This window comes from Actinomadura rudentiformis, assembly GCF_008923185.1.
Lineage (GTDB): Bacteria > Actinomycetota > Actinomycetes > Streptosporangiales > Streptosporangiaceae > Spirillospora > Spirillospora rudentiformis.
In genome coordinates this window covers 115,344-230,686 of record NZ_WBMT01000016.1, presented here as the reverse complement: position 1 = coordinate 230,686, position 115,343 = coordinate 115,344, and the positions used below count along the sequence as shown (strand labels likewise).

Here is a 115,343-nt window from a genome sequence, read left to right as displayed (position 1 = left end):
GCACGCCGCCCGTATCGAATGCCGCGACGGCGAACGTTCAGTCACCAGCGGCGAGCGCCTAGATCGCGGGAGACGGCGCGGGCCGCGTCCCGTACCGCGGCCACCAGTTCGACGTGGGGACGGCCGTCCGCGTCACAGAGTCGTTCGATCGCCCCGGAGATGCCGATCGCACCGACCACGACCGTCCGGTCATCGCGGATCGGCGCGGCGATGGAGACCTCGCCCTGGACGAGCTCCTCGATGTCGGCGGCCCAGCCCCGGGCCCTGACCTCCTCCAGGTCGGCGACCAGATCGTCCTTGGAGGCGATGGTGTTGCGGGTGTAGCTCTTGGTGTCGACATCGGCCAGCAACGCGTCGGACTGCAGGTCGAACGCCAGGAGCACCTTGCCGAGCGCGGTGGCGTGGATGGGCAGGAGCTCTCCCACGTCCAGCGTCTGCAGGCTGTCGTCGGGACGGAAGACATGGTGGACGATCAGGACCTGGCCCTCGTGCAGCGATCCGATCCGGACGCTCTCGTGCGCACGTGAGGCGAGGGAGTCGGCCCAGTTGATCGCGCGGGTCCGCAGCTCGTTGATGTCCAGGTAGCTGTTGCCCAGATGGAGCAGGGTGGCGCCGAGGCGGTACTTGCCGCCGGAACGGTCCTGCTCGACGAAGCCCACGTGCTGCAGCGTTTGCAGGATGCCATGGACGGTGGCCTTGGGCAGCTGCATGGCCTCGGCCAGCTCGACCACTCCCAGCTGCCGGGGACCGGACGCGAGAAGCCGCAAGATCATCGCAGCCCGTTCCACCGATTGGATTCTCCCTGGCATCCCCATAGCGTAGCGTGTACCTTGTTCGACATTGTCATACTCAATTCAGTACGGGTCTTGCCCCGTGCCATATCTCGAAGAGCACGGCGTTCCGTCCCCGAGCACGAGGAGCTGAACGGTGAAGCCGGTGGAACTGTCGCCCGCCCTGCGGGCCCGAGCGCTACGTGAGATGGGGTCGGGCGAGGAGCTCGACGTCCTGGTCGTCGGAGGCGGGGTGGTCGGCGCCGGGTCGGCGGTGGACGCCGCGACCCGCGGGCTGAGCGTCGGACTGGTCGAGGCCCGTGACTGGGCCTCGGGCACGTCGAGCCGCGCCAGCAAGCTCATCCACGGCGGCCTGCGATATCTGGAAATGCTGGACTTCGCCCTGGTGCACGAGGCGCTCCGGGAGCGCGGCCTGATGGTCCAGCGCCTCGCTCCGCATCTGGTCCGGCCCGTTCCCTTCCTTTACCCGCTGACCCACCGTGTCTGGGAGCGCCCCTACGTCGGGGCAGGCGTCCTGCTTTACGACACGATGAGCGCCTCCGGGCGCATCTCACGGGGGATGCCGCACCACCGCCACCTGACCAAGAAGGGCGCGCTCAAGGTCGCCCCCGGTCTCGACCCCGACTCCCTCGTGGGCGCCGTCCAGTACTGGGACGCGCAGGTCGACGACGCCCGGCACACCATGTCGCTGATCCGCACCGCGGCGTCCTACGGCGCGCTCGTCGCCAACCGGGCCCGGGTCGTGCGCTACCTGCGCGACGGCGAACGCGTCGTCGGCGCGGTCGTGGCCGACCAGGAGTCGGGCGAGGAGATCGAGGTACGGGCGCGGCAGGTCATCAGCGCCACCGGGGTGTGGACCGACGAGACCCAGGCACTGGCCGAGGCCGCCAGCGTCCACGTCCGCGCGTCCAAGGGCGTCCACCTGCTCGTGCCGCGCGACCGCATCGACTCGTCCAGCGGGCTGATCCTGCGCACGGAGAAGAGCGTCCTGTTCGTCATCCCGTGGGCGCGGCACTGGATCGTCGGCACCACCGACACCGACTGGGACCTCGACAAGGAGCACCCCACCGCCACCGCGGCCGACATCGACTACCTGCTGGAGCACGCCAACCGCGTCCTGGCCGACCCGCTCACCAAGGACGACATCGAGGGCGTGTATGCGGGTCTGCGCCCGCTGCTGTCGGGGGCCTCCGACCAGACCGCCAAGCTGTCCCGCGAGCACCTGGTCGGCACGCCCGTGCCCGGTCTCGTCGTCGTCGCGGGAGGCAAGTACACGACCTACCGCGTGATGGCCAAGGACGCGGTCGACGAGGCCGTGCGCGGGCTCGCCGACGAACGCGTGCCGGAGTCGGTGACCGAGGACGTGCCCCTGGTCGGCGCGGACGGGTTCAAGGCGATGTGGAACCGCCGGGAGACCCTCGCCCGGCAGACCGGCCTCCCGGTCCGCCGGATCGCGCAGCTCCTGCGGCGGTACGGCACGCTGGTCGACGAGGTGCTGGCGTTCATCGCCGCCGACCCCTCCCTCGCCGAGCCGCTCCCCAGCGGCGACGCCTACCTCCGGGCGGAGGTCGTCTACGCCGCCACGCACGAGGGCGCGCGCACCGTCGAGGACGTGCTCGCCCGCCGGACCCGTGTCTCCATCGAGTCCCGGGACCGCGGCACCGCGTCGGCGGAGGTGACCGCGACCCTGATCGGCGGCGTGCTGGGATGGGACGCGGAACGGATCGCCGACGAGGCCGCCGCCTACGTCCAGCAGGTGGAGGCCGAGCGCCGCGCCGAGGAGCAGCCCGACGACCAGGCCGCGGTGAGCATGCGGGCCGGCGGCGAAAAGGTCGCCTGACCCCCGGTTCCATCCGTACACGGGCCGGTGCCCACTCTGTGAAGGGCACCGGCCGCAGCTGCCGGGCGTGCTAGTAGCTGCCGGGCGTGCGTGCTAGTGCTTGGCGGGTCTGATCCAGTCGAAGGTGCGTTCGACCGCGCGCCGCCAGTTGTCGTACTCGGTCTCCCGGTACTCGGGGTCCATGCCGGGCAGCCACTGGCTGGCCCGATGCCAGTTGCGGCGCAGCCCCTCCAGGTCGGGCCAGTAGCCGACGGCCAGGCCCGCCGCGTACGCGGCGCCGAGCGAGACCGTCTCGGCGGCCATCGGGCGTACGACCGGGACGTCGAGCACGTCGGCGATGAACTGCATGAGCAGGTTGTCGGCGGTCATCCCGCCGTCGACCTTGAGCGACTTGAGGGCGATGCCGGAGTCGGCGTTCATGGCGTCGACGACCTCGCGCGTCTGCCAGCCGGTCGCCTCCAGCACGGCGCGCGCCAGGTGGCCCTTGGTGATGTACGAGGTCAGCCCGACGATGATGCCGCGCGCCTCGCTCCTCCAGTGCGGCGCGAACAGCCCGGAGAACGCCGGGACGATGTAACAGCCGCCGTTGTCGTCGACCGTCCGCGCCAGGGTCTCGATCTCCGGGGCGGTGGCGATGAGGCCGAGCCCGTCGCGGAACCACTGGACCAGGGCGCCGGTGATCGCGATGGAGCCCTCCAGCGCGTACACGGCCGGCTCGTTGCCGATCTTGTAGCCGACCGTGGTGAGCAGGCCGTGCGTCGAACGGACCGGTTCGGTGCCGGTGTTGAGCAGCAGGAAGCTGCCCGTTCCGTACGTGCACTTGGCCTCGCCGGGGGCGAAGCTCGTCTGCCCGAACAGCGCGGCCTGCTGGTCGCCGAGCGCCGCCCCGATCCGGACGCCGGGCACGACCCGGGTGGCCGTGCCGTAGACCTCCGTGGAGGGCCCGATCTCCGGCAGCATGGCCCGCGGGACGCCGAAGTAGGCCAGCAGCTCGTCGTCCCAGGCGAGCGTGGCGAGATCCATCAGCAGGGTGCGGCTGGCGTTGGTGACGTCGGTGAGGTGGCGTCCGCCGTCAGGGCCGCCGGTGAGGTTCCAGATCAGCCAGCTCTCCATCGTGCCGAACAGCACATCCCCGCGCTCCGCGCGTTCACGCAGGTCCGGAGTGTTGTCCAGCAGCCAGCGGATGCGCGGCGCGGAGAAGTAGGTCGCCACGGGGATGCCGCACCGCCGGTGGACCTCCTCGGCGAACGGTTCGGCGGCCATCTCCTCGACCAGGGCGTCGGTGCGGGTGTCCTGCCAGACGATCGCCCGGCCGATCGGCTCGCCGGTGTGGCGGTCCCACAGCAGGGTCGTCTCGCGCTGGTTGGCGATGCCGATCGCGGCGACCTGGTCGGGCGTGGCGCCCGCCTGCGCGATGGCCTCGGGCGCAATGCGCTCGACGTTGCGCCAGATCTCCATGGCGTCGTGCTCGACCCAGCCGGGTCTCGGGAAATGTTGCTTGTGCTCGCGCTGGGTCACCGACACGAGCCGGCCGCTGTGATCGAAGAGGATGCACCGGGTCGAGGTCGTGCCCTGGTCGACGGCCATCACGTAACGCTCTGTCATGGATTCCTACTCCCACATAGGGTAGGCGGGCCTCACCACCGGGAGGCTCCGAGGTCTCGGGAGACCGCCCGCGCGGCATCGCGCACGAAGGTCACCAGTTTCGGTTGGGGACGGCCGCGGACGTCGCAGATCCGCTCCACCGCCCCCGAGATGCCGATGGCGCCGACCACCAGGCCGCCGTGGCCGCGGATCGGCGCGGCCACCCCCGCCTCCCCGACGGTGAACTCCTCGGCCTCGGCCGCCCAGCCGCCGTCCCGGATCTCTTTCAGGGTACGGGTCAGGACCTGGGACGATGTGATCGTGTGCCGGCTGTAGGCGGTCAGCTCCGGCATCGCCAGAAGCTCCGCCGTGACGGTCGTGTCGTACGCGAGCAGGACCTTGCCGAGCGCCGTCGCGTGCAGTGGCACGAGCGTGCCGACGTCGAGCGCCTGCAGGGTGTCGTCCGGGCGGAACACGTGGTGCACCACCAGGACCTGGCCGTCCAGCAGCGTGCCGATCCGGACGGCCTCGCCGCTGCGCGCCGCCAGCGCGTCCGCCCAGTTGATCGCGCGGGACCGCAGCTCGTTGACGTCCAGATAGCTCGTGCCCAGGTGCAGAAGGGCCGCACCCAGCTGGTACTTGCCGGTGGCCTCGTCCTGCTCGACGAAGCCGACCCCTTGCAGGGTGCGCAGGATGCCGTGGGCCGTGCCGCGGGCGAGTCCCAGCGAACCGGCGATCTCACCCAGGCTGTGGCGACCCGAACCACGGGCGAGCAGCCGCAGGATGGCTGCCGCCCGCTCGATCGACTGCACAGGTCCCGGCATGCGGCCCACCTAACCACGTCAACGTTCATTCGACAATGTCGGCATTTATGCGAGATGGGCGAGACAGAAGCCCGAAATGTCGGCTGACCTGTGACGCGTGTCACCAGGACGGCGCCCACGGACGGCACTTCCGCGATCCCTGTTCGACAATGTCGACACCTGTTCCTTGACCGGCTCTTTTACGGGACCTAGCGTCCGGTTGCGACCGTGAGGCAGGTCACCCCACCTCATGGATCGAGCATTCCCGGCCTGCGGGCCGGGGCCGTCACGTCGAGGAGGAAGCATGGCGGAGCGACCGAAAATCCCTGGGACCGCGGCGGAACTCGCCGCCGAGTTCGCCGGGACGATGATCCTGATCCTGTTCGGAGTCGGTGTCGTGGCGCAGGTCGCGGCGGGCGGGATCGGCGATCACGACAGCATCGCGTGGGCGTGGGGCCTGGGCGTCACGCTCGGCGTGTACGTGGCGGGCCGGCTCAGCGGCGCGCATCTCAATCCGGCGGTCACGTTCGCGCTGGCGGTCTTCAAGGGCTTCTCGTGGCGCAAGGTGCTGCCGTACACGCTGGCCCAGACCCTGGGCGCGTTCGTCGCGGCGCTCATCGTGCGCTGGAACTACTCCGAGGTGCTGGCGAAGGTCGACCCCGACCACACCATCAAGACCCAGGGCGTCTTCTCCACGCTTCCCGGCAACGGCACGCTGCCCGTGCACACCTGGGGCGCCCTGCGCGACCAGATCATCGGCACCGCCATCCTGCTCTTCCTCATCCTCGTCCTCACCGACATCCGCAACTCGCCGCCGCTCGCCAACCTCACGCCGTTCGTCATCGGCCTGGTCGTGGTCGCGATCGGGATGGCCTGGGGCACCGACGCCGGCTACGCGATCAACCCGGCGCGCGACTTCGGGCCGCGGCTGGCCTCGTTCATCACCGGATACGAAGGCGCCTGGAAGGATCAGTACGGCGATCTGTACTTCTGGGTGCCCATCATCGGCCCGCTGATCGGAGCACTGGTCGGCGCGGGCCTCTACCAGATGCTCATCGGCCGCTTCCTCCCCGACGAGCCCGAGCCTGAGCCGCAGCCGGCGGCGCCCATCCCCGCCGAGCCCGCGGCCAAGACCGCCTGATCCAAGCCCGCCTGATCAAGACCGCCTTTCCCAAGGCGGTCGACAGACCTCGAGAGGAACAGTGACCCGCATGGCGGACTACGTCGGCGCGATCGACCAGGGAACGACCAGCACGCGCTTCATGATCTTCGACCACGGCGGCAACGAGATCGCCCGCCACCAGCTCGAACACGAGCAGATCCTGCCGCAGGCGGGCTGGGTCGAGCACAACCCCACCGAGATCTGGGAACGCACCCGCGCCGTTATCCAGACCGCCCTCAACAAGGCCAACCTCACCTCGGCCGACTTGGCCGCGCTGGGCATCACCAACCAGCGCGAGACCAGCCTCGTCTGGAACAAGCGGACGGGCCGCCCCTACTACAACGCGATCGTGTGGCAGGACACCCGTACCGACCGGATCGCCGCCGCACTCGACAGGGACGGCCGCGGCGACGTCATCCGCCGCAAGGCGGGCCTGCCCCCGGCAACCTACTTCTCCGGCGGGAAGATCCAGTGGATCCTGGAGAACGTCGAGGGTGTCGCCGAGGCCGCCGAGGCGGGTGACGCGATCTTCGGAACGACCGACACCTGGATCGTGTGGAACCTGACCGGCGGCACCGACGGCGGCGTGCACGTCACCGATCCGACCAACGCCAGCCGCACCATGCTGATGGACCTTGAGACGCTGGACTGGGACGACGAGCTGCTGTCCTTCTTCGGCATCCCCCGCGCCATGCTGCCGGAGATCAAGCCGTCCTCCACGCCCGAGCCGTACGGGATGACGCGCGCGGACGGACCGCTCGGCGGCGAGGTGCCGATCTCCGGGATCCTCGGCGACCAGCAGGCCGCCACCGTCGGCCAGGTGTGCTTCTCCCCCGGCGAGGCCAAGAACACCTACGGCACCGGCAACTTCCTCCTGCTCAACACCGGCACCGAGCCGGTGCGTTCCAAGAACGGCCTGCTCACCACGGTCTGCTACCAGTTCGGCTCGGACAAGCCCGTCTACGCGCTCGAAGGATCGATCGCGGTCACCGGGTCGGCCGTCCAGTGGCTGCGCGACCAGCTCGGGATCATCTCCGGCGCGTCGCAGAGCGAGTCCCTCGCCCGCCAGGTCGAGGACAACGGCGGCGTCTACTTCGTCCCGGCGTTCTCCGGCCTCTTCGCCCCGTACTGGCGATCGGACGCGCGCGGCGCGATCGTCGGTCTCTCCCGCTTCAACACCAACGCCCACCTCGCCCGCGCCACCCTCGAGTCCATCTGCTACCAGACGCGCGACGTCGTCGAGGCCATGCGCCAGGACTCCGGGGTCACCCTGGACGTGCTCCGCGTGGACGGCGGCGTCACCGCCAACGAGCTGTGCATGCAGCTCCAGGCCGACATCCTCGGCGTCCCGGTCTCCAAGCCGGTCGTCGCCGAGACCACCGCCCTGGGCGCGGCCTACGCCGCGGGCCTCGCCGTCGGATTCTGGAAGAACACCGACGAGCTCAAGCAGAACTGGAACGAGGACAAGCGCTGGCAGCCCGAGTGGACTGACGAACAGCGCGAGACCGGCTACGCCGGTTGGAAGAAGGCCGTCAGCCGCACCCTGGACTGGGTGGACGTGCCGTAGAGCCACGGGCGGCCGGGCATGGACACCCACACCATGCCCGGCCGCCCGTCACCATGCCCGGCCGCCATCACCAAGCCCGGCGCATCGCACCAGCCCGTACCCCTTGGTGTTCTCTCGAACGAGAGATAACGTCGATCCGGGAAGGGTATATATGAGCGCCTCGTTTCCGCCGGAGCCACCGCCTCGCGACCCACGGCCGTTCCGGCCGGGATTCACCCCGTTCGAAGAGGAGCCGCTCGTCAGATCCCACGCGGACGATGCGCTGACACCGATCCGGGTCACCACCTATGAGGTCCATCCGCTCCGCCGGCCCCGCATGGTGATGGTCTACGGCGAGCTGGACGGGGAACGCGCCACCGAGGTGTGCTCGGAGCTCATGACCCTGGACGCGCTCGGCGACGGGCCCATCACGATGCATCTGCGGGCCCGGGACATGACGCTGGACGCCGCGTTCAGCCTGGTCGACACCATCGACGTGCTCAGGTGCCCCGTCCACGCGCTGGTGGTGGGGGAGGTCGGCGGCGCGGCGCTGGCGGTGCTGGCGTCCGCGCAGCGGCGCGAGATGACCCGGCACGCCGTGCTGCGGCTGGACGAGCCCACGCAGGGGTTCGACGGGACGGCCGCGGAGCTCGCGATGCGGGAGAAGGAGCACCGGCGGCTCATCGCGGCGCTGTACCAGCGGTTGTCGGAGGTCACCGGGCGGGCGGTCGAGGAGATCCGGGACGACGCCGAACGGAGGCGCATCTTCACCGCCACCCAGGCCCTCGCGTACGGCTTCGTGCACGACGTGGCCGGCATGGCACCCCCGGGACTGACATGATGTCCCGCGATATGACCCGCGATAGAACTCCCGGCGAGCCCGCCGGCACGACCCAGGGACGGTACGTGCTGCCGTCCTTCACCGAACGGACCTCCTACGGCGTCAAGGAGATGGATCCGTTCAACAAGCTCTTCCAGGAGCGGATCATCTTCCTCGGCGTGCCGGTGGACGACACGTCGGCCAACGACGTCATCGCCCAGCTGCTCACGCTGGAGACCCTCGACCCCGACCGCGACATCAGCATCTACATCAACTCCCCCGGCGGCTCGTTCACCTCGATGGCCGGGATCTACGACACCATGATGTTCATTCGGCCCGAGATCCAGACCGTGTGCCTCGGGCAGGCCGCGTCGGCGGCGGCGCTGATCCTCGCGGCCGGCACCCCCGGCAAGCGGCTGGCCCTCCCCAACTGCCGGATCATGCTGCACCAGCCGGGCATCGAGGGCACCCGCGGGCAGTCCAGCGACCTGGAGATCGTCGCGAACGAGCTCCTGCGGATGCGGGAGCTGCTGGAGGAGGCGCTCGCCAAGCACACCGGCAGACCGGTCGGCCAGATTCGCGACGACCTCGAACGGGACAAGTTCTACAGCGCCGACGAGGCCAAGGAGTACGGGCTCATCGACGACGTCGTGTCCAACCGCATGATGAGGCCGCCCAGCCCTCACCGCAGATGAACGGTTTGTCTCGGTTGGGGCACGGGTGGGTCGCGTGCGGATCCGGACCCCGGCTCGCCCCGTCTACGCGGCATGAGAAACCGAGGCACAGCCCTGGCAGCGGCCGCACTTGGTGTTGTTCTCCTGGCCGGCGCATGCAGTGGCGACGAATCAGAATCCGGCAGCGGTCAGAATCGGGCACCGGCCGGCGGTGCCCGACCCGGAGTCGTCCCTGAGGATCGTGTTCCGCCGCAGCAGCAGTCCTCCTATCTGTCGACCTTCGCGCTGGACGTGGACACCGCGTCCTACGGCTACGCCCGCCGGGCGCTGCTCGACGGGCGGCGCCCTGACCCGGCGACGGTGCGGCCCGAAGAGTTCGTCAACCACTTCAAGCAGGGGTACGCCGAACCGGAGGGCAACGGCTTCGCGGTGTCCGCCGACGGCGGCCGGGCCGGTGACGTCCGGCTCCTGCGCGTGGGCCTGCAGACCCGGAGCGCCGTCGGCGGCGCGCGGCGCGACGCCAACCTGACCTTCGTCGTCGACACCTCCGGCTCGATGGGCGAGCCCGGTCGCCTCGACCTGGTGAAGACGTCGTTGCACGCGCTCATCGACCAGCTCCGCCCGAGCGACTCGGTGGCGATCGTGGCCTACGACAGCGACGCGACCCTCGTCCGCGAGATGACACCCGCCACCAGGCGCGCCGAGTTGCACCGCGCCATCGACTCGCTCGACACCGGTGACAGCACCAACCTCGAAGCCGGGATGGCGCTCGGCTACAAGGAGGCCAGGCGCGGCTTCCGTGAGGGCGTGACCAACCGCGTCATCCTGACGTCCGACGGGCTGGCCAACGCCGGGGCCACCACGTCGCAGCCGATCCTGAGCAGGGTCCGCGAGGAGGCCGGCACCGGCATCTCGCTCCTGTGCGTGGGAGTGGGCAGCGACTATGGCGACAAGCTGATGGAGGAACTCGCCGACCACGGCAACGGCCGGGCGGTCTATGTCTCCGACGCCGAGAAGGCCAAGCGCCTCTTCGTCGAGCAGTTGCCGGGCACCGTCGAGCTGCGGGCACGGGACGCCAAGGCGCAGGTCGCCTTCGACTCGCAGCAGGTCGACACGTACCGGCTGATCGGCTACGACAACCGCGGCCTGCGCCCGCAGGACCTGCGCGACGACTCCGTCGACGGCGGCGAGATCGGCCCCGGCCACTCGGTCACCGCCCTGTACGCCGTGCGCCTGCGCCCCGGCGCCTCCGGCCGCCTCGCCGACGTCACCGTGCGCTGGCAGGACCCGGCCTCCGGCCGGCCGGACGAGGCGGGCCGCACCATCACGGTGAACGACCTCTCCCCGGACCTGTGGGAGAGCGGATCCCCACGGCTCCGCGTCGCGGTGGCGGCCGCCTACTTCGCCGAACACCTCCGCGACGGCGATCCCGGCCACGGCGCGCAGAGCCCCTACACCTCCCCCTCGCAGGGACCGCTCGTCATCCGAGGCCGCGTGCCCGGTGAGCAGGTCGCCGACCTGCCCCAGCTGGCCCGCCAGGTGACCGCCCTCAGCTCCGCCACAGAGGACCGCGACGTCCGCGAACTCGCCGACCTGATTTCCCGCGTCACACTGCGGGAGTAGTGTCCGCGGCATGGGAGAAGCGCAGGATGAGCTGGGCGGTCATCCTGACCGGCTCCGCTGGAACGCCAAGTACGCCGATGACGGCGGCAGAGCGGAAAGATCGTTCGTGCCGCATCCGCTGGCGGACGCGGCGCTGGCCATGGCGTTGCCTGCGGGGCCAATGCTCGATCTGGCGTGCGGTCCGTCGGGCAGCGCGCTGCTGGCCGCCGCGGGCGGGCGGCGGGTGACGGCGGTGGACGTCTCGGATGTGGCGCTGGACCTGCTCGATCGGGAGGCGCGGCGGCGGGGCGTCCGGGATCTCCTCACCCCGGTGCATGCCGACCTGGGCACGTGGCGTGCGGAGAGTGCCTTCGCGGTGGTGTTGTGCACGGGGTTCTGGGACCGGGCGGTGTTCGAGGGCGTGACGGGCGCCGTCATGCCCGGGGGTGCGCTGGGCTGGGAGGCGTTCACGATGGACGCCCGGACCGAGCGGCCGCGGCTGCCGGTGGAGTGGTGCCTGGAGCCCGGCGAGCCCGCCTCGTTGCTGCCCGGGGACTTCACCGTGGTACGGCTGGAGGAGGTGCCGGGCGGCAAACGGCGGATGCTCGCCCGGCGGGCGTGATGTGGAACACATCGTCGTGAACGAGCCGTTGCGCGGCCGGTCCAAGGGGTGACCGAAAGCGCAGGTCACGGCACCAAATCTGAAGACGGCTGATAAGTCAAGACCGTGAACACACCGATGAATTGGCACTAATCAATGTGCTAAGACTTTCCCAAGTCCGGGCGAGAGGGTCTTCATGAGCACATCGGTCGAACGAGTGGTCGACACGGCTCGCTATCCGCTGGCGGAGCCGGGCGAATGGGGACCGCTCATCGACCGGATCCGGTCCGAGCTGCGGGATTGCGGATGCAGCGTGCTCCCCGACTTTATCCGGCCTTCGGTGCGCGACGCGCTGGGCCGCGAGGGCGCCGCCGTCGCCCCGCTGGCGCACTATGACGTCGAGACCGTCAATGTTTATAACATCGCGGTCGATTCCGTGCTCCCGGAAGGGCATCCGGGGCGGATGACGTTCGAGCGGGGGAACGCCTTTGTCGCCCGGGACCGGATTCCACCCGAATCCGTTATTCAGCAGCTCTATTCGAGTGAGCTGTTTCAGCGGTTCGTCGCCGCGTGCTTTGGCCTGCCACGCGTCTTCGAGCTCGCGGACCCGCTGTCGGGGCTCTGCCTCAACGTTCTCGAGCCGGGCAAGGAGCACCCCTGGCATTTCGACACCAACGAGTTCACCGTCAGCATGCTCACCCAGGAGCCGGAGGCGGGCGGGGTCTTCGAATACTGCCCCAACATCAGATCGGCGGACGCGGAGAACTTCGACGACGTCCGGGCCGTCCTGGAAGGGCGCGGCGGGCCGCTGGTGCGGCGGCTGTCCCTGCGGCCCGGTGATCTGCAGTTGTTCAAGGGGCGCTACTCGCTGCATCGGGTGAGCGCCGTCGAGGGCACGCGGGCCCGCCATTCCGCGATCTTCGCCTACAGCGAGCGGCCCGGCGTCATCGGCAGTGTGGCGCGGACGAGGCAACTGTTCGGGCGCGTGCTGCCGGCGCATCTGGAGGCCGGGACCGTGCGGGTCGACCAACTCTTGGACTAGTCGCCCAACTCTTGGACTAGGGGACCTGCTGTGCGCGTCGACACCACCGGGAAGATCTCACTCGACCACATCTACACCGCACCCGATCCGCGCGCCTATTTCAGTACGCTGCGCGGGCTCGGCTACGCCATCCCCGAACTGGCCAAGCCCTTCTTCGCCGGCCTCATCCAGGAATACCGGGACGCGCACGAGATCTCCGTCCCGACCGTGCTCGACATCGGCTGCTCGTACGGCATCAACGCGGCGCTGCTGCGATGCGACGCGACGATGGAGGAGCTGTACGACCGGTACGCGGGCGCCGAGGACGCCGGCTTCGAGGAGCTCCTGGCCCGTGACCGCGAGCTGGTCGGCTCGCGTGACGGCCTGAAGCGCACCCGCTTCCTGGGGCTCGACGCGTCATCACACGCCCTCGCGTACGCGCTGCAGGCCGGCTTCATCGACGGCGCGATGCACGCGGACCTCGAGGCGCGCGACCCCACCGAGCACGAGCGGGAACGGCTCGCCGGAGTGGACCTCGTCATCTCGACCGGCTGCATCGGCTATGTCACCGAGCGGACCATATCCCGCATCGTCGCGGCCCATGGCGGCCGCAAACCGTGGATGGCACACTTCGTTCTCCGGATGTTCCCTTTCGATCCCGTGACCGAATGCCTTGCCGCCGCGGGATACGAGACCGTCCGTCACGAGGGAGTCTTCCGGCAGCGGCGCTTCGCGACGGCCGAAGAGCAGTCACTCGTCCTGGACAGGCTCGCCACCATCGACGTGGATCCGCGCGGTCTGGAGACGGACGGCTGGTTCTACGCCGAGCTCTTCATCTCCCGTCCCACCAAGCCCAGATCGAGGATCGAGTGAACAGCAGTCAGAGCCCCTCCCCCCGCACCTTCGACAACGAGGATCACCTGCCGCGGGTGCCGCTGCCCTCGCTGGACGACAGCGGCAGGCGCCTCCTCGAATGGTGCGCGCCGCTGGTCACCCCTGACGAGCTGGCGGAAACAGAGAAGGCGCTGGCCTCCTTCGTGCGCCCGGACGGCCCCGGCCCCAAGCTGCAGGCGGCGCTGGCGGAGTACGACGCGAGCGAGGGCGTGCACAGCTGGCTCGACACGTTCTGGCCGTACCGCTATCTCGGCCGCCGTGACCGCATCGCGCTCAACGCCAACTTCTTCTTCCTCTTCCAAGACTCCGTTCAGCTCTTCCAGGGCTCCCGTCAGAGCCAGGCCGAACGGGCCGCCGGGCTCATCGCGGCCGCGCTCAACTACAAGGCGCAGCTGGACGACGAGCGCATCCCGCCCATCGTCCAGCGCGGCCAGGCGCTCACGATGGAGCAGAACAAGTTCCTCTTCTCCACGACGCGGATCCCCGGCGCCGAGCAGGACACCGTGCGCGCGCCGTACTCGGACGAGTCGCCGGGCCCGTCGCAGGCACGCCACATCGTCGTGTTCTTCCGTGGCCACATGATCCGCATGGACGTCATCGGCCCGGCCGGACGGCCCCACACCCTCGACGAGCTCGCCGCGGGGCTCGACGAGATCATGAAGAACGACGTGCGGGCGGAGACCCCGGTCGGTCATCTGACCACCAAGGCCCGGGCGGAATGGGCGGCGAGCCGGGAGGCGCTGCTCGCCGCCGACGCCGGGAACGCGGCCAGGCTGGACGACGTCGAGACGGCGCTGTTCTGCGTCTGCCTGGAGGACTTCGCTCCCCGGGACGACCTCGACGCGTGCGACCACCTGCTGCACGGCGACAGCGGCAACCGGTGGTTCGACAAGGCGGTGTCGTTCATCGTCTTCGCCGACGGCACGGCGGGCATCAACGTCGAGCACTGCGGTTTGGACGGCACGACGATCCTGAGCTTCGTCGACACGCTGCTGGGCGAGTCCGCCGAGGAGCACTCGCGCCGTTCGGAGGCGCGTTCGCAGGGCGCGCCCGCGACCGGCCCCATCGAGTTCGTGCTCACCACGGACCTGCGCGCCGACGTGCGCGCCGCGGCCGCGTCGTTCGCGCAGTACGCCGCCGACACCGCCACCACCACGGTGGCGTTCGACGACTTCGGCGCGAATGACGCCAAGCGGCTGCGCACCTCGCCCGACGCCTTCGTGCAGATGGCCTACCAGCTCGCCCACAAACGCTCCAAGGGGTTCGTGGGCGCCACGTACGAGTCGATCGCCACGCGCCAGTACCGGCGTGGGCGCACCGAGGCGATGCGCGTCGTCACGCCCGAGGTCGTCCGGTTCGCCGAGGCGATGGACGACCCGGCCGCCGACGCCGAGACCCGCTGCGCCGCGTTCCGTGCCGCCGCCGAAAAGCATGTCGAACGCGCGAAGGCATCCCAGGCGGGCCAGGTGCCCGAGCAACACCTCTGGGAGCTGCAGCTGATCCAGAAGCGGCGTGGCGAGGAGCTCGGGGTGACCGAGCCGCTGACGCTCTTCAGCTCTCCCGGCTGGATCAAGATGCGGGACGACTATCTGAGCACCAGCTCCGCGCCGTCCACCAACATCCGGTACTTCGGGTTCGGATCGACCAGCCCCCAGTGCATCGGGGTCGCCTACGTCCTCCTCCCGGACCGCTTCAACGTCTATTTGAGCACCCCGGCTGCGGTGGCCGACGCGATGCACGCCTTCGCCGGCCACCTCCGGGAGGCGGTGCCCGAGCTCCAGGACCTCCTCGCCTGACACCTGTGTGGACGGCAACGGTGTGGGTTGAAGACTGCACGCATTGACGGCTTTGGTCACGCCTCGTACCGTCGTCGTGTCAGGTTGCGTCTGAGGTCGCGTCCACGAGGACGTCCGCCTGCCTCTCAGCCCGCTGGGACAACGGTGATGCGGCGACTGTCGTGCCCGACGCTGGTCGGGCGGTGCGAGGAGCTGACCTCGCTGTGCGACGCGTTCACCGCGGCCGGTGACGGGTCCGGCGGGTTCGTGGTCCTTGAAGGCGAGGCGGGGATCGGCAAGACCCGGCTCGTCGAGGCGTTCACCGCCATCGTCGTCGGGCCCGGCGGACCGGCACCGTTTCTTCCGGCATGTGGCCGACGTGCTGACGGCCCAGGCAGGCCCGGCGCCGGCCGTCGCGGTGCTGGAGGACCTGCACTGGGCCGACACCTCGACGTGCGATCTCCTCGTGTTCCTGGCCCGGGCGCTCCGCGAGACCGCCGTGCTCATCCTCACCACGTTCCGCAGCGACGAACCCGAGCCCGGCGTGGCGCCCACGGCGATGCTCACCGAGCTCACCCGCTGCTGGCGGCGGTGTGCGGCCTGCCGGTCGCCCGGCTGGAGTCCGGGCTCCACGATGCGGTGGTGCGCCCTTCGGCGCGGTGTCGTTTCCATGGATGAACTCCCCGTTCTGTCATCGCCGTATGCGACTGCAGAACAGAGTGCGTTCCGGGATGGTGCCCGCACATCGGGCGATTCCTTATTCCCGGGCGTCCGGCTACCTCAGATCGGGAAATCCCCTCTGGAAAGGGGGCGCGGGGTGTAGGAGGCTCGATGCATGCGGGTGATGATCGCGCTTGTCCTGATCCTTCCCCTGTTCGCTCCCTCGTCCGCGTGGGCCGCCGCTCCGGAGGCGCCGGGGGCGCCCGGCGGCGGCTCGTCGTGGACCACCGGTGACAAGTCGGCCCTGGGCACGGCGACCACGACCGGTTCGAAGGTCTGGTTCACCGTCGCCAAGGGGGTCACGTCGGAGGTGTTCTATCCGCGTGCCGACGTCGCCAACGTGCAGGACATGCAGTACGTGGTGACGGACGGCTCGTCCTTCGTCGATCTCGAACGCGACGCCACCACGCACGCGGTGTCGATGCCGGATGAGAAGGCGCTGGAGTACACGGTGACCAACACGGCTCGAAGCGGCCGCTACCGGATCACCAACACCTACGTGACCGATCCCGCACGTTCCACCCTGCTCGTCAGGACCCGTTTCCAGTCGCTCGACGGCGGCCCGTACCAGCTCTACGTGCTCTACAACCCGTCGCTGGCCGGTGGCGGCGGCAGCGACACCGGAGCCTGGGACGCCGCGAACGGCGCGCTGGTGGCGAGCGACCCGCAACCGGTCTTCGGCGGCACGGTCGCCTCGGCGCTGAAGTCCTCGGCGGGATTCACCCGGCGGTCGACGGGTTACAGCGCCACGGCCAGTGACGGCTATCGCGACCTGCAGGCCAACAAGCGGCTGACCGCGGAGTACGACGCGACGAGCGGCGGCAACATCGTCCAGACCGCGCAGATCCCGATCAGCGGCGACAGCACGTTCACCCTGGCGCTGGGCTTCGGCCCGGACCGGGCCGCGGCCACAGCCAGCGCCGGTGCTTCGCTCAACTCCGGATTCGCCGCGGCGGAGACCTCGTACCGGACGGGCTGGCACGGCTACCTCGACGGCCTGGCCAAGCCGGTGCCCGCGAGCGTCTCGGGCGACACCAAGCGCCGCCGCACCTACAACGTGAGCGTCATGGGCCTGCACGCCGCCGAGGACAAGACGTTCCGTGGCGCGAACGTCGCGTCGCTCTCCACACCGTGGGGCGACTACGTCAACGGCGACGCCCTGAACGACGGCTACCACCGGGTCTGGGGCCGTGACCTCTACCAGCAGGCGACGGCGCTGCTGGCCGCCGGGGACACCGCCCAGGCCGGGCGCATGGCCCGCTGGTTGTGGGACCGGCAGCAGATCACGGCGTGGACCCAGGGCGACGGCGTCTGGTACGGGCCCGGCTCGTTCCCGCGCTATTCACCGGTCAGCGGCGTCGGCGGCGCGACTCCGCAGCAGCTCGGCTGCTGCGAGCAACTCGACCAGGACGCCTTCGCGATCGTGCTCGCCTGGCAGACCGGGCTCACCGGCGCCGCCGACTGGAACAAGATCAAGCTGACCGCCGACCACATCGCCCGGGTCGGGCCGCGCACCCCCGGTGAACGCTGGGAGGAGCAGGACGGCATCTCGCCCTCGACCGTCGCCGCCGAGATCGCCGGGCTGGTCTGCGCCGCCGACATCGCGCGCCGCAACGGCGACACCGCGAGCGCCGCACGGTACGAGTCGACGGCGGACTCCTGGCGCGACGGCCTCGACGGCTGGACGTTCACCACCACCGGGTACTTCGGCGACCGCCAGTACTACGAACGCATCGAGCACGGCACCGACCCGAACGACACCCACGCCCGCACGTTCCACGACGGCACGTGGTGGGAGCGCGACATCGTCGACGGCGGATTCCTCGAACTGGTCCGGCTCGGCATCCGCCCGGCGTCCCATCCCAAGGTCACCGCCTCGCTGCCGGAACTCGACGGTGTGGACTCGGTGACGACACCCGGCGGTGCCGTCTACTGGCACCGCTACAACCACGACTCGTACGGCGAGAGCCAGGACGACGGCACGGGCTGGCCCGCGAACCACGGCCGCCTGACCGGCCGTGTGTGGCCCCTCCTCTCGGGCGAACGAGGCGAGTACGAGCTCGCCGCCGGACGCCCGGCGAACTCGCATCTCCAAGCCATGGCCGACTCGGCAGACCAGGGCTACCTCATCCCCGAACAGGCATGGGACCGGGCCGACCAGTTCGGATTCGTCTTCGGCAAGCCGACCGGCTCCGCCGCTCCCCTCGCCTGGGCGCAGGGGCAGTACGTGCGCCTCGCGCAATCCATCACCGCCGGACGTCCCGTCGAGACGCCCTTGGTGGTGGCCGACCGTTACCTCGGCTGACCGGGGGCTCCTGTGCGGCTGTCCCACGGGCGAGGGCCCTCCGGCGGGCGATAGGCGACGCCCAAGGCGTCCAGCCGCGCGTAGTGCGCCGCGTCCATCCGCCGTTTGAACGACTCGAAGTCGCGTTCCTCCGACCACACGGCCTCGGCGAACGCGACCAGCCGGGGAAAGGTCTGGTAGTCCACGCGCTGCGGGGTCTCGGCGGCTTCGGTCCACATGTTCGCCTGCGCCCCGAGCACCCTCGCCTCGTGCGGGGTGCCCGCCAGCCCCGGCGGCACGACGTCGAAACGGTAGACGTCCTCCAAGGTGGTGATCTTCCCGACCGGCACCGGCTCGCCGGCGTCCCCGGACTGCCGGTAGTCCAGGTAGACGGTCTGCCTGGGGCACATCACCACGTCGTGCCCGGCCAGCGCCGCGGCGATGCCCGCCTCGTAGCTCCGCCACGAGGTGACCGTCGCCCCCTCGGCGAGCCCGCCCTCCAGGATCTCGTCCCAGCCCGCGAGCCGGCGCCCTCGCTCGGCGAGCCAGCGGTCGAAGTGCCGGATGATCCAACTCTGCAGCCCGTACTCGTCGGCGACCCCGAGCTCCCGGATGCGCGCCTGCGCCGCCGGCGACCGCCGCCACTGGTCCTTGAGGCACTCGTCTCCGCCCAGGTGGACGAACGTGCCCGGGAAGATCTCCAGGATCTCCGTCAGCACGCCCTCGTAGAAGCGCAGCGTCGACTCGGCGGCGTTGAGCACGTTCGGGCTGACGCCCCAGTCCGTCTTCACCTCCACGGCCGCCACATCGACGACATCGGCGTTGCCCAGCTCCGGGTACGCGGCGATGGCCGCCTGCGAGTGCCCCGGGATGTCGATCTCGGGCACGACGGTGATGTGCCGCTCCGCCGCGTACGCGACGATCTCCCGCAGATCGTCCTGGGTGTAGAAGCCTCCGTGCGGCCGTTCGTCCCAATCCGGGAGCCGCCCCCACCCGCGCCGGCTGCGCCGCCGCCATGCCCCGACCTCGGTCAGCCGCGGGTGGCGCTTGATCTCGACGCGCCATCCCTGGTCGTCGGTCAGGTGCAGGTGCAGGACGTTCAGCTTGTGGGCCGCCAGCAGGTCGACGTAGCGCAGCACGCCGTCCTTGGGCATGAAGTGCCGCGCCACGTCGAGCATGAACCCGCGCCATCCGAAGCGCGGCCGGTCCTCGATGATCACGTACGGCACGTCCGCCGGGTCGCCGATCGGGGCGCGCCGGAACGAATCGGGGCCGAGCAGCTGCCGCAGGGTCTGCCGCCCCCAGAAGATCCCCGCCTCGTCCCCGCCCACGATCTCGGCCCCGTCCGGCCCCACGGTCAGCCGGTAGGCCTCGCCTCCCAGATCGGAATCGACACGTGCGCGCACGCCCCCGCCGAATGGACCGGACCCGCCCTGGTATTTGATCCTGCGAGGCATCGGGATCACATTGACCTCGGCCACACCTTTGCTCAGCCCATCCAGTTGAATGTGGCGGGGTCAGGGCCGAACCGCTTCCCCTTGTCCAGGGCGTCGATCCGCCCCATCTCGGCGGCGTCCAGCTCGAAGCCGAACACGTCGAGGTTCTCCTTGATGCGAGCGGGGGTAACCGACTTCGGGATCACGATGTTGCCGCTCTGCAGGTGCCAGCGCAGCACCACCTGGGCCGGGGACCTGCCGTGCTTCTCGGCGATCGCCGTCAGCGCCGGGTCGTCGAGCAGGCCCTTGCCCTGGCCGAGCGGGCTCCAGGCCTCGGTGGCGATGCCGTGCTCGGCGTGGAACGCGCGCATCTCCTTCTGGGCGAGGTACGGGTGGAGCTCGATCTGGTTGACGGCCGGGACGGTGCCGGTCTCCTCAAGGAGCCGGGTCAGGGTCTCCACGGTGAAGTTGGACGCGCCGATCGCCTTGGCGCGGCCGTCGGCGTGGATCTCCTCCATGGCCTGCCAGGCTTCGACGTACTTGTCCACACCCGGCATCGGCCAGTGCATCAGGTAGAGGTCGACGTAGTCCAGGCCGAGGCGGGACAGGCTCGCGTCGAACGCACGGAGCGCGTCGTCGCGGGCGTGGTCGGTGTTCCACAGCTTGGTGGTGATGAACAGCTCTTCGCGCGGCAGCCCCGAGTCGGCGATGGCACGGCCGACGCCTTCCTCATTCTCGTAGATCCGGGCGGTGTCGATGCTGCGGTAGCCGGCGTTGAACGCCTCGGTGACGGCGGCGTGGGCCTCGTCGTCGGGCACCTGCCAGACGCCGAAGCCGACCTGCGGCATCACGACGCCGTTGTTCAGTGTGATGTTCTGCATTTCGCCTCTCAGAGTCGAACGGGTCAGAGTCGAACGAGCATCTTGCCGGTGTTGGCACCGCGGAGCAGGCCCAGGAAGGCCTCCACGGCGTTCTCGATTCCGGCGACGACGGTCTCCTCGCTGCGCAGCCTGCCATCGCGGAGCAGCACCGCCGCCAGCCGGGCGTACTCGGGAGCCAGGTCCACGTGGTCGCCCGCGATGAAGCCGCGCAGCGTGAGCCGTTTGCCGACGGCCAGGAAGAGGTTGTCGGGCCCGGGTACGGGCTCGGCGGCGTTGTACTGGGAGATCGCGCCGCACAGCGCGACCCTGCCGTGGGGCCGGAGCGTGGCCAGCGCCGCGCGCAGGTGGTCGCCGCCGACGTTGTCGAAGTAGACATCGATGCCGTCGGGTGCGGCCGCCCTCAGCTGCCCCTCGACATCACCCGCCTTGTAGTCCACGGCGGCGTCGTAGCCGAAGTCCTCGACGATCCGCTTGGACTTCTCGGGCCCGCCCGCGGAGCCGATCACCTTCGCTGCGCCGAGGCACTTGGCGAGCTGGGCGGCGGTGCTGCCGACCGCCCCGGCCGCGCCGGAGACGAAGACCACCTCACCCTTGGCGACCGGCGCGATCCGCTTCAGGCCGGCGTAGGCGGTCAGGCCGGTCAGGCCGAGCACGCCGAGATACGCCTGGGCCGGAGCGATCGTGGTGTCCACGATCTCGAAGGAGCCCGGGTCCAGCAGCGCGTGCTCGCGCCAGCCGAGGAAGTGCCGCACGGTCGTGCCGGCCGCCACGCCGTCCAGGTTGGAGTCGACCACCGTGCCGACCGCCCCGCCGGTCATGACCTCGTCCAGCCGGAACGGCGGGATGTAGGACTCCACATCTTTCATCCGGCCGCGCATGTACGGGTCGACCGAGATCCAGTGGTTGCGCACGAGGATCTGGTCCGGACCCGGGTCCGGCACGGTCGCCTCGACGAGGGCGAAGTCCGACGGCTCGGGCTCCCCCTCGGGCCGGGCCACCAGATGGACCTCCCTGCTCGTGACGGGCATGGCTGAACCTCCAAGAAGGATCGGTGCGGACCGCCCCCGACGGCTCACCGGCCGGCCAGCAGGCCGCTGATCAGCGCGTCCGACGCGGGCTGGAGGAGGCGGGTGCCGTCCGGCAGCGCCTCCAGGCCCATGACAAGGGCTATGCAGATGTCGGCGGCCTGCGCCGGGGTGACCGAGCTGATCACGCCCGCCTCGGCGAACACCCCGGCCAGCAGGGACTTGAGCTCGGCGACGAACCGCGCGCAGATGTCCGCGAACAACCGGATCTTGTGGTCCAGCAGCTCCGCCGCGTGCGGTGACTCCCCCCTCAGCCGGCGCACGAGGTCGAGCTTGGCGCCGAGCACCCCGCGCACCCGGTCGGCGGGCGGCGCGTCGGCGGACGCCGCCTCCCGGGCCCGTTCGAGCGCCTCGTCGTGCAGGCGCCCGGCGAGCTTGCGGAAGGCGTCGTCCTTGTTACGGACGTACTGATAGACCGCTGACCGGGAGATACCCGCTTCACGGGCGATGTCATCCATGGTCGTGCGCCGCACACCGTGCAGGCTCAGGCAGGTGTAGGCGGCGTCCAGGACCTCGGACAGCCGGTCGGTGGCCATGGCTCAGCCCAGTGCCTTGAGCATCTCGGCGGCGAGCGGCGCGGACGAGGCGGGGTTCTGCCCGGTGTAGAGGGTGCGGTCGACGACCACGTGGGGTCCCCACGGCTCCCCTGCCTGGAAGTCCGCGCCGAGTGCGGTGAGCCGGTCCTGGAGCAGCCACTTGGCCTTGTCCGCGAAGCCCGCCTGGGTCTCTTCGGCATTGGTGAAACCGGTCAGCCGGTAGCCCGCGAAGGCAGGGGTGCCGTCGGGGCGCTCGGCGGCGAGCAGCGCGGCAGGCCCGTGGCACACGACGCCGAGCGGCTTGCCGGAGTCGAGGGCTGCGGTGAGCAGGCGGCCGGAGTCGGCGTTGACCGCGAGGTCCTCCATGGGGCCGTGGCCGCCGGGGTAGAAGACCGCTGCGTAGTCGGCGACATCGGCCTCCTCGATCTCGATCGGCTCCTTGAGGGCGGTGATCGCCTCCAGCTCGGCGGCGAGGGCGTCGGCCCCGGCCTGGCCGCCGTTCACGTCGGCCGACAGGCTGCCCTGGTCGACCGTGGGGATCACGCCGCCGGGCGTCGCCACCACGATCTCGTGGCCTGCCTGGCTGAACGCGCGGTAGGGCGCGACGAACTCCTCGGCCCAGAAACCGGTCGGGTGCCGCGTGCCGTCCGCCAGCGTCCAGCGGTCCGCGCCCGTCAACACAAAAAGGATCTTGGACATCGTCAGTTCTCCGTTGAGTTCTCGGGGTCATGCGCCCCGGAAGGGACGATCTGACGTTCTGTGCTCAGATCGTCAGATCGGCGATGTCTCCGACACTAGGCACGCCTCCATACGCCCACAAATAAACTCTTCAACATGTCCCATAGGAATCCTGATGGGGCGGTCGGCCTTCATCCGGGTGGCCCGCTCGATCTGAACCAGCTCAGGACGTTCCTCGCCGTCCACCGGGCCGGCTCGTTCACCGCCGCGGCCCATGTGCTCGGGGTGTCCCAGCCGACCGTCACCGCCCAGATGCGCGCACTCGAACGGCAGCTCGGGCGGCAGCTCTTCGAGCGCCTCCCGCGCGGCGTCGCCACGACCGCGATGGCCGACCAGCTCGCCGCGCAGATCGCCGGACCGCTCGACGCCCTCACCGTGGTGGCGGGCGGCGGCGACGGCGCGAGCGCGGACACGCCCGCCGAGCCGGTCCATCTGGCGGGGCCGGCGGAGCTGCTCTGCACGCGGGCGCTGCCGTCGCTGGCCCTGCTGGTGAGCGACGGACTGCGGCTCCGGATCACCACCGGGCTGGCCGACGACCTGCTCGGCGGCCTGCGCGCGGGGCAGTTCGATCTCGCCGTGTCGACCGTCCGGCCACGCGGCCGCGCTCTCACCGCCGCACCGCTGGCGGACGAGGAGTTCGTCCTCGTCGCCGCGCCCGTCTGGGCCGAACGGATCGGACCGGGTCGCGTGGAGAGTTCGGGGCCCGCGGCGCTGTGCGACGTGCCGCACATCACGTACGCCGAGGATCTTCCGATCGCGCGGCGCTACTGGCGGCACGTGTTCGGCACCCGCCTGAACGGGCCCGCGGCCGTGGTGATCCCCGACCTGCGCGGCGTCCTCGCAGCCGTCGTCGCCGGGGCGGGGTTCGCCGTCCTCCCCCGCTACCTGTGCCTGGACGAGCTCGCCACCGGGGCGGTGGTGCCACTGCTGGAGCCCGCCGATCCGCCGATCAACACGGGCTTCCTGGCCTGGCGCGCGGGGGCCGCCGACAACCCGCACGTGACGATGGTCCGGGATCACCTGCTCCAAGCGGGGCGATCGTGGTGAGAGCCGGCCGTCGTGGCAAGACCTGGACAAGTTCCCGGCGCCGGGACTAGCATCCTTACCTATTCAATAATATGACTAGGAGGCCCGATGCACCCGTTCCGTGCAGCCGTGGAAAAGCGCGATGTCGAAAGCTTCCCGCTCCTCCTGGCCGAGGACGTCGAGTTCCTGAGCCCTGTCGCGTTCAAGCCGTACGTCGGGCGGGACCTGGTCACCGCGATCCTGCGGGGCGTCATGCGGGTCTTCGACGGCCTCCACTACGTCAACGAGATCCACGCTCCCGGCGGCCGCGACGTGCATCTGGTCTTCAAGGCGAAGGTGAACGGCCGCGAGGTGCACGGGTGCGACTTCCTGCACTTGGACGAGAACGGGCTCATTGACCGTTTCTGCGTGATGGTCCGCCCGCTGAGCGCCGCCAACGCCCTCGCCGACGCGATGACGGCGCAGTTCGACGACATCAAGCGCGAGGCCGGTGTGGCCTGATCAAGCTCGGCCGGTGTGGCCTGACACCCCCTACCGCCGGCTGGGGTTCGCCTTGCAGGGCGCTCCTTCGCAGACGTCGATGACCTGACCGGTGCGCAGGAAGACCGCCTTCTGCTGTCGCGCGTTCGGCATGTTGCGCGGGTCGGAGTGCGGGTCCTCACCCTCTGTCGGCGGAGTGTTGGTGGTGGGCGGCGAAGGCGTGCCGCTGTCCCACACGACCATTGCGGAGCCCGCGTAGGGCAGCCTCCCGGCCGACGCGATGCCCCAGTAGGGCACGCGGTCGGGGCTGCGTCCCGGCGCCAGGGCGGGCTCGACCAGGCGAGCCCCGATAGTCCTTGCCTGCACGTCGGAGGCGACGTTGGCCACCTGGTGGTCGCCATAGGCGATGTGCATGAGCACCTGATGCCCGTCGGTGAGGTGGTTGGCGTAGCCGTTGGTCTCCCCCCGGTCCCAGAGCATCTGGAAGAGCCCGAGCAGAATCTGCTGCCGGAGTTTGTCAGGCTGCGACACGTCCAGGATCCGCCCGTACATGGGGAAGTCTGAGCTGCGGTTGAGCAGCAGGCTGTAGTTCATGGCGGTCACGCCGAGGACGCCGCGCTCGATGTCGTCGGACACCGCGACGAGCGCGCCCCCGAGGATGCCGCCCTGGCTGTTGCCGTCGAACACCAGCCCGTGACCGGGGTCGATGAGCGGCCGGCCGTCCGGTCCGCGGAACGCCTTGTGGGTGACCAGGCCTTTGGCATGAACGAGGCTGCGGCCCAGGAAGAGCGCGTTGAGCATGCCCTGCTGCGTCCGTTCAGGGATGGTGGCGAAGCGGTCGGGGTCCAGGAGCGCGGAGATGACGTTCGGGACGTCCTCCTGTGACATGCCGATCCAGTCGGTGGCGCAGAAGGTGAAGTTGTGCTCGGCGGCCATCGCCTTGACGTTGCCTCCGCCGACCTCGTTGCGGCTGCCGAGAAGGCCGTGCCCGTAGAGGGCCGGGCTGGAGGGTTCGGTGAACGCGCGGCGCGGGATCTCGCACCTGAAGGCCGCTCCCTGGATGTTGGCGAGCAGGCGGCTGGGCTTTCCGGTCGCGTCCCGGTGGAACCTGGAGCCCGGGAGACCACCTGGAGTGTCGAGATAGCTGGGGACGGCGATGACCCCCTCGACCTCACGGGCGATCCGCGGGTCGGTCTCGGGCGTGAGGTCCGTGACCTTGGTGACGAGCACGCCGGGGGCGCGTTCCCCGAGCCGCCGGAACGCGTCGTCGCGGATGGCGTGCATGTCACCCGTCAGGCTGCGTGTGCTGGCGACGGTGAAGTCCCACGCGAGGGTGAGTGAGCCCCGGTCGATTCCGGCCTCGGCGAGGCGGGAGAGCGCGGGCTTGAGCTGCCGCTGCCGCTCGTACAGCGGATCGTTCGCAAGCAGATCCGGCCCGGCGACCTTCGCGAACGAGCCGGACGGCGGGATCGGCCGGCCCGCGGAGTCCTTGAGACCTCGCAGGGCCACGATGTAGCGGTGCCCGTCGAGGAAGTTGCGGGCCGGGCGTATCAGCAGCGCCTTGCGGTCCGCCTGCGTCGCGTTGGCGTCGAGCTCCGCCCAGTGGGGCCATCGTTCGCCGGTCTTCGCGTCAAGGATCACGATGGGCGCGTCGGCGCGCAGCGACCGCCCGATGTCGGTGACCGGCGCGGCGCCTGTCTCTGCCAGGTCGATGCCGGGGACCTGGGCGATGAGGGCCGAGCCGGGCGAGAACCCGTCGGCGCGGTTCCAGGGTGCGGGATCGGCCGGACCACCCAGGATGGGGCGCGGGAGGACGTCACGGCCGAACGCCACGCGCCGGCCAGTGCCGCTCGTGCTGTCGGCCCGGGTGTACCAGTCGTTGGGGAACGGCAGCAGGCACTCGGCCGGCGCGATGGGATCGCACCCGCCGGGAGAGGCGGCCGTCGCGGCGGCGTGCGCGGCCAGCGGAGGAACACCGAGCAGTGTCACCAGCAGGAGCGGGGCGGCCATGGCCGCGAGCAGCCGTGTCATGCCGCGATCATGCAGACTCGGCAGAAGCCGTTCAATTGACCCGAAAGGCAGACTTTGGCGAGTCCCGTTGCGCCGCAGGTCACTCCATATGTAGTGCGGCAGTGAGCTCGTTCAGGTAGTCCGATACCGGGCCCAACGTGAGCATGCCCGAGCCCGCTCCGGCCAGTTCACCGGCGGCGGGCTGCAGCTCGGCATGAAGCTTGCCGAGGGCCGCCCGGTCACCGCCGAGTTCCACCAGGGCCCGGGCGTGCAGGCAGGTCCGCGCCTCGAACAGCAAGTCGTGAGGGGATTTCGGGATTGCACGCGCCGCTTCCTTCGCTTCCTGGTGTTTGCCTTCGGTGTTCAGGATGAGCGGGCGTGCCCAGGGCTCGTACGGGCCGAAGTCCATGTCCGCGAGGTCGGCGAAGGGCCGCCGGGCCTGGAGCCGCAGGGAGAGCAGCGCGAGCGGGAGGATGCCGTCCTCCACACCTCGCATCCCGGTGCCGGAGAGCCGGGTGGCGGCCCGGCGATACGCCGGCTCCGCTTCGTCCGTACGGCCCGTCACGGCGAGCCGGAGCGCCGCGTACCACTCGGTGAAGACGCCGACGAGCGGAAGCTCGTAGCGTTCGGCGAGCCTGTCTGCCGCTGCCGCGTGCTCGTCCGCGGCGGCCAGGTCGGCGAGTGCGGCATGGCACTGGACGAGGATCAGGTGCCCGAGGACCTCGGACGTCACCAGTCCGTGCCGGGCCGAGAGGCCGACCAGCTCGGCGCCGATGCGGGCCCGTTCCGGGGCGAGCCCGGCGCGACCGAAGGACTGCAGGTAGAGGGCGTTGAGGGCGAAGGCGAGGACGGCCGGGTCGCCGAGGCGGCGGGCGATCTCCACGGCTTCGCGAGCCGCCTCGCCACCTCGTGCGCCGGAGTCGGCGCGGAGTTCGAGCGCGATCGTGCCAAGGAGACGGGCGCGTTCCACCTCGTGGTGCGCGGGCAGAGCGGCCAGGGCCCGTTCCGCCGCGGCGACGACGTGCGCGGCGCGGTCGGGATCGTCGATGGTCGTCCAGTTCGCGGGCACGTCGAACGCACCGATCAGCCGGGCGGTGAGCAGCGGGTCGCCGAGCCTCTCGGCCTCGGTGATCGCCTCGGCCCGGTGCCGGCGGGCACCGTCGAGATCGCCGGTCACCGCGAGAGCCCTCACCAGGCCCATGACCGCTTCCAGGCGCGCCCTGGAGTCCGCCCCTGAGACTCCTTCGAGAGCTCCGATCGTCTCGCGCCACCAGCGAGCGGCCTCGTGCGGAGCAACGCGCCGATCGGCTCGTTCGGCCGCCGCACGGGCGTAGCGAGCGGTGCGGGCGGCGCCGGCTCGGCTGCTCGCGCGGACGAGGTGGTGGGCGATCGCCTCCACCTGATCAGGGCTGGACCGTTCGAGGATCTCGGCGATCCGGGCGTGCCAGCGAGCCCGCCGCGCGCGCGGAACATCCTCGTACAGCACCTCGCGGACCAGTGCATGGGTGAAGCAGAGGTTGTCGGGACCGGGCTCGGTCACGAAACCGGTCACGATGGCGGCTTCCACCGCGTCGAGCACAGCGGTCTCGGCCACACGGCGCACACCGTCCTCGTCTTCGGCCAGCGAGATCAGCACGTTCAGGTCCACGTCGTGCCCGATCACCGCCGCCTGCCGGAGAACCGTCCGCGTGCCCTCCGGGAGCCGCGCCAGCCGCTGGCGGATGACGTCGCGGACACCGGCCGGCACGGCGTGGAGGCCGCCCTCGGTTTCCAGGAGCCGGACGAGCTCGCGCACGAAGAACGGGTTGCCCGCGCTGCGCCGGTGGATCAGGCGTGCGGTGCCCGCGTCCACATCCCGATCGGTGCTGGAGCGCGCCAGCTCCGCCACCTCCCGCTCCGCCAGGCCGCCGAGATAGACACGGGCGGGCCCGGTGCGGGCCGCGCGGCCGAGGGCCTCGGTCAGGGCCGGTGAGATCTCGGTGGAACGGTACGTACCGACGATGAGCACGGAGCCGGCGCCCGCGTCGGTGGCCAGCGCGGTCAGCAGGGCCAGGGTCTCCTCGGCCGCCCAGTGCAGGTCGTCGAGAACGAGGAGGATGGGCGTGCGCGCCGCGACCCCCGCCAGGTAGGCGCCGATGGCCCGGTGCCTGCGGAATCTCGCCTCTACGGGATCGCCCGGCTGAGCTTCCAAACTGGGGAGTGGTGGGTGGCCGGCCGAGACGAGGCCTGCGGCGATCTGGGTCCACGGCCAGGCGGCGGGCGCTCCATCGAGTTCCGGGCTGGCGCCCCAAGCCACAGTCCAGCCTCTCGCCGCAAGCCGGACACTCAGCGCCTCGGCCAGCGCGGTCTTGCCTGCACCCGCGTCGCCGGACACGAGTGCCAGAACGGGCCGTCCGGACGCGATCACCGTGTCGGCGGCCTTCTCCAGGTCCGCGAGCTCCGACGTGCGCCCGACGAACGCCTGCCCGGTCGGCGGGGGCGGCGTGCCAGGCCTGATCCGCACAGCGGAGTGGGATTCGCCCTCCGCCGAGAGATGGGGTGCTTGAGCCAGGATGTCGGTCTCCAGCCGCCGGAGTCCCTCACCCGGATCAAGCCCGAGCTCCGTGCTGAGAAGCTCCCTGGCCCGGCGGAGGGCAGCCAGCGCGTCTGCCTGCCGCCCTGCCTGGTAGAGAGCCAGCGCGAGCAGGCGCCAGCCGTCCTCCCGCCACGGATGACCCTCGACATGGTGTTCCAGATCGGGGATGGACGCGCCCGCCCGCCCGAGCGCGAGCGCGGCTTCGGCACGTCTCTCCACGGCGAGGAGACGCAGCTCGTCCAGCCGGATCGCCTCCCCGCGCGCCCAGCCCTCCTCGGCGAACTCCGCGTACGCTGGGCCACGCCACATCTTCAGCGCGGCATTCAGCCGCTCGTACGCGTCGGCGGACGGCAGCTCCGCGGCCTCTTCCACAGCGGCCTCGAAGCGCCACGCGTCCACCGCGCCCGGCCCTGGCCGGAGCGCGTAGCCCGGCGCCTGGGTCACCAGCACCCGGGCGGGCGTCCTGGGCGGCCGCTCTGGCTCCAACGCCCTCCGCAGCGCGGCGACGAAGGTCTGCACAGCGCCGAGAGCCCCTTCTGGCGGGTCCACCCAGAGATCATCGATCAACCTGGACACCGGAACGACCCGGCCTCCCGCCACCAGCAGCCTGGCCAGCACGGCCCGGTGCCGCAACCCCTTCAGATCGACCGGGCCACCCTCTCGCACCGCCTCCAGCGGACCCAGCACCCCGAAGGTCACTCCAGACACGCCTTCCACGGTATCCCGCCTGCCGCAGCCGCTGCCCGCCCACTCAGTCAGTGCTGATCCAGCGCTGATCGGCCGCAGGAACCCTTCATCCCGTACCACTCGATTGGAGATTCGACATGGCAACCGAAATCAGCGGATTCGACTACCGGCGCGTGCCCGTGGCCGACGGCGTGGCGCTCAACGCCGCCGTCGGCGGCTCGGGCAGCCCGGTCGTGCTGCTGCACGGCTTCCCACAGACGCATCTGATGTGGCGGCACGTCGCCGCCGATCTGGCCACCGACCACACCGTCATCTGTCCTGACCTGCGCGGCTACGGCGACAGCGACAAGCCCGCCGAGGCCGACGGCCAGACCTACTCCAAGCGCACCATGGCGGCCGACATCGTCGCGCTCGCCCGCGCGCTCGGGCACGACCGGTTCGCGCTGGCCGGGCACGACCGGGGCGCGCTGGTCGCCATCCGCGCCGGGCTCGATCATCCCGAGGCGATCAGCCACCTCGCGTCGCTCGACGTGCTGCCCACCCTCGACATGTGGGACGTGCTGCGGGGAACATCGGCCGCGGTCGGCTTCCACCTGTATCTGATGGCCCAGCCGCCCGGCCTGCCGGAGCAACTGATCGGGGCGAGCCCGGACGCGTTCTTCGGCCACTTCCTGGACCTGTGGACCAGAGATCCGGAGGCGATCCCGGCCGACGTGCGCGCCGCCTACCTGAAGGCCTCCCGGGAGGCGGTCCCGTCCATCGTCGCCGATTACCGGGCCTCCGCGTTCGCCGACGTCGAGCACGACGAGGCCGACCGCCAGGCCGGCAACCGGCTGCGCATGCCGGTCACGGTCCTCCAGCAGGACTGGGGCGCCGCGCTCGGCTTCGACGCCGCCGCACGCTGGCGGGCCTGGGCCCCGGACTTGGAGCACGTCACGGTGAGCTGCGGCCACTTCATGGCCGAGGAGGCCCCCGCCCAAGTGGTCAAGGCGCTGCGGTCCTTGCTCGCCCGCTGAGCGATCGGGTAGACCACGGGCATGGACGTCGACCGGTCTCAGGTGCTCGCCTACCGCGTTCTGCGGCATGACCTCGATGCCCGGAAATCGGCGCCGGAGTCGGTCGGCGCGCTGGAGATCGGGCTGCAGGACACCCCGCCCGGATCCGCGCTCCTTGGCTTGCGGGTCCGGACCGGCGTAGACGATCCGGGCCGGTTGCGGGCGGCGCTGTGGCCGGACGGACCGGTGGTCTGCCTCTGGTCGGTGCGGGGCGCGGCGCATCTGCACCGGAAGGAGGACCTGGGGCTCCTCGCGGCCGGGCTCCGTCCCGCCGACCACGCCGACGCGATGGGCAGGCTGCTCGCGTACGGGCAGGAGCTCGAAGCCGCGAGCATGGAGCCCGACGACGCCATCGACCTCATCGCCGGGCACATGCGGGAGATCGTGACCGGGCCGACGTCGAAGGGGGACCTTTCGGGAGCGGTGACCAAGCACCTGCCGCGGGTGCTGGCGCCGTGGTGCGGAGGGTGCGGCGTCCACCACGTTCACGACCTCCTCTTCCGGCTGGCTGCGGTCCGCGCGGGCCTCGTCATCGAGCCCGGCACCAAGGGGGTCGTCTTCCGGCCGCTCGGCGAAGCGGTGCCCGACGCCGACCCGGACGAGGCGCGGCGCGAGCTCGTGCGGCGCTTCGTCCGGCGCCTGGGCCCGACCGCCCCGGCCGGCCTGGCCGACTGGATCGGGTCGCGCCCCGGCCCGGTCCGCACGCTGTGGGACCAGATCGCCCACGAGCTCGTGCCGCTCAAGGTCGACGGCCGCAAGGCGTGGATCCTGGAAGCGGACGCCGAGGCCCTCCGGACGGCGCCGGCACCCGAGCACGTCCGCCTGCTGCCGCCGAGCGACGTCCTCCTGCGCGCGTGGGACAAGCAGCTGCTCGTGCCTGAACGGGCACACCGCTCGCTGTTATGGAAGCCCGCCGGATCGCCGGGCGCGGTGCTCGCCCGGGGTGAGGTCGCCGGGATCTGGCGGCCGCGCGCCGACGGCACCAGGCTCACCCTCACGATCGCCACGTTCCGCGACCTCACGAGGGCCGAGCGCGCCGAGGCCGAACGCGAAGCGGAGGCCATCGCACAGGTCCGCGCGATGAAGGCCGTCCGGGTCGTGCACGAGCGGGTGTGAAGCCTCCGGCGCTGGTCTAGGTTGGCGAGCACAGGACATCTCGGGCAGTTAGAGGACTTCTCGCCATGAGCAGCACCGCGCACGACATCTCCACCCCGGCACCGCCTCGCCTCGAGGAGGTCAGCGACGGCGTCTTCGGCTACATCCAGCCGGACGGCACCTGGTGGATCAACAACACCGGGTTCCTGGCCGGCTCGCGGGGCGTGGTCAGCGTGGACGCGTGCTCCACCGAACGCCGGACGCGGGCGTACCTCGACGCGATCGGCTCGGTGACGTCGCAGCCCGTGCGGACGCTGGTCAACACGCACCACCACGGCGACCACACGTTCGGCAACTATCTCTTCGAGGGCGCGACCATCGTCGCCCACGAGGGCACGCGCGAGGGCGCGATCGCGTGGGGTCGCCCGTTCGACGAGCCGTACTGGACCAAGGTCGAATGGGGCGACGTGGAGATCGAGCCCGCGTTCCTCACCTACACCGAGGGCGTCACGGTGTGGGTCGACGACCTGCGGTGCGAGGTCCGGCACGTGGGCGGGCCGGCGCACACGACCAACGACTCGATCGTGTGGGTCCCCGACCGGCGCGTGCTCTTCTCCGGCGACCTGCTCTTCAACGGGGGCACGCCGTTCCTGATGCAGGGATCGGTGCAGGGCGCGATCAAGGTGCTCGACGAGGTGATCGCCCCGCTCGGCGCGGAGACGATCGTGCCCGGCCACGGCCCGGTCGGAGGGCCTGAGCTGATCGAACGTTGCGCCGGCTACGCGCGGTTCGTGCTCGCCACAGCCGAGAAGGGCAAGGCCGCGGGGCTGTCACCGCTGGAGCTCGCACGCGAGACCGACCTCGGGCCGTACGCCGAGCTCAGCGACTCCGAACGGATCGTCGGCAACCTCCACCGCGCCTACGCCGAGCTCGACGGCGCCGGGCCGGGCGCACAGATCGACCTGGTCGCCGCCCTGGACGACATGATCACGTTCAACGGCGGGCGACCCCTGACCTGCCGCGCCTGACCTCAGCGGAACATCGCCACCGGGTGGATGTCGAGGACGCGGGTCTCGGGGTCCCAGCCGTTCACCTTGCCGAGGCAGCGGGCGTGGAAGCGTTCGACACGTTCGTCCTGGTCCTGCATCCCGCTCGCCGAGCAGGTGATCTTGACGTGCGGGGAGGGTGTGCCGTCCGGCGAGGTGACTCCGTACGGGGCCAGGAACGTCACCTTGTCGCCGGTCGGCTCGGACAGATGGAAGAGACCCGTCACGCTGACGTAGTGCCCGCGCAGATCGCTGAGACGGAGGGATCGGGCGGTGTCGGAACGATAGCCGCCGAGCACCTTGGTCACGGCGGGGCCGGGCAGGATCGTGCCGTCGGTGAGATCGGCGTAGATGACGCCGTCCCGCTCTTCCAGGAGGCTGATGACCTCGGAGATGACACTGATCGGCTCCGTCTCCTCGATGTAGCTGAGGAGCCGCTCGTCGCTCACCTCCTTGCCGCCACCCCCGCCCAGGCCGTAGATCGTTCCCCAGGCCTCGCGCGACCTGCTGTTCGTCGTCCGCTCGACGACCTGGCGGACCAGGGCCGGGCGGGCCTGGCTGGTCCGGTAGACGCCCATCACCGAGCGGGCGTTGAGGTAGATACAGATGTCGATCAGGCCCTGGCTCTGCGCGGACCGTGACCGGCGTTGCCGGCGGTAGGCCACGGCCGCGTAGGCCACCAGGCCCGCGAGCGACGTGAACGTGGCGAGCCATACGAGCATCCAGGGCAGATGGATGCTCCGCCACAGGCTGTCAGTGACACCCACGGATCTCCTTGAGTGCTTCGAGCAGGGACGGGCGTGTGTCGCCGTCGACGAACCGGCCGCCGGTGGCGGTGGCCGCCCGGCGGAGACCGGCGCGGTCCGCCGCGCCGAAACCGACGGCGAACGTGGGGACGGTGCGCGGCCGCCGATGGCGCAGGAAGTCGTCGAGGGTGATGCCGGCGTTGTTCTGGCCGTCGGTCATGAGCACGATCGAGGTCCGCCGGGAGGTGTCCCCGGCCAGGTCGTACGCACTGTCGAGGGCCGACCAGATCGCGGTGCTGCCGTCGAAGTCGTCGCCGGCGACGAAGTCGCGCAGACCGTCCATCGCACCGGGAGCTCCGGCTGTGAACGTCTTCTTGCCCAGCACCCGGCCGCCGAAGCGGATGACCGTGACCTCCTCGGACTTGTGGAAGCGCACGAAGCGGCCCACCGACGAGCCGTCCGCGCCGCCGAGACCGGCGAAGGCCGACTTCACCGCGTCGATGCGGGCACCCGCCATGGAACGGGAGAAGTCGAGGAGGAACACCACCCGGTCCGGCTTGCGCTCAGCCGGGTCGTCGTAGCCGGCCAGCAGGGTGTCGATCACCTTCCTCTGGTCGGGGAAGAACAGGGCGTTGCCGACCGAGGCACGCAACCGCGGGTCGCGCGCCACGTCCGGGCCGAGCGGCCGCCGCAGCGTCCGCTGCATGATCTTCCGCTGGGCGGTGTCGCTCTTGAGCCAGCCGGCCACCTTGTCGTACGCGGCGCGCTTGGCGGGATCCAGGAGCAGCATCGGGTAGTCCGACATCACCATGCCGTCCCGCGGATAGACGATCTGCAACGGCTGCCTGAGCCGTCCCGTGGCGTTGAGTGACAGCAAGGTCGACTCGTGGGCGATGAGGCCCTCGGTCTGGTCCTGGTTCGCCACGTACTCCTCGATGAGCTTCGGCGAGCTCCGGGCGGCGCGGGTGTGGCCGGTGAAGAAGCCGCGGAGCCGATCGCAGGTGACGTCCTCCGGCCGCAGCGCACCGCCCCGCGCCGCGGTCGCCACGCCGACCAGGGCGCCGAGGCCGCTCCCGTTGGTCCGCGGGTCCGCCATCGCGAAGCGGAGCCGTCCCTGCCCTGCGGCATCGGCGATGTCGGCCCATGAGGGATCCCTCCGCAGCTTCGCCGCGGCCTCCGGCTTCACCCCGATGACCACGGGCGAGAGCATCGTCGTGGTGCTGAGCGGCGGTTCCCGTCGCGCCCCCGCCTTCATCTTGAGCCGGAAGTAGCGGTCGGACGGCAACCAGGCGAGGTCATGGTGATAGCGGCCGGGCTCCAGCGTGTCGTCGCTGTAGTCCATGCGCAGCTTGACGCCCGTGTCACGTTCGAGCTCGCTAAGCAGCGGCGCCATGTCAGCGAGCTCGGACCCGGCCAGAACGTCCAACTCGGTCGGGGCCGAGCCGTCCCCCAAACTGCAGCCCGCGAGCAGCAGACACGTGGCCAGAGCCGCCCGCGCCTTCACGAGGGCTTGCTCTCGGAGCAGCCGACCTCGACGAGCATCCTCTCGAGGTCCGCCACGCTGGGAAGCACGGTCCTGGTGAGGTCGGGCGCCGTCATGGCGGGCGACGGGACCCGCCGTTCATGCAGGAACGCGCCGAGCTGCTTGCCGGGCGGCGCGCCCGGGTTGTCGAGGAGCCGGTAGCCCAGCTCCACGGCCCGCCGGCGCAGCTGCGGGTCGCTGACGATGAGCTCGCCGAGCCGGTCGCCCTTGTCGTTGAACGAGATGAGCTCCGGAAGCGGGAAGAAGCCCGGCTGGGGATACAGGAGCACCCGCTGGCTGTCCGAACGGTGGAGCTGGTACGCCAGGAACTGGTGCTCGTACACCACGATGATCGGTGCGATCTGCCGCCCCTCGGGTGCCGCGTACGTTTTGAAGATCTCCGAGGTCGGAAGCCCCTGCTCGGTCAGGAAAGGCTTGATCCTCCTGGCCAGGGCGACGGCCTCGCCTGCACTCCCAACCGCCTTGTTGCCGTTCTCGACGAATGCGATGAGTCCCATATAAGTGGCGGCTGAGTTCGCCGCGCACAGGTCCGGGGTCTGCGCCAGCACGAGGTTGCCGTTCGACATCCCGTGCTGCCTGATGCCCAGATCGTTCCAGCGCTTCCCACTCTTGATCAGCCCCAGGAACCCCTTCATGTCCAGGTCGTAATAGAGCGGCCCCGCCTTCTCCTGGTACCGGGCGACACCCTCGCCCCGCAGCGTCTCCGCGTACTCCCGGAACGTCGCCAGCACGATCGGGCTGACGAACGGCCGGTACTGCTTGGCGCGCAGGCCCCGCGCGTTCCGCTGGTCCAGGATGAGCCGCGCCGCCGGCTGCCCCGAAGGAAAGGCGAAGTCGTACCCGCCGAGCGAGTTGACCGCGACCTCCCTCGACGAGGACCTGGTGATCTGCACCCGGATCCCGCGCCGCATCAGGAGCCGCTGGACCTCGGCGTCATCGAAGTAGTCGGCCTTGGACGCCAGCTTGCCCTTGACCACCAGCACACGTTCCAGCGGCAGAAGCAGTTTCTCCTGCGAGCCGAGCACGCCCAGCCCCACCAGCGGCACCATCGCGAAGGCGGCGAACCTCACCAGGAACCGCCGCTTCAGAAAATATGGAACCGGCCGGCGCAAGACGTTCAGCGTCGGTTCCACGGTGCCTCCCAGTGGTCGCCCACTCAAGCTACCGACCGCATATGACACGAATCCATGCATATCCGGTCACCGATCATTAGAGGCCCCATCCCGCCATCCGGTTCCTGAACGACGTAAGGTCGCAAAGGGAAAGGGGCGATACAGTGCAACACGCGTTCGTCTACGACGAGGTGGCGATCCTCGTCCGGCATTGGTTCGAGATCGATCTGACCGACAGCCACCTTGAACACGGCGCGCGCCTGGAGCTCCGCCGCCTCGTCCCGCAGGAACCGCGCGGCACCGAGTCGGCGGCCCAGAAGGTCCTCGTCGACCAGCCGCTCTGGCGCGCCGACCTCTTCGACCGTCTCGACGGACCACCCGGCAACTTCGCGGCCGCGCACTTCCACCCGTACTTCACCGGCCCGGAGCCCAGCGAACGCCACTACATCGAAGAGTCCCCCTGGGAGTGGCTCCGCAAAAGACTCGCCAACCCTCCCGGCCTCACCGACCTACAGCTCACCACGTGGGACATCGAGGACATGGCCAGAGACGCCCCGGAGATCGTCGAAGCCGCCCGCCGCCGCGCGGCCACCGAGTGCACCTCCGCCCAGCACTGCTTCACATGGACCCGCGACGCGCGCCAGGCCGTCCACGTGATGCTCGACCGTCTCGAACGCCCCGACCTCCTGGACAGGGACCATGTCCTCCCCTGGTCAAGACCCAGCTGACATGCGAGCGGACCCGGTGGCCGCGCTCTGCGACGAAGGCGAGGCCCTCCTCGAAGCCCGCTCGCCCGCCGACGCGCTCTTCGCCTGGCTGCGCTCGTACATCACCACTCAACGCACCCTGGCCGCCGACGCCCCGCTCTTCGAAGACCGGCACGAGTCCGTGCACGCGACCGCCTCCGCCCTCCTGACCCGCGCCCAAAGATCCGGTGTCGTCCGCGCGGACCTCACGGCCACGGACCTCCTCACCATGGCGAACGGAATAGCCCTGGCCAGCACCGACCCCGACCAGACCCGCCGCCTCCTGCGCTTCCTCCGCCGAGGAGCGTCCTGACCCTGCACAACCTCAGGTGTCGTAGACGGTGACGGCTATGTCGTGGGCGGTCAGGTTGGATTCGATCAGGGGCTCTACGCGTTCCCATTTGCCGCCGGCCAGGCCGCAGCCTATGCGGGGCATGTGGACGGAGGCCTTGAGGGACGTGACCTCGGGCGCCAGGGCGGCCAGGCACTTGTCCAGCGCCTCGTAGCGGACCGGCGGGCCCTTGCGGCTGGGCTTGACGCCTCGCTGGGCCACCATGTTGGCGACCCAGACGTACGGGGTCACCTGGACGAGCTGGATGCTGCCAAGGCCGAAGTCGTTGCGTGCCCGGTCACGATGCCACGCGCGGTAGGCCGCCTCTGGTTCGGGCCAGCGGCGTGAGATCGCCAGAACGAAGCCCTTGCCCCAGCCGCCCAGGTCGTTGCACACGTGCGCGATGACCTTGACGCCCTTGGCCTGCGGTGACGTCGCGTCACCTTGCAGATATCGGATCTCCGTCACAGAACGGACCATAGCGTTCGGGTCCGACGAGGAGCTCGGCTTTGACGGCGGCGTACTCCTCTTGGGTCAGCAGGCCTTGGTGCAGCAACTGGCACAGGTGGAGGAGCTGGTCGGTGACCGAGGCCGTGCGGACCGACGTCTGGAGGGGCGCGTTGACCGTGCGGTTGATGAGGGCGCCTCGCAGGAGTGGCGTTCCGCGGCGTCTCATGTCTTCTCCGGAATGTGGTCGGCGGGGATGCGGATGGAGGCGGCGAGGCGGCCGCCTGCGCGTTTGATGGTGGCGGCGGCCTCCTTCGCCCAGGAGTGCTCGACCAGCACGGCGAGCGCGCAGGTGCCGGGGTCGAGGCCCGCGGCGACCTCCTCGGCGTCCTCGACCGCGATCAGGTCGTGTTCGGAGGTGAGGTCGTGGAACTCGGGGAGGTCGGCCAGCTCGGTCGTCTGCACCGTGCCGTCCGGAGCCTTGGTCACCAGGAGGGTGTCGACGACCTCGACGCCGCCTGCGCGCAGGGGCGTCAGGGCGCTCACGGCGCCCTTCCCGGGCGCGGGGCCCGGGAAGGACAGCACGAGGAATTCCAAGGGTCCCCAGGTCATGCGCTCCACCTCACACGGATCATGTACCCGCGAAAGGCAAGGCGTGGGGAATCAGCGGGTCAAGCGGTACTGCAGGTAGACCTCCCGGTCGGTCAGGGCGCGGTCATAGAACTTCAGGCCGTCCATGCGGCAGTTGCAGGGATTGCCCTCGCGGTCGTTCTGCGGGAAGCTGCCGCCGATCTTGATGCCTCGGGGGTCGGTGGCGGAGGCTAGGTCGGGTTCGGGCGGGCCTTCGACGGCCCACGGATCCCCGGGCAGGACGTAGAAGCCGTCGAGGGGGCGTCCGTTCTTGTAGAGCTTCATCGTGCCGGTGTCGAAGTCGAACGTGGCGGCCAGCGCGACCCAGGTGTTCGGGGGCAGGACCTGCTGCCACGGCTGGTTCGCGGCGAACGTCTGGGAGGACGCGCCGTCCACGCGGCGGCCGAGGGCGACCACGCGGAGCTCGCCCGCGACGTTGATGACCTCCAGGAGCGCCCGTACGTCGTGGCCCGAGGAGGTGCCACTGAGCACGCCGGCGAGGCCCACGGCGTTGTAGAAGTCGTTCGGGTCGGCGCTGTTGGAATTGGGGCTCGGGTTCTGGCCGGTCATCTTGAACCAGCCCGTGATCGAGATCTGTTTCACCCCGTTGAACGCGCGGAGGCTGGGCACTCCGGGCGAGCCGAAGATGCCTGCCTTCCAGTCGTCGTTGCCCGAGGTGGTGGGGTTGACCTGGCCGAGCTGGAGGGCGTTCCGGCTGCCGCGGTACGCGCGGTCGCGCACGCGCATGGCGGCGCCGCCGTTCACCAGGTCGATGGGCGTCCTCGACCGGCCCCGGTCCCGCTCGCGGGACGGGTTCCCCGGGACGGGGTGGTCGAAGTCGTACGAGGCGATCAAGTGCCGCCGGAGTGTGTCAGGGTGGGCCGCCGCAGGGGTTGCAGCGGCCACCACGAGCGACCCACCCAGTGCGACGGCCACCAGGGCCGCCGCCGTCCTGTCGGTCCTCATCGGCCCACCCGCGTTCCGGTGACCTTGAGGTCGCGGATACGGCCGATGTTGTCGAACGAGCCGAAGCCGACGCGGCCCGCCGGGAACGTGGCGTCCACTGCGGTCATCAGCGGCTTCTTCGCGCCGTCAAGGTAGACGGCGGTCTCGCCCGTGCCGGCGCAGTGCCGGAGCCGGACCCTGTGCCAGCGCTCGTCGCTGACCGCGGGTGCCGCGCCGACCGAGCGCACCGGGTCCCACTGGTCGTCCAGCCGCAGCCGGTCGGCGTTGTTCACCGTGAAGATCCCGTTATGCGGATAGATCTTGTTGTCCGACGAGAGGTGGGCGTACGAGAACTCCAGGTCGGAGCGGTACCCGTAGACGAGGATCACGTCCCGGTTGGAGACCGAGACCGGGGTGTCCAGCCGTACCTCCGCCTCCAGCTGGAACGATCCCCAGACCGGACCGGCCGTCAGCACCGCGTACTCGAACGGGCGGCGAGGTCCTGGGCGTGCGGCGCCCGCTTCGGCGAGGACCGCTTCCTTGCCGGGGAACTGCCACTTCGCAGGGGTGACCGGTGCCCAGTTCCTGGCGGCCATGACATGCCGGACGGGAGTGCGGCCGACCTGGCAACCCGCGAAGGTCCGCGTCCCGGTGACCTTCCAGATCTTCCCGTTGGACTTGGCGATCAGGTAGAGCTCGCCGGAGCCGTCGCGGCCGATCCGCAGGTCGGGGCGCTTGGGGTCGCCGATCGAGCCGGGGCCGGACAGGTCGGGCATGGTGACGCGGCGGCCGGTCGCGCCGTCGTAGATCATGAGCTGGTGCAGCGGGGCGGGCTTGGCGCCGAGCCGCATGTCGCGTTCCTCGGTGTAGAAGATCCGGCCGTCGACGAGGTCGTCGAAGACGTACTTGCCGCGCAGCGCCGGGATCTTGTTGCCGCGGTAGACGAAGCCGCCCGCAACCGCACGGCCGACGTCGGAGGTGCAGTTCCAGGTGGGCGGCGGGTTGTGGTCGTACATGGCGACCGGGTAGGTGTAGCCGTTCTTGGCGTCGTCGGCCGGCAGCGGGTAGAGCCGGTGGCAGGGGTTGGTGGCGGCGCGGTCGAAGACCCAGCTCCCCTCGCGCTCGCTCCAGCCGAGGTTGGCGCCGGGGCGCACGTCGTAGATCGCCTCGATGGCGTGCTCGCCGATGTGCCCGAGGAACATGCGGTGCCGTCCGCCCGGGTCCCAGCTGAAGCGGTGCGGGTCGCGCATGCCGTACGAGTAGATCTCGCCGAGCACGCCGGCCCTGCCGGCGAAGGGGTTGTCCTTCGGGATGCCGTACTGCCCGTTGGCACTGTCGTTGCCGCGCGGGTCGATGCGGAGGATCTTGCCGTGCGGGACCGAGAGATCCTGCGGGACGGTCGTGCGCGCGCCTATGCCGCCGTCGCCGACGGCCACGTACAGCACGCGGGCCTCCGTGCTGCCCGCCCGCGCCGTCGGGTTGAAGTCGATCTGCTGGATGCCGTGGATCTGCCCGGCGAACCCGATCCTGAGGACCTCGCGCCGCGTTCCCCTGAACGTGTCGGCGGCCGGGTTCTCGGCCGTCCATTCGGTGACGATGCCGTGATAGGTCGTGTTCGGCTGGGGGGTGAAGTCCGGCTGCCTGGTCGCGGCCGAGGCCAGCTCGGTGTGCACGGTGTAGAAGCGGCCGTTCGTCCTGAAGCCCGGGTCGAACGTGACGAAGCCGAATCCCTGGCCCATGCCCTTGCCCGAGAAGAACGCCGGGGCGAACGCGGCGCCGACGTCGAGATAGACCGTGGGCGCCTTGCCGTCCTCGACGAGATACATCTTGCCGTTCAGATCCGGCACGTACTTCCGCCGCGAACCATCGGGGATCTCACCGAGATGGTTGATCCGCGCCACCCGCATGAGCCGCTGGTCGGTGGGCGGAGGGGTCGGGTCCGATTTGGGGAACTGGGCGAACTCTTCGACGGTCAGCCCGAGCCCGGAGGTGATCGGCTCCTCCGGTATCGGGTCGAGGATCGGCTCGCCCGGAGGTGCCGAACGTGCCTGCGTGGAGTTCGCGTACGCCGGCGCCACCTGCAGTGAGGCGGCGACGGCCACGGCGATCGCTAGATGGAACCATCTTGTCCTGCGCATCCCATCCGTCCTCTGGTCGGAGTGATTGAAAGCGCTTTCTCACTAGACCCCGATGGAAACCCCGATGAATCTTCGATGGAACCCCGATGACTCAGGCGCCGTGCGCCGCGATGCGCACGGTCACGTCAGCTCCGGGACCTCTAGGCGGCGGCCCTCGCGCCAGGCGCGCAGCCCCAGCTCGGCTAGTTGGACGCCGCGTGCTCCGGCGTGGAAGTCCCATTTGAACGGGGCGTCCTCGGCCACGTGCCGCAGGAACGCCTCCCACTGGACCTTGAACCCGTTGCCGTACTCGGCGTTGTCGGGCACCTCCTGCCACTGCCCGCGGAAGTCCTCGGTGGCGGGCAAGTCGGGGTTCCAGACCGGCTTGGGCGTCATCGAACGGTGCTGGACACGGCAGCGGCGCAGGCCGGCGACGGCGCTGCCCTCGGTGCCGTCCACCTGGAACTCCACCAGCTCGTCGCGGAAGACGCGGGTCGCCCACGACGAGTTGATCTGCGCGACGATGCCGCCGTCCAGCTCGAAGATGCCGTACGCCGCGTCGTCGGCCGTGGCCTCGTAGGGTTTGCCGTCCTCGTCCACCCGTCCGGGGATATGGGTGGCGCCAAGGCACTGCACCGACCGCACCGGCGCCACGATCTCGTCGAGCACGTACCGCCAGTGGCAGAACATGTCGGCGATGATGCCGCCGCCGTCCTCGGCCCGGTAGTTCCAGCTCGGCCGCTGTGCCTCCTGCCAGTCGCCCTCGAAGACCCAGTAGCCGAACTCGCCCCGCACCGACAGGATCTGCCCGAAGAAGCCGCCTTCCACCAGCCGCCGCAGCTTGCGCAGACCGGGCAGGAACAGCTTGTCCTGGACGACGCCGTGCTTGATCCCCGCTTCGTCGGCCAGCCGGGCCAGCTCCAGCGCGCCGGACAGGTCATCGGCCAGCGGCTTCTCGGTGTAGATGTGCTTGCCGGCGGCGATCGCCGCCCGGATCGCCCCGGTCCGGGCGCCGGTGATCTGCGTGTCGAAGTAGATCTCCACTCCGGGGCGGTCCAGCGCCTCGGCCAGGTCGGTGGTCCACTCGGTGAGCCCGTGCCGTTCGGCGAGGGCCTGGAGTTTGCCGGCGGTGCGGCCGACCAGAATCGGCTCGGGCCACAGCACGGTCCCGTCCGCGAGCGGCAGCCCGCCCTCCTCGCGGATGGCCAGAATCGACCGGAGCAGATGCTGGCGGTATCCCATCCGTCCGGTCACGCCGTTCATGACCACGCCGACGGACCTGCGTTCCGTCCCCATGAATCCCCTTCACTCCAGAGAAACCCGTCCCGAGAAGAGCCGTTGGTCGTGCATGGCGCCGTTGGTCGTGCACGGCGCCGTCAGTCGTGCGCGGAGCCGGCACCGAGCAGGTCCCGGATGCGCCGCGTGGCGCGCGCGAACTCGGGCCGCGCCATGGTCGCGGCGTAGTCCCGTTCGGGCGGCAGGCCAACGTCGATGATCTCCTCGACGGTGCCCGGCCGCGGCGTCATGACCACCACCCGGTCGGCGAGATAGACCGCCTCCGCGATCGAGTGGGTGACCAGCAGGACCGTCGTCCCGGTCTCCCGCCAGATGCGGTTGAGCTCGACGTTCATCTGCTCGCGGGTGAGGGCGTCCAGCGCGCCGAACGGCTCGTCCATGAGCAGCACCGGCGGCTCGTGCAGCAGCGCCCGGCACAGCGCCACCCGCTGCTGCATGCCGCCCGACAGCTCGTGTGGGTGCGCGTCCTCGAACCCGCGCAGCCCGGTCATCTCGATCAGCTTGTCCGCCCGCTCCCGCGCCTGCCCGGCGGGCATGCGCCGCATCTCGGCCTGGAGCAGGATGTTGCGCCGGGCGGTCCGCCATTCGAGCAGCGCGGCCCGCTGGAACACATAGCCGATGTCGCGCCGCGGGCCGGCGACCTTCTCGCCGCGGAGCCAGACCCCGCCGCCGGACGGCTTGAGCAAGCCGGCCACCAGTTTCAGCAGCGTCGACTTGCCGCAGCCCGACGGGCCGACGATCGCCACGAACTCGCCCATGCCGACGTCCAGCGACACCTCGCGCAGTGCCGTCACGTCACGCTTCTTCGTCCGGAACCGGACCGCGACATCCTCGATCCGCACCGCCGCGTCGGTCCCTTCGCCCGCGCGCCCGGTCCTCGCCTCGGCCCTGTCCTCGCTGGTGATCTCCACGGCCCTCCGTCAGCCTTGCGGGGCCATGTCCGAGGCCCAGTACTTCTCGGGTGCCTCCGCCTTGCCGATCACGCCGGTCTGGGCGAAGAGATTGATGGTCTGCGTCCAGTCGGCGGCGGTGTTGACGCCGGGGGCCTTGCCCTTGGTGGCGGCGGTGTGGAGCAGCGTGACCGTCGTCTTGAACTGGTCGGTGAGGACGTTGGGCGGCGGCAGCTGCGCGGAGGCGCCCTGCATGGACGCGACGGCGCCGGCCGGGTCCTTCTCGGCCGCGGTCCAGGCCTCGCTGGTCGCCGCGAACATGCGCTTGGCCAGGTCGGGCGAGCTCTTCAGCTTGCGCTCGCCGACGATGAGGCCGTTGGAGTAGTAGCTCAGCCCGAACGAGGAGAAGCGCAGGTACGACACGGGCTTGCCCGACTTGTTCTGCATGGTCGGGCCCTGGTCGTTGGCGTAGCCGATGAGCGCGTCGACCTGGCCGGACATCACCGCGGCCATCTTCCCCGCCGGGTCGGTGTTCTGGATACGCACGTCGGTCTCGGTGAGGCCGTTCTTCTTCAGGAACACCGGGAACGTCTTCGACGGCGCGTCACCGGCGGTAGAGGCGATGCGCTTGCCCTTGAGGTCGGCCGGCGTCTTGATGGCCTTGCTGGTGAACGACTGCACCGAGACGGGGGTCGTCTGCAGGAACACGCCGAGGCTCTTGACCGGCAGTCCCTGGCCGACGCCCGCCATGAGCGGCGGCGTGTCCGCCCAGCCGAAGTCGGTCTGGCCCGCGCCGGTCGCCTGCACCGTCTTCTGCGAGCCCTGGCCGGCCTTGATGTCGATGGCGATGCCGTGCTTCTCGTAGATGCCCTGCTTCTTGCCGTAGTAGAACGGGGCGTGCTCGCCGTAGGGGTACCAGTTGAGCGTCAGCGTGACCTTGTCGAGTTCCTTGCCGGACGCGCTCTTGGTCTTGCCCGAGTCGTCCCCGCCGCACGCGGCGGTGGCCAGGAGGAGCGGGACGAGGACGGCGGCTGATCTGCGGAGTCTCATGGGGGGTGGACCTCCGGTCTCAGGGGTCGGTACGTCTGCTCGGGATCAGTGGGTGCTCGGTATCAGTAGGTGGTGGTGACGGCCGAGCCGCGGCGGCTGGCGTGCCAGGGGATGAGCAGCGCCTCGGCCAGCTCGACGAGGACGAACAGCACGACGCCGATGGCCGACATGACCAGCAGCCCGGCGAACAACATGGGGGTGTCGAGGTTGCCGTTGGCCTGGAGGATCACGTAGCCGAGGCCCTCGTTCGCGCCGACGAACTCGCCGACGACGGCGCCCGTGACCGCGAGCGTCACCGCGACCTTCAGCCCCGAGAACAGGTACGGCAGCGACGCCGGGAAACGGATCTTGAGGAAGGTGGCGAGCGAGCCGGCGCCCATCGTCGCCGACAGTTCGAGCATCTCGGGGTCGACGGCCTTGAGGCCGGTGACCATCGCGATGACGACGGGGAAGAACGAGATGAGGACCGCGACGAAGACCTTGGGCGTCATGCCGAAGCCCAGCCACACCACGAAGAGCGGCGCGATCGCGATCTTGGGGATGACCTGTGCGAAGAGCAGGATCGGATAGAGGGTCTTCTCCACCGTCGAGGAGTAGACCATGACGACGGCGGCGAGCACCCCGAACGCCACCGCGAGCGCGAAGCCGAGCAACGTCTCGTACGTCGTCACCCAGGTGTGCTGCCAGATGTAGTCCCATTTCTCAGCGAAGACGTCGAGCGTTCGTCCGGGTGACGGCACCAGATAGGGCTTGACCAGCTCGGCCGCGGTGACGGCCCACCACGCGGCCAGGCAGGCGGCGAGCAGCGCCACCGGCCGCCACGACCGTTCCAGTCCGTCCCGCAGCCGGTCGCCCGGACCGGGTCTCGTCCGTTCGGCGACTCCGGCCACCGGCACCTCGGAAACCGTGCCCTGACTCACCACGAGCACCTCCATCGGCGGGCTCAGAAAGCGCATTCAGAAAGCGCTTTCTGTTGTACGATATGGACGCCTCCTGGCACGGTCAAGGGGTCAGCCCAAGGCGAATATGCGAGCTACTTGCAGTGGGACCGGGCTTCGGGTGGCGACCAGGGACTGTGGGATGGCCGGGTCGGGGAGGGCCTAGTGGCGGGTGAACGGGCGCATGTGACGCTCCAGGACGTGGCACGGCAGGCGGAGGTGTCGCTCGCCACCGCGTCGCGCGTGCTCAACGGCACCTCCCAGGTACGGGCCGATCTGCGTGAACGCGTGCTCGCCGCCGCCGCGGAGCTCGCCTACACCCCCAACGCCCACGCGCAGGCACTCGCGGGCGCGTCCAGGCAGGCCCTCGGCGTCATATGCCACGACGTCAGCGACCCCTACTTCGCGGCGATCGCCCGCGGCGTGATGCGCGCCGCCGCCGAGCACGGGCAGCTGGTCATGCTCGCCAGCACCAACCGCGATCCGGCCCGCGAGGTCGAGTACATCGCCATGCTCCGGGCCCAGCGGGCCCGCGCCATCCTGCTGATCGGCTCCGGCTTCGAGGACCGCGGCTGGGAACGGTCGATGGCCGCCGAGCTCGACCCGTACCAGCGCGCGGGCGGCCGGGTCGCGGTGGTCAGCCGCCACCGCAGCCTCAAGGTGGACGCCGTGGTGCCGGAGAACCGCGAGGGCGCCGCCGCCCTCGCCCGCGCGCTCCTGGACCTCGGCCACCGCGACTTCGCGGTGCTGACGGGGCCGCTCTCCCTGACGACCGTGTCAGACCGCCTCGCCGGGTTTCGCGACGCCCTCACGGAGGCGGGAGTGTCCCTGGGCCCGGAGCGGGTCATCGAGGCGGCCTTCACCCGCGACGGCGGCCACGCCGCCGCCACCGAGCTGATGCGCCGCGGACTCCGCCCGACCTGCGTGTTCGCCGTCACCGACGTGATGGCCATCGGCGCGCTCACCGCCTTCCGCGAAGGCGGGCTGGACGTGCCGCACGACATCTCCCTGGCGGGCTTCGACGACATACCGATCGTCGGCGACCTCACTCCCCCGCTCACCACGGTGGCACTCCCCCTCGACGAGATGGGGGAACGCGTCACCAAGCTCGCCCTCCGCGAGCCGCGCGGCCACCGCAGCCGCGTCGAGCGCATCACCGGCGAGGTCGTCCTGCGCGCCAGCACCGCGCCCCTGTGAGCCAGTTCCACCGGATTTTGGTCAGCGCCAGATTTTGTCAGCGCCGACTGTTACGTTCCCGGCGTGGAAATCGAGGCTCCCGAGCTCGTCGAACTGGTGCAGGACCCTGACGCGGACGTCCGGCGCGGTGCGGTGTGGGCACTGCGGACGCTCAGCCCCGACATCGTCCTGCCGCTCCTCCGCGACGCCCGCCGGACGGGCCGCGGTCGCGCGCGCCGCCACGCGCTGACCGCGCTGCTCGCCGTCGGCGGTCCGGACGCCCTGGACGGCCATGACCGCGCCGTCATCCGGCGGCTCATCCGTTTCAAGATCCCCGCCGAGGTGCCCGCGCCGATGCACGTGTGCGGCTCCTGGTTCGCGCTGCCCACCGGTGACCAGGCCGCCGTCCTGGACGCGTTCGGCCTCGGCGATCCGGAGCCGGTCACCATGCGCCTCGGCGGCCGTGCATGGAATCACGACCACCACGAGCGCGCCTCCCCGGGCGCGGAGCACCAGGGGTGTTCACGTGTCCATGTGAGTCCCGTGCTGGACGGCTGGACCCTGGTGTTCGGCGCGCCGTCCGACGACCACCACCGCATCGGCCCCGGCGGGGACGTCGCCTACGAGGAGAGGCTCCGCGACACCATGCTGGCGCGGGCCGCCGCGCTCAGCCTGCGGTTCGGCACCGTCCACTGGTACGGAACGGGCTGCGGCGACGGCTGGACCGCGTGGATCGTCGCGGCGAACGGCGAGATCCAGCGTTACTACGACGCGTTCGATCCCGACGACCAGATCGGCCGCCCGCAGCCCGCCGAGGAGGGCCTGCTCCTCCCCCACGAGCACGTGCCCCCCGACGGCGAGGTCTGCGACGCCCGCACGGTCGCCGCGCGGGCCTCGGTGGACCCCGGCGCCCTCGGCCCTCATACGCGGGTCGAAGGGCACGGCGTGCTCGCCCTCACCGTGTGCGGCCGCGAGCACGGCCACCCGCGCGGCGTCCTGGAGGTCTGACCCTCACGCGGGCCGCCGTCGTTCCGGCACGACGCTGCGGGCGGTCAGCGGAGCTCGGCCGTGGTGAGGAGGCGGAGCTGGGCGGCGACCCATGCGTCGATCATGCGCTGGGGATCGCCGGCGCCGAGGGCGTGGCCGAGGTCGGTGAGCAGGGCGGCGGCCGAGCGGAACCCGGTCCGGTCGAGGTCGGCGGCGGCCCGGTCAAGGCGCGCGCGGGCGGTGGGCGTCAGGTGCCGGAGGCCGCGGTGGGCGGCGTCGGCACACGCGGCGAGTGCCGCGTCGAGCACCTCGCCCAGCCGGTCCGCACGCGGCCCGGCGTGCGCGTCCAGATCACCTTCGCCCTCGCCGGGGGCGAGGTCGGGCACGGTGGCGCCGTCGGCGGTCAGCACCGCGATCGGGTCGAGGACGAGAGCGCCCCGTGACCGGCGAAGTGTGCCGCTGACGTAGCGGGGCTCGCGGCCGAGCGCGGCGGCGAGGTCGTCCAGCGCGCCCGGGGCGTAGGGGTTGAACGTGGCCGACACGGTCGCGGTCGTTCCGGCGGCGTCCGCGATCGTGGCCTCGATGCGCTGGTCGCCGGGGTGGTAGCCGATGTCGCACACCTCGGCGATCTCGACGACGCGGACGAGCTCGGCCTCGACGCGGGGGCGGATGAGGCGCGGTGGGAGGAGGCTCAGCGCCTCGCCGGCCTGCCGCAGGTCCCGGACCAGGATCGAGCCGGGAAGGTCCTCCCAGGACGCGCCGAGCGGGGTGATCGTGGTCTTGGCGACGCGGCCGGTGCCGAGCCTGACGACGCGACCGGCGCTGCGGGACGCCGCCTCGGAGACGACGTTGGCGGTGGCGAGCGTCCGGAGCGGCGAGCCGGAGATGCGGCGCCCGCCGAGGACGTGTCCGGTCACGGTCGCCTTCCACCGGCGTTTCAGCACCAGGACGATGCCGGAGCCTGCCTGGGCGAGATAGACGTCGGCCGTGCGCTCGTCGTCGGTGCCGCCGATGCGGCAGCCGAGCGCCGTGAGCCGGACGCGGCGGAGCGGGGTGTCGGCCGACTCGTCGGTGCCCAGGATCTGGGAACGCGGGCTCGCGGCACCGGCCCGGCTCGCGCGGTGGCGGGCATACAGCTCGGTGATCAGCTCCGCGAGGCGTTCGGCCTGGTACACCGCGTGGCGTTCGCTGTACGCGGTGAGCTGCTCCATGAGGTCGCCGGCCGCGGCGGCAGGCCAGTAGAGGTTCTGGGCGGCGAGGTCCTGGCCCGCGCGCCGCAGGGCGCTGACCAGCACGGGGCTGGTGTGCATGGCGCCGTCGAGAAGCAGTTCCCCGGCCAGGTCGAGGGTCTCGGCCAGGTCCGCCTGATGACCGCCGGACTTGCCTCCCACGTCGACCCTGACGTCGTTGGCGGTGAGGCCGCGCTCGTCGGCTACGCGGAAGGCCCAGACGGCGAGCACGATGGCCTCATCGCGCATCGAGGGTGCGGCGTCGGTGTGGGCGTAGCCCAGCTCGCCCGGCACCAGGAACCGCACGATGCAGGTGGGCAGCTCGACGCGTGGCACCGGGTCGGCGGCGTTGGGCCGGTGGATCCGCGCGGTGTAACCCGCGCGGTGCGTCCGCCGGGCCGCCGTGAGCACGCGCGGGCCCAGCACGCGGGCGAGAGCGTCGTCATCGATCGTGCCCGGTGACCAGTGCACGAGCTCGTCGCCGGGCTCGGGCGACGCCGCATCCTGTGACGCCGTGTCCTGTGACGCGGCCTCCGGCTGTGCGGCGTGGTCGCGCTGGTAGGTGAGGACGACGGCGATCCGGTGCCGGCAGGTGCCGGTGGCCGCGCAGGTGCAGGAGGCGGCCTCGAGCCCGGCGCCCGCGGGGAGGACGGTCTCGGTGCCGTCGGGCAGGCGGCCGCGCACGGTGCCGTCGGCCTCGACGACCAGGTCCGGGCCGCCGCCCGACTCCACGTCCTTGGTGGCGCGTTTGACCAGGCCGCGGTTGGCCAGCGCGGCCAGCGAGTCGGGGGTGAGGGCCAGCAGGTCCGAACGGGTCACCGGCCGATCCTCTCCGCCACGAACTCGGCCAGCCGGCCCGGCGTCATCGCGCCGACATGGGCTCCGGCATCGGCCAGCCGCTGGGCCATCGCCCGGTCGAACTCGGGCTCGGCCTCCTCGTCGAGCGCCGCCAGGCCGAGCACCTGCGTGCCCTGCTGCGCGAGCTCCCGCACGGACCGGACGAGGGTCTCCTCGTGGCCGCCCTCGTAGAAGTCGCTGATCACCACGAAGATCGTGCGGCGCGGGTTCTCGATCAGCGTGGCGCCGTAGCCGACCGCCCGCGCGATGTCGGTGCCGCCGCCCAGCTGCACCTTCATCAGCAGCTCGACGGGGTCGGTGACGTCGGACGTCAGGTCGACCACGTCGGTGTCGAACGCGACGAGGTGGGTCTTGAGACCGGGCAGGCTCCACAGGCAGGCGGCGGTCACGGCCGAGTGGATGACCGAGCCGACCATGGACCCGGACTGGTCGACGAGCAGGATGAGCTGCCACTTGTCCAGGTGGCGCCGCGTGCGCGAGACGAAGTGCGGCTCCTCGATGTAGACGCGGCGTTCGTCCGGCCGGTAGTTGCCGAGGTTGGCGCGGATCGTCCGGCGGAAGTCGAAGTTGCGGGCCTGCTTGAAGCGGCTGGGACGGCGCGAGCGGGTCCCGGAGAACGCCTGCCGGATCTCGGTGGCCAGCTTCTCGGTCAGCTCGCGGACCACGGCCTCGACGATGCGGCGGGCGAGCGCGAGGACCTCGGGGTTCATCAGGTGCTTGGTGCGCAGGACGGCGCGCAGCAACGTCGGGTTGGGCTCGATGCGCTCCAGCACCGCCGGGTCGGTGACGACGTCGAGGATCTCGTAGCGTTCGACGGCGTCGCGCTCCAGCCGTTCGATGGTCTCCTTGGGGAACAGCCGGTGCACCTCGTCCAGCCAGTCGACGGTGGTCAGGACGGAGGGTCCGGTGCCGCCCTCGCGACCAGAGCCGTCGGGTTCGCCGGTCCCGTCGCCTCCACGCACGCCGCCGCGGCGCACCCCGCGCCTGGTCAGCTCCGGATCGCCGCGGCCGTAGAGCCAGTCGAGGGCCCGGCCCTGCTCGGCGGCCTCGCCCGCCAGCCCTCCGCAGTGGCCTTCGGCGGGCGCGCCCAGGATGAGCCGCCAGCGTTCGAGCCCGGGATCGGTCGTCATGTCAGGCCCTCCGCGGCGAGCAGCCGGTCCACCTTCTCCTCCAACGCCCTGGCCTCGGCTATCAGTATCGGGTCGGCCGGGGCACGCAGCAGCGTGCGGCCCGAGGCACGCGAACCACGCCGCTCCAGCAGCCCCTTGGCGATGGCCTCGCGCTCCCGTGGCGGGAAGAACTCGAACGCCTGGCGGAGTGCGGGCAGGGCGATCAGGAAGTCCGCCTCACCCAGTTCGGCGACAAGTTCGTCCAGCACCGCCATCACGCCGGGCTCGCTCAGCACCTCGTCACGCGCGAGGGCGAAGAGCCCGGCCAGCCAGTCGCCGAGCGTCCGCGGACCCGCCGCGCCCCGGACGGCCCGGACCGGATCGCCTTCCTCACCCAGCGCCCAGCAGAGGCCGAACGCGGCGCCGCGCAGATCCGGCGGCACGCCGTGATCGGCGCTGACACGGCCGGCGACGCCGAGCGCGGACCGCCGGTCGAGACCGAGCGCGCCGCCGGCGTGGATCAGGGCGTCCCGCGTCGCGGCCAGGGCGGCGAGCCGGTCGAGGTCGGCGGGCGCGGGCCCGCCCCGGACGCCCTCCACCAGCCAGAGCAGCCGCGTGACGCAACCCTCGATCACGGTCCCGAACAGCGGGCTGCGCGCCGTGCCGAGCAGCCGGTCGTGCCGCCACAGGCCGAGCACCGTGGCGAGCACCCGGCCCAGGGCCGCCACATCGGCCGCGCCCGTGATGCCCGCCGCGATGGCCTCGCCGATCGTGTCCGAGAGCTCGGTGGCGCCGCAGAGCGCGGCGTCGAAGAGCACGTCGCCGAGCAGCCCGACGTCCGGGCCCGCCGCGAGCGTGCGCTCTTCCAGGACGGCGGTCGCGGCGTCGGCCAGCGTCGCCCCGTACGCCCCGGCCTCGATCAGGGCGGAGAGCCGCGTGTCGTCGTCGTGGGAGAGCGTCCATTGCTCCCGCAGGACGGGATCCACGCCGGTCGACGGGCCCGAGTCCCGTTCGGCACCGGGGATCCGCAGGACGCGCAGCCGATGCAGGGCACGGCTCCGCGCAAGGTCACGAGGCTCGGTGAGCTTCAGCGTGACCGTGCCGTCCCGGTCGAGCCTCAGCCGTTCGAGCTCGGCGGTGACGTCGTGCACGAGCGGCGGCGCCGGGGTTTCGGGGTGCAGGCGGCCGACCCGGCCACCGCTCAGCGCGGCGACCATCTCGGCCACCACCGGGTGGGCGCGGGGCGACAGCGGCCCGCGGGACGTCCACGGCAGCGGCTCTTCGAGGTCGTCCGAAACGAGCGCGGCGACCAGCCCGTCGAGCAGGTCCGTGCGCGATGGCCGACTGTGGCCGCGAAGCCTGGCCAGCCCGTCGGTGAGGGTGCGGGCGGCGATGAGGTCGGCCGTGGAGACCGCCTGCTTGCGTTTGCGGAGCCGCGACACGACGGCCTCGATGAGCCCTTCGGCGGCGCCCTTCGCGCCGCTCTCCCAGAGGCGCTGGTAGTACTCGGGCGAGGGCATCCCCGACTGGTAGCCGGTGAACGAGTCGAGGCGCCGGAACGAGTACGGCACGAGATAGCTGCCGCCGGAGGCGCCATCAGGGGGCGACGGCACCTCCGGCCAGCCGTCTCCGTCCGCCGCCTTGCCGTTGTCCACCATGGCTTGGAGGGCAGGGCGGTGGAAGCCGCCTGTCACCACCACGACGGGCGGTTCACCTGCCTTGCTGACCGCCGCGCGGATCCAGCGCGCCATGTACGCCTCGCGGGCGCTGTCGTCCTCCCCGGCACCGGACTCGCCGCGAATCAGATCGAAGTAGGTCGCGAGCCGTTCTTCGAGCCGGTCATCGGGCTCGACCTCGACCATGTGATCCCAGAGCGCGTCCACGTTGTCGACCGCGAAGCGATGGCACAGCCGTTCCATGACCTTGGCATAGCGCTGCTCCGCGTCGGCGTAGCGATTGCGCCGGTCGGCGAAGGCCGGATGCCAGGCGGGCAGGTCGATGAACCGCACGTCCGCGCCGGCCGCCCGCCCCGAGGTCAGCGCGACCCACTCGGGCGAGTAGTCGCAGAACGGGGTCCACGAGAGGTGCGACCGGTCCCCGTCCCGGTAATGGCTGAAGATCGCCACCGGCAGCTCGTGGCCGAGGGCCAGCTCGTCCAGCCGTTCGCTGAAGTCGGCGGGGCCCTCGATCAGCACGTAGGCCGGGCGCAGCCGCTCGATCGTCCGCCGGACGAGCCGTGCGCAGGCCGGGCTGTGGTGCCGTACGCCGACGAAGGTGACCGTCATCAGCCGGGAAGCAGGTGCCGGGCGTCGTGCAGAGCCTTCCACTGGGCGCCCCTGCGCCGTGGCGCCTGCTGCTCCAGATAGCGCCGCAGCCGGGCGAGGTCCTCCGCGTTGTCCTTGGCGGCGGTGCCCGCGAGGCATTCGACGATGTCGGCGGGCGTGCCCTGCTCGCCGCGCAGGAACCAGCCGCGGACCCCGATGGCGTGCGCCACCGAGACGGCCTCCGCGGTGCTCATGACCGTGGACAGCCGTTCCATCGTCTCGCCGCGCTCGGTCATTCCCGAACGCAGCTCGCGGAACGTGGTGACCAGCACCTCCAGCACGTCCCGGCTCGGCGGGGCCGTCACTCCGGACCGTTCGAGCAGCGCGCTCGCCTCGGCCTCCACCAGGCCGAGCTCGGTCGCGAAGTCGGCGATCGGGAAGACCGTCTCGAAGTTGAAGCGCCGCTTGAGCGCGGCGCTCATCTCGTTCACGCCGCGGTCCCGGGTGTTGGCGGTCGCGATGACGTTGAAGCCCTCGCGGGCGAAGACCATCGAGTCCGCGCCGGTGAGCTCCGGCACGGCCAGCACCCGTTCCGACAGCAGGGACAGGAGCGAGTCCTGGACCTCGAGCGGGCAGCGCGTGATCTCCTCGAATCGCACGATCTTGCCCCCGGCCATCCCGTTCAGCATCGGCGCGGGCACCAGCGACCGGGGCGACGGGCCCTCCGACACCAGCAGGGCGTAGTTCCAGGAGTACTTGATCTGGTCTTCGGTGGTGGCGGCCCCGCCCTGGATCGTCAACGTCGAGTCCCCGCTGACGGCCGCCGCGATCAGCTCCGAGAGCAGCGACTTGGCGGTGCCGGGCTCGCCGACCAGCATCAGCCCCCGGCTCGTCGCCAGCGTGACCAGCGCCCGGTCGATCAGCGACGGGTCGCCGACGAACTTGCGCCGGATGCCGCGCGTCTCGTCCCCGACGATGAACCGCCGCGCCGCCTCCAGGCTCAGCGCCCAGCCGGGCGGCCGCGGCGCGTCGTCATCCGCGCGCAGCCGCGCCAGCTCCTCCGCGAACCGCACCTCCGCGGGCGGCCGCTGCAACTTGTCTTCGGCGGTGGCAGTGTCGGTCATGGATTCCCGTCCAGGCTGATCAGGTCGGTAAGGATCTCGGAGGCGGTCACCGGGTCGAGCTCGGCGAACGTGTGCGGTGTGCCCTCGCGCGGGTAGTAGTCGTCGGGCCGGCTGCTGAGCCAGACGTACGTGAGCTTCTGCTCGGGGAACTCGTCGAGCATGCCGACCGCGAGGCCCGGGTCCAGATCGATCACGACGTGGCGGTCGGCGGAGACCTGGCGCGAGATCCACGGTTCGATGCCCGCGTCCAGTGGCGTGCCGCGTTCCCAGCCGCGCTTCACCAGCCCGAGGACCTTGCCGAACGGGACGGTGAGCCCCTCGAAGCGCGTCAGCCGCCCGCTCGCCCGCTCCTCGTCGGTCAGCGCGTGCACGGACCGGCCGAGCTGGGGGAACGGCTGGAGGATCTCGTAGTCGGCGAACGACTCCGACCAGGCGTCCACGTCCTCGCCGAGGTCCAGCGGATGTGCGATGCCGATCTGCGCCGACTCGGGCAGGGTCAGGACGTCGTCCGCGACGTCGGCGAGCGTCCGGTCCTCGGCGAGCCGGAACGCGGTGCTCTTGCCGCCGTCCTCGCACAGCCAGACCACGCGCCGGGCGATGTGCCAGAGAAGCGGATGGGTGGCGAAGAAGTCGTGGAACTCGGTGGCGGACCAGCGGCGCCGGGTGACCATGGCCGACTCCAGCCGGCTGATCTGGTCGGCCGCGACGGTGCGGACGTCCTTCTTGAGCGTGGAGAACGCCTTGTACGAGGCCGGAGCGAGATCGGGGTCGTCCTTGGCTCCGGGTTTGGGGAGGGCCTTGCGCGGTTTGCCGTCCTCGTCGGTCACATATGGCTTGAGCTGCTCGTCGAAGCCGACCCGGAAGCTGCGCGGGCCGTAGTCGAGCGTCATGGCGCCGTCGTGATCCAGGCCGAAGTCGGGGACCAGGCGGTCGGCGAGCTGCTCGGGGCTCAGCCCCAGCCCGGCGGCGACCTCCTTGATCTTCTCCTGGGCCTTGGTCTTGAGGCCCTTGAACTTGACCTTCTGGGCGATGCCGTGCAGGTGCATGAGGGCCACGTCGGTGCCGATCTCGGCGAGCGCGTCCAGGCCGGCGACGGCTTTCTTGTGGCCGCCCTCCCCGGGCCAGGCCCTGATCAGTGGCGTAAGGCGGCGTACGGTCTCGTCGTCGCCCAGCCAGCCGAGCTGCGACAACGCCCAGCCGTCCGGCGACGGGGCACCGGCCATCTGCCATCGCTGGAAGAGCCCCCAGGAGAACGCGGCGAGAGACTCGGGTGTGCAGACTTCCTTGACCGCCGCCACCCCCGCGTAGACCTCGCTGGGCTTGGACATGGCCAGCATGGTGAGGAAATGCCTGGTCGCGTCCGGCGGTAGCGCCCCCGCGCCGTTCGTCAGCACGATCTGCGGCAGCAACGCCGGATCGGCCCAGCCTCCGACTGAGGGGATCTTGTCCGGCAGGAGGCTGAGGGGATCGATGTCCAGCAACGTCTCGATCGCCGCGGCCGCCTGCTCGCCGTATTCGCTGGCGACCTGGAGGATCTGCTCGCTGCCGGACCTGGCGGCGAGCATCAGGAGTGCCCCCTCGGCCGCGCGCTGTTGCCTGCCCGGCTTTCCCAGCGCCGCCGGGATCAGGAGCCGCGCCGCCGCGGCTCCGTGCCGCCCGAACCAGGCCATGGCGATCGGCCGCGCCGACTTGCGCCGGGCCAGCCAGTCCGCCATCATTTCGGCCGCTCGGACGTCGAGGAAGGGGAGCAGGAGCGCACCGTTGCCCGTGGGGTTCTTCTCGGCCGCCGCCAGGGCGTGCGGGAAGGCCGCCAACCCGAACCGGGCAGCCAGCGGCTTCACCCACCGGTCGGCGTGCCACAGCTGTTGCGACTGCCATCCGGCAAGGAGCGGACGGACGAGCTCTTCGGGACCGTGGATGAAGAGCTGGGGCTCCAGCCACAGAGTCATCTTCCCGTCCAGGAACGTCTGGACGTCCGCCTCCCAGCCCGCACTGCTCGGGAGTCCGGGACGCACCGCCACGTCCGCCCACTCCTGCTGCTCGCCGTCCGCCCATGCCAAAGCCGGTTCCGAGGGAGCGCTGAGGCCGGTCACGACGACCGGCTCCTTCGCCTCGCCCTCCCGCGACCACGGCGGCTCGACGAGCAGCGACGGCAGTGCCGTGACCGGAGCCTCCGCCATCCGTTCGGACTCCTTCGTCAGCCGCTCCACCACGGCACGAACGTCGTCGGAAAGCCCCGGCAAGGAGGCCCTCAGCTCCGGATGAGCCAGCAGATGCCCGGTCAGCAGGTCACTGATCGCGACCGCCGTCTTGGACGTGCCCGAAGCCTCCGGCACCAGAAGCCTCAGTGCCCGCACAGGGAAACGCCCCATCGCCTCGAGCAGGAAGGGTTGGACGTGTTTCCATTCGATGCGGGACACCAGCGCGGTGAACGCCTCGTCCGTGGGCATCGCGGCGAGCACCTCGAGATGGACCTTGAGATCGTGTGTGGCCGAGGTCCGATCGATGGCCTCCACGAGCGGCGGCGTGAGCGCTTCGGGCCCGACTCCCTCGGCCAGCGACACCAGGACCTCCAGCAGGCTGCCCGCGTCCCGGGTCAGCCATGCCCACGGCCCGAGCAGCGCGATCTGCTCCGGCCTGCCGAGCGCACACCACAACATCCACCTGATCCTGCTTTCGTGCACCCCGGTCGGTGGCGCGGCACAGCACTCGTCCACCCAGTCGCCCTCGGTGGGGACCAGGTACGAGACGACGACCCGCTGCAGGTCGGTGTTCCGGTGGCCGGCCAGCCGCCGCACCGCGTCGCCGTATTCTTCCTCCTCCGCGACGGCCAGCAGCGCCCGCATACGCCGCGCGACCGAAGACCGGGCCCACCACCGGTCGAGGTGCTCGCCCGGCTGCCGGTAACGCACTTCCAGATCACGGACGTCGCCCTGGCGATCCCAGCCGTTCCACGCCGTGACGATCCCGGACAGCTCCGCGAACGCGCAGGCCGCGAACGCCACTCCGTGCTCCACCGCCCAGGCGTCCACATGCTGTCTGCACTCGTCTTCCCGCTGGCGGTTCCGCCCCGGCTGCGCGAGGAGGATCGCCGTCACGACGGCCGCGCCGGTCGGGTCGGCCTTCCCGGCCAGATGCCCCCGCGCCTTCCGGACGAGCGTGGCATCGCTGCCCGGATGCGCGAGCGTGCTCTCCAGATGCTCGTCCGCCTGCCGCACCCGCTCCCGGACGACCCCAGGCGCCCGCCGGTCGGGCGTGATCCCGGTGATCACGGCGCCCCCGCGCCGCGGATGCAGTCGCTTCAGCCATGTCTCGGGAAGGACCAGCGCGTTCTCATCATGGAACCGAGGATCGATCACGACGCCTCACGTTAGAGGAGTCATGCGACAATCCGCCCGCAGACGAGCGATCAAGACATCATTCGCGGGCGCGCCCACCGGAGAAGACCTAGGTCTCCCGCCGGGGCGTTCAGCCGAGGTCGAGGACCGCCTTGCCGTGGAGGCGGCGGCCGAGGAGGGCGTCGGCCGCTTCGGCGACCTTGTCCCACGGGCCGCGCCAGGAGATCTGCGGGCTGAGGTCGCCCGCCGCGACGCGTTCCGCGAGCCAGGTGAGGTCGGGTGCCAGCTCGCGGTGAGCGAGCAGGGTGAATGTGACGATCGAGCGATCGTGGCGGCCCTGGTCGGCGAAGAGGGCGCCGAACGGGAAGGTCTCGCCCTCGCCGGTCGAGTGCCCGACGGCGACCAGCGTGCCGCCCTCGGCCAGCCGGGAGTGCGCGGCCACCAGCGGATCACCGCCGAGCATGTCGACCACGCCGTCCACGAATCCGGTCACCTCTGCCGGATCGGACACGACCTGATCCGCGCCGAGCGCGCGGAGGCTGTCGCCGTGCGCGCCGGGGTCGCCGGTGGTGGCGATGACCTCGGCTCCGCCGAGGTGGGCGAGCTGGACCGCGTACCGCCCGACACCGCCGGTGGCTCCCGTGACCAGCAGCCGCTTGGCGAGGATCGGGCCGAGTCGGTGAAGCGCTCGGAGCGCGCTGGCGCCCGCCACCGGGACCGTGCTGATCGCTCCAAGGTCGGCGCCGGCCGGAACGACGCCGATCATGTCGGTGTCGACCGCACGGAACTCAGCCCAGGCGCCGTCCGCAGCGAGCGTGACCACGGGGGTGCCTGCGGCCGGCCCGGAACCGTCGGCGGCGGCGCGTGCCACGATCCCGGCGGCGTCCCAGCCGAGGACCGTCCCGTCGGGGGCGTTCTGGATGCCAAAGGCCACCTCGCCGTAGTTGAGTGAGATCGCCGTCACCCTGACCAGCGCCTGGTTCGGTGCGGGTACCGGTTCGGGCGCGTCGCCGAGCCGCAGGCGGGAGTCGTCGACCAGCAGTGCGCGCATGGATGTCTCACCTTCACCGAGGGGTAAATGCCACTGAGTAGCAAAATACTACAAGGGGCATTCGCCTACCGGATACAGTGGGGTGGTGAGCACGAGTGAACTGCCGCTCCGGGAGCGCAAGAAGATCCGGACCCGCCAAGCGCTGATCGACACGGCGCTGGCCAGGTTCATGGGGGACGGCTTCGACGGCACGACGCTCGACGAACTGTGCGCCGAGGTCGAGGTCTCCAAGCGCACGTTCTTCCGCTACTTCGCGAGCAAGGAAGACGTTGCGATGGCGCCGATCCATGATCTGTGGTCCGCCTTCCTGACGACGCTCGAAGCGCGCGAGGGCGGCGGCGTGCTGGTGGAACTCTTCCAGGACACACTGCTCCGGACCCTTGACGGGATGCCCGCCGAGGGCTGGGCGGACCAGGTGCTGCTCAGCAGGAAGCTGGCGGAGCGGACGCCGTCGATGACCGCGCACGGCCTGGAGTTCTGCGACCGCACGACACGTGCCGCGCTCCAGATCCTGCGGGAACGTTTCGGCCTGGAGGCCGCCGACCTGCGGCCGCGGCTGGCACTCGACATGGTGGTCGCGGCGTTCCACTGCGCGCTTGAGGAGTGGACGTTCCAGCCCGGGCCCGCGAGCCGTGACGATCTCGCCGCCCGGCTCCGCGGCGCGTTCACCGCGATTCCGGAGAGCGTCACGATGACGGTCGCGAGCCCGGATCCGGCTGGATAGGCGTGGACTAGACGCTCTTCTGGTACGAGCGGAACGTGGCGACCGAGACGGCCACGCAGACGATCGCGAGCGCGAGCAGGCCGCCCAGCCGGACCGAAACATCGCCCCACTCGGGGTTGGTGCTGAGAGCCGAACGGCCGGCGCGGACCGCCCAGTCGAGCGGGTTCCAGGTGGCGATGTGGCGGAGCCAGCCGGGCATGAGTCCCGTCGGCATGAACGCCGATGACAGGAACGTCAGCGGCAGCATGAAGACGATGTAGATCCCGATGATGGCCTCGCGCTGCCGCAGGACCATGCCGGCGGCGTTCGACAGCGAGCCGAACACGATGCCGACCAGGACCGCCGCCGCCACCATCGCGGCGGCTCCGGCGAGACCGCCCGGCAGCTCCGCACCGGCCAGCAGGCCGAGGAGCAGAATGATGATGGACTGGAGCGTGGTCGTGACGGCCTGCTCGACCACGTTCGCGTTCATCAGCGCGACACGGCTCGCCGGGGAGACCAGGAAACGGTTGAGCGTGCCCCGGTCGATCTCCTCCAGCGTGCCCATGCCCGCCCACATGTTGGCGTTCATCGCGTTCATGGCGATGACCCCGGGAATCAGGTAGTCCAGGTACGAGCCGCCGCCGAAGCCCGGGATCTCGGCGACCCGCTTGAACAGCTCCCCGAACAGGAACAGCCAGATCGCCGGCTGGAAGATGTTGCCCACGATGACGAAGGGCTGCCGTGCGATGGCGTGCAGCCGGCGCCCGCTCAAGTACCAGGTGTGCGTCAGTGTGGTGGTCATGAGCGGTTCGCCCCCTCGGCGACGAGATCCTCGGATTCGCTGTAGCGGCGCCCGGTGAGGCGCAGGTAGACGTCGTCGAGCGACGGGCGGGCGACCGTCACGGAGGCCGCGGGTGCCCCTGCGGTCTGGAGCGCGGCCAGGATGGCGGGTACGGCCGACGCGCCGTCGTCGCTGCGGGCGCTGATGGCGTCGCCGGCGACGAGGACGTTCCGTATGCCCTGCAGATCTTGCAGGGCGGAGCGGGCGGCGGCCGGGTCGGTCTCCGCCGCCAGCTCCAGGTGGACGACGTCGCCGTGCAACGCTCCCTTGAGCTCGTCCGGCGGCCCCTCGGCGACGACGCGGCCGCGGTCGACGATGGCGATGCGGCCCGCGAGCCGGTCGGCCTCTTCGAGGTAGTGGGTGGTCAGGAGGACGGTCATGCCGTCCTCGCCGGCGAGGCGCGTGATCTCCTCCCACATCGCGGCGCGCGACTCGGGGTCGAGGCCGGTGGTCGGCTCGTCGAGGAAGAGCACCTCGGGCCGGTGCACCAGCCCGAGCGCCACGTCCAGGCGCCGCTGCATGCCGCCGGAGTACGTCTTCACCAGCCGCCCGGCCGCACCGGTCAGGCCGAAGCGGGCGAGGAGCTCGTCGGCGCGGGACGCCGCGTTCGCTCCGAGGCCGTGGAGGCGGCCCTGGAGGACGAGGTTCTCGCGGCCGGTGGCGCCGGGGTCGGCCCCGGAACGCTGCGCGACGACGCCGATGGCGCGCCGGACCCGGTCGGGGCGGCGGAGCACGTCGATGCCGTCGACGATCGCCGTCCCCTCATCGGGGCGGGCGAGCGTCGTGAGGATCTTGATCGTGGTGGACTTGCCGGCGCCGTTCGGGCCGAGGAGCCCGAAGACGGCTCCGCGCGGGACGGTGACGTCGAGCCCGTCGAGGGCCCGGACGCCTTCCTTGTCGCCGCGTACGGCATAGGTCTTGACGAGGCCCTGCGCCTCGATGGCGGCTGAAGATGGCATGGCTCTGCCGCTCCTCCGTTCGATGGGTTCGGGTGCTTCGGTCACGCCGATCGACGGAGGTCGCCCTCTGTAGGCTGGGCGCAACGCACCTCCGTCGCTGGCACGACGGTGTGGCGGCCCCGGTGCGGTGCTCGGATCTTGGCGGAGAAGAACACCGTGCCGGGGGATTCTGCGTCAAGCAGGGATTCGGGTCAGGCGGAGCCCTCGCTTTCGTCGTTCTCCTCGTGGAGCAGTGCCGGTTCCTGGAGCAGTGCCGGTTCCTCGCCAAGCAGGGCCTGGTCGGCCTTGAACCACTCGGTCTGCCGCATCTCGGCGGGGAGCTCGCTGGTCTCATGCCAGGTGCGCCAGTCGGCGAGCCCTTCGAACGAGCCGTCGGCCAGCTCGGTGACCATGGCGCGCACCCAGTCGGCCTCGGCCTGCTTGAGCGCCAGGGCGTACTCGCCCTCCAGCAGGAAGAGCCGCGGCATGCCCTGCCCCACCATCAGGTCGGCCAGCGTGGCACGGGCCGCGGTCATCTCCTTCTCCAGGGTGCGCAGCCGTTCGGCGAGCAGGCCGGCGACCTCGTCCGGGGGCAGCACGATCACCAGGGAGAGCGCCGCCTCGAACAGCGGGTACTCCTTGGCGGGCGTGCGGACCAGCTCCCGCAGGCGCTCGGTCAGCTCGGCCCGACCGGCCTCGGTGATCCGGTAGACGGTGCGCTCCGGGCGCCGCCCGGCCCGCGCCGTGCCCTCGGCCTCGACGAGCTCCCGGTCGGCCAGGTTCTGGACGACGGTGTAGAGCGACCCGTAGCGGATCTTGATGCTCTGGTCCTTGCCCCGGTGCTTGAGCCGTTGCGCGATCTCGTACGGATGCATCGGCCGTTCGATCAGCGTGGACAGCACCGCCAGCGCCAGCGGGCTCGTGCTCGTGCGTCGTCCCGGCATCGTGTCATCCATCCGCGTTCGTATATTCGTTTACGAATATACGACGGCGCGGCGGGACTCGACAAGCCTTCTTCGCGACCGCTCAGCGGTGCCCTTCGACCTTGTCCGCGGCCTTGCGGGCGGCGATCAGCACGGGATCCCACACGGGCGAGAAGGGCGGCGCGTATCCCAGGTCGAGACCGGTCATCTCCTCGACCGTCATCTGGCTCCAGAGCGCGATGGCCAGGCCGTCGATGCGCTTGGCGGCGTTCTCCTCGCCCACGATCTGGGCGCCCAGCAGGCGGCCGGACCGTTTCTCGACGATGAGCTTGGTCTTCATCGGAGTGGTGCCCGGGTAGTAGCCGGCCCGCGTCGTCGACTCCACCACGACGCTCAGCGACTCGAACCTCGCCGCGGCGGCCTCCGCCTCGTTCAGCCCGGTCCGGGCGACCTCGACATGGCAGATCTTCGACACGGCCGTGCCGACCACGCCGGGGAACGTCGCGTAGCCGCCGCCGAGATTGAGCCCCGCCACGCGGCCCTGCTTGTTGGCGTGTGTGCCGAGCGCGATCGCCACCGGCTCACCCGACACCAGATGGCGGGTCTCCACGCAGTCTCCGGCGGCCCACACGCCCTCGGTGCGGGTCCGCATCCGGCGGTCGGTGATGATCCCGCCGGTCGGCCCGACCGCGATGCCCGCCGCCTCGGCCAGATCGGAGTTCGGCCGGACGCCCATGCCGAGGACCACCAGGTCGGCGTCGAGCGTGCGCTGCGGGGTGACGACCGCCCGGACGCGGTCGCCGGAGGTCTCGAACGCCTCGACGCGTTCGCCCAGGTAGAGGCTGACACCGACACCGCGGAGAGCGTCCGCGACGAGCTCGCCCATGTCGGGGTCCAGGGTGCGCATCGGCTGGGAGGCGCCGTCGACAAGGCTGACCTCCAGCCCGGCCTCCACGAGCGCCTCGGCCATCTCCAGCCCGATGTATCCACCGCCCACGACGACCGCGTGCCGAGGCCGGTCCTCGTCCAGGGCACGGCGGATCGCGATCCCGTCGTCCAGGATCTGGACGCCGTGGACGCCCTCGGCGTCCGCCCCGGGAAGCCTGGGCCGCCGCGGGACCGCACCGGTGGCGATCAGCAACTGGTCGAAGCCCTCCTGGCGTTCGGCTCCGCTGTCGAGGTCGCGGACCCGCACGGCCCGCCGGTCAAGGTCGATCTCGGTGACCTCGTGCCGGGTGCGGACGTCGATGTCCTGCTTGGAACGGAACTCCGCGGGGGTCCGCACGATCAGGTCGTCCAGGGCGTCGACGTGCCCGCCGATGAAGTAGGGGATGCCGCACGCGGAGTAGGAGGTGTGGCAGCCGCGCTCGAAGACCATGATCTCCAGCTCGTCCGGCCCGCGTCCGCGACGGGCCGCGGACGCCGCACTCATCCCCGCCGCGTCGCCGCCGATGACGACGAGCCGCTCGCGCCCGCGCGACGCCCCGCGCTCAGCGGACACGGCCGCGGGGCTTGAGCCGGGTGGTCGGAAGCGCGGGCGCGGGCAACCGGTCGCCTGCGTAGCCACGCACCTCGCCGAAGCGTGAGCCTGCTTTCAACGTGTCCGCGTTCATCCAGTCCGTGCGCGCGGCATCGATCTCCTCGCCGGTGCGGGCGACGAAGTTCCACCACATGACGATCTCCTCGGCGAACGGCTCGCCGCCGAGGAGCAGCATGTGGCTCGCCGTCGCCGCGCTCACCTGGAGCTCCGACCGCCCGCAGCCGAGATAGAGCAGCGAGCCGGGCGCCAGGTCCACGCCGTCCACGTTCGCCACCCCCAAGGTCGTGAGGACCGCGTACTCGAAGTCCGGCTCCAGCGGCAGCCGCGCGTCTCCTCCCGCCGCCAGAGTGAGGTCCACACCGACGAGCGGTGAGAAGGCCGTCCCGGCCGATCTGGCGCCCGACATCTCGCCCATGAAGACGGTGGCGCGCAGGGCGCCGTCCTCCAGCACCGGGAGATCAGCGTGGAAGTCCCAGCGCGGTTCGGTGGCGCGGGCGCCGTCCGGGAGCGCGACCCACAGCTGCGCGCCGTGCAGCGTCGCCGAGTGGGCCGCCGGCGACTCCTCGGAGTGCGCGATGCCGTTGCCCGCGGTCATCACGCCGAGCGTCCCGGGCCGCAGCGTCTGGAGGCTGCCGAGACTGTCGCGGTGCAGCACCTCGCCGTCCAGCAGCCAGCTCACCGTCTGGAGCCCGATGTGCGGGTGCGGCGGGACCTGCATGCCCGGCTGGTCGACGATGTCGTCGGGCCCGTAGTGATCGACGAAGCACCAGGCGCCGACCATGCGGCGGCCCAGGGTCGGCAGCAGCCTGCGGACCTCGCCGCTCTCGCCGAGCTGGACGGAGCGGCCCTGCAGCAGCTCGCGCACCGGCTCGGCCGCCACATCCGCGCGGCCGCCGCATTCGGTCAGCGGGGGCCGGACGTCAAGATTGCTCATTCGGCCGTCTCCATGATGATTGAATCCTCAACGATCTTGTTCTGGCATCCTAGTGCGCCTGCTCCTGTGCTTGAGGAAGGCGGTACGCGCGGCGGGCGTTGCCGGACGCCACGAGCTCCCCCACCCTTACTGCATCCTCCTCTGTCCACGCGCCGTCCTCGACGCCGGAGCCCAGGTAAGCGCCGAGCCCGCGCCGGAACAGCAGCGCGCCCAGGTGGTAGAGCTCGGCCAGGCCGAACGCGTCGGAGGAATAGAGCACCTTGCCGAACGGCGCCAGCTCCAGCAGCTCAGCGATCAGTGTGGGCGCCCGGTGACCGAGGTTGTGGGTGGCGAGCCCGACGTCCACGAAGACGTTCGGGAAGACCTGCGCGAGGTATCCGGCGTGCCGGTGGAACGGGTAGTTGTGCAGCAACATCACCGGCACGCCGGTCGGCGCCACCGCCTGGAGCAGGCTCGTGAGCAGCAGCGGATCCCCGCGCCGGAGGTCGGCGTCGGCGTCCCCGTATCCCACGTGGAACTGCACGGGCAGCCCCGCGTCGACCGAGCACCACACCAGGAAACGATGCAGGACCTCGTCCGACACGCGCGGCGGGGCGCTGCGTCCCGCCATGGCGCGGTCGGCTTCGCGCAGGAGCCGCCCCGCCGCCGAGGTGACCTCTGCCCCCGTCGGACGCTCCCCTGACAGCTCCAGGCCCGCCCGGTAGGCCGCGATGGACTTGCAGCCGACGACGCTCTCCGACCGCACCTTCGCGTTCAACCGCGACCTCACCTCCCCGGCGAAGGCCGCCGCGCTGACCTCGTCCGCGACCGCGTCCTCGGCAAGCCGTTCCAGCCGCACGACTTCGTAAGCGCGGGCACCGGCCAGCTTTCCCAGCGCCGGGGGCTCCAGCATGGCCTGCGGCGTGTAGCCGGTGTCGACGCAGAGAACGTCGAGCGCAGCCGCCGTGAGGAAGCGCCGATTGACCTCGTCCGCTCCCAGCTCCATGCGCCGGGCGAGGTAATCATCAGGCGAGGCGTGCGCGGGCAGCCCCAGCACGGGCGCGCACCAGCGGCGCAGAGCGAAGCCGACCTGCGTGTCCCACAGGCTCCCGCTCAGTTCGGTGCCCGGTTCGTCCGCCTCCGTGAGCAGGGCCTCGAACTCCGCGGGTTCGAGGTCGCGATCAAGCACCCCGTGGCAGTGGTGATCTATCAGCCGCAGTGCCCCCAGCCATTCCTGCACCACGCCTCCTTCCCTCGGTCTTCCCTCGGTGAAACGGGACGGTCGCTCCGTGAAACGGAGTGGTCGTCTCCGTACGATGCCCGTACCGACCGATTCCAACGCCACCGGCAGCGGGGAGCGCACATGGAGACCAGCCCGGACGCCCGGCTCGTCCTGGATGCGGATGAGCGTGCCGAGCGCGGCGCGCGGGCCGCGGAGCTGGCGGCGGACCTGGATCGCGGCGACATCGTCGCGGTGGCGCTGACCTGGGTCGACGTCAGCGGAATCACCCGCACCAAGACGGTGCCGGTGACCCGCCTCCCGCATGCGGCCTCGTGGGGCGTCGGCATGTCGCCGGTGTTCGACGTCTTCCTGCTGGACGATTCGATCGTCTCCGGCCGCTACGTGGGCGGGCCCACGGGCGATCTGCGCCTCCATCCCGATCTTGACCGCCTCGTCCCGATGGCCGCGTTGCCGGGGTGGGCGTGGGCCCCGGCCGACCGGTTCACCCAGGAGGGCGCCGAGCATCCGGTGGACGCGCGGGCGGCGCTGCGCCGCGAGGTCGCCCGGCTGGCCGAGCAGGGATGCTCGGTGCGCGCCGCGTTCGAGATCGAATGGGCCGTGTCCGACGGCGACGACGGGGAGGGGGACGGCTCGGACTGGGAGGACTTCACCCCGGCGTGCAACGGTCCCGCGTACGGGATGACGCGCATCTCCGAGCTGTCGGGCTATCTCCGGGACCTGCTCAAGGCGCTCGCCGCGACGGGGGTCTCCGTCGAGCAGCTCCATCCGGAGTACGCCGAGGGGCAACTGGAGCTCTCGGTGGCGGCGGAGAATCCGGTAGGCGCGGCCGACACCGCCGTGCTCGTACGGGAGACGATCCGCGCGGTCTCGTTCGAGCACGGGCTGGCCGCCTCGTTCTCCCCCAAGGTGCTCGCCGGGTCGGTCGGCAACGGCGCCCACGTTCATCTGAGCCTGTGGCGGGAGGACGAGGCGGAGGGTCCGGTCAACACGATGTCGGGCGGCGAGGGCCCGTACGGCATGAGCGCGGCGGGCGAGGCGTTCACGGCGGGCATCCTGGACCATCTGCCCGCGCTGCTCGCCGTGGGCGCGCCGTCAGTCGCGAGCTACCTGAGGCTCATACCGTCCCACTGGGCTGGAGCCTTCGCGTGCTGGGGCCTGGAGAACCGAGAGGCCGCGCTGCGATTTGTCACCGGCGCGCTGGGAGAACGGGCGGCGGCGGCCAATCTGGAGGTCAAGTGCTTCGACGCCTCCGCCAACCCGTACCTGGCTCTGGCCGGACTGCTCGCCGCCGGGCGCGCGGGCATCGCCGGCGAGGCGACCCTGCCTCCACCGGTCGACGTGGACCCGGCCACGCTGGACTTCATGGAACGCGCCGGCCTGGGCATCAGCGAGCTGCCCTCCTCGCTGGCCGAGTCGGTGGCGGCCTTCGAGTCCGACCCGGTGCTGCCGGCGGCCTTCGGCGAGGCGCTCAGCGACACGATCGCCACCGTGCGGCGCGGCGAGATCGCCCTGTTCGAGGACGCGTCGCCGGAGGAGATCGCCGCGACCACCCGCTGGCGGCACTGACGTCCGGATCTCAGAACGTGATCAAGGGGTCGCCCACGAAGTCGGCGACGAAGTTCACGAAGAAGAACCCGAAGAACAGGAAGTTGAGCACCAGGACCACGTGGTGCCACCACCTCGGCCGGGCGACGCGCGGCAGCTTGGTGTTGAGGTAGATGAGCATGAACGGGTAGATCAGGGCACCCAGATTGACCATGTTCGCCGACCACTGCACCAGGCTCACCGGCAGCGCCAGATGCAGGACGATCGAGATGATCACCAGCAGGACCAGCATGAACGGGTAGTAGAAACGGCGCGGGTCGCCCTCCAGGAGCGCCCGGAGCCGCGGGCTGGTGGCGTGGGCGGCGTCCGTGGTCACTCTCACCATCGCCTCGAAGATGCCGAGCTGGGTGGAGAAGAGGATCAGAACGCCCAGGAGCAGGGCGGCGTAGAAGAGCCACCGGCCGTACTCCTCGTCGAGGGCGGCGGCCACGAAGGTCGGCACGTTCGCCTGCGTCGGCTTGCTGCCGGACAGCTCGACCGCGCGCGCCATCAAGATCGTTGGCAGCAGCATGCCCAGCATCGCGCCGGCGAAGAAGATGCCCCACATGTCCGTGCACAGCAGCCGGTACCAGCGCTTCCACAGCGCCGCGTTCTTCTCGTCGTCGGGGAACGTCACGCCGCTGTCCAGGAGCTTGGCCCGCTCGCCGCGGAGCCCGGCGATGAACCCGGTCCGGTGGCCCATCCCGTAGCCCTTGTCGCGGTAGTGGCCCATCACGTACCAGTTGAGCCCGGACGCGAGCGCGGTGAACCCGGCCAGGCCGCCGATCTCGGTCGCCGTGATGCCGTCGGGCGGCGCCGCCGGGGTGACGAAGCCCTTGATGCCCTCCCACCAGCCGCTGAACGGGACGATGAACAGGTCGATGAGCAGCAGGCCGGTGAGGATCGTGCCGACCATCAGCCAGTTGGCCAGCTCCAGCGCGCGAGAGATCCGGCGGGCGGCCGCGGTGATCAGGAAGACGAGCACCAGCAGCGCGATCGCCCAGAGCCGCGGCTCCTCGGCCCCCTTGCCGGGGATCTCGCCGTGGACGAGCGCGTACATCCCCTGCCCGGCGGAGGCGGCCCAGCCACCGGCGATGAACGCGAAGATGACGACGAAGACCGAGATCGGCACCCACAGGAACCAGCCGGGCGGGACGCGCCCCCAGCCGACGACGGGCGCCTCACCGGTCGCGACCACGTAGCGGGAGCACTCGATGTTGTAGAGCGTCTGGAGCACGGCCGAGACGACGATGACCCAGCCGACGCCCTCGAAGCCGTATTTGCCGACCGCCTGCGGCCCCAGGAGCCACTCGCCGCTGCCGATCGAGATCCCCAGCGCGATCAGGCTCGGGCCGAGGGCGTACCGGAACAGCTCCTTCGGGCCGATCCTGCGTACGCCGAACACCTCCTCGGGCGTGGGCAGGTCCGCGACCGCCAGGCCAGGACGGCTGACGCCCAGCGGGCGCGTCTCGATGTCATCGGGGCTGTGGTCGGCCATGGTTCGCCTCCCAGGCGTACCTGCCCCCGAATCGATCGGACACCCGGATGATCCGTCAGGGGGACGTCCGCGACAACCCCCCGGCCGTGACGACCTGACCGAGGTCGTAGGGCTGGAAGCGCATCTGCACCTCACCGCAGGCACAGCGCGTGTAGCTGACGACGCCGTCGGAGGTCAGGTGCCTCGACAGCACTTGGTAGGTCTCGTCCTCGGGCCATCCGCACCGCGGGCAGTCGTCCACTGTGATCCATCGCTTCTCCCCGGTCGCCCTGCCGGGGTGTAAGGGTTAAACTTCAGTAAGAGACGTACATACATTAACACTTACGACAGTCCACGTGTGCGATAGTCGGGAACGATGGCAACGCAGATCACCGGATACAAGAGCAAGGCCGTGGCCGCCGCGGTCGCCTTGGTGAACGCGGTCACCACCACGGAGGGCGACGACAGCGAGGACGCCCTGCGCGAGATCCTTCGCGACAACGAGTTCTTCTGGCAGCAACTCGAGACCGGCGACGTCGAGTCGTTCCGGGAGTGGGGCCGGACGCTGCGGCCGTTCTTCGAGGCCGAGGAGCTCATGGACGCCGCGGAACTGCTCAACGATCTGATGTTGCGGATCCCGATGCATCCGCACATCTCCAACCACGAGCCGCACGGCGTGCACATGCACTACGCACCGCCGTCGTCACGGCTCCCCGACCGCTTCCGGGCGGCCACCCTCATGAAGCTCTCGGAGCTGGTCTGCGCGTACGGGTTGGGCCGCACGGGAGTGTGCGCGGCGGACGGATGCGACAACGTCTACGCCGACACGTCGAAGGCGGGGCGGCGCCGCTTCTGCTCGGAGGCGTGCGCCAACCGGACCAACGTGGCCGCCTTCCGCGCCCGCAAACGCACCGTCGATGACAGGACCGCTTAAGCCGGACGGGCTAGAACGACGGCTGGCGGCACTGCTCGCGGACGCGCCAAGCGAAGCGGCCCGCCTGGCCAAGTGAAGCGACCGCCTCGCCAAATGAAGCGGCCCGCCGGGTAGGGCGGGCCGCCGCGTCCTCTGGGTGGCGGAGTGGGTCAGGCGTCGTGGTCGTGTTCGGCGTGGGTGGTGTTCGAGCCGGGCAGCGCCGGGCCGCGCAGCGGGATCTTGTCGGCGTCGGCCGGGTCGATGCGGTCCAGTTGCCGGTACGCGGCGGCCTTGGCGAGATCGACCATCGAGACGTACGCGGTGTGGACCTGGAAGCGCTGGCGTTCGGGCGGCAGGTTGCTCAGCTCGACGAGCAGTGAGGCGCCGCCGAGGATGCCGTAGGCGTTGCGGGCGATGCCCTCGTAGTCGCCGCCCGGGTACTGGGAGACGACCGCTCCGGCACGGGTGAAGGCGTTGTGCACACGGACGCCGACCTGCTTGGACCGCTTGAACGCGCCCGCCGGGACGGTGGGGTTGGTCGGCCACAGGATCGACGTGGTGATTTCCCTGCCGTCCGGCGGCGGGAAGGCGTACCGGCCCTGCATGTGGTAGTCGACCATGATCGACGGGCGGAACCGGTCGAACGTGCGGCGGATCGCGGCCGCCTCGGGCACCGGGTTGTCGGCGGGCCGCATCGACGGGTTGTGGTAGCGGTTGATGTCGTAGCCCTTGCCGGGCTCGCCGTACTCCGGCTTGGCGTCCGGGTCGTAGTTGTAACGCCACTGCCGCTGGTGCCCGTCGGGGTTGGCGCGCACCAGGATGCCGAGGGTGATCTTCGAACGCAGCCGGCGGGCGTCCCGGTCATTGCGGACGCCGAGTGTGCCGAGGGCCTTGAGGGCGGACTCGGTGCCGAGGGGCTCGTCGCCGTGCTGCTCCGTCACGTACATCAGCCGCTTGGGCCCGCTGCCGAGCGTGGCGAACCACAGCGGACGGCCCTCGTTGCTCTTGCCGACGCTGCGGACGCGGACCCGGCCGTGGCTCGCGCGTTCGATCCGCTTCAGGGCCTTGGCCAGCTCGGCATTGGTGTGGAGCCGTACGCCGCCGCCGTTCTGTTCCGCTCGCTGAGGCGCGGTGGGGAGGGCGGGAGCGGCGGCGTGCGCCGGGGCGGCGAAGGCTCCGGCGGTGAGCGCGAACGCGGCGAGGCCGGCGAGGGGACGGGCCGTACGGCCCGGGAGCGAGGTCACGAGCTGCCTCCATTGGCATCGGTGACTGGCATCGGTGACGGACGGGCCTCCCCCGCCGGCCCGTTGATCATCTCGATCGGACGCTATCGGGTCGGGTCGTCGTTGCGAAGGGCCCGCCCAGGTGATCCCGGACGGGCCCTTGCCGGTCGTTCAGCCTCTGATCATGGTGGAACGGTCAGAAGCCGGCCTTCAGGACGTCGATGCCGCGGGCGTGGTCGACCACGTAGATGTACTTGCCGTGGTAGTACGCCGCCCATGTGCGGGCGTCGTCCGGCCGGTAGTAGGCGATCTGCTTGATGTTGGTGGGGTCGCGCACGTCGAGGAACCGCGTGCCCTGGGTGTAGAACGCCTGGGCGAGGATGCCGTTCTTGACGTCGAAGTAGTGCGCCGAGCAGTCATCGGTGTCGGGACGGCTGCCCTCCTTGCCCGCGACTCCCCACGTGCCGAGCGTCCTCAGGCGGAACTTGTTCTCCGGCGTCGAACGCCAGCCCTGACCGCCGTACGAGCCCTTGAGGGAGGCGATGACCAGGAGGCCGTCGTTGGCACAGCCGTCGTTGAAGGTCTCCTCGGTGATGACGATCGTCTGGCCGCGGCCCCACTTGCGCGGGTCGGGGCCCTGGTCGGCGGTGCGGCCGACCGGCCGGAAGCTGTTGTGCATGAACGAGGAGTTGACCGTCGCCTCGTCGAGGCCGCCGCCCGCGTACGGCACCGGGTTCCACGGCACGGCCTTGCGGACCTTCTTCAGCACCGGGTCGTACCGCCACCCGTAGGTGTGGTAGCCGCGCACGCCACCGCGGCCGGACGCCCACGCGATGCCCGAGGAGTCGACCTGGATGTCGTGGGTGTAGTCGGTCTTGCCGTCGTTGCGGCCGGTGTCGATCGGGTCCTTGAAGACCTTCGGCTTGCGCGGGTTGCGCACGTCGGTCACCCAGACGGGGCGGCCGCCCCAGTCCGCCGGCTGCCAGTCGGCCTTGGCGGGGCCGCCGGTCCAGAGGTACTGGCAGTCGTTGACGCAGGACGTCGTGTGGCCCGCCGGGAGCACCTGGTAGGCGATCTGCTTCAGGCTCTCCGGCTTGGACACGTCGATGACGTAGACCCCGGACTCGCCGGTGTTGGTGGTGCCGCCGAACGCGCGCGGGTCACGCGAGAGGTAGATGATCTTCCGCTTGTGGTCGGCCTCGGTGTCCTCGCCCTGCCAGAAGCCGGGCAGGTCGAACGAGCCGACGAACTTCGGGCTGCGCGGGTCGGCGGAGACGTCATAGGCCTTCAGCCCGAACCGGCCGCTGACGAACATGATGGTGCGCTTGTGCCGGCCCTTGCCGTAGTCCATGAAGACCAGGGAGGTGCCCTCCTTGGCGTCCGGCACGTTCCCCACCCGTTCGACGCCCTTGATCGCGTCGGAGACCTGGGTGGAGGTCTTGCCCACCTCACCGGGTCCGTGGCCCGCGTGGGAGTTGAGGTCGCGTCCCTCGCCCGCCGCCGCCTGCGCCGCGCCGGCCGTCTTGGTCTGCGTGGCTCCGGGGTCGGGCGGGCAGGCCCACGCCGCCCCGGCGGCCAGCAGCACGGTGGCCGCCGCGCCGGCGACGCCGCCGGTGAAGACGCGCCTCGTTCGTGGTCGGGGGAACATTCGTGCCTCCAGGTTGCGCGGATGTCGCCGAGGCAAGTCTGGACGTAAGCGTCCTGGTGATCAAGGGGCTAAGTGTCACAAGGAAACACCTCATGGCTGTGAGCACATGACGGAGGCCCGCCCCAGGTGGGACGGAATCTCGCGCGGTCACGATCCGGCATCTGGCCGGTTTGTGCCGTGTGGCCTTCGGCGGCGGCGGTGCCGTACCCTCACCGACGTGAAGAGCGCCACCCGTACCGCCGCACTCCTCTCCGGGGCCGTGGTGATGCTCGTGAGCCCGTTCGTCGCCATGAAGGCGATGAGCGACCCGGCCGACCCGCGCGTCTCGGTCGGCGCCGCTCCGGCCTCCACCCTCGTGCCCGGCGACATCCGGGACGGGACGGGACGCATGATCGCCGGGGCCGTCTGGACCGGGCTGGTGGCGTACGACCCCCGCACCGGCGTCCCCGCCAACGCCGCCGCCGAGGCCATCACGAGCGACGACCGCAAGGTCTGGACCGTCAAGCTCAAGCCGGGCCGGTTCCATGACGGCTCGCCGGTCAGCGCCCGCTCGTTCACCGGGGCGTGGAGCGCGGTGCTGCGCGAGGGATGGTCGGGGGCGCGGCTCTTCACCGAGGTGGCGCACGTCAAGGGCGCCAAGGTGAAGCAGGAACGGGTCGACGGTCTCACGGTGGTCGACGACCTCACGTTCAAGGTCACCCTCGACCGGCCGATGAACGGGTTCCCCGCGCTGCTGGGCGACCCCGCGTTCCTGCCGATGCCGGACGGCGTGCTGCGTTCGCGTGACTGGGCCTCGTACGGGAAGCGTCCGATCGGCAACGGCCCGTACCGCGTACGCGCCCACGACCAGCGCGAGACCGTCCTCGACCGGGACGGCGCCCGCACGATCGTCGTCAAGGCGATGCCCGACGCGGCGGCGCAGTACAAGGCGGTGCAGGCCGGCGACCTCGACCTGGCCACGGCGGTGCCGCCGAACCGGCACGAGTCGATGGAGGCCGACTTCCGCCGCCGGCACCTCATCGTCCCTGGCCGGGCCATGACGTACCTGGCGTTCCCCCAATGGGAGAAGCGCTTCACCAATCCGTCGATCCGGCAGGCCATGTCCATGGCGATCGACCGGAACGCGGTCTCGGAAGGCCCGCTCGGCTACCAGACGAGCCCCGCCAACGCCTTGGTCCCGCCGGGAGTGCTGCCAGGCCGCCGTGACGAGGGCCAGTGCCGTCCGTGCGTCCACGACCCTGCCGCCTCCGCCGCCACTCTTGCTGACGCGGGCGGCCTCACCGGGCCGGTGCCGATCTGGTACGAGGCGGGCGCGGGCGACGACGCCTGGCTGAAGGCCGTGGCGGAGCAGCTGCGGAAGACGCTGAAACTCGACGTCCAGCCCAAGCCCACGGAAGATCTGCAGAAGGCGCTCGCGGACCGCACGGTGGACGGGCCGTTCGTCCTGAAGGCCGCACCCGCCTACCCCGCGCCGATCGCGGCGCTGACCCCTCTGCTGGACGCGCGCACGGGCTACGGCGACGACTACACCCTCGATCTGATCGGCGACGCCGAACGGGCGGCGACGCCGGAGGACGCCGTGACACCGGCACGGTTGGCGGAGACGGCCCTCCTGCGCGACATGCCTGCGATGCCACTGTGGACCAACCATGATCACCTGGTCTGGTCGGAACGGCTGCAGGGCGTCACCGCCGACGCCTTCACCGGCGTGCGCCTGGACCGCCTGACGATCAAAGACTCATGACGAGGGGTTGCCAGATCGCTTGGCGGGCGTTCCCACTGCGCTCGCCGCGTATCTCTCCCTGCGCCCGACGCACAGCGCAAGTGCCGGGATCGAGCCGAGCGCGGCGATCCCCGCGGCGACGAACATGACGGCCCCCAGGCCACCGGAGCCGTAGGGGATCCCCAGCACCGCCACGCCCACGGCGACGCCGACCTGCTTGGCCGTGTTGGTGATGCCCGAGGCGATGCCCGCCCGTTCGGCGGGCGCGGCGGCGAGCGCGACCTGGCCGGCGACGAGATTGCCGATGCCACCGCCGATGCCGCCGAGGACGAAGCCCGGGGTGAGCGCGGGCCAGTTGTGGCTCTGATACGTGACCGCGACCAGGAGGCTGGACACGGTGATGAGCAACGGCCCGGCGGCCACCAGGACGGCGGGCGGTATCAGGTGCGCGCGCCTGGCGAGCAGCAGCGGGGTGGCGAGGGCGGGAAGGCTGTACGACAGGAACCACAGGCCCGCCACGGCGGGCTCCGCGTTCATCGGGCCCTGCACGTACATCGAGAAGTAGGCGAGCGACCCGGCCCCGGTCACGTGGAGGACGAACGCCCCGGTCGCGTTCGCCGCGTACAGCCGGTCGCGCAGCAGCGACAGATCGATCATCGGATCGGCCACCCGCCGGAGCAGGAGCCTCCCGAGCGCGAGCGCCGCGGCCAGCAGCGCGCCGACGACGAGCGGCGACCCCCAGCCGGCTCGGTGCCCCTCGATCAGCGCCCACATCAGCAGGACGAGCCCGGCCGTCAGGTAACCGGTCCCCCGCACGTCGAGCGGCCGCGGCAGCCTCTCGTACGACTCCCGCAGGGTCCCGAGCGCGACTCCGAAGGCGACCGCGCCCACGACGGCCGTCAAGGCGAAGATCGAGCGCCAGCCGAACAGCGCGGTGAGCGCCCCGCCGATCACCGGGCCGGAGGCCATCGCGCCGCCCGACCCCGCCGCGAAGACCCCGAGCGCACGGTTGCGTGCACGTCCCGCTGGAAAGGCCGCGGCGATCAGCGGTGCCGCGCTGCCGTAGAGCAGGGCGGCGCCACACCCTTGAACGGCTCGCAGCAGATCGAGCGCGAGGGCGGACTGCGCCAACGCGCAAGCCCCGGAGGCGAGCGTGAAGACGCCCAGACCGCTGAGGAAGAGCCGCCGCCTGCCGAGCCGGTCGGAGAGCGCCCCGGAGAGCAGCAGGAGGGCCGCCAGCGGGAGCGCGTATCCGTCGATCGCCCACTGCGCCTCGGCGAGCCCGGCGTCCAGATCCCGCCGCATGTCGGGAAGCGCGAGGGTGACGCCGATGAGGTCGAGCACCAGCAGAAACCCGGCCGTCGTGGCCACCGCGAGTGTGCGTGTACGCCGTTCCATCGCCTTAATATACAGCGTATATTAACGGCTAGACTAGGGCCGGTGAAGACACGTGGACGCGGCACCCGGGGCCTCACGCGCGACGAGGTGCTGGACGCCACCCTGGCCCTCGCGGAGGAACGCGGCCTCGGCGCCGTCAGCATGCGCGCGGTCGCCGACCAGCTCGGCGTGACGCCGATGGCGCTCTACCGCTATGTCGGCGACAAGCAGGGGCTGCTCGACGGTCTGGTGGAGCGCATCGTCAGCGAGATCCCGCTGGACGACCCGGCGCTCCCCTGGCAGGAGCGCCTGCGCGTCTTCGGCACCGCGATCCGGGAGGTGGCCCGCCGGCATCCCGACGTCTTCCTGCTGCTGTTCCAGCGGCCGACCGTCACGCCCGAGGCCCGGCGCCCGCGCAATTCGGTGCAGCACATCCTGCGCGACGCGGGCGTTCCCGAAGACAAGATCGCCCCACTGCAGCGACTGCTCGACACGGTCGGCATGGGTCTGGCCGCCTCCGAGGCGAGCGGACGCTTCACCGGTGACCAGGACGACGTGAACGCCGTCTTCGACATGGCCGAGGAGATCTTCATCGCGGCCATCGAACGCTACGCCGGATGACCCAGCCAATGGGTCAAGGCGGTGAAACGGCGGCGGACGCCTCCCGTACGCACCGCGGCGGCCAGAGCACGCCGCGAACCGACCAGGACGACGAGCCTCTTGGCCCGGGTGATGCCGGTGTAGAGCAGGTTGCGACGCAACATCATCCACGCGCTCGTCGTCAACGGGACCACCACGGCCGGGTATTCGCTGCCCTGCGACCGATGGATCGTGATGGCGTACGCGTGGGCCAGCTCATCGAGCTCGTCGAAGCCGTACTCGACGTCCTCGTCCTCATCCGTCCGCACCGTCAGCGTCTGCTCCTCGAGTGACAAGGCCGTGACCACGCCCACCGTGCCGTTGAAGACACCCGCCTCGCCCTTGTCGTAGTTGTTGCGCAGCTGCGTGACCTTGTCGCCGACACGGAACACCCGCCCGCCGTACCGCTTCTCGGATCCGCCAGGCGTCAACGCCTCCTGGAGAGACCCGTTGAGAGACGCCGCCCCCGCCGGACCGCGGTGCATCGGCGTGAGCACCTGAACGTCGCGCCGCGGATCAAGCCCGAACTTGCGCGGAATGCGATTGACGACCACGTCAACGGTGAGCTCCGCGGTCTCCTCGGCGTCCTCACACGGAAAGAGGAAGAAGTCCTCGAAGCCCCGCGGATGCTCACCCCGGTTGACCCGGTGGGCGTTCACCACGATCCCCGACTCCTGGGCCTGCCGGAAGATCTTCGTGAGCCGCACCCGCGGAACGACCTGCGAACCGAGCAGGTCGGCGAGAACCTCCCCGGCCCCGACCGACGGAAGCTGGTCGACGTCCCCCACCAACAGCAGGTGGGCACCGCGCGGGATCGCCTTCACCAGCTTGTTGGCCAGGATCAGATCGACCATCGAACTCTCGTCCACCACGACCAGATCGGCGTCGAGCGGCTTGTCCCGGTCGTATTTGGCGTCCCCGCCGGGCTGAAGCTGCAGCAGCCGATGAATGGTCGCCGCCTCATGCCCGGTGAGCTCGGCCAGCCGCTTGGCGGCTCTCCCCGTGGGCGCCACCAGCACGATCTTCGCCTTCTTGGCCGCGGCGAGCTCGACGACAGAGCGCACGGTGAAGCTCTTGCCGCAGCCCGGCCCACCGGTGAGCACGGCCACCTTGGAGGTCAGCGCGAGCCTAACCGCCGCCTCCTGCTCGACCGCCAACTCGTTCCCCGTCCGCTGCTTGAGCCAGCCGAACGCCTTTTCCCAGTCGACGTCCTTGAACGCCCCAAGCCGATCGTCCCGTGCGTCCAAGAGCTCCCGCACTCCCTGGGCCAACGACCGTTCAGCCCGATAGAACGGCAAGAGATAAACCGCTGGAACCATCACCTCCCCGCCCTCCGCAGACGGCCCTCCCCCGGCCACGCCCCCCGCAGAGTCCAACCGCCCAGTCGCACTGGCAGCCGGGCCGCCTTCTGCAAATGTCTGACTCGGCACAGGCGCGACGGAGCCCTGCGTCGCGTAGCTGTTGGCGGTCGGTATGGGCGTGGCTTCCCCAGGGCTGGATGAGCCGACGCGGTCCTCTGGCGCCGTAAGGGGGAGGTCGCCTTCGGGCAGAGCGGAGCCGGCTCGGTCGGAGGTCGGTACGGAGACGCGCTCGCGGATGACTCGGTCTTCTGACACCAGGATGTCGAGGGCGGGGGTGATCAGCTCGCGGGGGACGGCGAGGATCTTCTCGGCGTCGGTGATGAGGTTGGGCTCGGGCAGGAAGCAGTGCCCGGCGTCGGCCGCTTCGGACAGGGTGTATTGCAGGCCGGCCTTGATGCGTTCGGGGCTGTCGTGCGGGATGCCGACCGCCTGCGCGATGGTGTCGGCCGTCTTGAATCCGATGCCCCAGACGTCTTCGGCCAGCCTGTAGGGCTCGCGGCGCACCGTGGCGATGGAGGCGTCGCCGTATTGCTTGTAGATGCGCACGGCGAGGGAGGTCGATACGCCGATGCCCTGGAGGAAGACCATGACCTCCTTGATGGCCTTCTGCTCTTCCCAGGCGTCGGCGATCCGCTGGGTGCGCTTGCGGCCGAGGCCGCGCACCTCGATCAGGCGTTCCGGCTCCTCCTCGATGATCCGCAGGATGTCCAGGCCGAAGTGCTCCACCATCCGGTCGGCCATCACGGGCCCGATGCCTTTGATCATCCCCGATCCGAGGTAGCGCCGGATCCCCTGCACGGTGGCGGGCAGGACGGTGGTGTAGGACTCGACCTCGAACTGCCGCCCGTACTTGGGATGGGATCGCCAGCGGCCCGTGAGCCTCAGGCTCTCCCCCACCTGGGCGCCGAGCAGCGCGCCGACGACGGTCAGCAGGTCGTGCCCCGTCTTCTCGGTGGCGACGCGCGCGACGGTGTAGCCGGTCTCCTCGTTCGCGTAGGTCACGCGTTCGAGAACCGCCTCCAGCACCGCCGGTCTCGGGGAGTCGGTCATGGATCACATGATGCCGGGTCCATCCAGAAGCAACCAGGCGAACCGAATTCTGTGGATAACTCCGCCATCGAGTTATCCACAGATCCGCCGGGGTCTGGAATTCGCATCGGGACCGGGCCCACCATTGCCGAGTCCGCACGAAGAAAGGGGCACGAAATGCACGGCGCAATGCCCGGGCTCGGGCTGAGCACTCTCGTTTACGGCGCGGTCTGGCTCGTCACCAATGGCGGCCGCGCGCTCCTGCGCCTCAGGGGGCGGCGATGACCACCGTGACCGTCATCGTTCCCGCGCACAACGAGGAGGAGGGGCTGCCCGCGACGCTGGAGTCCCTGATCAGGCAGACAGTCCCCGCCGAGGAGATCATCGTCGTGGACGACGGCTCGTCCGATCACACGGGCGACGTCGCCAGGTCCTACGGTGTCACCGTGCTGCGTCCCGAGCGCAACCTCGGCAGCAAAGCACGCGCGCAAAACCACGCGCTCCCCCACTGCCGGACGGACTTAGTGTTGGCCGTCGACGCCGATACGGTTCTGGCACCTGACTACATCGAACGCCTGAAGCCCGCGTTCGACGATCCCAACGTGGTGATTGCGGCGGGCAACGTCCAGACACGTTTCACCCGGACGATCTGGGAACGCGGCCGCTCGATCGAGTACCTCTTCGGTTTCCATTTCCATCGGCCCATCCAAGCCGGGGCCGCCAGCCCGATGGTCTGCTCCGGCTGCTGCTCGGCGTTCCGCCGCGAGGCCCTCGTCGCGTTCGGCGGCTTCCCGGAACGGACGATCGTCGAGGACATGGACGTCACCTGGTCCTGGCAGATCGGCGGCCGCAGGGCGGTCTACGTCTCCGGCGCGGTGGCCTGGGCGGCCGACCCTGAGACCCTCACCTACCTCCGCAAGCAGGTCTGGCGCTGGATGGCGGGCTTCTTCCAGAACGTGCGGCTGCATCTCCGCCCGATGGCGAGGCGCAAACCCATGCTCGCCGTATGGGTCGTCCTCGCCGTGCTGGAGATCCTCCTCGCCCCGATCTGGTGGACGACCCCGGTGATCCTCACCCTCGTCTGGCGGCTCCCGGTCACCGAGACCCTGGCCTGGTGGCTCGGCGCTGAGCTGCTGCTCTTCACCCCGCCGCTGGTGTACGCGGCGCGCCGCCGGCATCTGTCCGTCTTGCGCGTGCTGGCCAACGTCCCGTTCGCCTATCCGACCAGGGCGGTCAACACGTACTACGCCTGGAAGGGCCTCCTGGTCGAGCTGGTCCTCGTTCCCCTGGGCCTCGCCAAGACCCTCACCGTCTACGAGAAAGGGCGGGCAAGCTGACGCCGCGGCCGACGCCTTGGTCAGCGCCGGGCTTGGGCCATGGCCTTGAGGGTCTGGTGGGCGGTGTGGCGCGGGGACCAGCCGAGGTCGCGGCGGGCCTTGGCGGTGTCCATGATCATCGGGTGCCGGGCCGCATGGATCCATTCGGCCTGGGAGGGCATGAGCGGGAGGAGGTCGACCAGTCCGGCGGTCACGGTGACCACGTCGGACGGGACGGGGATCGAGTAGGCGCCTATGGCGCGGGCCAGGTCGCCGATGGTGAGCTCGCCGTCGGCGGCCAGGTTGTACGCGCCCGGCGGGCCGTCTCCCGCGACGGCGGCGGCCAGCGCGGCCGCCACATCGTCATGGTGAACGAGCTGGAAGCGCACGCCGGGATCGGGCAGCACCGGGCGCAGGCCCGGCACGGCACCGAGGAGGCGCCGGAGTGGGTCGGGAACGTAGGGCGCGGCCTGTTCCCAGGGCAGGTTGCGGAGGAGAACGGTCGCCTCGGGACCCGCGACGATGCAGGGGCGCAGGACGTAGACGTCCAGGCCCTCGGTCGTCTCGGCGAGGAGCTTCTCGCACGCGGCCTTCTGCGCGGAGTAGTAGTGCGCGTCCGAACCTCGCGGCGGGACGTCCTCGGTCAGCGGCACCGGATTGTCGGCGTGGTAGCCGTACGCGGCGACGGACGACGTGTAGACGAGGCGCGACGGTCGCTCGGCCGCCTGCGTGGCCTCAAAGACATTGCGGGTGCCAGCCAGGTTCACCCGTTCGCTCTCCTTGTGGGAGCCCAGGATGATGAACGCGAGGTGCACGACCACGTCGGCCTCGGCCACCAGGGCGTCCACGGCCGAGCGGTCCTGGATGTCGCCCTGGTGGTAGGCGGTCTTCTTCCATCCTCGGCTGGCCGGGTCGAACGGCCTGCGCGCCATCCCGACGATCCGTTCGACACGATCGTCGTCTTCGAGCGCGCGTACCGCCGCCGTGCCGATCTCACCGGTCGGCCCGGTCACCGCGACCGTCAGTCCCATGGCTTCTCCTCGCGTCGGCCGGGATCTGCCCGCAGTCTGACGGTCCACACGCCACCCGGGAACAGGGTGCCGCGACGGTCAGCGCTGACCTGGTGTCTCCCCTGTGGAGATCTCCATCACACCGGTTTCGGTCACGAGCGCACTCACCAAACGGGCGGGCGTGACGTCGAAGGCGGGGTTGAACGCGCGCGAGCCCGCGGGGGCGGTCTGGACATCGCCCCAGCTGAGGATCTCGTCCGCCGCGCGCTCTTCGATGGGAATGTCGGCACCGGAGGGCGTCGCGAGGTCGATCGTGCTCCAGGGCGCCGCGACCACGAAGGGAATGCCCGCGTCGGCGCAGGCCAGCGCCAGCCCGACCGAGCCGACCTTGTTGGCGGTGTCGCCGTTGGCGGCGATCCGGTCGGCGCCGATGATCGCGACGTCGACCAGACCGCGCAGGATGGTGCTCGCAGCGGCCCCGTCCGCCTGGACGAAGTGGGGGATGTCGAGCCGACTGAGCTCCCAGGCGGTGAGGCGAGCGCCCTGGAGAAGCGGTCTGGTCTCGTCGGCGTAGACCACGTCGAGCCGGTGGCGAACATGCAGCTCGCGAACGATGCCGAACGCGGTCCCCCAGCCTGCGGTGGCGAGCGCTCCGGCGTTGCAGTGGGTGATCACGCGGAGGGCCCGGTCGCCGGCTCGTTCCAGAAGCCAGTCGGCGCCGAACGCGCCGATGGCCCGGTTGCCGCGTACGTCCTCGTCCAGCAGGGCCTGCGCCTCGGCGATCACGGCCTCCACGCCCTTGGCCATGAACGGGATCATCCGGTCCACGCCCGCCGCGAGGTTGACCGCCGTCGGCCGGGCATGCCGGACCCGGTCGACCGCCGCCGCCAGGGCTGCCTGGTCCCAGCCCTCCCGGGCGCCCTGCATCATGGCGATGGCCACGCCGAACGCGCCCGCCACGCCGATCGCCGGCGCGCCCCGTACGGCCAGCCGCTGGATCGCATCGACCAGCCCCTCGACGTCGCGGATCTCCAGGTGCGCCAGCCGGCCGGGGAGCCGGGTCTGGTCGATGAGCCGCAACCCCTCGCCTGTCCACTCCACCGCGCGCACGTCGTTCGCCATGGCCGCAGCATATGCAGCCCAGCAGCGGGACCCGTGTTCATCGCAGGGTGAGCGGGGTCTCGGATTGGAGGTGGGTCAGCTTCTGCGGGTTGCGGACGAAGTAGAGGCCGGTGATGCAGGTGTCCTCGACACGGATCGCCAGAACGCCCTCGAGCTCGCCGTCCAGGCGGACCAGGAGTGCGGGGTTGCCGTTGACCTCGGTGGCGTCACAGGTGATCGTGCCTTCGGTCTTGCTGGACCCGCCGAGGTAGAAGCGGGCCACCTTGTCGGCGCCGATGACCGGCCGTAGCGCAGCCTGCTTGATGCCGCCGCCGTCGCTCACCAGGACGACGTGCGGGGCGAGCACGTCGAGCAGGCCTTGGGGGTCTCGTGTTTCGAGGGCGTGCTGGAACGCCTCCACCGCTGCCCGGGTCTGGCTCGGGGAGACCACCGTGCGAGGGCGGCGGGCGTCGACGTGCCGGCGGGCGCGGTGCGCGATCTGACGGACGGCCGCGGGGCTCTTGCCGACCGCCTCGGCGATCTCGTCGTAGGCGACGTCGAACACCTCGTGCAGCACGAACACCGCCCGCTCGGTCGGCGAGAGCCTCTCCAGGACGAGCATCATCGCCATCGACACGCTCTCGGCGAGCTCGACGTTCTCGGCCACATCCGGCGTGGTGAGCAGCGGCTCGGGCAGCCAGGGGCCGACGTAGGCCTCCTTGCGGCGCTTCATTGTGCGCAGCCGGTTGAGCGATTGGCGGGTGGTGATCCGGACCAGGTAGGCGCGCTCGTCGCGCACCTGCGCAGCGTCGACCTTGATCCACCGCAGCCAGGTTTCCTGAAGGACGTCCTCGGCGTCGGCCGCCGATCCGAGCATCTCGTAGGCCACGGTGAACAGCAGGTTGCGGTGGGCGACGAAAGCCTCGGTCGCCGGGTCAGTGGTGTGCTCGCTCATCTCTCGATCTCTCTCCTTCGCGACCGGCCCCGGGTCGCCGACGATCTTCAAGCGTGCATCCACGGCAGGTTCTCTCTTGTGGGACACCGCCCGGTGTGCGGCTGTGACACACCGAGCCACCGACGCTCGGCTGCTCACAAGGCCGCCGATGGATGGTGCAGGCTGGCCCGTTCAGCGGATGGCCGGCGCCTCGCTGCGCTTGGCCTGCACCAGCTGCCGGCGCTTGACGTCCTTGACCGGCCAGGTGTGCGAACCGGGCTTGCGCGCCTCGTTCGCCAGCTGCTTGATAGGGCTCTTGCAAGCGGATTCCTTGATCATGGCGCCAAGCCGGCCGCGCAGGTGAAGCCTCATTGCGGTGTCGTTCCTGTGGGCGAGCTGAAAGACCCCGGCCCGGCGCCCCAGGCTGACGCACATGGCGGCGATCCCCCTGGTGAAATCCGCGGGTCGCTCACCCGCCATCCGGCTGAGGACCGTGTCGGCGGCGTGCGAGCCCAGCGGCAGCGCGGCCTGGCAGCTCATCCGCAACGGCAGGCCCGAAGGGGCCGCCGCATCCCCGGTCGCGACGATGCGGTCGTCGTCCACGCTGGTCAACGTCTCGTCGGTGAGCAGGCGGCCGGCGGCGTCGGTGCTCAGCCCGCTGCGGCCGGCCAGGTCCGGCACGCCGAACCCGGCGGTCCAGATCGTCATCGTGCTCGGCAGCTCGCGGCCGTCACTGAGCTGAACGGCATCGCGTGTCACGGCGGTCACCGTCGCGCCGGGGCCCTCGATCACGGTGACACCGAGCTTGGCCAATCCCTTGGCCACCGAGCGCCGGCCTCGTGGGTGCAGGTACGGGCCGAGCCGCCCGCCGCACACCAGCGTCACGGCGCGGCCCAGCTCGGCCAGTTCGGCGGCCGTCTCGATGCCGAGCGGACCGCCGCCGACCACCGTCACCGCGGCCGTTGCGGGTGCGCCGTCGACGGCAGCCCGCAGCCGCCGGGCCTCCTCTAGGCCGGCGAGCGGATAGGCGAACTCGGCCACTCCGGGCACGCTCGGGTCGGCGCTGCCACTGCCCACCGCGTAGATCAGGTAGTCGTATCCGAGGGGGTCGCCGGTCTCCAGTGTCACGCTGCGCCCGGCCGCGTTGATCCGCGTGACAGTGTCGACCACCAGCCGGACGCCTTCGGCCAGGACCTCTCGGTAGTCGACCACCGCGTCGTCGGAGCCGCCCACCAGCTGGTGCAGACGGATCCGCTCGACGAAGCCCGGGCGCGGATTGATCAATCTCACGGTCACATCGTCGCGTTGGGTCAGGCGATTGGCCGCCATGACGCCTGCGTATCCGCCGCCGATCACCACCACCTCGGTGTGCCCGGTCATGGTGCCTCCTCCGTTTGCCAGGGTTCGAGCACAAGACACCGCACGACGGGTCGCTGTGACAGGTGTGTGAGGCAGATCACTCCACAGGGCAGTGGCTCAGCTCAGTGACCGCGGTTCCTGGGAGAGTGTCGAGCACCTGGTGTAGCCGATGCGGTGCTGCCGATCCGCGCCCCCTCGGCCTGCTGCATTGGTTCCGCCGCCTGCGCATCCGCTGGGAAAGCCGCGACGACATCCACCAGGCCCTTGATTCTGCCTCCATCTGCTGTGGATGCCTCGTCCGCTGATTCTGTTAACAGCTTTTAGCGGCAACGCCCGGTGGAGTGATCTGTCCCACACGTCTGTCACAGCGATCGGTCGTGCGGTGTCTTGTGCTCGAACCCCCTGGCAAACGGAGGAGACACCATGACCGGGAACACCGATGCGGTGGTGATCGGCGGCGGACACGCCTTCGGCATGGCCGGCACCCCCTGACGTCCGGGGCCCGCCCTCGCTCACCGCGCCGAGCCTGCACGCGGAGATCGGCCCCACCTCCCCTTTCACTCGGCGACCGGTCCTGCTCCGCGCTGATTCTGCATGCCCTTCTTGAGAGGAATCCATGAGTACCAACTCTCCACAGGTAGCACCCACGGACGGGAACGGGGGCACGCCGGATGCGCGTCAGCTGCGCGCGATCCTGATCGCCGTCTCGATGGCGCTGATGGCCGTCATCGCGTCAGTGTCCGGGCTGACTGTCGCCCAGACGCACATGGCCGTCGACTTCGACACCTCGCAGAACACCATCCTGTGGATCATCAACATCTACACCCTCGCCCTGGCCGCACTGCTGCTGCCACTCGGCGCGATCGGTGACCGCCTGGGCCGCAAACCCATGCTGATCGCCGGGCTGGCCGTCTTCGGCGTCGCAAGCATTGTGGCGGGCCTGGCCCCCACCGCCGAGGTGATGCTCGCCGCACGCCTGGCCAGCGGGGTCGGCGCAGCAATGATCATGCCCATCACCCTGGCCGTCATCACCTCCACCTTCCCCGAGGAGCAACGCGGGAAAGCGATCGGCGTGTGGACCGGCGTCGCCGGAGGCGGCGGCATCCTGGGCATGTTCCTGTCGGCCTTCCTCGTCGACGTCGCCGACTGGCGCTGGCTGTTCGCCCTGCCCGTGGCCCTGGTCATCACGGCTCTGGCCATGACACTGACCTCGGTGCCCAACTCTCACGAACGCTCCCGCCACGCCTTCGACACCGTCGGCGCACTGGTATCCATCGTCGCCGTGGCCGCCCTCACCTTCGCCCTGCAGGAAGGACCCGAGCGTGGCTGGACCGCACCGGCGACACTGGCCGGCCTCGCCGCCGGTCTCATCGCCACGGCCGGTTTCGTCTCCTGGGAACTGCACCGCCGGGACGCCTCGCTGCTGGACGTACGCCTGTTCCGCGAGCGCGGCCTGGCCGGCGGCTCGATCACACTGCTGGTGGTCTTCGGTGTCCAGGCGGGCATCTTCGTGGTCCTGTTCCCCTTCTTCCAGGCCGTGCTCGGCTGGTCGGGCCTGTTGTCGGCGGCGGCGCTGATGCCGATGGCCGTCTCCATGATGATGACCTCCGGCCTGACCCCCAGACTGGCCACACGGATCGGCCCCCGCGCGACCATGAGCCTGGGAATCGCACTGACCGGCGCCGGTCTGGCCCTCATGGCCCTGTTGGTCTCCGTCGACGGCGGCTACCTGTCGATCCTGCCCGGCATCATCGTCATGGGCATCGGCATGGCCCTGTCCATGGTGCCCTCCACCGAGGCCATCACCCTCTCCCTGCCGCGCGAGAAACAAGGCGTCGCCTCCGCCCTCAACGACGTCACCCGCGAATTCGGCACCGCACTCGGCGTCGCCATGCTCGGCGCAATCCTGACGGCCGGCTACCGCAACGCCATCGACGACGAGCTGCACGACATCCCGCAGGGGGCCGCGGACACCGCACGGGAAGGCATCGCCAACGCCATCCAGGCCTCAGGCAGCGCAGGCTCGCACGCGCCGGACCTGATCCACGCTGCAAAGCAGTCCTACGTCGACGGATGGCAGCAGTCCATGTGGGCAGGCGCCGCCGTCATGGGCGTGCTGCTCGTCTACATCGCCCTCCGCGGCCCCAAGAAGGCCGCCCCCGCAACTGCGTCGGACAAGGCAGACAACACCGAGACCGTCGCCGCCCGATGACCGTCATCCAGCTCCGAAGTCCGCTGCTCAACCAGCGTTCCTGCGAGGCGAACGGGGCAGACCAATCGGAATGTCTCGGTGTCGGCCTGGGCGAACGCCTTGCGCAAGGTCTCCTCCTCCCCGAAGAAACAGCGAACCTCCTGAAATCTGGGACTCCCACTAAGGTTGTGCCATGCACGGACGATCTTGGCTTGGCGTCGGGGCGGCGCTCGCCGTCGCCGGCGCCGCCGCCGGGATCGTGGCGTGGCCGGACCCGGAGCCGCCCTTCGTCGACGGACGGCTGCGCGCCGACCTGGTCCCGCTGATCCAGGCCCACCTCGAGACCAAGGCCGACCTCGGCGGCGCGCTCGACGCACAGCCCGAGCTGAAGAGCCGTTGGTTGTGCGACCTCGAACTGATCGAGACCGAGCGGCGCGGCCCCGACCTGCTGGCCGGTGTTTACGCGTCCTGCGGGGAGTTCGCCAAGACGGGCGCGTCGCTCGTGACCGGGACCGGCTTCCTTTCGCCCATGCGCGTCACGGTTCGTTCAGGCGCGGTCACATCGGTCGAAAGACCTTTGGACGGAGCCGGATTCCAGCCCACGGTGAGCCGCATGTTCACCGAGGCCGGCGAACGCAAGGTCTTCGACCTCATCGACTCAGGCGGCCCGTTCGAGCGCGACCGTCTCCCCGAGCGGGCCCGTCGCGCCTTCGGCCTCCCCGCCGACGCCCCCATCCGCGACCACCCCTGACCGGAGCGCCGGGCGGGGACTGAGGCCGGCGTCGCCCGCAAGCATGATCATCCGCGGTTTTCCCTTGTGCCACAGGCCGATCGGGCGACTCATCACGGGCCAACCCGCCTTCTCTTGTCCAGCCTGTGACCTGCAACAACTTGACATGTTCGAACTTGTGTTCGAAATTGTAAGGGGTCGGGGCGACGTCGTGAGGAGGAACAGTGGCGGACGCGGCGTGGGCCAGGGCCACGCTGGCGAACGCCACGGCGCTCGAGACCCTCGGGCTGGAAACCGCCTCCCGGCTCGATCTCGTGCCGGTCCTGCCGGCGCTCCGCCCGGTCGTTCCGGGGCTCCGGCCCGGCTCGGTCGTGGGGCTGGCGGGGACGGGATCGGCCTCCCTCGGGCTCGCGCTCGTGGCAGGAGTCTCCCAGCACGGCGGCGAGAGCGGGACGGGAGGGTGGTGCGCGGTGGTCGGGATGCCGGAGTTCGGTGTCGCCGCCGCTGTCGGCATGGGCGCGGAGCCCGGGCGGCTGCTCCTGGTGGACGAGCCTGACGGGCGATGGCCGGACGTGGTGGCCGCGCTGATCGAGGCGGTCGATCTCGTCCTGGTCCGGCCACCGGAACGTCCCGGCACCGCCGCCGTACGACGGCTCTCGGCGCTCGCGCGCAAGCACGGTCGCGTGCTGACCGTCACCGGGCACGACTGGCCGGGCACCGCGATCCGCCTGAGGGTCGACCAGGCCGAATGGATCGGTCTCGGCGACGGTCACGGCCGGCTGCGCGGGCGGCGGGCGCGGATCGTCGCGGAAGGGCGCGGGGTTCCGGGCGCGGGTCGACACACGTGGGTATGGCTTCCCGGCCCGAACGGCGAGGTGGCGTCGTACGAGCCCGCGGTGGCCGGCGACCTGCGCCCGGTCGAACGGCAGCCAGATGGGACGCGGACGGTGCTGGAGGTCGTCCGGGAGACGCCGGGTGAGGACGTCGCATGAGCCGGACGCTGGTGGTGTGGTGCCCGGACTGGCCGGTGACGGCGGTCGGGATCGAGGCGACCACGGCAGGGGCGGTGGTCGTCCAGGGACGGGTCGCGGCGTGCTCGGCGGCGGCGCGGGCGGCGGGCGTACGGCGCAGGCAGCGGGTCCGGGACGCGCAACGACGCTGCCCTGACCTCGTCGTACGCGAGCGCGACACCGATGCCGAGGGGCGCTTGTTCGAGACGGTCGTGGACGCGGTGGCCGCTCTGACCCCCAAGGTGGAGATCGTCCGGCCCGGGATGTGCGCCATCGCGGCCCGGGGCGCGGCGCGCTTCTACGGCGGTGAGGAGTCGCTGCGGCTCATGGTGCAGGACGCGGTCGTGGAGGCCGGGTTCGACTGCGGCGCGGGCGTCGCGGACGGCCTGTTCGCCGCCGAGCTCGCCGCCCGTACCGAGGAGGGCGGGACGGTCGTTCCACCGGGCGGGGCGGCGGGCTTCCTGGCCCCCTATCCGCTCTCGGTCCTCGGCCGCCCGGAGCTCGCCGATCTCCTCGCGCGGCTGGGCATCCGGACGCTGGGCGCGTTCGCGGCGCTGCCGTCCGGGCATGTCGCGGGGCGGTTCGGGGCGGACGGCGCGCTGGCCCAGCGGCTCGCGCGGGGCGAGGAGCCACGGCCGCTGGCGCCCGGTCACGCGGCCGTCGACCTGTCGGTACGGGACGAGTTCGATCCGCCCGCAGCCCAGGCCGACCAGGTGGTCTTCGCCGCCAAACGCCTCGCCGGCGAGCTCCACGAAGGGCTCGGCGCGGGCGGTCTCACCTGCGTCCGGCTCGCCGTGGAGGTCGGCTTCGCGGACGGTCACGTGCTGGAACGGCTGTGGCGGCACGACGGGCTGCTGTCCACGCTAGCGATCGCCGAACGGGTCCGGTGGCAGCTCTCGGCGTGGCGGTCGGAACGGCCCACGCCGGGTACCGACGCCGACGGCATCGAGCTCCCCGGGGACGAGCAGGCGGTCTGGGGCGGGGTCGCGTGGCTGGAACTGACCCCCGACCAGCTCGTTCCGGACGAGGGCAGGCAGCAGGCGCTCTGGGGGCAGAGCTCGGTGACCGACCGGATCGCGCGGGCCGCCGACCGCGTCCAGGCGCTGCTCGGCCACCGCGGGATCACCCGTCCCGTCCTGACCGGGGGCCGCGGACCCGGCGAGCAGGTCACGAAGGTGCCGGTCGGCGACCTGGTTCCCGGCGGCATCCCGGACGGCCCCTGGCCCGGGCGGATCCCGGCGCCCGCGCCCGCCTCCGTACCGGCCGCGTCCCTGTCCGCAGAGGTGACGGACGCGTCGGGGGCTCCGGTGATGGTCTCGGCGCGCTGCACGCTGTCCGCGCCGCCCGCCCGCGTCTCGTTCGACGGCCGGCCGTCCGTCGCCGTGACCTCCTGGACCGGGCCGTGGCCGGTGGACGAACGCTGGTGGGACCCCGCCCGTTCGCAGCGGCGTGCGCGCTTCCAGGCCGTGACCGACGACGGCCGCGCGTTCCTGCTGGCCGTGGAGGGTGGCCGCTGGCTGGTGGAGGCGACCTATGACTGACAGACCTATGGCTGACAACGGCCTGATGACCGAGGAGACGTTCCGTGGGCTGGCATAACCCGCCGATCTCCTGGCGGGATTTCGAGAAACGGCTCTCCTGGAAGCCCGGCGCCGAACGCCCGGATGCCGAACGCCCGGATGGGTCGTCCGGTGACAAGGCCGGCAGGCGGCCGCAGGATCCCCCTGAACCGCGCCGTGATCCTGCGGCCGTCCGCCGTTCCGGGCCCCCGATCCCGTGGGCCGAGCTGCACTGTCACTCCTCGTTCAGCTTCCTCGATGGCGCTAGCGAGCCGGCCGCGCTGGCGCAGGAGGCGGCGCGGCTGGGCGTGGAGGCGATGGCGATCACCGACCACGACGGGATGTACGGCGCGGTGCAGTTCGCGCAGGCGGCGAACGAGCTGGGCGTCGGCACGATCTTCGGCGCCGAGCTCAGCCTCGGCCTGCCCGGCCCGCAGACCGGCGAACCCGATCCCGCCGGGGAGCACCTGCTCGTCCTCGCCCGCGACGCCACCGGTTACGCGCGGCTCTGCTCGGCGATCACTGCCGCGCAGCTGGACGGCGGCCAGAAGGGCCGTCCGGTGTACGACGTGGACAAGCTGGCAGGCGCGCATGGCGGGCATTGGGTGGTGCTGACCGGATGCCGCAAGGGCGCGGTCCCGGCGGCGCTCTCGGGGGCGGCGGGGCGTAGCCATGGGGGTGGAACACAGCCCGGTGGCCCCGAAGCGGCGGAACGGGAGTTGCGGCGGCTGACGGAGATGTTCGGCCGCGACAACGTGTTCGTCGAGCTCATCGATCACGACCAGCCCGACGACGACGTGCGCAACGACGTGCTCTTCGAGCTGGCGGCCCGTACCGGCCTCGGCGCCGTCGCCTCCAACAACGTGCACTTCGCGGCGCCCGGCCCGGACGCCCGGCTCGCCCAGGCCCTGGCGGCGGTCCGGGCGCGGCGCAGCCTCGACGACATGGTCGGCTGGCTGCCCGCGGGCGGCACCGCGCACGTGCGCACCGGCGCGGAGATGGCCGCCCGGCTCGCCCGGTTCCCCGGTGTGCGCGAACGCACCGTCGAGCTGGCACGGTCGTGCATCTTCGACTTCGACGTCGTGGCGCCGCGCCTGCCCGACTGGCCCGTGCCCGAGGGGCACGACGAGGCGAGCTGGCTGCGGCAGCTGGTGGCCGAGGGCGCGCTCAAGCGGTACGGGCCGCCCGGCCGCGAGAGGACGCCCGGCGCGTACGCGCAGATCGCCAAGGAGCTCGACGTCATCGAGAACCTCGGCTTCCCGGGCTACTTCCTGATCGTCCACGACATCGTCAAGGCCTGCGAGGACCGCAACATCCTCTGCCAGGGCCGGGGCTCGGCGGCCAACTCGGCGGTCTGCTACGCCCTCGGCATCACCGGTGTCGACGCCGTACGGCACGGGCTGCTCTTCGAACGGTTCCTGTCGCCCGGTCGGGACGGGCCGCCCGACATCGACCTGGACATCGAGCACCGCCGCCGTGAGGACATCATCCAGTACGTCTACGACAAGTACGGGCGCAAGTGCACCGCCCAGGTCGCCAACGTCATCAGCTACCGGCCGCGCATGGCGGTACGGGACGCGGCGCGCGCGCTGGGTTTCTCCCCTGGGCAGCAGGACGCCTGGTCGAAGGGCATCGACCCGCGTGACCCCGTCGGCACCGAGGCCGAGATTCCGACCGCCGTGACCGATCTCGCCGCCCGCATGCTGAAGCTCCCCCGGCACCTCGGCATCCATTCGGGCGGCATGGTGATCGCCGACCGGCCCGTCGGCGAGGTCTGCCCGATCGAGTGGGCCACGAAGGCCAAGCGCAGCGTGCTGCAGTGGGACAAGGACGACTGCGCGGCGGCCGGGCTGGTGAAGTTCGACCTGCTCGGCCTCGGCATGCTGGCTGCACTGCACGACACGTTCGACCTGGTCGCCGAACACCACGGCGAACGCTACGACCTGCACTCGATCCCACCCGAAGATCCCCTCGTCTACGACATGCTGTGCGACGCCGACACGGTCGGGGTGTTCCAGGTGGAGTCGCGGGCGCAGATGGCGACGCTGCCCCGGCTCAAGCCGCGCGAGTTCTACGACCTGGTGGTGGAGGTCGCGCTGATCCGGCCCGGCCCCATCCAGGGCGGCTCGGTCCACCCGTACCTGCGCCGCCGCAAGGGCGCCGAGCCCCCGGACTGCCCCCACCCGCTCATGCGGAACGCGCTCGCCCGCACCCTCGGCGTCCCGCTGTTCCAGGAGCAGATGATGCAGCTCGCGGTCGACTGCGCGGGCTTCTCACCGGCCGAGTCGGACCTGCTGCGGCAGGCGATGGGCGCCAAGCGCGCGCCCGAACGGGTGGAGCGGCTGCGCACCCGGCTCCTGGAGGGCATGGCCGAACGCGGCATCCCCGCCGACATCGCCGAGGACATCTACGAGAAGATCCTCGGCTTCACCGGGTTCGGCTTCCCCGAGTCGCACGCCCAGAGCTTCGCGCACCTGGTGTACGCGAGCTCCTGGCTCAAGCGCCACCACCCCGCCGCCTTCACGGCCGCGCTCGTCCGCAACCAGCCGATGGGGTTCTACAGCACGCAGTCCCTCTACGCCGACGCCCGCCGCCACGGCGTGGTGGTGCGCCCCGTGGACATCAACGCCAGCGACGCCCACCCCACCCTGGAGGAACCGGTCCCGGTCGTCAGCGACCACCCGCACGCGCCCGGGAAACCCCAGCCCGCGATCCGGATGGGCCTCACCGGTATCCGCAACCTGGGCGACGACGTCGCCGAGAAGATCGCCGCAGGCCGCCCGTACACGAGCATGGAGGACCTGGTCCGCCGCGTCCCCCTCTCCTCAGCGGCTCTGGAGTCCCTGGCCACCGCGGGCGCCTTCAGCGACGTGCCGAGCGCGGGGGCCTTCAGCAACGTGCCGGGCGCGGGCGATGCGCGTGTCGGGCGAGGTACGGGGGTTGGACGGCGGGAGGCTTTGTGGGCGGCGGGGGCCCTGGCAGGTGTCGGGCCGGGGCAGTTGGAAGGCGTCACGCCCGGGGCGGCCGCTCCCGCGTTGCCGCCCATGACGCCGGTCGAGGAGACGCTGGCGGATCTGTGGGCGACGGGGGTGTCGCACACTCATCCGATGGCGCATGTGCGGGAGGCGCTCGACGAGCTCGGCGCCCTCTCGTCCACGCGGCTGGCGGCGGTGCCCGGTGAGACGAACGTGGTGGTGGCCGGGCTCGTCACTCACCGCCAGCGGCCTCCGACGGCGGGCGGCATCGTGTTCATGACGCTGGAGGACGAGACCGGGATCATCAATGTGACGTGCCCGCCGCAGGTGTTCCAGCGCCACCGGGGGCTGGCGGTCGACTCCCAGGCGCTGCTGGTGAACGGGCGGTTGGAGAAGGCCGACGGGGTGACCAGCGTCCGGGCGACGCGGCTGCGGCGGCTTCCCGTCCCCGGCAAGGTCAAGTCGCGCAACTTCCACTGATGTGTCCGGATCTGGTCGCATATGCTCTGACCTGCGGCGTGGCATGAAATGTCGCTTTTAAAGGGACTCTCAATAACGCGATATGTCTTGACGTGGAGAGATGTCCGACGTAGGTGTGGGAGGGCGGGCGGCGCACCTACTGGGGGTTCCTCCATGTTCGGCGAGTACCGGTTCTCGTCCATCCCGTGCGGACGGATCAGCAAGTGGATCGTCCTCGTGGTCTGGATCCTGCTCTTCGTCCCGGCCATGATGCTGGCGTCCAAGCTGACCGACGCCCAGAGCAACGAGACCTCCTCCTGGCTGCCCAACAACGCCGAGTCCACCCAGGTCGTCGAACTGGCGGAGAAGTTCGTCCCGAGCGACACGTTCCCCGCCGTGGTGGTCTACCACCGGGACGGCGGCGCGATCACCGCCGAGGACCGCGCCAAGGCCACGGCCGACGCGGCCAAGCTGGCGCAGATGACGGGGGACCCTCCCGGCGACGCCCCGCCCCGCAAGATCGTGCAGAACATCCAGGGGCCGCAGGCCTCGAAGGACGGCAAGGCACTCCAGACGCTCGTCAACGTCAAGGTCGACGAGGACGGCTGGGAGCTTCTGGGACCGGCGGTCAAGGACTTCCGTGACGTCGTGCAATCCGGAGGCGGGGGCCTCGAAGCTCACGTCACCGGCCCGGCCGGGTACGGCGGCGACTTCAGCAACGTCTTCTCCGGCTTCGACGCGACCCTGCTCTACATCACCGCGGCCATCGTCGTCGTCATCCTGCTGATCACGTACCGCAGCCCGGTCCTCTGGCTGGTGCCGCTGTTCTGCGTGGCCGTCTCGCTGCAGGCGGCGCAGGCGGTGGTCTACCTGCTGGCCGAGAACGCGGGGCTGACCGTGAACGGGCAGGCCGCGTTCATCCTCACCGTGATGGTGTTCGGCGTCGGCACCGACTACGCGCTGCTCCTCATCGCCCGCTATCGCGAGGAGCTGCGCCGGCACAGCGACCGGCACGAGGCGATGGCGTTCGCACTGCACCGCGCCGGACCCGCGATCATCGCCAGCGGCTCGACCGTGGCGCTGAGCATGATGTGCCTGCTCATGGCGGTGCTCAACTCGACCAAGAGCATGGGGCCGGTGATGGCGATCGGCGTGGTCGTGGCGCTGGCCGCGATGGTCACGCTGCTGCCCGCCCTCCTGGTGATCTTCGGCCGGTGGATGTTCTGGCCGGTCCGGCCGCGGTACGGATCGCAGGAGCCGGCCGAACGTGGGTTCTGGGCCCGCGTGGGCACGTTCCTCACCCCGCATCCGCGCCTGACGTGGGTCGTCACCGCGGTCGTGCTGGGCGCCATGGCGCTCGGGCTGGCTGGGCTCAAGACCGACTACCTGGCGCAGAAGGACTCGTTCAGCGCCGGCAAACCCGACTCCGTCGCGGGCGAGGAGGTCCTCGTCGCGCACTTCCCCGCCGGCACCGGCGCCCCGATCCAGGTGATCGCGAACGCGCCGGGGGCGAGCGGCGTGCAGTCGGCGCTGGCCGGCGTGCCGAAGCTCACCGACGTCAAACCGGTCGGGAAACCCGTGGACGGCCTGGTCTACTTCGAGGGCACGCTGAACGCGCCGCCCGACACCGACGAGGGCTTCTCGATCGTCAGGCAGGCTCGCGACGCGGTCGACCGGGTCCCCGGTGCGGACGCCAAGGTCGGCGGCGCCAGCGCCATCACGCTGGACATCAACGACGCGTCCCGGCGCGACCAGAACCTCGTCATCCCGATCGTGCTCGTGGTCATCCTCGGGATCCTCGCGGTGCTCCTGCGCGCCCTCGTCGCGCCGCTGATCCTGGTGGCGACCGTGGTGCTGTCGTTCGCGGCGGCGCTCGGCGTGAGCGCGCTGGTGTTCAACCACCTCTTCGACTTCGCGGGGTCTGACCCGTCCTTCCCGCTGTGGGCGTTCGTCTTCCTCGTGGCCCTCGGGACGGACTACAACATCTTCCTGATGACCCGCGTCCACGAGGAGGCCAAGCAACACGGCACGCGCCGCGGCGCGCTCATCGGGCTGGCCGCGACCGGCGGCGTCATCACCTCGGCGGGTGCGGTCCTGGCCGGCACGTTCGCCGCGCTCGGCTCGCTACCCCTGGTGTTCGTCACCGAGCTGGGCTTCGCCGTCGCGTTCGGCGTGCTGCTCGACACGTTCATCGTGCGGTCGGTCCTGGTCACCGCGCTCAACCTGGACCTGGGCCCGCGCATGTGGTGGCCGAGCGCCCTGGCCCGCGAGCCCGAGCCGCGCACCGCCGCGACCGCCGAGGACGAGACCGCTTCGGTCTCCCGGTGAGCGCAGTCTCCGGGTGAGCACGGTCTCCCGCTGAGCACGGCGCGCGCCGTCCCACACGCCTTTCCGGCGCGCGCCGTCCCCACCCGGGCACTCGTGCCCGGCACCGGCATCGGCTACCAGTTGGGGTGGCCGATGTCGGCGTCGTCGGTGATCGCCGTGTCGCCGGTGCCGTCGAGCCGGATCGCCCGGACGCGCGGCTCGCTGTACGGGCCGCGCACGTAGGCGAGCCACTTGCCGTCACGGGACCAGTTGGGGTCCATCTCGTGCTGGGAGCCCTTGGTGAGTTTCCGGTCGCCGCTGCCGTCGGCGTTCATCACCCAGATGTCGCCGTTGGGGTAGGCGCCGCGCGTGTAGGCGATCTTCGTCCCGTCCGGTGACCACTCGGGGTCGTTGGCCGTGACACCGTCCTTGCTCCGCTTCGTCCATGTGGCGGGGTTGGCGATGTCGAGCGTGTAGATGGCCTGATCGTCGTCGCGCTTGCTCCAGAATACGAGCGTGTCGCTCTTGGGCGACCACATGGGGTCGTCCTTCTCGGAGCTGTCAGAGGTGAGCCGCTGCACCTTCCCGGTGGCGATCGTCATGATGGCGATCTGGCGGTTGTCGCCGTCCTTGACCATGCCCGCCAGCCGGGTGCCGTCCGGCGACCAGGTCAGCCGGCCGCCCGCCAGGTCCGAGCTCACCTTCCGCGGGTTGCTGCCGTTGCTGTTCGCCACCCATGCCTCGTGGGTGTCACCGTCATTGCGGGTGAACGCGATCTTGTCGCCGGCGGGCGAGCGCTCCGGCAGCACGTCGCACGTGGAGCCGGTGATGAGCGGCTCGATCTTCTTCGTCCCTGGCGTGAAACGGCCGATGTCGCCGTAACACTTCTTGGGCCAGCCCTTCTGGGTGTCGATCCGTACGTACATCGGAGCGGTGGGCAACGGCGCGGGTCCGGCGGCGGTCAGGTTGCCATTGGTGGTGGTGTTGGGATCCTTCTTGTCGTCCGACTGCAGCATCCAGACCGCGGCGCCCGCTCCGCTCGCCGCGACCAGGGTCAGCGCGGCGGCTCCCGCCACGACGAACCCGCTGCGCTTCGGCCGCTCACCCCGGGGCGACGGCTGCCTGGGAACCGGCCTGGCCACCGGGGGCTCCGTCGGCGCCTCGGCCTCATGCCGGGCAGGCTGGATCGGCGGGGCGGACTCGGCGTGCGAGGCGGGCCGCGCCTGCCCAGCCGAGGCCTGCTGAGCCGGAGCGTGGCCAGCCGAGGCCTGCTGAGCCGGAGCCTGCTGGGCTGGAGCATGCTGGGCCGGAGCCTGCGGGACTTCGGGCCTCGGGCCGGGTGGCGGCAGCACCGCACCCCGTCGCATCGCCGGATCGGTCACGGTCTCGCCCGCGGGATCCGTGTGCTCGGACCAGCCACCCCGCGGCTCAGGCGGCGCGAGCGCGCCGTTGGCTCCCGGGGGTGACTCCCCCATGGCCGGCGACTCTGCCACGTTGCCCCAGAGCTCGGCGGGAGGCGGCGGGGCCTGTGGTTCTGCGGGCGGTGACGGCGGCCCTGCCGCTGCCGCCGGTAGCTGCCAGCCCATGGGCGATGCCGCGTCTCCACCCGAAGGGCGAGGCTGAGGCGCCTGCTGTGGCTCCTGCGCCTCCTGCGGGGCTGCGGGCGGCGGGGCCTGAAGGTTGACGGGCGACGGCGGGCTCCCGACCGGCGGGGATGACGGCTCGGGAGCGGGCGGCGCGGACGGCAGGGGCGGGGCGGGGAAGCCCTCGCCCAGATGGGTGGTGATCTCAGCTTCGCTGCCTGCTCCGCCCACCAGCGAAAGGAGCAGCTCGCGGGCGGAGGGGCGGCGCTCCGGCTCCTTGCTGAGCGCGGTGCGCACGAGCGAGGCCAGCGGATCGGTGAGGGCGCCGAGATCGGGGTCGGCGTGCAGGGCACGGCCCACCATGATCTGGAACGAGCCGCTGCCGAACGGGTTGCGGCCGTTCGCCGCGTACGCGACGAGGCAGCCCCAGGCGAAGATGTCGACCGAGGGCGAGACCTGCTGGGTCAGGATCTGCTCCGGCGCGATGTAGCCGGGCGTGCCGACGACCTGGCCGGTCTTGGTGTGGGACGTGGCGGCGTCGAGCGCCCGGGCGATACCGAAGTCGATCACACGCGGGCCGGAGATCGACAGCAGCACGTTGCTCGGCTTGAGGTCGCGGTGGACCAGCCCGGCCGAGTGGATGGCGACGAGCGCGGCGGCGACGCCGACGGACACGCCGTGCAGCATGCCCGGTGACAGCGGCCCGTTCTCCTGGATGTGCTGGAGCAGGGAGGGGCCGTCGATGTACTCGGTGACCATGTAGGCCATGCCGAGGTCCTCGCCGTGGTCGAGGACCTGGGCGGTGCAGAACGAGGCGACCCGTTCGGCGTTGGCCATCTCGTCGTTGAACCGGGACAGGAACGCGCGGTCCTCGGCCAGCTCCGGCCGGACCACCTTCACCGCGACCAGCTGGCCGGCGGGTGCACGGCCCAGGTAGACCGCGCCCATCCCGCCCTCGCCGATCTTGGCCTCGAGCTCGTACGGGCCGACCCGTGCCGGGTCGTCGGAACGCAGGTCCCGCAACCCGGCGCCTGGCCGGGACCGTTGGTCGGACATGCGATCACCCCTTGCACCCCGGGGGCCGCCCGCCCGTCCGCGAAACAGTCCCCACCCCGTTCCAACACGATGGCAGAGGAGCGCCTTTCAGGCCAGATGCCCGAAGAGGTCAAGCTCGCGTCAAGGCCGCCCCGATCCGCGGCAAAACTCGGGGAGGCGGATCTGAATCCGCCGTTTCGCCACCTCTGTCAGCATACGCTGACCAACCAGTCATATCGCTTCATACCAGGTCACAAGGTCATCGGGGGACGGTGTGCTGACGCGAAGACGGCTGCTCTCTCTGGCGACACCCGGGGTCGGCGTGCTCGCCTTGCTGGTGGGCTGCTCCGGAACATCCGCGCACCGGCCCCAGCACGCGATCGTCGACGTCACCACCGTTCACACGATCGACCCCGGGTCCGTACCCGGCCTGACCGCGGTGACGCGGAGCGAGCAGAACCGCCACCGCCGTCTCTTCGCCGGATATCCCAGCATCGCCGGCGCCGAGCCGCTCACCCGCGCGCTCGCCAGGGCGGTGGACGCCCAGATCCGGCCGTTCAAGGCGAGCACGAGAAAACCCAGCACGCTCCCGGGCGGGAACGTCCCCGAACTCAACGTCCAGTGGTCGCTCGCCGCCGCGTCGGGCGACGTCGTGGGGGTGCGGCTGGTCTCGGACCGGTTCATGGGGACGTCAGGAGGGGAGTCACGGCAGACCCTCTGGTACGACGGGACCGCGCGCGCCGTCCGGCCCTCCGCCGCCCTGGTCGAGGGCAAGGCCGGGCTGGCCGCTCTCACGGAGGTGGTCCGCACCCGGCTGGGCACCGAGACGAACCCGTCCCAGGTCCGGGCGGATCCGAGCACGTTCACCTCGATCGTCTTCAACGAACAGGGCGACATGGTCGTGGAGTTCAGCGACTACTCCGTCGCCCCCGGCGCCGCCGGCCGGATCGCGGCGGCGCTCCCCCACGCCACCTACGGCCCGCTGCTGTCGGAGTTCGGCCGCCGCGCCCACGACGCCGCCGTGGCCACGCCGCCGAGGCTCGCCCTCCGCTCGCCGGCGGTGACGACGCGCCCCTCCGCCGCTCCTTCGACGCGGGGTCCCACGTCCCCGCGGACCGACTGCGCCAAGGCCAAGTGCATCGCCCTCACCTTCGACGACGGCCCCGGCCCGTACACCGCGCGGCTGCTGGACATGCTGGCCGGACGCAAGGCCCGCGCCACGTTCTTCGTCGTCGGAGCCAACGCCGACGCCGTCCCCGAACTGCTGCGCCGCGAGGTCGCCGAAGGCCACGAGATCGGCAACCATACGCAAAGCCACCGGGACCTCAGCCGGCTCCCCGCCATGCGGGTGAACTCCGACATCCATCGCACCGACGAGATCGTACGGGCGGCGACCGGGAAGGCCCCCACGTTGCTGCGTCCTCCGTACGGCGCCGGCAACGCCACGGTCGCCGAGGTGGCCAGGTCCCTCGGGATGCCGCAGATCCTCTGGGACGTGGACACCCACGACGGTCACGACCATGACCCCCGGGGCGTCGCCGACCGGGCGGTGTCGAAGGCCCGGCCGGGAGCGGTCATCCTCATGCACGACATACACCGCGGCTCGGTCGACGCGGTCCCGCGGATCCTGCAGCGCCTGCAGGACAAGGGGTACACCTTCGTGACGGTCTCCGAACTTCTCGCCGGGCAGCGAGTCACCCCCGGCGCCCGCTACGGCGCCGTCAGGCCGTGATCATGTCGAGCTGCCGCAGGATCACGCCCTCACGCAGCGCCCAGGGACACACCTCCAGCTCGGTCAGCCCGAAGAGGTCCATGGCCGCGTCGGCGACGATCGCCCCGGCGGGGAGCTGACTCGCGCGCCGTTCGGAGACGCCGGGAAGGTCGGCGCGTTCCTCCGCGGTGATCCTGGCCAGCTTGTCCGTCCACTCGGTGAGCGCCTCGTGCCGGAGGGTCCGCCGGACGAACGGCCCTTCCGACGAGGGAGCGGCCCCGGCGATGCGTGCGAGCTGCTTGAACGTCTTGGAGGTGGCCACCGCGTGGTCGGGCACCCCGTACCGCGCGACCTCCCCGACGTGCCGGGCGATCTCGGCGCGCACGTGGCGGCGGAGTTTGCGCACCTCGTCGGCCGGGGGCGGATCGGAGGTGAACCAGTCGCGGGTGAGCCGGCCGGCGCCCAGCGGCAGCGAGATCGACGCATCCGGGTCCTCGTCGATGCCCGCCGCGATCTCCAGCGAGCCGCCGCCGATGTCGACCACCAGCAGCCGCCCGGACGACCAGCCGAACCAGCGCCGGACGGCCAGAAAGGTCAGCTTGGCCTCGTCCGGCCCCGACAGGACCTTGATGTCGACCTGCGAACGTTCGCGGATCCGGTCGAGGACCTCCTCGCCGTTGGCGGCGTCGCGCACCGCCGAGGTGGCGAAGGCGACGACGTTCTCCACGCCCTTGTCCTCGGCGACCTGCAGTGCCTCGTCGACGAAGGCGCCCAGCAGGTCCTCCCCCTCCGCCGAGAGCCGGTCGCCGTCCTCGAGGTGGGCCGCCAGCTTCAGCTCGGACTTGTGGGAGAACGCCGGCAGCGGGCGCGCCCCCTGGTGGGCGTCCACCACCAGCAGATGCACCGTGTTGGAACCGACGTCAAGCACTCCCAGTCGCATGGGCATGACGCTACCGAACCAACAGACCGTCAAATGCCACCGGACCACACCTAAAGCGCCTCCCAGCCTCGGATAACGTTGCGTCCGTGACCGAAATGCGCAGCTGGCGCGTTCCGCCGCCCCAGATCGCGGTGAAGTGCGCCGCGACCGTGGCGCTGGCGGCGCTGGCCGCCCTGTCGATGGACGACCCGCAACTGGTCTTCCTCGCCGGCATCGCCGCGCTCGGCGCCGGCGGGCTCGCCCTCCGCGACCTGCTGGCCCCCGTGCGGCTGACGGCCGGCGCCGACGGCCTGACCGTGGTGAACGGGTACGCGGGCAAGCGGCACATCCCCTGGCCCGACGTGACGGCGATCCGCGTGGACGAGCGTCAGCGCCTCCTCATGCGCACCCGCCTGCTGGAGATCGAGACAACGGACGACCTCCACCTCCTCAGCACCTTCGACCTGGGTGAGGACGTGCGGGACGTCGAGGCCGAACTCCTGCGACTCAACACCAGCGGCTGACGCACGAGGTCAGCGCCGTGATCGTGCGGCGGCGGTGAGGCGGTCGGCGAGGGCGCTGACGCGGTCGACGAGCTCGGGGGGTTCGTGGACCTCGAAGGGGACGTCCATCAGGGCGACCCAGACCGCCAGCTCGTTGAGGGTGTGGGCACCGCAGCGGAGCGTGCAGGTGTGCTCGTCGATCGGCTCGACCGTGCCCATGGTCGGGGGGATGTGCCCGACCACGGTCGCGGCGGGCGCGTGCATCGTGAAGACACCCTGGTAGCGGTACGGGGCGCTGGAGATCGCGCGGGAGGTGAAGGCGGCCACGTCCGGGTCCGGCGGGTCCCGGGGGACGAAGCGCGGGCCGTTCGGCGTGCGGAGCCGCAGCCGGTCGACCCGGTACGTCCGCCAGTCCGCCCGGTCGATGTCCCAGCCGACGAGATACCAGCGGCGCCCGGAATGCACGAGCCGGTGCGGCTCGGCGGCGCGCACACTCTCCTCGCCGTCGTGCGACCGGTAGTCGAAGCGCAGACCCTCATGGTCGCGGCACGCCGCCGCGATCGCCGTGAGCACGGCGGGGTCGACGCCGGGCGCGGCGTCCGTCATCGGCACGGTCATCGACTGCAGGGCGTGCACACGATGGCGCAGGCGCGACGGCAGCACCTGTTCCAGCTTGGCCAGCGCCCGTACGGACGTCTCCTCGATGCCGGAGACCGAGCCGCCCGCCGCCGTACGCAGGCCGACGGCGACCGCGACGGCCTCGTCATCGTCGAGGAGCAGGGGCGGCAGGTCCGTGCCGGCGCCGAGCCGGTAGCCGGGCGCCCCGGCCGTGGCGTGCACCGGATACCCGAGCTCCCGGAGCCGTTCCACGTCCCGGCGAACGGTCCGCGCGGTAACACTGAGGCGCTCGGCGAGCTCCGCCCCGGACCAGTCGCGACGGGTCTGCAAGAGCGAGAGCAGTCTGAGCAGCCGAGCCGAAGTTTCCAGCATGTCTCAAGAGTGCCCAATGCCTAGGTCCGAACCTGTCCTAACCCTTTCTTAACTTGGGCGGCATGAGCAACAGCGAAATCCGTCCGTTCCATATCGACATCCCCCAGGCCGACCTGGACGATCTGCGTGACCGCCTGGCGCGCACTCGCTGGCCCGACGAGCTGCCTGGGGTCGGCTGGTCGTACGGCGCGCCGGTGTCGTACGTGAAGGAGCTGGCCGAGTATTGGCGCACCGGTTACGACTGGCGTGAGCATGAGGCGGCGCTCAACAGGTTCCCGCAGTTCACCACGGAGATCGACGGGCAGAACATCCACTTCCTGCATGTGCGCTCCCCCGAGCCGGACGCGCTCCCGCTGATCCTCACGCACGGCTGGCCCGGCTCGGTGGCCGAGTTCATGAAGATCCTCGGCCCGCTGGCCGATCCGCGCGCCCATGGCGGCGACCCGGCCGACGCGTTCCATGTCGTGGCGCCGTCGCTGCCGGGCTTCGGCTTCTCCGGGCCCACCCGCGAGACCGGCTGGAACCTCCGGCGCGTGGCCCTGGCCTGGGCGGAACTGATGAGCCGCCTGGGGTACGAGCGGTACGGCGCCCAGGGCGGCGACACCGGTTCCCTCGTCTCCCCCGAGCTGGGCCGCGTCGCCCCGGACAACGTGGTCGGCGTTCATGTGAACGGCGGCCTCGGCTTCCCGACGTTCGACCCGGCCGAGACGGAAGGGCTCACAGAGGCCGAGCGGGCGCGGTACGGGCTCTACACCGACCAGGACGGCGCCGGCTACGCCATGATCCAGTCGACCCGCCCGCAGACGCTCGCGTTCGGGCTGCACGACTCGCCCGCGGGCCAGCTCGGCTGGATCGTGGAGAAGTTCAAGGAGTGGACCGACCCCGCCCACGAGCTGCCCGAGGACGCCGTCGACCGCGACCAGATGCTCACCGACGTCTCGATCTACTGGCTGACCGGCACCGCGGGCTCGTCGGCGCGCCTCTACAAGGAGGGCGCCACCGACTGGGGCCAGCCGGTCGAGCCGTCCAAGATCCCCCACGGCGTCGCGGTGTTCCCCGGTGACGCCGGGATCCGCCGCCTCGCCGAACGCCAGCACCACGTGGTGCACTGGTCGGAGTTCGACCGCGGCGGCCACTTCGCCGCCATGGAGGTCCCGGATCTGCTCGTGGACGACGTCCGCGCGTTCTTCCGCCTGGTCCGGGGAGGTTAGGTTCACCTAAGCTGACGGGGAGCCGCCGTCGACCGAAACGAGGCCGCCCACGCCATGCCGAAAGACCTGTTTGGCCTGCCGCTGTGGGCGGCGCTCGTCGTCGCGATCCTGATCATCTTCGTCCGGGGGCAGGCGTACTACTGGATCGGCCGCGGGCTCGGCGCCAAGCTCTACACCTCCCGGCTGGGCCGCCGCGTCGGCGAGGAGCGGCTGCGCAAGGTCGAGGCCCTCGTCGCGCGCCGGGGCGCGCTCGCCGTCTTCGCCGCCCACTGGATCGCCGGGCTCCGCCACGCGATCCCTATCTGCGCCGGCGGCATGCGCATGCCCCTTCCCCGGTACCTCCTCGCCACCGCCCTCGGCTCGATACTGTGGACCTCCATGATCATGCTCGGCGGCTACGCGCTCGTCTGGGGCTGGCTGGAGATCGCGGCCCGTTCGCCGCTCATCGCCGCGGCCGTCGGCATCGCGGCCCTCGCCCTCCTCGTGGCCTACCTCGCCTACCGGCGCCGCCGGGCCGAGCATCCCGCCGAAACGCCGGACAAGGACGGTGCCCACGTCTGATGGCGGTGATCTGATGGCGGTGATCGTCGCCTTCCACGCCCACCCTGACGACGAAGCGATCCTCACCGGCGGCACCCTCGCCCGCGCCGCCGCCGAGGGGCACCGCGTGGTGATCGTTGTCGCGGGCGACGGCCTCATGGGACCGCGCCCGCCCCACGAGCCGCCCCGGATGCGTGAGCTCCGCACCAGCGCCGCGGTCCTCGGCGCCGCACGCGTCGTCCACCTGGGCTACGCCGACAGCGGCCACGGCCCGGTGCTCTATCCCGATCCTCCGGACCGGCCCCGCTTCGTGCGCGCGGATCCCCTCGAAGCCGCCGAACGCCTCGCCGCGATCCTCCGCGAGGAGAAGGCCGACCTCCTGCTGAGCTATGACCCCAATGGCGGCTACGGCCACCGCGACCACGTCCGGGTGCACGAGGTCGGCGCGCTCGCCGCCCGGCTCACCGGGGTCCGCGTCCTCGAGGCCACCATGCCCCGCGACACCGCGGCCCGCCTGCTCGCCCTGGCCCGCCGCCTGCGCGTCCCGGTCCGGTACGACCCGGCCGCGCTCGACTCCGCATACAGTCACCGAGCCGAGATCACGCACGTCTCCAAGGTCCGCCGCTTCGCCCGCCGGAAGCAGGTGGCTCTGGCCTCCCACCGTTCCCAGCTCAACGGCACCGGCCGCCTGGCCCCCGTCGCCAGGGTCGCCACCAGACTCCCGGCCCCCGTCTTCGGCCTGCTCTTCGGCCGGGAGTGGTTCATCGAACGTCACTGACCCACATAGTTGCCGGCGTACGACTCGGCGGGCGGGATCTCCTTGATCACGTCGATGAGGACGCCGTCGGGGTCGGCGACGATGAAGTGGCGTTGCCCGAACTCCTCGGTACGGATGTCGAGCTCGGGCTTCAACCCCTCGCCGACGACGAGCCGCTCCCATTCGGCGTCCACGTCCTCGACCTCGAAGTTGAGCAGGAGCCCCTGGACCGGCTTGCGGTACGCCTCGGGCACCGTCGGGTGGGTGAAGTCGAGCAGCGCGAGCTCGTACGGCCGTTCGCCGCCACGGCGCAGGCTGATGTACCACTCGGCCTCGAACGTCACCTCGAACCCGAACAACCGCGTGTAGAAGTCGCGGGACTCGGCCAGACGAGTGGCGCCAAGAACCGGATAGAAGCTGGTCAACTCCACGAGAAACCCTTTCACGTACCGATGGTATGTGAGGGTAGGCTATTGACCTACCATCGGTATGTCAACGGGAGCGCGGATGGCGAGCAGGGCGGAGCAACGGGAGCAGACCCGGCGGACTCTCGTGCGCGAGAGCAGGCAGCTGTTCGCGACGAAGGGCTACGCCGCGGTGGGCCTGTCGGAGATCGTCCGGGCGGCGGGAGTCACCAAGGGGGCCCTCTACCACCACTTCGAGAGCAAGGCCGAGCTCTTCGGCGCGGTCCTGGCCGAGGTCCAGCAGGAGGTCGCCGACACCGTCGCCGCGACCGCGGACGCGCAGGACGACCCCTGGGACAGGTTCACGACCGGCTGCCAGGCGTTCCTCACCGCCAGCACCGATCCCGCCACTCAGCGGATCATGCTCATCGACGGCCCGGCCGTGCTGGGCTGGAACGAGTGGCGCGCCATGGACGAGGCAGGGTCCGCCCGGCATCTCGCCGACGCCCTGGCCGACCTGATCGAGGCGGGCCTCATCGCCCGCCAGCCCGTCGCCCCGCTGGCCCACCTGCTGTCGGGCGCCATGAACGAGGCAGCCCTGTGGCTCGCGACCTCACCCGGAGACCTGGACGCCACCCGCGCCGCCCTGGCGCAGATGCTCGACGCCCTCCGCGCGGCCTCGGAGGGCGCACACCCGCTGACTCAGAGGTCGTGACGAAGGGGGTTGTCGATGTCAGGTGGGGAGGGGCTCGTCGGCGGTGGGGTAGGAGCTTTGGGCGCCGGGCTTGCGGACGGCGGCGGCGCCCACTCGTACGGCATGGCGGGCCGCGTCGGCGAGGGTGTCGCCGCGGGCGAGCCGGAGGCAGAGGGCGGCCGTGAACGCGTCGCCGGCGCCCGTGGTGTCGACCACCTCGACCTTGGGCGACGGGACGGCGGTGACGCCCGTGGCGTCGGCCGTGAGGGCGCCCTCGGGGCCGAGGGTGATGACGACGGAACGCGGGCCGCGGGCCAGGAGCGCCGTGGCCATGGAGGCGGGATCGTCCCTGGCGCCCAGGAGGAACGCGGCCTCGTGCTCGTTCACCACCAGCGGGTCGCAGAGGGCCAGGAGGTCGTCGGGGATGGCGGTGGCCGGTGAGAGGTTGAGGACCACCCGGGCGCCGTTGGCGGCGGCGGTGCGGGCGGCGGCCTCGACCGTGGGAAGGGGGATCTCCAGCTGGAACGAGACGACGGCGGCGGAGAGGAGCCCGGAGTCGAGGTCGGAGGGGGCCAGGTGGGCGTTGGCGCCGGGCGAGACGATGATGCTGTTGTCGCCGTCCGGGTCGACGGTGATGAGGGCGACGCCGCTCGGGCCGGGCGTGACCAGGAGATGGCCCAGGTCCACCCCGGCCTCGGCGAGGGCGGCACGAAGCAGGTCGCCGTGGCCGTCGTCCCCGATGCGGGCGAGGATCGCGGTCCGGGCCCCGAGGCGGGCGGCGGCGACGGCCTGGTTGGCGCCCTTGCCGCCCGGGTAGGTGGCGAGGTCCGAGCCGAGGACGGTCTCTCCCGGGGCGGGCCGCCGGTCGACGCTGACCACCAGATCCGCGTTGACCGACCCCACGACGACTACTTCGTGCGTCACCTGATCTCCTAGTGGTCGGACTAGGACGCGAACTCGGACGCGTTGGCCTTGGTCGCGACCTTCACCGGCACGGTGTTCGTTGACTCGATCTTGTCACCCTTCGCCGCCCGGATGGCGCTCTGCACCGCGATCTGCCCGAGGAGCCGGGGCTGCTGGGCGACCGACGCGGTCATCGTGCCCGCCTGGACCGCCTTGATGCCGTCCGGGGTGCCGTCGAAGCCGACGACCTTGACCTGGCCGCCTGACTTGGTGCCCAGCGCCTTGACCGCGCCGAGGGCCATCTCGTCGTTCTCCGCGAAGACACCGGTGATGCCCGGGTGGGACTGCAGGAGGTTGGTCATGACGTCCAGGCCCTTGGTCCGGTCGAAGTCGGCGGGCTGCCTGGCCACGATCTTGATATTGGGGAAGGCCTTCATCCCCTCCGCGAAACCCTGGCCTCGTTCGCGGGACGCCGACGTGCCCGCCTGACCCTGGATCCACGCGACCTCGCCCTTGCCGCCCATCGCCTCCGCCAGCGTCTTGGCGGCGTCCCGGCCGCCGGCCACGTTGTCGGACGCGACGAGCTGGGCGACGGTGGCGTTGTTCACGTTGCGGTCGGCCGCGATCACCGGGATGCCCGCCTTGTTGGCCACCCTGGACGGCGGGCGACGCGGCGTCGGAGTCGACCGGGTTGACGATGATCGCCTAGGCCCTTGCCCTGGTAATTGGTGCCGTCACAAGTGGTCGCCAGATTCACGACCCCCCGGTCCACTCCGATCCAATCGACCGGCTCGAATAGCTCGGCCTCTTCGATCTCGCAGGTCGCATACAGGAACCACATGCTGTCCCGGAACACCAGGTCGCTCTCGCCCTTGCGACGCTCGGCCAGGGTCTTCAATTGCGCGGCCGACGCGGTGAACGCGATGCCCTGCACCCGGCCGTGGACGGTCCAGATCGACACGGTGCGCGCATCCACCTGCCAGGACAGGCACCGGTCATCGAACGGCTGGGCGGCACCGGGCCGGAACGCGACCGGCTTGGACTCGGCCTTGCGGCGGCGCCTGGAGCATTCCCCGCCCAGAAGCCCGGCATCGATCTGGGCGTGCAGCGTGGTGTAGGCGTCAGCGGTCTTACGGATCACATGGAATGCCGGCTGCGCCGACAACCCGGACGCCTTCAGCTCGGCGTAGACGAGCTTTTGCAGTCCGGCGCGGGAGAACATCTGCTTCTCGTACGCCATAACGGACACGCGGTTGGCCAGTTCGTTGCAGGTGTGCAGGGTCGCCGTCAGCGCCGCCGCCTGCTCATGCGTCGGCAGCAGCTTCACCTGCACCACCAGTTTCATGACCACGAACATAGCGGCCCGCTATGACATCTTTACTCTGAGTCGCCAAACGGACCGTTGAACCAGGAACCTCAAACCCGCAAGGAAGGAGACCTTTCCTTCCAGGGAGAGGAGAGGTCACGAAGGTGCTCTTCCCTTTATGTATGCCTGACATCGGCTCAGCACGGCGAGAGCGTCGAGAGGTCGACGATCTCCGCCAGCGCCTCGACCGACGCGTAGTAGCCGCAGCCCACCAGCCCGCCCTTGTCGGTCGCCACGAACGCGCTCGTCACCTCGGCGGGAATTCCCGCGAAGTCAGCCCAGACCCGGTGCGCGCCCACGAGACGCACACCGGTCACACGTAAGTCCCCCGGCCCCGCCCAGCAGCGCGACTCCCCCCGATCACCCTCCATGAGATCAAAGTTACGTTGCGTGACATTCCCTCTCCGTGCCGCCCCCACCCAGTAGCGTGGGCGAACGTGAGCGAGGTCCATGAGTCACGGCTTGCGCGACGAGTGACGGACGCGGCCGAGAGCCTCCTCAAGCAGTCCAAGTCGGTGGCGCCGGTCGAGGTCTTCCTCAGCATCGGATGGCTGCGGCGGCCGCGCGTGGACGAGTGGCGCCAGGGCAGGCTCGACCACCTGGAAGCGGCCCTCTCCGTACGGCCGGACAAGATCTCGGCCGCCCTCCGGTCCCTGCGCGACTGGGCCGAGCGCAACGGTCTGGAACCGAGCGAGGCGGCGTACATCGCGGCGACCAGAGACCGCCGTCCCCTGCGTTTCACCGCGTCCGGCGACGAGACGGCCGAACGCGACTACCGCACGCACTGGATCTCGCCCGGCCTCTCCCCCGCCCAGCGCGAGAGGCTCGCCGCCAAGGACGGCAAGGCCCCGGACCTGGTGGCGATCCTGCCCCTCAAGGAGTGGACCTGCGCCGGCTGCCACGGCACCGGCGAGTTCCTCGTCATGGAGGACGCCGCACCGCACTGCCTCACCTGTGCCGACATGGACCACCTGGTGTTCCTCCCCGCCGGAGACGCCGCGCTGAGCCGCCGTGCCAAGAAGGAGAGCGGGCTGTCGGCCGTGGTCATGCGGTTCAACCGGCGGCGCAAGCGCTACGAACGGCGCGGCATCCTCATCGAGGAGGCCGCGCTCGAACGCGCCGAGGAGCAGTGCCTGGCCGACGAGGACGCGCGGGCGCGCCGCCGCGACCGCGACCGGGAGCGGCGCGAACGGCTGGACGTGGCCTTCCAGGGGCAGATGGCCGCCGAGATCCTGCGGCTCTTCCCGGGCTGCCCGCCCGCACGCGCGGACGAGATCGCCCGGCACGCGGCGGTCCGCGGCAGCGGCCGGGTCGGGCGGTCGGCGGCGGGCCGGGCCCTGGACGAGATCGCGGTCACCCTCGCCGTCGTCGCCTCCGTACGCCACCTGGACACCGACTACGACGAACAACTGATGTCGGGAGTCCCACGCGCCGACGCCCGCGCCGCCATCCGCGCGACCGTGGACGCGGTCCTGGACGGATGGCGGCGCTGAGCGTCTTTCGTCTTTCGCCGCGTTCAGTCGCGGGAGCCGAGGAACTCCGTGCGGGCGACGATTGCGGTGTCGGGGTTGTCGCTGAACAAGGCGTCGATGCCCGTGCGGTAGAAGAGGTCGTACTCCTTGAGGGCCTGACCGTAGTCGCTCCGCACGGTGCCGTTCCGGAGGTCGGCCGGCAAGAAGTCGTTCTCGTTGCGGAAGGTGTACGGGGCTACCTTCAGGCGGGCCGCGTGCGCGTCCTTGACGAGGGACGACGGGGTGCCGAGAGAGCCGTCCGCCTTACGCGGGATGACGAGGTTCTTCTCCGGCCCGATCCAGTCGGCGTACGTGCGGACCTGCTTGAGCCCGCCCGGCGTGATCATCTGCGCGTAGGTCGGCCCCTTGCCGTTGGCGATGGTGTCGTACGGAGCGCCCGCCGCCGAGATCGCCTGGAGCGCGGGGACGCGCAGCGACTTCGTCAGCGTCTGCAGGCTGGTCGGCTCGAACGACTGGACGATGGCGCGGCCGTCGCGGTGGTCGAGGCCGTTGCGCTTCAACGTCCGGATGACCGCGGGTTCGAGCGGCAGCCCGATAGAGCGGAAGTACGTCGGGTGCTTGGTCTCGGGGAAGATGCCCACCCGCCGGTCGTGCTTGCGGCTCAGGCGCTTGGCGAGGTCGATGACCTCCTGCAGCGTCGGCATCTGGTAGCGGCCGTCGTAGAGGGTGTTCTCCTGCCGGATCGCGGGCAGCCTCTCCGCCGCGCGCAACGACTTGAGCTCGGCGAGCGTGAAGTCTTCGGTGAACCACCCGGTGACCTTCGCCCCGTCGATGGTCTTGGTGGTCTTGCGGCCCGCGAACTCGGGGCGCTTTGCGACGTCGGTCGTGCCGCCGATCTCGTTCTCGTGGCGGGCCACGAGCTGGCCGTCCTTGGTCGGCACCAGGTCGGGCTCGATGTAGTCGGCGCCCATCTGGACCGCGAGCTCGTACGAGGCGAGGGTGTGCTCGGGCCGGTAGCCGGAGGCACCCCGGTGGCCGAGGACGAGCGGCCCGCGCGCCGAAGTGCCGTTCCCCGCCGGAGCGGCCTCCGCGGACCCCACCACCGCGAGCATCGGCAACAACACCGCGCCCGCCGCCAGCAGGGCGGCCTTGGCGCGGACCTTCCCTCTCAGGGCTGTACCGGCGACCATCTCGGCTCCTCTCCCGCGGCGTTCCCCCAGGCGACCGTCGCAGGGCGGATCACCGCAGCCCGGAACGTATCCAGCGCGGGGTACCCGGGCCAGGGCCTGGCCGATGACGGCCCGGCCAACCTTGATCGTCGTTTCGGTGAACGGCGGCGCGGCCCCGCCCGCACAAGCGCCGATCATTCCTGCCACAATTCCCCGCAAAAGCGGCACAATGACGGAGCGACGAAGACGGGGCGGTGAGAAGTGAGCGGAGCACAGGACTTCGACGCCACGGTGCCGAACGCCGCGCGGATGTACGACTACTGGCTCGGCGGCAAGAACAACTTCGCCGCCGACCGCGACGCCGCCGAGCAGATCATCAAGATCACGCACGGCTGGATCCGCCACGACGCGCATCTCAACCGGGCGTTCCTCGGCCGCGCCGTCCGCACCGCCGCCACGGCTGGTGTGCGGCAGTTCATCGACCTCGGCTCCGGCCTGCCCACGCAGGAGAACGTGCACGAGGTGGCCCAGCGGGTCGATCCCGCCGCGCGGGTCGTCTACGTCGACTACGACCCCGTGGTCACCGCGCACGGTCAGGCGCTGCTCGCCGGGGAGGACGGCGTCGGCTTCGTGCAGGCCGACATCCGCAAGCCCGAGAAGATCCTCGACGACCCGATCGTCCACCGGCTCATCGACTTCGACCAGCCCGTGGGACTGCTCGCCGTGGCGGTGCTCCACTTCGTCTCCGACGAGGACGATCCGTACGGCATCCTCGCCGCGTTCCGCAGCCGTCTCGTCCCCGGCAGCCATCTGGTCGTCTCCCACCTGGAGAAGGACTCCTACCCCAAGATCATCGATCGCGCGCAGGAGGTCTACCGCCGGGTCAGCACCGGGTTCACGGTGCGCGACCGCGACGAGATCAGCCGCATGTTCGAGGGCTTCGAGCTCCTGGAGCCCGGGCTCACCCACCCGGCCAAGTGGCGGCCCGACGACCACATCGAGACCGCCGAGACGTTCGCCCGCCTCGTCGGTGTCGGCGTGATGCACTGACGCGTTTCGGCCCGAGGCACGGCACGGCCGGGGCTATTGTCGGTTTCGTGCCGATCCCACGCCCGCGCGTGCCGAGACCGCGCGTCCTCTGCTGGTTTCTGCTCGCCGGCATGACGGGATACGCGCTCGCGTGGATCGTCGTCAGCCTCACCATCCTTGCGATGAGCACGTCCGCACGTTCCACCGAACGCGCGCAACGCCCTTCGGTCGGCGTTCCCGGGATCCATAACTTCGCGCACGTCGACGGGCACCTCTGGCGCGGCGCCGCCCCCACCGCCGACGGTTACCGCCGCCTCGCCACCCTCGGGGTGCACACGGTCGTGGACCTGCGGGCCGAGGAACTGCCTCCGGCCGCCCGGCGGCTCGCGGCGGACGCGGGGCTGACCGTCGTACGGCTGCCCATGCGCGACGGCCAGGCTCCGTCGCCCGACCAGGTCGAACGGTTCCTGACGGTCGTCGAGGGGGCGCGCGGCACGGTGTTCGTCCACTGCGGCGCGGGCGTGGGCCGGACCGGCACGATGTCGGCCGCCTATCTCGTCCGCACCGGTCAGGCGAACGCGGCGGACGCGACGTCGCGCAGCCTGGCGGTGGGCCCGCCGACCCTTGAACAGGTCGCCTTCATGCGGGGGCTGACCGGCGACCGCGTCGCCCGTCCCCCTGCGGCGGTGGTCGCCCTCAGCCGGATAGCCGACTCCCCCCGCCGCTCCTGGGCCCGCCTCGGCTTCTGACCACTGCCTTCACCGGCACCTCCACCCTGGGGTCGAGAGGCGGAAGCGTCCGCCGGACTGGCAGAGGAGGCGGCACGGTTGCTCCTGGAAGCCGGCCGGAAGCCGGACGCCGGGCAAGCTGATGTGTCGCACATCTTCGCCAAGCTCGGAGTCTCGTCATGTGTCGGGGTGGTCACCACGTTGGCCGATCTTGAGGGTCGCGTGACGCCGGCTGACGCCCGACCGTGAGTGCAGGAGACGGTGACGACAACAGCACAGTTCCAATGCGAGTGTTGACACACCCCCCGATACAGCGTTGATATGCCTGGGACGACCGTCGCAGGGAGGCTGGCCTGTACCGGCAAGGAGCAGCGAACACGTATTGCCGCTCATGCTGGGCTGGTGCATCGGTAAAGTAACCCGCGATTCACGAGAATCGCGATAATCAGGACAAAGCGTGGCGTATTGGCCGCGTGTCGCTGTTGGGGTGTAGACATGGAGGGTCCTACGGGCCAGCCTCCGGGGGCGGAGCCCTCGACCGTTCCGCTGGTCGGGCGCCAGGATGCTCTCCGCGTTCTCGAAGAGGCCCTCGATTCCACCGCCGCGGGCGCGTTCCGGTTCATCGCCTTGGTAGGCGAGCCGGGCGCCGGCAAGACCCGGCTGCTCGGCGAGATCATCGCTGCCGCCGACGCCCGCAAGCTCACCACGTTGTCCGGCCGCGCGGCGGAGTTCGAGCAGGAGATGCCCTTCGGGGCAATCGTCGACGCCTTGGACGACCTCCTGGAAGAGCACCGGCCCAATCTCACGCCGACGGCACTGCAGTTGCTCGGCACGGTGTTCCCAGCGCTCGAGGAGGGCACCGACGCCCAGGTGCCGCACAAGGGCGCGACGTCCGCCCCGCGGGTCGCGCGGTACCAACTCCACCGAGCGATCCGGCATCTGCTCGAGGAGATCGCGAGCAACTCGGGCCTGGTGCTCCTGCTGGACGACGTCCACTGGTCCGACGAGGCCTCGATCGAACTGCTCGACTATCTCGTCAGGCATCCACCCCGCGCCCGGGTGCTCGTCGCGATGGCGTACCGCCCGGCGCAGGTCTCTCCCCGGCTCGCGGCGCTGGTCGACACAGCAGGTGAACATGGCAGGCGGGTTTCGGTGGATCCGCTCAGCGCCGCCGAGGTGGCGGAGTTCCTCGGCCCGCACCTGTCCCGCTCCCGTTGCCAGGCACTGTATGAAGCCAGCGGCGGAAATCCGTTCTACCTTGAGGCGCTCTCGCGCAGGGATCGGACAGGCAGCCCCGTCGAAGGCGATGAGCCGGGCGAGCTCTGGGGCGCGATCCCGGAGCTGCGCGACCTGATGGAATTGCCGCCTGCCGTCCGTTCGGCGCTGCAGATGGAGCTCGGCGCGCTGCCCGAAGTGGCGCTGAGAGTCGCCCAGGCCGCGGCGCTCGCCGCCGACGAGTTCGAGCCCGCCCTCGCCGCGGCAGGCGCAGAACTGTCCGAATCGGAGGCCCTCGCCGCCATCGACGAGCTGGTGGCCCGCGATCTCGTTCGCCCTGCCGTCACCGGCCGCTTCAGATTCCGCCACCCGCTCGTGCGCCATGTGGCCTACGGCTCGGCCGCAGCCGGCTGGCGCTTGGGGGCCCATTCGCGAATCTCGGCCTATCTCGCCGAACTGGGGGCACCCGCCACGCTCCGCGCCCACCATGTGGAACGGTCGGCCGGCTACGGCGACCGGGCCGCCGTGGCCACCCTGGTCCAGGCCGCCCGGACCGTCGCACCCCAGGCCCCGGCCACCGCGGCACACTGGCTGGAAGCGGCACTGCGGCTGTTGCCGGAGGACCCACCCGCGGACGCCGACAGCGAGGCGCCAGACTCGCGCCTGCGTCTGCTCATGGATCTCGTCCACGTGCAGACCGTGAGCGGCCAGCTGGCCGAGGGGCGCGAGACCGCGAAGGAACTGCTGCGGTTGCTCCCCGAAGACGACCACGCACGGCGTGCCCGGGCGGTCCAGCTGTGCGCCGTCATCGAACGGCAGCTACACCACCATCAGGAAGCTCGTGCCCTTGTCCTCGACGAGTTGCAACGGATGCCCGACCCGCAGGCGTCGTCCGCCGTTCTCCTGCGAGTGCGGCTCGTAGCCGACCGCCTCATGCGCGTCGACATCCGCGGCGCCCAAGCGGTGCTCGACCACATCCCCACGGACGCGCCGAACTGGGAGCCCGGCCTCAAGGAGGCGGTGGCGTCACTGCGGGTCCTGCCGGCGTATGCCAGCCTGCGCACTACGGATGCCATCACGTACGCCGAAGAAGCGGACCGCATTCTGTCGAGCGCGCCGGACGCCAACCTCGCCGAATGCCTGGACACACTCCCCTGGCTCTGCTGGACCGAGGTGATGATGGGGCGGTACAGCGACGCACTCCGCCACCTGGACCGCATCATCGAGATCGCACGTGCCACCGGGCAGGCTTCCTTCATCACGTACATGCTGACGGCGCGAGCCCGGGCCTGCCTCGAGCTCGGCCGTCTCTCCGAGGCCGCTGCGGCGGCCGAGGAGGCCACTGAGACGGCCCGGTTGCTTCGCTCCGGGGAGGCCCTGGTCTTCGGGCT

At 70.8% G+C, this 115,343-nt stretch carries 96 protein-coding genes and 1 pseudogene (1 of these 97 only partly in view); 44 read left to right on the top strand and 53 right to left on the bottom strand.

What is annotated here, in order from left to right; translation table 11 throughout:
• Positions 1-41 precede the first annotated feature (41 nt).
• Positions 42-809: an IclR family transcriptional regulator gene (locus tag F8566_RS31440; RefSeq protein WP_151565473.1), complete on the bottom strand. Its 768-nt coding sequence runs from the start codon at positions 807-809 to the stop codon at positions 42-44.
• Between the two features lie 169 nt (positions 810-978).
• Here F8566_RS31440 and F8566_RS31435 point away from each other — a divergent pair, with 169 nt between their 5' ends.
• Positions 979-2,631, top strand: coding sequence for a glycerol-3-phosphate dehydrogenase/oxidase (locus F8566_RS31435; protein ID WP_151565557.1), 1,653 nt, complete (start codon positions 979-981; stop codon positions 2,629-2,631).
• Between the two features lie 93 nt (positions 2,632-2,724).
• Here F8566_RS31435 and glpK (F8566_RS31430) read toward each other — a convergent pair whose 3' ends face one another.
• Complete coding sequence (gene glpK / locus F8566_RS31430; RefSeq protein ID WP_151565472.1) at positions 2,725-4,236, bottom strand: glycerol kinase GlpK; 1,512 nt, start codon at positions 4,234-4,236, stop codon at positions 2,725-2,727.
• A gap of 32 nt (positions 4,237-4,268) precedes the next feature.
• Complete coding sequence (locus tag F8566_RS31425; protein WP_151565471.1) at positions 4,269-5,039, bottom strand: IclR family transcriptional regulator; 771 nt, start codon at positions 5,037-5,039, stop codon at positions 4,269-4,271.
• A gap of 283 nt (positions 5,040-5,322) precedes the next feature.
• On the opposite strand from F8566_RS31425, the gene F8566_RS31420 reads away from it, so the two are divergent.
• From F8566_RS31420 to F8566_RS31370, 12 genes and pseudogenes are all read left to right on the top strand, one after another.
• Positions 5,323-6,159 carry an MIP/aquaporin family protein gene (locus F8566_RS31420; RefSeq protein WP_151565470.1) on the top strand — a complete coding sequence of 279 codons (837 nt, stop codon included), beginning with the start codon at positions 5,323-5,325 and terminating at the stop codon, positions 6,157-6,159.
• Between the two features lie 70 nt (positions 6,160-6,229).
• The gene (gene glpK, locus F8566_RS31415) at positions 6,230-7,747 is read left to right on the top strand and encodes a glycerol kinase GlpK (protein WP_151565469.1); all 1,518 of its coding nucleotides are present in this window, start codon (positions 6,230-6,232) and stop codon (positions 7,745-7,747) included.
• A 151-nt stretch (positions 7,748-7,898) separates the two neighbouring features.
• Positions 7,899-8,567, top strand: a complete 669-nt coding sequence (locus F8566_RS31410; RefSeq protein WP_151565468.1) for an ATP-dependent Clp protease proteolytic subunit — start codon at positions 7,899-7,901, stop codon at positions 8,565-8,567.
• 11 nt (positions 8,568-8,578) lie between these two features.
• Entirely contained in the window at positions 8,579-9,241 is a 663-nt protein-coding gene (locus tag F8566_RS31405) for an ATP-dependent Clp protease proteolytic subunit (protein WP_151565467.1), read from the top strand.
• A gap of 72 nt (positions 9,242-9,313) precedes the next feature.
• The gene (locus F8566_RS31400; RefSeq protein WP_151565466.1) at positions 9,314-10,843 is read left to right on the top strand and encodes a vWA domain-containing protein; all 1,530 of its coding nucleotides are present in this window, start codon (positions 9,314-9,316) and stop codon (positions 10,841-10,843) included.
• A gap of 10 nt (positions 10,844-10,853) precedes the next feature.
• On the top strand, positions 10,854-11,444 hold the full coding sequence (locus tag F8566_RS31395; protein WP_151565465.1) for an SAM-dependent methyltransferase: 591 nt from the start codon (positions 10,854-10,856) through the stop codon (positions 11,442-11,444).
• A gap of 175 nt (positions 11,445-11,619) precedes the next feature.
• Positions 11,620-12,465 carry a HalD/BesD family halogenase gene (locus tag F8566_RS31390; RefSeq protein ID WP_151565464.1) on the top strand — a complete coding sequence of 282 codons (846 nt, stop codon included), beginning with the start codon at positions 11,620-11,622 and terminating at the stop codon, positions 12,463-12,465.
• A 30-nt stretch (positions 12,466-12,495) separates the two neighbouring features.
• Positions 12,496-13,317, top strand: a complete 822-nt coding sequence (locus tag F8566_RS31385) for a class I SAM-dependent methyltransferase (protein WP_151565463.1) — start codon at positions 12,496-12,498, stop codon at positions 13,315-13,317.
• Entirely contained in the window at positions 13,314-15,134 is a 1,821-nt protein-coding gene (locus F8566_RS31380) for a choline/carnitine O-acyltransferase (protein ID WP_151565462.1), read from the top strand. The genes F8566_RS31385 and F8566_RS31380 overlap by 4 nt, the downstream gene beginning before the upstream one ends.
• Positions 15,135-15,281: 147 nt before the next feature.
• Positions 15,282-15,440, top strand: a pseudogene (locus F8566_RS53085) (AAA family ATPase); the annotation flags it as partial.
• Between the two features lie 43 nt (positions 15,441-15,483).
• Positions 15,484-15,936 carry a hypothetical protein gene (locus tag F8566_RS51635; protein ID WP_225993697.1) on the top strand — a complete coding sequence of 151 codons (453 nt, stop codon included), beginning with the start codon at positions 15,484-15,486 and terminating at the stop codon, positions 15,934-15,936.
• Positions 15,937-15,948: 12 nt separating this feature from the next.
• Positions 15,949-18,138 (top strand): glycoside hydrolase family 15 protein, encoded by a 2,190-nt coding sequence (locus tag F8566_RS31370; protein ID WP_151565460.1) that lies wholly within the window; start codon positions 15,949-15,951, stop codon positions 18,136-18,138.
• Here F8566_RS31370 and F8566_RS31365 read toward each other — a convergent pair.
• From F8566_RS31365 to F8566_RS31345, 5 genes are read right to left on the bottom strand one after another with little or no spacing between them, the layout of a single operon-like run.
• The gene (locus F8566_RS31365; RefSeq protein ID WP_151565459.1) at positions 18,126-19,574 is read right to left on the bottom strand and encodes a beta-N-acetylhexosaminidase; all 1,449 of its coding nucleotides are present in this window, start codon (positions 19,572-19,574) and stop codon (positions 18,126-18,128) included. The genes F8566_RS31370 and F8566_RS31365 overlap by 13 nt on opposite strands.
• Before the next feature lie 32 nt (positions 19,575-19,606).
• A complete protein-coding gene (locus F8566_RS31360; protein WP_151565458.1) occupies positions 19,607-20,434 on the bottom strand; it encodes an aldo/keto reductase in 828 nt (275 codons plus the stop codon).
• Positions 20,435-20,457: 23 nt separating this feature from the next.
• Positions 20,458-21,462, bottom strand: coding sequence for an NADP-dependent oxidoreductase (locus F8566_RS31355; RefSeq protein ID WP_151565457.1), 1,005 nt, complete (start codon positions 21,460-21,462; stop codon positions 20,458-20,460).
• 44 nt (positions 21,463-21,506) lie between these two features.
• The gene (locus tag F8566_RS31350) at positions 21,507-22,055 is read right to left on the bottom strand and encodes a TetR/AcrR family transcriptional regulator (protein WP_151565456.1); all 549 of its coding nucleotides are present in this window, start codon (positions 22,053-22,055) and stop codon (positions 21,507-21,509) included.
• A 3-nt stretch (positions 22,056-22,058) separates the two neighbouring features.
• Entirely contained in the window at positions 22,059-22,754 is a 696-nt protein-coding gene (locus tag F8566_RS31345) for a type 1 glutamine amidotransferase domain-containing protein (RefSeq protein WP_151565455.1), read from the bottom strand.
• A 135-nt stretch (positions 22,755-22,889) separates the two neighbouring features.
• On the opposite strand from F8566_RS31345, the gene F8566_RS31340 reads away from it, so the two are divergent.
• Positions 22,890-23,840, top strand: a complete 951-nt coding sequence (locus F8566_RS31340; RefSeq protein WP_151565454.1) for a LysR family transcriptional regulator — start codon at positions 22,890-22,892, stop codon at positions 23,838-23,840.
• 87 nt (positions 23,841-23,927) lie between these two features.
• Positions 23,928-24,320 carry a nuclear transport factor 2 family protein gene (locus F8566_RS31335; RefSeq protein ID WP_151565453.1) on the top strand — a complete coding sequence of 131 codons (393 nt, stop codon included), beginning with the start codon at positions 23,928-23,930 and terminating at the stop codon, positions 24,318-24,320.
• A gap of 30 nt (positions 24,321-24,350) precedes the next feature.
• On the opposite strand, the gene F8566_RS31330 is transcribed toward F8566_RS31335, so the two are convergent.
• Together F8566_RS31330 and F8566_RS31325 are read right to left on the bottom strand one after the other, a co-directional pair.
• The gene (locus F8566_RS31330) at positions 24,351-26,330 is read right to left on the bottom strand and encodes a hypothetical protein (protein ID WP_151565452.1); all 1,980 of its coding nucleotides are present in this window, start codon (positions 26,328-26,330) and stop codon (positions 24,351-24,353) included.
• A gap of 79 nt (positions 26,331-26,409) precedes the next feature.
• Positions 26,410-29,592 (bottom strand): BTAD domain-containing putative transcriptional regulator, encoded by a 3,183-nt coding sequence (locus F8566_RS31325; RefSeq protein WP_225993687.1) that lies wholly within the window; start codon positions 29,590-29,592, stop codon positions 26,410-26,412.
• Between the two features lie 116 nt (positions 29,593-29,708).
• On the opposite strand from F8566_RS31325, the gene F8566_RS31320 reads away from it, so the two are divergent.
• From F8566_RS31320 to F8566_RS31310, 3 genes are all read left to right on the top strand, one after another.
• Positions 29,709-30,587 carry an alpha/beta fold hydrolase gene (locus tag F8566_RS31320; RefSeq protein ID WP_151565451.1) on the top strand — a complete coding sequence of 293 codons (879 nt, stop codon included), beginning with the start codon at positions 29,709-29,711 and terminating at the stop codon, positions 30,585-30,587.
• Positions 30,588-30,608: 21 nt separating this feature from the next.
• Positions 30,609-31,742, top strand: a complete 1,134-nt coding sequence (locus tag F8566_RS31315) for a winged helix DNA-binding domain-containing protein (protein WP_151565450.1) — start codon at positions 30,609-30,611, stop codon at positions 31,740-31,742.
• 65 nt (positions 31,743-31,807) lie between these two features.
• On the top strand, positions 31,808-32,749 hold the full coding sequence (locus tag F8566_RS31310) for an MBL fold metallo-hydrolase (protein WP_151565449.1): 942 nt from the start codon (positions 31,808-31,810) through the stop codon (positions 32,747-32,749).
• Between the two features lie 2 nt (positions 32,750-32,751).
• Here F8566_RS31310 and F8566_RS31305 read toward each other — a convergent pair whose 3' ends face one another.
• From F8566_RS31305 to F8566_RS31295, 3 genes are all read right to left on the bottom strand, one after another.
• On the bottom strand, positions 32,752-33,534 hold the full coding sequence (locus F8566_RS31305; RefSeq protein WP_151565448.1) for a hypothetical protein: 783 nt from the start codon (positions 33,532-33,534) through the stop codon (positions 32,752-32,754).
• Complete coding sequence (locus tag F8566_RS31300; RefSeq protein WP_225993686.1) at positions 33,521-34,906, bottom strand: VWA domain-containing protein; 1,386 nt, start codon at positions 34,904-34,906, stop codon at positions 33,521-33,523. Before F8566_RS31300 ends, F8566_RS31305 begins: the two co-directional genes overlap by 14 nt.
• Positions 34,907-35,013: 107 nt before the next feature.
• Positions 35,014-36,189: a hypothetical protein gene (locus tag F8566_RS31295; RefSeq protein WP_225993685.1), complete on the bottom strand. Its 1,176-nt coding sequence runs from the start codon at positions 36,187-36,189 to the stop codon at positions 35,014-35,016.
• Between the two features lie 143 nt (positions 36,190-36,332).
• Here F8566_RS31295 and F8566_RS31290 point away from each other — a divergent pair, with 143 nt between their 5' ends.
• Together F8566_RS31290 and F8566_RS31285 are read left to right on the top strand one after the other, a co-directional pair.
• Positions 36,333-36,896, top strand: a complete 564-nt coding sequence (locus tag F8566_RS31290) for a hypothetical protein (protein WP_151565446.1) — start codon at positions 36,333-36,335, stop codon at positions 36,894-36,896.
• 1 nt (position 36,897) lies between these two features.
• Complete coding sequence (locus F8566_RS31285; protein ID WP_151565445.1) at positions 36,898-37,227, top strand: SbtR family transcriptional regulator; 330 nt, start codon at positions 36,898-36,900, stop codon at positions 37,225-37,227.
• A gap of 12 nt (positions 37,228-37,239) precedes the next feature.
• Here F8566_RS31285 and F8566_RS31280 read toward each other — a convergent pair whose 3' ends face one another.
• The 9 genes from F8566_RS31280 to F8566_RS31240 all read right to left on the bottom strand — a co-directional run bounded on the left by F8566_RS31280 (position 37,240) and on the right by F8566_RS31240 (position 45,576).
• On the bottom strand, positions 37,240-37,713 hold the full coding sequence (locus F8566_RS31280) for a macro domain-containing protein (RefSeq protein ID WP_151565444.1): 474 nt from the start codon (positions 37,711-37,713) through the stop codon (positions 37,240-37,242).
• Positions 37,685-37,921, bottom strand: coding sequence for a hypothetical protein (locus F8566_RS31275; RefSeq protein ID WP_151565443.1), 237 nt, complete (start codon positions 37,919-37,921; stop codon positions 37,685-37,687). Before F8566_RS31275 ends, F8566_RS31280 begins: the two co-directional genes overlap by 29 nt.
• On the bottom strand, positions 37,918-38,304 hold the full coding sequence (locus F8566_RS31270) for a DUF6325 family protein (RefSeq protein ID WP_151565442.1): 387 nt from the start codon (positions 38,302-38,304) through the stop codon (positions 37,918-37,920). The genes F8566_RS31275 and F8566_RS31270 overlap by 4 nt, the downstream gene beginning before the upstream one ends.
• Positions 38,305-38,355: 51 nt before the next feature.
• Complete coding sequence (locus tag F8566_RS31265; RefSeq protein ID WP_151565441.1) at positions 38,356-39,288, bottom strand: LamG-like jellyroll fold domain-containing protein; 933 nt, start codon at positions 39,286-39,288, stop codon at positions 38,356-38,358.
• Positions 39,285-41,405 carry a PQQ-dependent sugar dehydrogenase gene (locus F8566_RS31260; protein ID WP_151565440.1) on the bottom strand — a complete coding sequence of 707 codons (2,121 nt, stop codon included), beginning with the start codon at positions 41,403-41,405 and terminating at the stop codon, positions 39,285-39,287. Before F8566_RS31260 ends, F8566_RS31265 begins: the two co-directional genes overlap by 4 nt.
• A gap of 120 nt (positions 41,406-41,525) precedes the next feature.
• Positions 41,526-42,680, bottom strand: a complete 1,155-nt coding sequence (locus F8566_RS31255; RefSeq protein WP_151565439.1) for a Gfo/Idh/MocA family protein — start codon at positions 42,678-42,680, stop codon at positions 41,526-41,528.
• An 80-nt stretch (positions 42,681-42,760) separates the two neighbouring features.
• A complete protein-coding gene (locus F8566_RS31250) occupies positions 42,761-43,591 on the bottom strand; it encodes an ABC transporter ATP-binding protein (RefSeq protein ID WP_151565438.1) in 831 nt (276 codons plus the stop codon).
• Between the two features lie 9 nt (positions 43,592-43,600).
• Positions 43,601-44,620, bottom strand: coding sequence for an ABC transporter substrate-binding protein (locus F8566_RS31245; RefSeq protein ID WP_151565437.1), 1,020 nt, complete (start codon positions 44,618-44,620; stop codon positions 43,601-43,603).
• A gap of 62 nt (positions 44,621-44,682) precedes the next feature.
• A complete protein-coding gene (locus F8566_RS31240) occupies positions 44,683-45,576 on the bottom strand; it encodes an ABC transporter permease (protein ID WP_225993684.1) in 894 nt (297 codons plus the stop codon).
• 147 nt (positions 45,577-45,723) lie between these two features.
• Here F8566_RS31240 and F8566_RS31235 point away from each other — a divergent pair, with 147 nt between their 5' ends.
• Both F8566_RS31235 and F8566_RS31230 read left to right on the top strand, forming a co-directional pair.
• Entirely contained in the window at positions 45,724-46,755 is a 1,032-nt protein-coding gene (locus F8566_RS31235; protein ID WP_225993683.1) for a LacI family DNA-binding transcriptional regulator, read from the top strand.
• Positions 46,756-46,818: 63 nt separating this feature from the next.
• Positions 46,819-47,742 carry a HEAT repeat domain-containing protein gene (locus F8566_RS31230; protein WP_151565435.1) on the top strand — a complete coding sequence of 308 codons (924 nt, stop codon included), beginning with the start codon at positions 46,819-46,821 and terminating at the stop codon, positions 47,740-47,742.
• A gap of 44 nt (positions 47,743-47,786) precedes the next feature.
• On the opposite strand, the gene F8566_RS31225 is transcribed toward F8566_RS31230, so the two are convergent.
• The 6 genes from F8566_RS31225 to F8566_RS31200 all read right to left on the bottom strand — a co-directional run bounded on the left by F8566_RS31225 (position 47,787) and on the right by F8566_RS31200 (position 58,694).
• Complete coding sequence (locus F8566_RS31225) at positions 47,787-49,769, bottom strand: hypothetical protein (protein WP_151565434.1); 1,983 nt, start codon at positions 49,767-49,769, stop codon at positions 47,787-47,789.
• A complete protein-coding gene (locus tag F8566_RS31220; RefSeq protein ID WP_151565433.1) occupies positions 49,766-50,938 on the bottom strand; it encodes a VWA domain-containing protein in 1,173 nt (390 codons plus the stop codon). Before F8566_RS31220 ends, F8566_RS31225 begins: the two co-directional genes overlap by 4 nt.
• On the bottom strand, positions 50,935-53,202 hold the full coding sequence (locus F8566_RS31215) for a DUF5682 family protein (protein ID WP_151565432.1): 2,268 nt from the start codon (positions 53,200-53,202) through the stop codon (positions 50,935-50,937). The genes F8566_RS31220 and F8566_RS31215 overlap by 4 nt, the downstream gene beginning before the upstream one ends.
• Positions 53,202-54,305: an AAA family ATPase gene (locus F8566_RS31210; RefSeq protein ID WP_151565431.1), complete on the bottom strand. Its 1,104-nt coding sequence runs from the start codon at positions 54,303-54,305 to the stop codon at positions 53,202-53,204. Before F8566_RS31210 ends, F8566_RS31215 begins: the two co-directional genes overlap by 1 nt.
• Entirely contained in the window at positions 54,302-57,664 is a 3,363-nt protein-coding gene (locus tag F8566_RS31205) for a DUF4132 domain-containing protein (protein WP_151565430.1), read from the bottom strand. Before F8566_RS31205 ends, F8566_RS31210 begins: the two co-directional genes overlap by 4 nt.
• A 109-nt stretch (positions 57,665-57,773) precedes the next feature.
• Positions 57,774-58,694, bottom strand: coding sequence for a zinc-binding dehydrogenase (locus F8566_RS31200; RefSeq protein WP_151565429.1), 921 nt, complete (start codon positions 58,692-58,694; stop codon positions 57,774-57,776).
• A gap of 85 nt (positions 58,695-58,779) precedes the next feature.
• Here F8566_RS31200 and F8566_RS31195 point away from each other — a divergent pair, with 85 nt between their 5' ends.
• On the top strand, positions 58,780-59,418 hold the full coding sequence (locus F8566_RS31195) for a TetR/AcrR family transcriptional regulator (protein ID WP_151565428.1): 639 nt from the start codon (positions 58,780-58,782) through the stop codon (positions 59,416-59,418).
• Between the two features lie 7 nt (positions 59,419-59,425).
• Here F8566_RS31195 and F8566_RS31190 read toward each other — a convergent pair whose 3' ends face one another.
• From F8566_RS31190 to F8566_RS31165, 6 genes are all read right to left on the bottom strand, one after another.
• On the bottom strand, positions 59,426-60,202 hold the full coding sequence (locus F8566_RS31190; protein WP_151565427.1) for an ABC transporter permease: 777 nt from the start codon (positions 60,200-60,202) through the stop codon (positions 59,426-59,428).
• Positions 60,199-61,200, bottom strand: coding sequence for an ATP-binding cassette domain-containing protein (locus F8566_RS31185; protein ID WP_151565426.1), 1,002 nt, complete (start codon positions 61,198-61,200; stop codon positions 60,199-60,201). The genes F8566_RS31190 and F8566_RS31185 overlap by 4 nt, the downstream gene beginning before the upstream one ends.
• Before the next feature lie 191 nt (positions 61,201-61,391).
• Entirely contained in the window at positions 61,392-62,123 is a 732-nt protein-coding gene (locus tag F8566_RS31180) for a PadR family transcriptional regulator (RefSeq protein ID WP_225993682.1), read from the bottom strand.
• A gap of 82 nt (positions 62,124-62,205) precedes the next feature.
• Positions 62,206-63,603 (bottom strand): FAD-dependent oxidoreductase, encoded by a 1,398-nt coding sequence (locus F8566_RS31175; RefSeq protein ID WP_225993681.1) that lies wholly within the window; start codon positions 63,601-63,603, stop codon positions 62,206-62,208.
• Complete coding sequence (locus tag F8566_RS31170) at positions 63,593-64,576, bottom strand: pirin family protein (RefSeq protein WP_151565424.1); 984 nt, start codon at positions 64,574-64,576, stop codon at positions 63,593-63,595. The genes F8566_RS31175 and F8566_RS31170 overlap by 11 nt, the downstream gene beginning before the upstream one ends.
• A gap of 49 nt (positions 64,577-64,625) precedes the next feature.
• Positions 64,626-65,795 (bottom strand): amidohydrolase family protein, encoded by a 1,170-nt coding sequence (locus F8566_RS31165; RefSeq protein ID WP_225993680.1) that lies wholly within the window; start codon positions 65,793-65,795, stop codon positions 64,626-64,628.
• Between the two features lie 123 nt (positions 65,796-65,918).
• Here F8566_RS31165 and F8566_RS31160 point away from each other — a divergent pair, with 123 nt between their 5' ends.
• On the top strand, positions 65,919-67,364 hold the full coding sequence (locus F8566_RS31160) for a type I glutamate--ammonia ligase (protein ID WP_151565422.1): 1,446 nt from the start codon (positions 65,919-65,921) through the stop codon (positions 67,362-67,364).
• Between the two features lie 10 nt (positions 67,365-67,374).
• Here the strand turns inward: F8566_RS31160 and F8566_RS31155 are convergent, their stop codons facing one another.
• On the bottom strand, positions 67,375-68,880 hold the full coding sequence (locus tag F8566_RS31155; RefSeq protein WP_151565421.1) for an Nramp family divalent metal transporter: 1,506 nt from the start codon (positions 68,878-68,880) through the stop codon (positions 67,375-67,377).
• 55 nt (positions 68,881-68,935) lie between these two features.
• Entirely contained in the window at positions 68,936-69,121 is a 186-nt protein-coding gene (locus tag F8566_RS31150; protein WP_151565420.1) for a hypothetical protein, read from the bottom strand.
• A 114-nt stretch (positions 69,122-69,235) separates the two neighbouring features.
• Between F8566_RS31150 and F8566_RS31145 the strand changes: the two genes are divergently transcribed.
• The gene (locus F8566_RS31145) at positions 69,236-69,793 is read left to right on the top strand and encodes a CGNR zinc finger domain-containing protein (protein WP_151565419.1); all 558 of its coding nucleotides are present in this window, start codon (positions 69,236-69,238) and stop codon (positions 69,791-69,793) included.
• 149 nt (positions 69,794-69,942) lie between these two features.
• Here the strand turns inward: F8566_RS31145 and F8566_RS31140 are convergent, their stop codons facing one another.
• A complete protein-coding gene (locus tag F8566_RS31140; protein WP_151565418.1) occupies positions 69,943-71,016 on the bottom strand; it encodes a M14 family zinc carboxypeptidase in 1,074 nt (357 codons plus the stop codon).
• A 175-nt stretch (positions 71,017-71,191) separates the two neighbouring features.
• Positions 71,192-72,643, bottom strand: a complete 1,452-nt coding sequence (locus F8566_RS31135; RefSeq protein WP_151565417.1) for an LVIVD repeat-containing protein — start codon at positions 72,641-72,643, stop codon at positions 71,192-71,194.
• Positions 72,644-72,860: 217 nt separating this feature from the next.
• On the opposite strand from F8566_RS31135, the gene F8566_RS31130 reads away from it, so the two are divergent.
• The gene (locus F8566_RS31130) at positions 72,861-74,387 is read left to right on the top strand and encodes a peptide ABC transporter substrate-binding protein (RefSeq protein ID WP_192809946.1); all 1,527 of its coding nucleotides are present in this window, start codon (positions 72,861-72,863) and stop codon (positions 74,385-74,387) included.
• Here the strand turns inward: F8566_RS31130 and F8566_RS31125 are convergent.
• Positions 74,382-75,764, bottom strand: a complete 1,383-nt coding sequence (locus F8566_RS31125) for an MFS transporter (protein WP_151565415.1) — start codon at positions 75,762-75,764, stop codon at positions 74,382-74,384. The two genes, F8566_RS31130 and F8566_RS31125, sit on opposite strands and share 6 nt — an antisense overlap.
• A 42-nt stretch (positions 75,765-75,806) precedes the next feature.
• On the opposite strand from F8566_RS31125, the gene F8566_RS31120 reads away from it, so the two are divergent.
• Entirely contained in the window at positions 75,807-76,364 is a 558-nt protein-coding gene (locus F8566_RS31120; protein WP_225993679.1) for a TetR/AcrR family transcriptional regulator, read from the top strand.
• Here F8566_RS31120 and recD2 read toward each other — a convergent pair.
• Complete coding sequence (recD2, locus tag F8566_RS31115) at positions 76,352-78,793, bottom strand: SF1B family DNA helicase RecD2 (protein ID WP_151565414.1); 2,442 nt, start codon at positions 78,791-78,793, stop codon at positions 76,352-76,354. The genes F8566_RS31120 and recD2 overlap by 13 nt on opposite strands.
• Before the next feature lie 260 nt (positions 78,794-79,053).
• On the opposite strand from recD2, the gene F8566_RS31110 reads away from it, so the two are divergent.
• Complete coding sequence (locus F8566_RS31110; RefSeq protein ID WP_151565413.1) at positions 79,054-80,109, top strand: glycosyltransferase family 2 protein; 1,056 nt, start codon at positions 79,054-79,056, stop codon at positions 80,107-80,109.
• Positions 80,110-80,129: 20 nt separating this feature from the next.
• Here F8566_RS31110 and F8566_RS31105 read toward each other — a convergent pair whose 3' ends face one another.
• The 4 genes from F8566_RS31105 to F8566_RS31090 form a co-directional block, all read right to left on the bottom strand.
• Positions 80,130-81,119 carry an NAD-dependent epimerase/dehydratase family protein gene (locus F8566_RS31105; RefSeq protein ID WP_151565412.1) on the bottom strand — a complete coding sequence of 330 codons (990 nt, stop codon included), beginning with the start codon at positions 81,117-81,119 and terminating at the stop codon, positions 80,130-80,132.
• Positions 81,120-81,197: 78 nt separating this feature from the next.
• Positions 81,198-82,220, bottom strand: a complete 1,023-nt coding sequence (gene mtnA / locus F8566_RS31100) for an S-methyl-5-thioribose-1-phosphate isomerase (protein WP_151565411.1) — start codon at positions 82,218-82,220, stop codon at positions 81,198-81,200.
• A gap of 37 nt (positions 82,221-82,257) precedes the next feature.
• Positions 82,258-83,154 (bottom strand): RNA polymerase sigma-70 factor, encoded by an 897-nt coding sequence (locus tag F8566_RS31095; protein WP_151565410.1) that lies wholly within the window; start codon positions 83,152-83,154, stop codon positions 82,258-82,260.
• Positions 83,155-83,325: 171 nt separating this feature from the next.
• Positions 83,326-84,513, bottom strand: coding sequence for an NAD(P)/FAD-dependent oxidoreductase (locus tag F8566_RS31090; RefSeq protein ID WP_151565409.1), 1,188 nt, complete (start codon positions 84,511-84,513; stop codon positions 83,326-83,328).
• A 595-nt stretch (positions 84,514-85,108) separates the two neighbouring features.
• Between F8566_RS31090 and F8566_RS31085 the strand changes: the two genes are divergently transcribed.
• The 6 genes from F8566_RS31085 to F8566_RS31060 all read left to right on the top strand — a co-directional run bounded on the left by F8566_RS31085 (position 85,109) and on the right by F8566_RS31060 (position 95,744).
• Positions 85,109-86,704, top strand: coding sequence for an MFS transporter (locus F8566_RS31085; protein ID WP_151565408.1), 1,596 nt, complete (start codon positions 85,109-85,111; stop codon positions 86,702-86,704).
• A gap of 172 nt (positions 86,705-86,876) precedes the next feature.
• Positions 86,877-87,434 carry a hypothetical protein gene (locus tag F8566_RS31080; protein ID WP_151565407.1) on the top strand — a complete coding sequence of 186 codons (558 nt, stop codon included), beginning with the start codon at positions 86,877-86,879 and terminating at the stop codon, positions 87,432-87,434.
• 203 nt (positions 87,435-87,637) lie between these two features.
• Positions 87,638-88,405, top strand: a complete 768-nt coding sequence (locus F8566_RS31075; RefSeq protein WP_225993678.1) for a hypothetical protein — start codon at positions 87,638-87,640, stop codon at positions 88,403-88,405.
• A complete protein-coding gene (locus F8566_RS31070) occupies positions 88,402-89,964 on the top strand; it encodes a DNA polymerase Y family protein (protein ID WP_151565406.1) in 1,563 nt (520 codons plus the stop codon). Before F8566_RS31075 ends, F8566_RS31070 begins: the two co-directional genes overlap by 4 nt.
• 44 nt (positions 89,965-90,008) lie before the next feature.
• Positions 90,009-93,437 carry an error-prone DNA polymerase gene (locus F8566_RS31065; RefSeq protein ID WP_151565405.1) on the top strand — a complete coding sequence of 1,143 codons (3,429 nt, stop codon included), beginning with the start codon at positions 90,009-90,011 and terminating at the stop codon, positions 93,435-93,437.
• A gap of 153 nt (positions 93,438-93,590) precedes the next feature.
• A complete protein-coding gene (locus tag F8566_RS31060) occupies positions 93,591-95,744 on the top strand; it encodes an MMPL family transporter (protein WP_151565404.1) in 2,154 nt (717 codons plus the stop codon).
• Between the two features lie 113 nt (positions 95,745-95,857).
• On the opposite strand, the gene F8566_RS52700 is transcribed toward F8566_RS31060, so the two are convergent.
• Positions 95,858-98,362, bottom strand: a complete 2,505-nt coding sequence (locus tag F8566_RS52700) for a protein kinase domain-containing protein (protein WP_151565403.1) — start codon at positions 98,360-98,362, stop codon at positions 95,858-95,860.
• A gap of 253 nt (positions 98,363-98,615) precedes the next feature.
• On the opposite strand from F8566_RS52700, the gene F8566_RS31050 reads away from it, so the two are divergent.
• Complete coding sequence (locus tag F8566_RS31050) at positions 98,616-100,073, top strand: polysaccharide deacetylase family protein (RefSeq protein WP_151565402.1); 1,458 nt, start codon at positions 98,616-98,618, stop codon at positions 100,071-100,073.
• Here F8566_RS31050 and F8566_RS31045 read toward each other — a convergent pair.
• Positions 100,063-100,992, bottom strand: a complete 930-nt coding sequence (locus tag F8566_RS31045) for a Ppx/GppA phosphatase family protein (protein WP_151565401.1) — start codon at positions 100,990-100,992, stop codon at positions 100,063-100,065. The genes F8566_RS31050 and F8566_RS31045 overlap by 11 nt on opposite strands.
• Before the next feature lie 95 nt (positions 100,993-101,087).
• On the opposite strand from F8566_RS31045, the gene F8566_RS31040 reads away from it, so the two are divergent.
• Complete coding sequence (locus F8566_RS31040; RefSeq protein ID WP_151565551.1) at positions 101,088-101,495, top strand: PH domain-containing protein; 408 nt, start codon at positions 101,088-101,090, stop codon at positions 101,493-101,495.
• A gap of 9 nt (positions 101,496-101,504) precedes the next feature.
• On the opposite strand, the gene F8566_RS31035 is transcribed toward F8566_RS31040, so the two are convergent.
• Positions 101,505-102,464 (bottom strand): helix-turn-helix transcriptional regulator, encoded by a 960-nt coding sequence (locus F8566_RS31035; protein ID WP_151565400.1) that lies wholly within the window; start codon positions 102,462-102,464, stop codon positions 101,505-101,507.
• Between the two features lie 62 nt (positions 102,465-102,526).
• Between F8566_RS31035 and F8566_RS31030 the strand changes: the two genes are divergently transcribed.
• From F8566_RS31030 to F8566_RS31020, 3 genes are read left to right on the top strand one after another with little or no spacing between them, the layout of a single operon-like run.
• Positions 102,527-103,675, top strand: coding sequence for an epoxide hydrolase family protein (locus F8566_RS31030; protein ID WP_151565399.1), 1,149 nt, complete (start codon positions 102,527-102,529; stop codon positions 103,673-103,675).
• 54 nt (positions 103,676-103,729) lie between these two features.
• Positions 103,730-104,236, top strand: a complete 507-nt coding sequence (locus F8566_RS31025) for a DedA family protein (protein ID WP_151565398.1) — start codon at positions 103,730-103,732, stop codon at positions 104,234-104,236.
• On the top strand, positions 104,223-104,993 hold the full coding sequence (locus F8566_RS31020) for a PIG-L deacetylase family protein (protein WP_225993677.1): 771 nt from the start codon (positions 104,223-104,225) through the stop codon (positions 104,991-104,993). Before F8566_RS31025 ends, F8566_RS31020 begins: the two co-directional genes overlap by 14 nt.
• Here F8566_RS31020 and F8566_RS31015 read toward each other — a convergent pair.
• Entirely contained in the window at positions 104,987-105,403 is a 417-nt protein-coding gene (locus F8566_RS31015; RefSeq protein WP_151565550.1) for a VOC family protein, read from the bottom strand. The genes F8566_RS31020 and F8566_RS31015 overlap by 7 nt on opposite strands.
• A 76-nt stretch (positions 105,404-105,479) precedes the next feature.
• On the opposite strand from F8566_RS31015, the gene F8566_RS31010 reads away from it, so the two are divergent.
• Complete coding sequence (locus F8566_RS31010; RefSeq protein ID WP_151565396.1) at positions 105,480-106,091, top strand: TetR/AcrR family transcriptional regulator; 612 nt, start codon at positions 105,480-105,482, stop codon at positions 106,089-106,091.
• An 18-nt stretch (positions 106,092-106,109) separates the two neighbouring features.
• Here the strand turns inward: F8566_RS31010 and F8566_RS31005 are convergent, their stop codons facing one another.
• The 4 genes from F8566_RS31005 to F8566_RS30990 all read right to left on the bottom strand — a co-directional run bounded on the left by F8566_RS31005 (position 106,110) and on the right by F8566_RS30990 (position 108,656).
• Positions 106,110-106,994, bottom strand: coding sequence for a ribokinase (locus F8566_RS31005; RefSeq protein WP_225993676.1), 885 nt, complete (start codon positions 106,992-106,994; stop codon positions 106,110-106,112).
• A 20-nt stretch (positions 106,995-107,014) separates the two neighbouring features.
• Positions 107,015-107,626 (bottom strand): substrate-binding domain-containing protein, encoded by a 612-nt coding sequence (locus F8566_RS31000; protein ID WP_225993675.1) that lies wholly within the window; start codon positions 107,624-107,626, stop codon positions 107,015-107,017.
• Entirely contained in the window at positions 107,599-108,318 is a 720-nt protein-coding gene (locus tag F8566_RS51625) for a hypothetical protein (RefSeq protein WP_225993674.1), read from the bottom strand. The genes F8566_RS31000 and F8566_RS51625 overlap by 28 nt, the downstream gene beginning before the upstream one ends.
• Positions 108,319-108,476: 158 nt before the next feature.
• Entirely contained in the window at positions 108,477-108,656 is a 180-nt protein-coding gene (locus F8566_RS30990; RefSeq protein WP_151565394.1) for a hypothetical protein, read from the bottom strand.
• A 120-nt stretch (positions 108,657-108,776) separates the two neighbouring features.
• Here F8566_RS30990 and F8566_RS30985 point away from each other — a divergent pair, with 120 nt between their 5' ends.
• Positions 108,777-109,832 carry a DUF2293 domain-containing protein gene (locus F8566_RS30985; RefSeq protein ID WP_225993673.1) on the top strand — a complete coding sequence of 352 codons (1,056 nt, stop codon included), beginning with the start codon at positions 108,777-108,779 and terminating at the stop codon, positions 109,830-109,832.
• A gap of 23 nt (positions 109,833-109,855) precedes the next feature.
• Here the strand turns inward: F8566_RS30985 and F8566_RS30980 are convergent, their stop codons facing one another.
• Entirely contained in the window at positions 109,856-111,001 is a 1,146-nt protein-coding gene (locus tag F8566_RS30980; protein WP_151565393.1) for a glycerophosphodiester phosphodiesterase, read from the bottom strand.
• A 240-nt stretch (positions 111,002-111,241) separates the two neighbouring features.
• On the opposite strand from F8566_RS30980, the gene F8566_RS30975 reads away from it, so the two are divergent.
• The 3 genes from F8566_RS30975 to F8566_RS30965 all read left to right on the top strand — a co-directional run.
• The gene (locus F8566_RS30975; protein WP_225993672.1) at positions 111,242-112,030 is read left to right on the top strand and encodes an SAM-dependent methyltransferase; all 789 of its coding nucleotides are present in this window, start codon (positions 111,242-111,244) and stop codon (positions 112,028-112,030) included.
• 47 nt (positions 112,031-112,077) lie between these two features.
• Positions 112,078-112,758, top strand: a complete 681-nt coding sequence (locus tag F8566_RS30970; protein WP_225993671.1) for a fused DSP-PTPase phosphatase/NAD kinase-like protein — start codon at positions 112,078-112,080, stop codon at positions 112,756-112,758.
• Positions 112,759-113,232: 474 nt separating this feature from the next.
• On the top strand, positions 113,233-115,343 hold the 5' portion of the coding sequence (locus F8566_RS30965; protein ID WP_151565392.1) for a helix-turn-helix transcriptional regulator. It continues 859 nt past the right edge of the window; the window shows 2,111 of its 2,970 coding nt (coding positions 1-2,111); it begins with the start codon at positions 113,233-113,235; its stop codon lies off the right edge, out of view.

What these genes read in the sequence shown, in the direction of transcription:
- F8566_RS31365 (WP_151565459.1), bottom strand. Translation starts at nt 19,574, where the DNA reads ATGCCTCGCAGGATCAAATACCAGGGCGGGTCCGGTCCATTCGGCGGG.
- F8566_RS31105 (WP_151565412.1), bottom strand. Translation starts at nt 81,119, where the DNA reads ATGGGACTGACGGTCGCGGTGACCGGGCCGACCGGTGAGATCGGCACG.
- F8566_RS31410 (WP_151565468.1), top strand. Translation starts at nt 7,899, where the DNA reads ATGAGCGCCTCGTTTCCGCCGGAGCCACCGCCTCGCGACCCACGGCCG.
- F8566_RS31345 (WP_151565455.1), bottom strand. Translation starts at nt 22,754, where the DNA reads ATGTCCAAGATCCTTTTTGTGTTGACGGGCGCGGACCGCTGGACGCTG.
- F8566_RS31040 (WP_151565551.1), top strand. Translation starts at nt 101,088, where the DNA reads ATGCGCAGCTGGCGCGTTCCGCCGCCCCAGATCGCGGTGAAGTGCGCC.
- F8566_RS31030 (WP_151565399.1), top strand. Translation starts at nt 102,527, where the DNA reads ATGAGCAACAGCGAAATCCGTCCGTTCCATATCGACATCCCCCAGGCC.
- recD2 (WP_151565414.1), bottom strand. Translation starts at nt 78,793, where the DNA reads ATGACCGACTCCCCGAGACCGGCGGTGCTGGAGGCGGTTCTCGAACGC.
- F8566_RS31335 (WP_151565453.1), top strand. Translation starts at nt 23,928, where the DNA reads ATGCACCCGTTCCGTGCAGCCGTGGAAAAGCGCGATGTCGAAAGCTTC.
- F8566_RS31395 (WP_151565465.1), top strand. Translation starts at nt 10,854, where the DNA reads ATGGGAGAAGCGCAGGATGAGCTGGGCGGTCATCCTGACCGGCTCCGC.
- F8566_RS31350 (WP_151565456.1), bottom strand. Translation starts at nt 22,055, where the DNA reads ATGGCCACCGACCGGCTGTCCGAGGTCCTGGACGCCGCCTACACCTGC.
- F8566_RS31310 (WP_151565449.1), top strand. Translation starts at nt 31,808, where the DNA reads ATGAGCAGCACCGCGCACGACATCTCCACCCCGGCACCGCCTCGCCTC.
- F8566_RS31190 (WP_151565427.1), bottom strand. Translation starts at nt 60,202, where the DNA reads ATGACCACCACACTGACGCACACCTGGTACTTGAGCGGGCGCCGGCTG.
- F8566_RS31240 (WP_225993684.1), bottom strand. Translation starts at nt 45,576, where the DNA reads ATGCGCTTTCTGAGCCCGCCGATGGAGGTGCTCGTGGTGAGTCAGGGC.
- F8566_RS31125 (WP_151565415.1), bottom strand. Translation starts at nt 75,764, where the DNA reads ATGGAACGGCGTACACGCACACTCGCGGTGGCCACGACGGCCGGGTTT.
- F8566_RS31070 (WP_151565406.1), top strand. Translation starts at nt 88,402, where the DNA reads ATGAGCCGGACGCTGGTGGTGTGGTGCCCGGACTGGCCGGTGACGGCG.
- F8566_RS31275 (WP_151565443.1), bottom strand. Translation starts at nt 37,921, where the DNA reads ATGAGACGCCGCGGAACGCCACTCCTGCGAGGCGCCCTCATCAACCGC.
- F8566_RS31045 (WP_151565401.1), bottom strand. Translation starts at nt 100,992, where the DNA reads ATGCGACTGGGAGTGCTTGACGTCGGTTCCAACACGGTGCATCTGCTG.
- F8566_RS31215 (WP_151565432.1), bottom strand. Translation starts at nt 53,202, where the DNA reads ATGACGGTCACCTTCGTCGGCGTACGGCACCACAGCCCGGCCTGCGCA.
- F8566_RS31270 (WP_151565442.1), bottom strand. Translation starts at nt 38,304, where the DNA reads ATGACCTGGGGACCCTTGGAATTCCTCGTGCTGTCCTTCCCGGGCCCC.
- F8566_RS31390 (WP_151565464.1), top strand. Translation starts at nt 11,620, where the DNA reads ATGAGCACATCGGTCGAACGAGTGGTCGACACGGCTCGCTATCCGCTG.
- F8566_RS31170 (WP_151565424.1), bottom strand. Translation starts at nt 64,576, where the DNA reads ATGAGCAATCTTGACGTCCGGCCCCCGCTGACCGAATGCGGCGGCCGC.
- F8566_RS31185 (WP_151565426.1), bottom strand. Translation starts at nt 61,200, where the DNA reads ATGCCATCTTCAGCCGCCATCGAGGCGCAGGGCCTCGTCAAGACCTAT.
- F8566_RS31025 (WP_151565398.1), top strand. Translation starts at nt 103,730, where the DNA reads ATGCCGAAAGACCTGTTTGGCCTGCCGCTGTGGGCGGCGCTCGTCGTC.
- F8566_RS30980 (WP_151565393.1), bottom strand. Translation starts at nt 111,001, where the DNA reads ATGGTCGCCGGTACAGCCCTGAGAGGGAAGGTCCGCGCCAAGGCCGCC.
- F8566_RS31300 (WP_225993686.1), bottom strand. Translation starts at nt 34,906, where the DNA reads ATGGCGCCGCTGCTTAGCGAGCTCGAACGTGACACGGGCGTCAAGCTG.
- F8566_RS31400 (WP_151565466.1), top strand. Translation starts at nt 9,314, where the DNA reads ATGAGAAACCGAGGCACAGCCCTGGCAGCGGCCGCACTTGGTGTTGTT.
- F8566_RS31155 (WP_151565421.1), bottom strand. Translation starts at nt 68,880, where the DNA reads ATGGCCGACCACAGCCCCGATGACATCGAGACGCGCCCGCTGGGCGTC.
- F8566_RS31200 (WP_151565429.1), bottom strand. Translation starts at nt 58,694, where the DNA reads ATGCGCGCACTGCTGGTCGACGACTCCCGCCTGCGGCTCGGCGACGCG.
- F8566_RS31255 (WP_151565439.1), bottom strand. Translation starts at nt 42,680, where the DNA reads ATGGGGACGGAACGCAGGTCCGTCGGCGTGGTCATGAACGGCGTGACC.
- F8566_RS51625 (WP_225993674.1), bottom strand. Translation starts at nt 108,318, where the DNA reads ATGAAACTGGTGGTGCAGGTGAAGCTGCTGCCGACGCATGAGCAGGCG.
- F8566_RS31320 (WP_151565451.1), top strand. Translation starts at nt 29,709, where the DNA reads ATGGCAACCGAAATCAGCGGATTCGACTACCGGCGCGTGCCCGTGGCC.
- glpK (WP_151565469.1), top strand. Translation starts at nt 6,230, where the DNA reads ATGGCGGACTACGTCGGCGCGATCGACCAGGGAACGACCAGCACGCGC.
- F8566_RS31145 (WP_151565419.1), top strand. Translation starts at nt 69,236, where the DNA reads ATGGCAACGCAGATCACCGGATACAAGAGCAAGGCCGTGGCCGCCGCG.
- F8566_RS31095 (WP_151565410.1), bottom strand. Translation starts at nt 83,154, where the DNA reads ATGAGCGAGCACACCACTGACCCGGCGACCGAGGCTTTCGTCGCCCAC.
- F8566_RS31210 (WP_151565431.1), bottom strand. Translation starts at nt 54,305, where the DNA reads ATGACCGACACTGCCACCGCCGAAGACAAGTTGCAGCGGCCGCCCGCG.
- F8566_RS31330 (WP_151565452.1), bottom strand. Translation starts at nt 26,330, where the DNA reads ATGACACGGCTGCTCGCGGCCATGGCCGCCCCGCTCCTGCTGGTGACA.
- F8566_RS31135 (WP_151565417.1), bottom strand. Translation starts at nt 72,643, where the DNA reads ATGTTCCCCCGACCACGAACGAGGCGCGTCTTCACCGGCGGCGTCGCC.
- F8566_RS31035 (WP_151565400.1), bottom strand. Translation starts at nt 102,464, where the DNA reads ATGCTGGAAACTTCGGCTCGGCTGCTCAGACTGCTCTCGCTCTTGCAG.
- F8566_RS31110 (WP_151565413.1), top strand. Translation starts at nt 79,054, where the DNA reads ATGACCACCGTGACCGTCATCGTTCCCGCGCACAACGAGGAGGAGGGG.
- F8566_RS31160 (WP_151565422.1), top strand. Translation starts at nt 65,919, where the DNA reads ATGGAGACCAGCCCGGACGCCCGGCTCGTCCTGGATGCGGATGAGCGT.
- mtnA (WP_151565411.1), bottom strand. Translation starts at nt 82,220, where the DNA reads ATGGCGAACGACGTGCGCGCGGTGGAGTGGACAGGCGAGGGGTTGCGG.
- F8566_RS31315 (WP_151565450.1), top strand. Translation starts at nt 30,609, where the DNA reads ATGGACGTCGACCGGTCTCAGGTGCTCGCCTACCGCGTTCTGCGGCAT.
- F8566_RS52700 (WP_151565403.1), bottom strand. Translation starts at nt 98,362, where the DNA reads ATGTCCGACCAACGGTCCCGGCCAGGCGCCGGGTTGCGGGACCTGCGT.
- F8566_RS31370 (WP_151565460.1), top strand. Translation starts at nt 15,949, where the DNA reads ATGCGGGTGATGATCGCGCTTGTCCTGATCCTTCCCCTGTTCGCTCCC.
- F8566_RS31285 (WP_151565445.1), top strand. Translation starts at nt 36,898, where the DNA reads ATGCGAGCGGACCCGGTGGCCGCGCTCTGCGACGAAGGCGAGGCCCTC.
- F8566_RS31220 (WP_151565433.1), bottom strand. Translation starts at nt 50,938, where the DNA reads ATGACGACCGATCCCGGGCTCGAACGCTGGCGGCTCATCCTGGGCGCG.
- F8566_RS31245 (WP_151565437.1), bottom strand. Translation starts at nt 44,620, where the DNA reads ATGAGACTCCGCAGATCAGCCGCCGTCCTCGTCCCGCTCCTCCTGGCC.
- F8566_RS31180 (WP_225993682.1), bottom strand. Translation starts at nt 62,123, where the DNA reads ATGCCGGGACGACGCACGAGCACGAGCCCGCTGGCGCTGGCGGTGCTG.
- F8566_RS31085 (WP_151565408.1), top strand. Translation starts at nt 85,109, where the DNA reads ATGAGTACCAACTCTCCACAGGTAGCACCCACGGACGGGAACGGGGGC.
- glpK (WP_151565472.1), bottom strand. Translation starts at nt 4,236, where the DNA reads ATGACAGAGCGTTACGTGATGGCCGTCGACCAGGGCACGACCTCGACC.
- F8566_RS31010 (WP_151565396.1), top strand. Translation starts at nt 105,480, where the DNA reads ATGGCGAGCAGGGCGGAGCAACGGGAGCAGACCCGGCGGACTCTCGTG.
- F8566_RS31265 (WP_151565441.1), bottom strand. Translation starts at nt 39,288, where the DNA reads ATGAGGACCGACAGGACGGCGGCGGCCCTGGTGGCCGTCGCACTGGGT.
- F8566_RS31420 (WP_151565470.1), top strand. Translation starts at nt 5,323, where the DNA reads ATGGCGGAGCGACCGAAAATCCCTGGGACCGCGGCGGAACTCGCCGCC.
- F8566_RS31405 (WP_151565467.1), top strand. Translation starts at nt 8,579, where the DNA reads ATGACCCGCGATAGAACTCCCGGCGAGCCCGCCGGCACGACCCAGGGA.
- F8566_RS31260 (WP_151565440.1), bottom strand. Translation starts at nt 41,405, where the DNA reads ATGCGCAGGACAAGATGGTTCCATCTAGCGATCGCCGTGGCCGTCGCC.
- F8566_RS31340 (WP_151565454.1), top strand. Translation starts at nt 22,890, where the DNA reads ATGTCCCATAGGAATCCTGATGGGGCGGTCGGCCTTCATCCGGGTGGC.
- F8566_RS31425 (WP_151565471.1), bottom strand. Translation starts at nt 5,039, where the DNA reads ATGCCGGGACCTGTGCAGTCGATCGAGCGGGCGGCAGCCATCCTGCGG.
- F8566_RS31435 (WP_151565557.1), top strand. Translation starts at nt 979, where the DNA reads ATGGGGTCGGGCGAGGAGCTCGACGTCCTGGTCGTCGGAGGCGGGGTG.
- F8566_RS31440 (WP_151565473.1), bottom strand. Translation starts at nt 809, where the DNA reads ATGCCAGGGAGAATCCAATCGGTGGAACGGGCTGCGATGATCTTGCGG.
- F8566_RS31355 (WP_151565457.1), bottom strand. Translation starts at nt 21,462, where the DNA reads ATGCCCGTCACGAGCAGGGAGGTCCATCTGGTGGCCCGGCCCGAGGGG.
- F8566_RS31060 (WP_151565404.1), top strand. Translation starts at nt 93,591, where the DNA reads ATGTTCGGCGAGTACCGGTTCTCGTCCATCCCGTGCGGACGGATCAGC.
- F8566_RS31080 (WP_151565407.1), top strand. Translation starts at nt 86,877, where the DNA reads ATGCACGGACGATCTTGGCTTGGCGTCGGGGCGGCGCTCGCCGTCGCC.
- F8566_RS31090 (WP_151565409.1), bottom strand. Translation starts at nt 84,513, where the DNA reads ATGACCGGGCACACCGAGGTGGTGGTGATCGGCGGCGGATACGCAGGC.
- F8566_RS31360 (WP_151565458.1), bottom strand. Translation starts at nt 20,434, where the DNA reads ATGCAGAACATCACACTGAACAACGGCGTCGTGATGCCGCAGGTCGGC.